The organism is Flavobacterium sp. (genome assembly GCF_013822155.1).
Classification (GTDB): domain Bacteria; phylum Bacteroidota; class Bacteroidia; order Flavobacteriales; family Flavobacteriaceae; genus Flavobacterium.
Genome location: NZ_PNJW01000007.1, coordinates 1 through 82,518, shown reverse-complemented (window position 1 = coordinate 82,518; position 82,518 = coordinate 1). Strand labels below are relative to the sequence as shown.

The 82,518-nt window shown below is 34.0% G+C and carries 82 protein-coding genes; 10 read left to right on the top strand and 72 right to left on the bottom strand.

The window, feature by feature from the left end; genetic code table 11:
• The first annotated feature begins 13 nt into the window (after positions 1 to 13).
• Complete coding sequence (locus C0512_RS15995; RefSeq protein ID WP_367160435.1) at positions 14 to 160, top strand: T9SS type A sorting domain-containing protein; 147 nt, start codon at positions 14 to 16, stop codon at positions 158 to 160.
• A gap of 410 nt (positions 161 to 570) precedes the next feature.
• Here C0512_RS15995 and C0512_RS03475 read toward each other — a convergent pair whose 3' ends face one another.
• The 3 genes from C0512_RS03475 to C0512_RS03465 form a co-directional block, all read right to left on the bottom strand.
• Positions 571 to 1,686, bottom strand: coding sequence for a Fic family protein (locus tag C0512_RS03475; protein WP_290858908.1), 1,116 nt, complete (start codon positions 1,684 to 1,686; stop codon positions 571 to 573).
• A 517-nt stretch (positions 1,687 to 2,203) separates the two neighbouring features.
• On the bottom strand, positions 2,204 to 4,468 hold the full coding sequence (locus C0512_RS03470) for an aconitate hydratase (protein WP_290858906.1): 2,265 nt from the start codon (positions 4,466 to 4,468) through the stop codon (positions 2,204 to 2,206).
• A 184-nt stretch (positions 4,469 to 4,652) separates the two neighbouring features.
• Positions 4,653 to 5,774: an acyltransferase gene (locus C0512_RS03465; protein ID WP_290858904.1), complete on the bottom strand. Its 1,122-nt coding sequence runs from the start codon at positions 5,772 to 5,774 to the stop codon at positions 4,653 to 4,655.
• A gap of 33 nt (positions 5,775 to 5,807) precedes the next feature.
• On the opposite strand from C0512_RS03465, the gene C0512_RS03460 reads away from it, so the two are divergent.
• Entirely contained in the window at positions 5,808 to 6,971 is a 1,164-nt protein-coding gene (locus tag C0512_RS03460) for a hypothetical protein (RefSeq protein WP_290858902.1), read from the top strand.
• On the opposite strand, the gene C0512_RS03455 is transcribed toward C0512_RS03460, so the two are convergent.
• Genes C0512_RS03455 through C0512_RS03440 form a run of 4 tightly spaced genes read right to left on the bottom strand, consistent with a single transcriptional unit; the run spans position 6,952 to position 12,166 of the window.
• Positions 6,952 to 7,905 carry a MoxR family ATPase gene (locus tag C0512_RS03455; RefSeq protein WP_290858915.1) on the bottom strand — a complete coding sequence of 318 codons (954 nt, stop codon included), beginning with the start codon at positions 7,903 to 7,905 and terminating at the stop codon, positions 6,952 to 6,954. The two genes, C0512_RS03460 and C0512_RS03455, sit on opposite strands and share 20 nt — an antisense overlap.
• A 43-nt stretch (positions 7,906 to 7,948) precedes the next feature.
• Entirely contained in the window at positions 7,949 to 9,385 is a 1,437-nt protein-coding gene (locus C0512_RS03450; protein ID WP_290858913.1) for a peptidylprolyl isomerase, read from the bottom strand.
• Positions 9,348 to 10,199, bottom strand: a complete 852-nt coding sequence (locus C0512_RS03445; protein WP_290858901.1) for a hypothetical protein — start codon at positions 10,197 to 10,199, stop codon at positions 9,348 to 9,350. Before C0512_RS03445 ends, C0512_RS03450 begins: the two co-directional genes overlap by 38 nt.
• A complete protein-coding gene (locus tag C0512_RS03440) occupies positions 10,199 to 12,166 on the bottom strand; it encodes a peptidylprolyl isomerase (protein WP_290858899.1) in 1,968 nt (655 codons plus the stop codon). The genes C0512_RS03445 and C0512_RS03440 overlap by 1 nt, the downstream gene beginning before the upstream one ends.
• 187 nt (positions 12,167 to 12,353) lie before the next feature.
• Between C0512_RS03440 and C0512_RS03435 the strand changes: the two genes are divergently transcribed.
• The 3 genes from C0512_RS03435 (at position 12,354) to C0512_RS03425 (ending at position 15,075) form a co-directional block, all read left to right on the top strand.
• Positions 12,354 to 13,943, top strand: coding sequence for a peptide chain release factor 3 (locus C0512_RS03435; protein WP_290858897.1), 1,590 nt, complete (start codon positions 12,354 to 12,356; stop codon positions 13,941 to 13,943).
• Positions 13,944 to 14,064: 121 nt separating this feature from the next.
• Positions 14,065 to 14,274 (top strand): hypothetical protein, encoded by a 210-nt coding sequence (locus C0512_RS03430; protein WP_290858895.1) that lies wholly within the window; start codon positions 14,065 to 14,067, stop codon positions 14,272 to 14,274.
• Between the two features lie 57 nt (positions 14,275 to 14,331).
• Positions 14,332 to 15,075 (top strand): CpsB/CapC family capsule biosynthesis tyrosine phosphatase, encoded by a 744-nt coding sequence (locus tag C0512_RS03425; protein ID WP_290858893.1) that lies wholly within the window; start codon positions 14,332 to 14,334, stop codon positions 15,073 to 15,075.
• Here the strand turns inward: C0512_RS03425 and C0512_RS03420 are convergent.
• The 9 genes from C0512_RS03420 to C0512_RS03380 all read right to left on the bottom strand — a co-directional run bounded on the left by C0512_RS03420 (position 15,055) and on the right by C0512_RS03380 (position 23,963).
• Complete coding sequence (locus C0512_RS03420) at positions 15,055 to 17,445, bottom strand: polysaccharide biosynthesis tyrosine autokinase (RefSeq protein WP_290858892.1); 2,391 nt, start codon at positions 17,443 to 17,445, stop codon at positions 15,055 to 15,057. The genes C0512_RS03425 and C0512_RS03420 overlap by 21 nt on opposite strands.
• Before the next feature lie 4 nt (positions 17,446 to 17,449).
• Positions 17,450 to 18,211: a polysaccharide biosynthesis/export family protein gene (locus C0512_RS03415; RefSeq protein WP_290858890.1), complete on the bottom strand. Its 762-nt coding sequence runs from the start codon at positions 18,209 to 18,211 to the stop codon at positions 17,450 to 17,452.
• A 72-nt stretch (positions 18,212 to 18,283) separates the two neighbouring features.
• Entirely contained in the window at positions 18,284 to 20,245 is a 1,962-nt protein-coding gene (locus C0512_RS03410; protein ID WP_290858888.1) for a nucleoside-diphosphate sugar epimerase/dehydratase, read from the bottom strand.
• A 189-nt stretch (positions 20,246 to 20,434) separates the two neighbouring features.
• Positions 20,435 to 21,574, bottom strand: coding sequence for a DegT/DnrJ/EryC1/StrS family aminotransferase (locus C0512_RS03405; RefSeq protein WP_290858886.1), 1,140 nt, complete (start codon positions 21,572 to 21,574; stop codon positions 20,435 to 20,437).
• A complete protein-coding gene (locus tag C0512_RS03400) occupies positions 21,567 to 22,175 on the bottom strand; it encodes an acetyltransferase (RefSeq protein ID WP_290858912.1) in 609 nt (202 codons plus the stop codon). The genes C0512_RS03405 and C0512_RS03400 overlap by 8 nt, the downstream gene beginning before the upstream one ends.
• A gap of 1 nt (position 22,176) precedes the next feature.
• Positions 22,177 to 22,779 carry a sugar transferase gene (locus tag C0512_RS03395; protein WP_290858884.1) on the bottom strand — a complete coding sequence of 201 codons (603 nt, stop codon included), beginning with the start codon at positions 22,777 to 22,779 and terminating at the stop codon, positions 22,177 to 22,179.
• Positions 22,780 to 22,782: 3 nt separating this feature from the next.
• The gene (locus C0512_RS03390; protein ID WP_290858882.1) at positions 22,783 to 22,998 is read right to left on the bottom strand and encodes a hypothetical protein; all 216 of its coding nucleotides are present in this window, start codon (positions 22,996 to 22,998) and stop codon (positions 22,783 to 22,785) included.
• Positions 22,999 to 23,307: 309 nt separating this feature from the next.
• Complete coding sequence (locus C0512_RS03385) at positions 23,308 to 23,664, bottom strand: helix-turn-helix domain-containing protein (protein WP_290858880.1); 357 nt, start codon at positions 23,662 to 23,664, stop codon at positions 23,308 to 23,310.
• Between the two features lie 5 nt (positions 23,665 to 23,669).
• Positions 23,670 to 23,963, bottom strand: coding sequence for a type II toxin-antitoxin system HigB family toxin (locus C0512_RS03380; protein WP_290858878.1), 294 nt, complete (start codon positions 23,961 to 23,963; stop codon positions 23,670 to 23,672).
• Between the two features lie 282 nt (positions 23,964 to 24,245).
• Between C0512_RS03380 and C0512_RS03375 the strand changes: the two genes are divergently transcribed.
• Positions 24,246 to 25,013 (top strand): hypothetical protein, encoded by a 768-nt coding sequence (locus C0512_RS03375; RefSeq protein WP_290858876.1) that lies wholly within the window; start codon positions 24,246 to 24,248, stop codon positions 25,011 to 25,013.
• 34 nt (positions 25,014 to 25,047) lie between these two features.
• Here C0512_RS03375 and C0512_RS03370 read toward each other — a convergent pair whose 3' ends face one another.
• The 22 genes from C0512_RS03370 to recR form a co-directional block, all read right to left on the bottom strand.
• A complete protein-coding gene (locus C0512_RS03370; protein WP_290858874.1) occupies positions 25,048 to 26,205 on the bottom strand; it encodes a glycosyltransferase family 4 protein in 1,158 nt (385 codons plus the stop codon).
• Complete coding sequence (locus C0512_RS03365; RefSeq protein ID WP_290858873.1) at positions 26,202 to 27,350, bottom strand: hypothetical protein; 1,149 nt, start codon at positions 27,348 to 27,350, stop codon at positions 26,202 to 26,204. The genes C0512_RS03370 and C0512_RS03365 overlap by 4 nt, the downstream gene beginning before the upstream one ends.
• Before the next feature lies 1 nt (position 27,351).
• Positions 27,352 to 28,308 (bottom strand): polysaccharide deacetylase family protein, encoded by a 957-nt coding sequence (locus tag C0512_RS03360; protein ID WP_290858871.1) that lies wholly within the window; start codon positions 28,306 to 28,308, stop codon positions 27,352 to 27,354.
• Position 28,309: 1 nt separating this feature from the next.
• Positions 28,310 to 29,497, bottom strand: a complete 1,188-nt coding sequence (locus tag C0512_RS03355) for a hypothetical protein (protein WP_290858869.1) — start codon at positions 29,495 to 29,497, stop codon at positions 28,310 to 28,312.
• Between the two features lie 3 nt (positions 29,498 to 29,500).
• Positions 29,501 to 30,442, bottom strand: a complete 942-nt coding sequence (locus C0512_RS03350) for a GNAT family N-acetyltransferase (protein WP_290858867.1) — start codon at positions 30,440 to 30,442, stop codon at positions 29,501 to 29,503.
• On the bottom strand, positions 30,439 to 31,554 hold the full coding sequence (locus tag C0512_RS03345) for a glycosyltransferase (RefSeq protein WP_290858865.1): 1,116 nt from the start codon (positions 31,552 to 31,554) through the stop codon (positions 30,439 to 30,441). The genes C0512_RS03350 and C0512_RS03345 overlap by 4 nt, the downstream gene beginning before the upstream one ends.
• Before the next feature lie 122 nt (positions 31,555 to 31,676).
• Positions 31,677 to 33,512, bottom strand: coding sequence for an asparagine synthase (glutamine-hydrolyzing) (asnB, locus tag C0512_RS03340; RefSeq protein ID WP_290858864.1), 1,836 nt, complete (start codon positions 33,510 to 33,512; stop codon positions 31,677 to 31,679).
• 2 nt (positions 33,513 to 33,514) lie between these two features.
• Positions 33,515 to 34,444, bottom strand: coding sequence for a GNAT family N-acetyltransferase (locus tag C0512_RS03335; protein WP_290858863.1), 930 nt, complete (start codon positions 34,442 to 34,444; stop codon positions 33,515 to 33,517).
• Positions 34,431 to 35,549 carry a glycosyltransferase gene (locus C0512_RS03330; protein ID WP_290858862.1) on the bottom strand — a complete coding sequence of 373 codons (1,119 nt, stop codon included), beginning with the start codon at positions 35,547 to 35,549 and terminating at the stop codon, positions 34,431 to 34,433. The genes C0512_RS03335 and C0512_RS03330 overlap by 14 nt, the downstream gene beginning before the upstream one ends.
• Positions 35,536 to 36,627, bottom strand: coding sequence for a glycosyltransferase (locus C0512_RS03325; protein WP_290858860.1), 1,092 nt, complete (start codon positions 36,625 to 36,627; stop codon positions 35,536 to 35,538). The genes C0512_RS03330 and C0512_RS03325 overlap by 14 nt, the downstream gene beginning before the upstream one ends.
• Positions 36,624 to 37,775, bottom strand: coding sequence for a glycosyltransferase (locus tag C0512_RS03320; protein ID WP_290858859.1), 1,152 nt, complete (start codon positions 37,773 to 37,775; stop codon positions 36,624 to 36,626). The genes C0512_RS03325 and C0512_RS03320 overlap by 4 nt, the downstream gene beginning before the upstream one ends.
• Positions 37,772 to 38,935, bottom strand: coding sequence for a polysaccharide pyruvyl transferase family protein (locus C0512_RS03315; protein ID WP_290858858.1), 1,164 nt, complete (start codon positions 38,933 to 38,935; stop codon positions 37,772 to 37,774). The genes C0512_RS03320 and C0512_RS03315 overlap by 4 nt, the downstream gene beginning before the upstream one ends.
• Before the next feature lie 5 nt (positions 38,936 to 38,940).
• Entirely contained in the window at positions 38,941 to 40,125 is a 1,185-nt protein-coding gene (locus C0512_RS03310) for a PQQ-binding-like beta-propeller repeat protein (protein ID WP_290858857.1), read from the bottom strand.
• 1 nt (position 40,126) lies between these two features.
• Positions 40,127 to 41,431: a flippase gene (locus C0512_RS03305; RefSeq protein WP_290858855.1), complete on the bottom strand. Its 1,305-nt coding sequence runs from the start codon at positions 41,429 to 41,431 to the stop codon at positions 40,127 to 40,129.
• Between the two features lie 3 nt (positions 41,432 to 41,434).
• Entirely contained in the window at positions 41,435 to 42,454 is a 1,020-nt protein-coding gene (locus tag C0512_RS03300; RefSeq protein WP_290858854.1) for an NAD-dependent epimerase, read from the bottom strand.
• Positions 42,455 to 42,466: 12 nt separating this feature from the next.
• Positions 42,467 to 43,513 (bottom strand): dTDP-glucose 4,6-dehydratase, encoded by a 1,047-nt coding sequence (gene rfbB / locus C0512_RS03295; RefSeq protein ID WP_290858852.1) that lies wholly within the window; start codon positions 43,511 to 43,513, stop codon positions 42,467 to 42,469.
• Positions 43,514 to 43,516: 3 nt separating this feature from the next.
• Entirely contained in the window at positions 43,517 to 44,794 is a 1,278-nt protein-coding gene (locus C0512_RS03290) for a nucleotide sugar dehydrogenase (RefSeq protein WP_290858850.1), read from the bottom strand.
• Positions 44,795 to 44,806: 12 nt separating this feature from the next.
• Positions 44,807 to 46,198 carry a UDP-glucose 6-dehydrogenase gene (locus C0512_RS03285; RefSeq protein ID WP_290858848.1) on the bottom strand — a complete coding sequence of 464 codons (1,392 nt, stop codon included), beginning with the start codon at positions 46,196 to 46,198 and terminating at the stop codon, positions 44,807 to 44,809.
• Between the two features lie 16 nt (positions 46,199 to 46,214).
• Entirely contained in the window at positions 46,215 to 47,189 is a 975-nt protein-coding gene (locus C0512_RS03280; protein ID WP_290858910.1) for an SDR family oxidoreductase, read from the bottom strand.
• Positions 47,189 to 49,669, bottom strand: coding sequence for a polysaccharide biosynthesis tyrosine autokinase (locus C0512_RS03275; protein WP_290858846.1), 2,481 nt, complete (start codon positions 49,667 to 49,669; stop codon positions 47,189 to 47,191). The genes C0512_RS03280 and C0512_RS03275 overlap by 1 nt, the downstream gene beginning before the upstream one ends.
• Before the next feature lie 13 nt (positions 49,670 to 49,682).
• Positions 49,683 to 50,471: a polysaccharide biosynthesis/export family protein gene (locus C0512_RS03270; protein ID WP_290858844.1), complete on the bottom strand. Its 789-nt coding sequence runs from the start codon at positions 50,469 to 50,471 to the stop codon at positions 49,683 to 49,685.
• Positions 50,472 to 50,536: 65 nt separating this feature from the next.
• Positions 50,537 to 51,157, bottom strand: coding sequence for a recombination mediator RecR (gene recR / locus C0512_RS03265; protein ID WP_290858842.1), 621 nt, complete (start codon positions 51,155 to 51,157; stop codon positions 50,537 to 50,539).
• 118 nt (positions 51,158 to 51,275) lie between these two features.
• Between recR and C0512_RS03260 the strand changes: the two genes are divergently transcribed.
• Positions 51,276 to 52,715 carry a sodium:solute symporter gene (locus tag C0512_RS03260; protein ID WP_290858840.1) on the top strand — a complete coding sequence of 480 codons (1,440 nt, stop codon included), beginning with the start codon at positions 51,276 to 51,278 and terminating at the stop codon, positions 52,713 to 52,715.
• Here the strand turns inward: C0512_RS03260 and C0512_RS03255 are convergent.
• Positions 52,692 to 53,051, bottom strand: a complete 360-nt coding sequence (locus tag C0512_RS03255; RefSeq protein ID WP_290858838.1) for a CoA-binding protein — start codon at positions 53,049 to 53,051, stop codon at positions 52,692 to 52,694. The genes C0512_RS03260 and C0512_RS03255 overlap by 24 nt on opposite strands.
• A 176-nt stretch (positions 53,052 to 53,227) precedes the next feature.
• Between C0512_RS03255 and C0512_RS03250 the strand changes: the two genes are divergently transcribed.
• From C0512_RS03250 to C0512_RS03240, 3 genes are all read left to right on the top strand, one after another.
• Positions 53,228 to 53,602: a hypothetical protein gene (locus C0512_RS03250; RefSeq protein WP_290858837.1), complete on the top strand. Its 375-nt coding sequence runs from the start codon at positions 53,228 to 53,230 to the stop codon at positions 53,600 to 53,602.
• Between the two features lie 66 nt (positions 53,603 to 53,668).
• Positions 53,669 to 54,292: a MarC family NAAT transporter gene (locus C0512_RS03245; RefSeq protein WP_290858836.1), complete on the top strand. Its 624-nt coding sequence runs from the start codon at positions 53,669 to 53,671 to the stop codon at positions 54,290 to 54,292.
• 47 nt (positions 54,293 to 54,339) lie between these two features.
• Entirely contained in the window at positions 54,340 to 55,764 is a 1,425-nt protein-coding gene (locus C0512_RS03240) for an SDR family oxidoreductase (RefSeq protein WP_290858835.1), read from the top strand.
• A 63-nt stretch (positions 55,765 to 55,827) separates the two neighbouring features.
• Here C0512_RS03240 and ctlX read toward each other — a convergent pair whose 3' ends face one another.
• The 33 genes from ctlX to rpsC all read right to left on the bottom strand — a co-directional run.
• Positions 55,828 to 56,766, bottom strand: coding sequence for a citrulline utilization hydrolase CtlX (ctlX, locus tag C0512_RS03235; protein ID WP_290858833.1), 939 nt, complete (start codon positions 56,764 to 56,766; stop codon positions 55,828 to 55,830).
• A gap of 62 nt (positions 56,767 to 56,828) precedes the next feature.
• Positions 56,829 to 57,746, bottom strand: coding sequence for a dimethylarginine dimethylaminohydrolase family protein (locus C0512_RS03230; RefSeq protein ID WP_290858832.1), 918 nt, complete (start codon positions 57,744 to 57,746; stop codon positions 56,829 to 56,831).
• 148 nt (positions 57,747 to 57,894) lie between these two features.
• On the bottom strand, positions 57,895 to 59,178 hold the full coding sequence (locus C0512_RS03225) for a citrate synthase (protein ID WP_290858831.1): 1,284 nt from the start codon (positions 59,176 to 59,178) through the stop codon (positions 57,895 to 57,897).
• Positions 59,179 to 59,374: 196 nt separating this feature from the next.
• Positions 59,375 to 61,972 (bottom strand): T9SS type A sorting domain-containing protein, encoded by a 2,598-nt coding sequence (locus tag C0512_RS03220; RefSeq protein WP_290858830.1) that lies wholly within the window; start codon positions 61,970 to 61,972, stop codon positions 59,375 to 59,377.
• An 11-nt stretch (positions 61,973 to 61,983) separates the two neighbouring features.
• Positions 61,984 to 64,407 carry a T9SS type A sorting domain-containing protein gene (locus C0512_RS03215; protein ID WP_290858829.1) on the bottom strand — a complete coding sequence of 808 codons (2,424 nt, stop codon included), beginning with the start codon at positions 64,405 to 64,407 and terminating at the stop codon, positions 61,984 to 61,986.
• An 85-nt stretch (positions 64,408 to 64,492) separates the two neighbouring features.
• Positions 64,493 to 65,254, bottom strand: a complete 762-nt coding sequence (locus C0512_RS03210; RefSeq protein WP_290858828.1) for a LytTR family DNA-binding domain-containing protein — start codon at positions 65,252 to 65,254, stop codon at positions 64,493 to 64,495.
• An 87-nt stretch (positions 65,255 to 65,341) separates the two neighbouring features.
• Entirely contained in the window at positions 65,342 to 67,309 is a 1,968-nt protein-coding gene (locus C0512_RS03205; RefSeq protein ID WP_290858826.1) for a tetratricopeptide repeat protein, read from the bottom strand.
• Between the two features lie 136 nt (positions 67,310 to 67,445).
• Positions 67,446 to 68,783, bottom strand: a complete 1,338-nt coding sequence (locus tag C0512_RS03200) for a peptide-N-glycosidase F-related protein (RefSeq protein WP_290858824.1) — start codon at positions 68,781 to 68,783, stop codon at positions 67,446 to 67,448.
• A 121-nt stretch (positions 68,784 to 68,904) separates the two neighbouring features.
• On the bottom strand, positions 68,905 to 70,197 hold the full coding sequence (gene eno / locus C0512_RS03195) for a phosphopyruvate hydratase (RefSeq protein ID WP_290858822.1): 1,293 nt from the start codon (positions 70,195 to 70,197) through the stop codon (positions 68,905 to 68,907).
• A gap of 160 nt (positions 70,198 to 70,357) precedes the next feature.
• The gene (carA, locus tag C0512_RS03190; protein WP_290858820.1) at positions 70,358 to 71,476 is read right to left on the bottom strand and encodes a glutamine-hydrolyzing carbamoyl-phosphate synthase small subunit; all 1,119 of its coding nucleotides are present in this window, start codon (positions 71,474 to 71,476) and stop codon (positions 70,358 to 70,360) included.
• Between the two features lie 64 nt (positions 71,477 to 71,540).
• Positions 71,541 to 72,212 (bottom strand): hypothetical protein, encoded by a 672-nt coding sequence (locus tag C0512_RS03185; protein WP_290858818.1) that lies wholly within the window; start codon positions 72,210 to 72,212, stop codon positions 71,541 to 71,543.
• A gap of 158 nt (positions 72,213 to 72,370) precedes the next feature.
• Positions 72,371 to 72,862, bottom strand: a complete 492-nt coding sequence (rplQ, locus tag C0512_RS03180; protein ID WP_290858816.1) for a 50S ribosomal protein L17 — start codon at positions 72,860 to 72,862, stop codon at positions 72,371 to 72,373.
• Between the two features lie 38 nt (positions 72,863 to 72,900).
• Positions 72,901 to 73,893 carry a DNA-directed RNA polymerase subunit alpha gene (locus C0512_RS03175; RefSeq protein WP_290858814.1) on the bottom strand — a complete coding sequence of 331 codons (993 nt, stop codon included), beginning with the start codon at positions 73,891 to 73,893 and terminating at the stop codon, positions 72,901 to 72,903.
• A gap of 21 nt (positions 73,894 to 73,914) precedes the next feature.
• Positions 73,915 to 74,520: a 30S ribosomal protein S4 gene (rpsD, locus tag C0512_RS03170; RefSeq protein ID WP_290858812.1), complete on the bottom strand. Its 606-nt coding sequence runs from the start codon at positions 74,518 to 74,520 to the stop codon at positions 73,915 to 73,917.
• A gap of 116 nt (positions 74,521 to 74,636) precedes the next feature.
• Entirely contained in the window at positions 74,637 to 75,020 is a 384-nt protein-coding gene (rpsK, locus tag C0512_RS03165; protein ID WP_290858810.1) for a 30S ribosomal protein S11, read from the bottom strand.
• A gap of 8 nt (positions 75,021 to 75,028) precedes the next feature.
• Positions 75,029 to 75,403, bottom strand: coding sequence for a 30S ribosomal protein S13 (gene rpsM / locus C0512_RS03160; protein WP_026710294.1), 375 nt, complete (start codon positions 75,401 to 75,403; stop codon positions 75,029 to 75,031).
• A 2-nt stretch (positions 75,404 to 75,405) separates the two neighbouring features.
• A complete protein-coding gene (gene ykgO, locus C0512_RS03155; RefSeq protein WP_084139925.1) occupies positions 75,406 to 75,522 on the bottom strand; it encodes a type B 50S ribosomal protein L36 in 117 nt (38 codons plus the stop codon).
• Between the two features lie 11 nt (positions 75,523 to 75,533).
• On the bottom strand, positions 75,534 to 75,749 hold the full coding sequence (infA, locus tag C0512_RS03150; protein WP_112086714.1) for a translation initiation factor IF-1: 216 nt from the start codon (positions 75,747 to 75,749) through the stop codon (positions 75,534 to 75,536).
• A 5-nt stretch (positions 75,750 to 75,754) separates the two neighbouring features.
• Positions 75,755 to 77,101: a preprotein translocase subunit SecY gene (gene secY, locus C0512_RS03145; protein ID WP_290858807.1), complete on the bottom strand. Its 1,347-nt coding sequence runs from the start codon at positions 77,099 to 77,101 to the stop codon at positions 75,755 to 75,757.
• Between the two features lie 12 nt (positions 77,102 to 77,113).
• A complete protein-coding gene (rplO, locus tag C0512_RS03140) occupies positions 77,114 to 77,566 on the bottom strand; it encodes a 50S ribosomal protein L15 (RefSeq protein WP_290858806.1) in 453 nt (150 codons plus the stop codon).
• 11 nt (positions 77,567 to 77,577) lie between these two features.
• A complete protein-coding gene (gene rpmD / locus C0512_RS03135) occupies positions 77,578 to 77,760 on the bottom strand; it encodes a 50S ribosomal protein L30 (RefSeq protein ID WP_290858805.1) in 183 nt (60 codons plus the stop codon).
• Positions 77,761 to 77,774: 14 nt separating this feature from the next.
• Positions 77,775 to 78,299 carry a 30S ribosomal protein S5 gene (gene rpsE / locus C0512_RS03130; protein WP_290858803.1) on the bottom strand — a complete coding sequence of 175 codons (525 nt, stop codon included), beginning with the start codon at positions 78,297 to 78,299 and terminating at the stop codon, positions 77,775 to 77,777.
• A 6-nt stretch (positions 78,300 to 78,305) separates the two neighbouring features.
• Entirely contained in the window at positions 78,306 to 78,659 is a 354-nt protein-coding gene (gene rplR / locus C0512_RS03125) for a 50S ribosomal protein L18 (protein ID WP_290858801.1), read from the bottom strand.
• 11 nt (positions 78,660 to 78,670) lie between these two features.
• Entirely contained in the window at positions 78,671 to 79,213 is a 543-nt protein-coding gene (gene rplF, locus C0512_RS03120) for a 50S ribosomal protein L6 (RefSeq protein WP_290858799.1), read from the bottom strand.
• A gap of 15 nt (positions 79,214 to 79,228) precedes the next feature.
• Positions 79,229 to 79,627 (bottom strand): 30S ribosomal protein S8, encoded by a 399-nt coding sequence (rpsH, locus tag C0512_RS03115; protein WP_290858797.1) that lies wholly within the window; start codon positions 79,625 to 79,627, stop codon positions 79,229 to 79,231.
• Positions 79,628 to 79,699: 72 nt separating this feature from the next.
• Entirely contained in the window at positions 79,700 to 79,969 is a 270-nt protein-coding gene (gene rpsN, locus C0512_RS03110) for a 30S ribosomal protein S14 (protein WP_112086722.1), read from the bottom strand.
• A 3-nt stretch (positions 79,970 to 79,972) separates the two neighbouring features.
• Complete coding sequence (rplE, locus tag C0512_RS03105; protein WP_290858793.1) at positions 79,973 to 80,524, bottom strand: 50S ribosomal protein L5; 552 nt, start codon at positions 80,522 to 80,524, stop codon at positions 79,973 to 79,975.
• A gap of 2 nt (positions 80,525 to 80,526) precedes the next feature.
• On the bottom strand, positions 80,527 to 80,841 hold the full coding sequence (gene rplX / locus C0512_RS03100) for a 50S ribosomal protein L24 (protein WP_290858792.1): 315 nt from the start codon (positions 80,839 to 80,841) through the stop codon (positions 80,527 to 80,529).
• 11 nt (positions 80,842 to 80,852) lie between these two features.
• Positions 80,853 to 81,221 carry a 50S ribosomal protein L14 gene (rplN, locus tag C0512_RS03095; RefSeq protein ID WP_007803649.1) on the bottom strand — a complete coding sequence of 123 codons (369 nt, stop codon included), beginning with the start codon at positions 81,219 to 81,221 and terminating at the stop codon, positions 80,853 to 80,855.
• A gap of 2 nt (positions 81,222 to 81,223) precedes the next feature.
• A complete protein-coding gene (rpsQ, locus tag C0512_RS03090; RefSeq protein WP_290858790.1) occupies positions 81,224 to 81,481 on the bottom strand; it encodes a 30S ribosomal protein S17 in 258 nt (85 codons plus the stop codon).
• A 17-nt stretch (positions 81,482 to 81,498) separates the two neighbouring features.
• Positions 81,499 to 81,690 (bottom strand): 50S ribosomal protein L29, encoded by a 192-nt coding sequence (gene rpmC / locus C0512_RS03085; protein ID WP_290858788.1) that lies wholly within the window; start codon positions 81,688 to 81,690, stop codon positions 81,499 to 81,501.
• Between the two features lie 12 nt (positions 81,691 to 81,702).
• Positions 81,703 to 82,122, bottom strand: a complete 420-nt coding sequence (gene rplP / locus C0512_RS03080) for a 50S ribosomal protein L16 (protein WP_290858787.1) — start codon at positions 82,120 to 82,122, stop codon at positions 81,703 to 81,705.
• Positions 82,123 to 82,141: 19 nt separating this feature from the next.
• On the bottom strand, positions 82,142 to 82,518 hold a 377-nt coding region (gene rpsC / locus C0512_RS03075), incomplete at its 5' end, for a 30S ribosomal protein S3 (RefSeq protein WP_290858786.1).

Sequence of the window (82,518 nt, the reverse complement as noted above, 5' to 3'; positions counted from 1 at the left end):
TGGTTTTTCAAAAATACAGGTATATAGTCCCATCGGACAATTGGTACTCGAAAAAACAGCCACTACCGAAATTGATTTAGCTCATTTAGCCAATGGTATCTATCTTGTTAAGGTTTTTGATGGCGAAAAGGTTACTGTGATCAAGGTGATAAAGGAGTAAGAAAAAGTTTAAAAGGGCTAAATTAATTTGAAAAATAGCGTTAATTCACCATTAAAACATAGCAAAAAGTCTGCGTTAACCCAATTATTGGGTTTGCAAAGCCATTATTTTTAAACTAAACAATCAGCGAATCTGTGGCTAAAATTACCTATCATCATTAATAAAAAGGTAATGAATCTTAATACCTTAATGGTTAAAAAATAAACTATTGTACAATCTTAAATAGTGTAATTTGTTGCTGAAATTATAAAAAAGAGGATATAGATCCTAGTTAATTTGATTAAACAATAAACTCCCGATAAATCGGGAGTTTTCTATGTTAAGTAACGTTGAATTAAGCTTGTCCGGCTACATGAACTGGCTATAAACTGGCTCTGCAAACCGAAATAGATTTAGCAAATTTTTATTAATCAAGAAAACAAGGTCCAATTCAAATGATACTTTACATTTCTACCCTCACCCGCTCTTATCAAAGCTCCAATTTCAAATAAAAATTGTAAATCTCGGGTTGCTGTTGCTTTTGAAGTTTTGGTGATTGAAATGTATTTCTTGGCTGTCATTCCTCCTTCAAAACCTGACTTCCCTTTTTCAGTCATTTTTTGCAAGACTTTTGTTTGACGTTCATTCAATTGATGATTATACCGTTTAAAGAATAGGGCTTTTTCAACAACATACAGCACAGTTTCTTTTACTTCTTTTTGTGCTTCAATTAAAATTGTAAAAAAATATCGTAGCCAATCACTAACATCTTGTTTTCGTTGTGCTTGTTTTAGTGTCTCGTAATAGGCTTGTTTGTTTTCTTCAATTTTCTTGGAAAGACTAACTAAAATTGGCTTTTCAAGTGTTTCTGCCAATGCTTTTTCAGCTAAAGCTCTCCCTATTCGTCCATTTCCATCTTCAAATGGATGTAATGTTTCAAAATACAAATGAACTAATGCGGAACGTAACATAGCTCTCCCAATTTGACCAATTTCATGGTAAGGAAAATGGTGATACCATTTTTCAAAACCAGTTAAAAGGTTTACTAATTCAGTAGATGGTGGTGCTTCAAAATGCACTTCAATCTTCCCTGTTCTACCGGAAATAATTTGCATCGGCTCTGTGCTGCTTCGCCATTCTCCCTCTTTCACCGTTTTGTCAAACTTCATTAACGTGCGATGCCATTCCTTTAACATAGCTAATGAGAAAGACTGTTGATAATCCTTTCGAACTTGCAACATCAATGTTGAAATGGCTTGTGCTCTTTTATCTTTTGAAACAATAGGTGCATCTAAAATACCTAATTGTTTTTGCAAAGAGGACATGACAGCTGCTCGACTAAAGTATTCGCCCTCAATTTCAGATGTTTTTAAAGCTTCCGACAAAACAACTTGTAGCAATAGTTCGCTTTTATCTTCTTCGGATACATTTACAAACAATCCGTTAACTTCGCCAAATTCTGTGGCAAATTCTTGGATTTGATTTATAAAATCATCTACTTTAAATTGAAAATTAGGAAAATCAGTCTGTTGCCAAAAATAATCCATGAGCCGTTTATTTTTACTATTCGGCTCAAATATACAAAAAAAATGAGCCGATTAACCTAACTAATCGGCTCAAAATAACAAGTCAATAACTCAGCTAACAGCTGCTGAATTTGCTAAATTTAATTTTATTAAGTAAACGAATTGAAAACATGACCATTTTTTTTACTATTTTAAACCCGTTGAACTTAAGTAATACAAAATTGATTTTTTAAAAAATAGGTGATTTCACCTTTCAAACATAATCAAAAGTGAGTATCAACTCAATTATTTTGCATAGCCATGATTTTCTGTACTAAACTAAACAATCTGCGAATCTGCGGCTAAAATTACCTATAACCATTAATAAAAAGGTAATGAATCTTAACCTTAATGGTTTAAAAAAATAAACTATTGTATAATCTTAAATAGTGTAATTTGTTGCTGAAATTATAAAAGAGGATAAAGATTATAGCTAATTTAATATAACAAAAAACTCCCGAAAAAATCGGGAGTTTAAATATTAAAGTATCTTGTACAATTAAGCTTTCCCGGCGGCAATTAAATTCAATGCAGAACCGGCTACAAACCAACCTATTTGACTTTCGTTATAGGTATGATTGGCTAAAATGATATCCTTCGTTCCATCCGCATGAACAAACTCAAGGCTTAATGGTTTACCCGGAGCAAATTCCGTTAAGTCTAAAAAGTTAATGGTATCATTTTCCTGAATTTTATCATAATCCGCTTCGTTGGCAAAAGTTAAAGCTAACATACCCTGTTTTTTCAAGTTTGTTTCATGAATACGGGCAAATGATTTTACCAATACCGCTTTTACACCTAAGAAACGGGGTTCCATAGCTGCATGTTCACGGGAAGATCCTTCACCGTAATTGTGATCGCCCACAACAATCGAAGGAACTCCGGCTGCTTTGTAGGCCCGTTGAACAGCTGGTACAGCATCATAAGTTCCGGTTAATTGATTTTTAACTTTGTTAGCTTCCTGATTGAACGCATTGACAGCTCCAATCAACATATTATTAGATATATTATCCAAATGACCACGGAATCGCAACCAAGGTCCGGCCATAGAAATATGATCTGTCGTACATTTTCCAAAAGCTTTGATTAACAATTTTGCTCCGGTGATGTTATTTCCATCCCATGCCTCAAAAGGAGCAAGCAATTGCAAACGGTCGGAAGTTGGTGAAACAGCTACTTGAACACTACTTCCATCTTCCGCAGGAGCTTGAAAACCGGCATCTTCTACGTCAAATCCTCTTTTAGGTAATTCATCACCAAAAGGAGTTTTTAACATTACTTCTTCTCCTTTATCGTTGATTAACGCATCCGTAAGCGGATTAAAATCCAATCTGCCTGAAATAGCTAAAGCAGCAACCATTTCCGGTGAAGTTACAAAAGCATGTGTATTTGGGTTTCCATCGGCACGCTTAGAAAAGTTTCTGTTAAACGAATGCACAATCGTGTTTTTTTCTCCTTTATCTGCTCCTTCTCTGTCCCATTGACCAATACAAGGTCCACAGGCATTGGTAAATACTTTGGTTCCCATTTTTTCGAAAGTGGCAATAATTCCGTCTCGTTCAATGGTAAATCTAATTTGTTCGGAACCCGGATTTATACCGAATTCAGCTTTAGGCGTAATACCATTATCCACCGCTTGTTGAACGATAGAAGCAGCTCTCGCCATATCTTCGTAAGAGGAATTGGTACAAGAACCGATTAATCCCCATTCTACTTTTAAAGGCCATCCATTAGCAGCGGCTTCCTCTTTCATTTTAGAAACCGGAGTTCCTCTGTCCGGAGTAAACGGTCCATTAATATAAGGCTCCAATTCTGAAAGATTGATTTCAATTAATTGGTCAAAATAACCTTCCGGATTAGCATATACTTCATCATCTGCCGTTAAATAAGAAGCTACTTTGTCTGCTGCATTCACAACATCTTGACGACCGGTAGCTGCTAAATATCTTCTCATGGAATCATCATAACCAAAAGTGGAAGTAGTAGCACCAATTTCAGCACCCATATTACAAATGGTTCCTTTTCCGGTACAAGACATGGAAGTGGCTCCTTCACCAAAATATTCAACGATGGCTCCTGTTCCTCCTTTTACGGTTAAAATATCGGCAACTTTTAAAATCACATCTTTTGGTGCGGTCCAACCTGATAATTTACCGGTTAATTTTACACCTATTAATTTAGGAAATTTTAATTCCCAAGACATACCGGACATTACATCAACGGCATCAGCACCACCAACACCGATGGCTAACATACCTAATCCTCCTGCATTAACCGTATGAGAATCCGTTCCTATCATCATTCCTCCCGGAAAAGCATAATTTTCTAAAACAATCTGATGAATAATACCGGAGCCCGGTTTCCAAAAACCAATTCCGTATTTATTGGAAACGGAAGAAAGAAAATCAAAAACTTCTTTTGATTGTGAATTAGCTAAAGCTAAATCTGATTTCGCACCATTTTTAGCAAGAATTAAGTGGTCACAATGTACTGTGGTGGGTACAGCTACTGTCTTTTTTCCGGCATGCATAAATTGCAATAACGCCATTTGAGCCGTTGCATCTTGACAAGCAACTCTATCCGGAGCAAAATCTACATAATCTTTTCCGCGGGTAAAAGCGGTGGTGGGATTTCCGTCCCAAAGGTGAGAATATAAAATCTTTTCAGATAACGTAAGTGGACGACCAACTAACTCACGAGCTTTATCTACACGAGCAGCCATGGTTGCATACACTTTTTCAATCATTTTAATATCAAAAGCCATGGTATAAAAGGTTTATTTTGTTTGTGATGCGAATTTACGAAAACGTTAGAACATTGGAAAATTAATAGCAAAATATATCTTTTGGAATTGATTTTTTACAGAAAAGTTATTTTTTGAATCTTATTTTCAATAAAAGCTAAAATAAGGGCGTAAAAATGCAAATTTGACAATTTTAGAGCACAAATTACTTGTCCCGTAAATCCATCATCGGCTTTTCGTAGAATTTATACAATAGGGTACTTAAAAAAAAGGTGATAATCAAATAAATAAAAGTATAAAAATGCAATTGATGGAGAGATAAACCCTCCGTGTTAAAGAAGTGTTTCATAAGTTGCAAAACGACACCATAATGCAATAAATAAACAGAATAGGAAATGACGCTGATAAAAACAATTGGTTTTCGGATATAAGCTAAGTGAACCGTTTTCCATTCCGCTAAAAAGGGAAGAAACAAAGCAAACGTTAAAGACGTTAAAGGCAAATAAAAAATAACCCAAAAAAGAGGGAATGAAGCAAACGTAAGTTGAAAATAGCCAACTCCGGCAAATAAAAATCCAAATAAAAACAAACCCAGAACGGCCATAACATACTTGCTTTTTATCCAAAAAACAGTAAAATTTAAACTGAGCCAACTAAATAGAACCCCTAAAAAAATAGCATCCAACCGATAAATAACCACCGCTTTTAAACCAAGGTTCCACTGATTGATAGTTGTAGGTGGTGTAGTGAAAGCATACCAGACTTTGGCGAAGAAAAAAAAGAAAATAAACCCTATAACTACATATAAAAAAAAACGGGATTTGTTAATCGGTTTGACTAGCAGCGTTTTTAAAAATAGGGCTATTGGAAAAAGTAAATAGGCAAACTCTTCTACAGAAAGACTCCAGGATTCCGTAAAAAAAGGAAGCATGGGGGAAGCAAAATTTTGCAAAAAGAAAAAATATTTCCAACCCTCCTGAATCGAATAACCAACAATAAAACTGATTAGAATAGTAATTAATAAAACTAGATAATAATTGGGCAACGTTCGAAACCAACGTCGTTTTAAAAAATATAAAACGCTTGAAATAGTAAAATCATCCTGTAAATAAAGTCGGTAAACAATTCGACCAATCAAAAATCCGCTGAGTACAAAAAAAATTTCAACGCCTAAATAACCAAACAACTGAAAAACTTGCGTAATAATGCCATTATCTGGCGGATAAATCCACAATAAATGAGAACTCAACACCATTAAAATAGCAACCGCTCGCATCAAATCTAATCCGAATATTCGTTTTTCAGAATGGAGGTATAAAAAAGACATTAAATTATGTATTTTTGAATTAAAATTCGGCAATTGGCTAAACCAAAGATACTAAAAATCACATTACTTTTAATATTGCTCTCCTTGGCAGGGGGCTTCATTTGGTATGCCCAATTATCTAATCGGCACAAAGCGATTGTGAAAACTACTTTTTTACACAAAACGGGATTAGTTGATAGTGATTGGAAAATCGAAAAAGCTAATAAAGAATACAAAATGCTGTCGCCCACATTTATTGTAGACAACATCTACAAATCAATGGAAGGTCCAAAAGCAACCAATACAGTAATGCTGTCACAAGATTCTACTTTGTTGTGGATTACCGGATTTAAAGTGGTTACTCAAGACGCTGATACAGAAAAAAGAATATCAAATGATTTTATTTGCCACATGAATGTGGATATCAATGATGCAAAATATTACTCCCATTTTGGATTAGAAAACCGCATTGGCAAACAATACCCTAGACTGACTTCCCTTTCACACGGAATGGAATCATTTGAATTCCCGAAGGGTTTTGGCATCCCCATGAAAGGAAATGATTTGCTGTTTGTGACCACACAAACCTTAAACCACAACCTGAAAGAGGTCTATAAAAAAGTAAAACATAAAGTAACAATAAATTATCTGGACAAGCCTTCGCTATTCCCTTTAATGAGCAAAACAGCTTTTATCATGCTTCCGTATGATCAATATGACCCATATAAAAGTCCAACAGACCCGGGAACTGATTTTTGTATTCCGGTGGAAACCAAAAACCATAGTTATGAAGATGGAAAAGGAAATAAACTGTCCGGTCATTGGGTGATTCCAAAAGGGAAAAACACCTATCGGAGCGACATTAACCACCAATTAGAAATCAAAGACAGTCTTCGTTTACATGCCGCGGCAATACATGTGCATCCGTTTGCCACAAGAATTATGCTCTACGACAAAACCACTCAAAAACCGGTTTTGGTAAGCAAAATTACGAATCATAAAAACAGTATTGGGCTGACCAACATTGAAAATTTTTCCTCTACAGAAGGAATATGGCTATATGCAAATCAGGAATATGAAATAGTACTGGAAGTTAATAACACCTCCTTAGAAAACCAAGATATGATGGGAAGTATGTTCCTCTTTTTTTATGATTCAGAAATGGACGAAATCCTAAAAAAATCATCCTCGCATTCCACTAAACCAGCTTCGCAATAATCGCTTCCACACTCAGTCCTTCTGCGTCTGCTTTGTAGTTTTTCACAACACGGTGACGCAAAATCCCTTCAGCAACAGCTTTCACATCTTCAATATCGGGTGAAAATTTACCGTTAAAAGCAGCATTGGCTTTAGCAGCTAATATCAAGTTTTGAGAAGCTCTGGGACCTGCTCCCCAATCGATGTAGTTTTTAATAAAATCTGTGGCTAAATTACTGTCCGGACGGGTTTTAGTAACCAACGTAACAGCATATTCGATAACATTATCAGCTACCGGAATACGACGAATCAAATGTTGGAAATCAATAATTTCCTGAGCCGTGAATAAAGAGTTTATAACCGGCTTATCATCAGAAGTGGTGCTTTTTACAACTTGAACTTCCTCGGCAAAAGAAGGATAATCTAATTTAATGGAAAACATAAAACGGTCTAATTGTGCTTCTGGTAAAGGATAGGTTCCCTCCTGCTCAATCGGGTTTTGGGTGGCCAAAACAAAATAAGGCAAACTCAATTTATAATTTTGTCCGGCAATGGTCACGGCACGCTCTTGCATCGCTTCTAGCAATGCAGCTTGTGTTTTTGGCGGCGTACGGTTGATCTCATCCGCTAAAATAATATTGGAAAAAATGGGCCCTTTGATAAACTTAAACGTTCTGTTTTCGTCTAAAATTTCACTCCCTAAAATATCAGAAGGCATCAAATCGGGGGTAAATTGAATACGTTTAAAATCCAACCCTAATGCTTGTGCAATAGTATTAACCATTAATGTTTTCGCCAAACCGGGCACACCAACCAAAAGAGCATGTCCCCCGGAAAAAATACTCAAGAGTACTTGATCAACTACTAAATCTTGTCCAACAATAATTTTTGAAATTTCTTTTTTTAACGCCAATCTTTTTTCGACCAGGGTTTGTATAGCGGTTACATCTGACATAATGGTTGTGGATAATGGGTTATTGGTAATAGGCAAAAACGCTTTATTTTTTTAGCCAATTATTAGTAAAATCGCAATCGCGGTATTCCGCATTAATTCGGATGTAGGTTTCTAATATTTTTTCGTTAGACCATTTTCCGATAGCTTCAAATTGTTTTTCCTTTAAAGCTAACTCTTTAATCTTAACATAATCCGTAGCATAATCGGCCACGTGGGAATCAATTCGATTAGTCACCATCATTAATTTATATTTCTTCATCCCTTTTTGATCTTCATCTAAAATAGGTTGCGAAACTTCATTTGGCTTTAAACTGGAAACTTGACTATATAAACTTGGATCCATTTTAGTTAACTCAAAACGGGTATCCAATGTTTTCGGATTTAATAAAATACCCCCATTCGTTTTAGTTTCTTTTTCATCGGATAAATTGCGGGCTGCCTCAGCAAAAGTTAATTCCCCTGAAACAATCCGACTTCTGATTAAGGTTACTTTTTCTTTCGCCTCTCGTAAGTCATCATCAGTAATTTTTGGTGTTAAAAGGATATGACGCAATTCAACCTCCTGCCCTTTAATTTTTTCTACTAATATAATATGGTACCCAAAATCGGTTTGAAAAGGCATCGATATTTCTCCTTCATTTAAACTAAAGGCAACGTCTTTAAATTCTTTGACAAAGGGTGTTTTCCGATTCATTTTATAAAAACCACCGGAAGAACGGGAACCTGGATCTTGTGAATACAATACCGCTCGTGTTCTGAAACTGGAACCGTTTTCTAAAACGTCTTTCCTGATTTCTATTAGCTTATCAATTACTTTTTGTCTTTCTACATCACTTACTTTGGGTTCAATCACAATTTGAGATAACTCTAATTCCGCTCCAAAAACAGGCAATTCTTCCGTTGGGATTTTCTTAAAAAAAGTTCTCACTTCTTCTGGCGTAATCTCTACATCTGCTACCACTTTATTACGCATTTCAGACGATAACTTTCCTTGCTTTAAAACATCAAAAAAGAAGGAACGAAATTCTTCCTCATTTTTCTTGTTATAAAATTTAAGCATTTTATCCATCGACCCGATTTGCTCTAACATATAGGTAAGCCGTTCGTCCATCATGTTGTTTATTTCACCATCATTCACCACAATCGTACTGTCTTGTAAGGCTTGATGTGCATACAAACGGTCTTCCATCAACTTCCCTAATAACTGGCATCTCGTGATATCATTAACGGAAATACCTTGGCTGGTAAGCTCAATATATTCCATGTCAATATCTGAATCTAAAATAATGAAATCCCCAATCGTGGCAATAACACCATCCACTTTTTTGCGTTGGCTTACTTTTTTAACCGTATCTTTTTTAACAGCAGTCTCCTCCTGAATTACTTCTTGTGCTGTTGCAATAACAGTAAAAAAAGCGAAGGTAAACAGTAGGAGAAACTTGTTATTTATAAATTTCATAGTTTTTATTTTTAATGGCATCATCGGTAATTTCTTTCTCAAATTTTTTAATTAATTCTAATTTTCTTCTGTTTATGATTAACTCTTTTAGAGTAGATTTCACGTATTCATAGGGACTCACCTCATTTTTATCAATTACATTACTAATCTTCACCAAGTAAACATCCGTTGAATCGGGATATTGAATCGTTTTTCCCGGAGCAATATAATTTTCACGGTTATCCGGAGTAATAAATGGCAATTTTTGATAAACCTGATTCATTTCTACCCAAACACTGTCATTCATAGCAGAACCTTTAAATTGCAATTGATAAGTTTCCCAAAATTTAGCATCACTTTTTTTAGTATCAAAAAACTTACTCTTAATCAAATCGAATTTCGGATGCTCTTTAGACAAATGAATATACCGCAACCGAACTAAGGCTCCATTCGTTCTGAAATTCTCTTTATTCTCTTGATAATAAGCTTTAATGTCAGCATTGGAAACTGACGTATCTACTTCTCTTTTAACAATGGCTTCTAAATAGGCTTTGGTATATAAATCAACTTTGTACTGCTGAATCAGTTCATCAAATGCAATTTGTTCTTCTTTCGTAATATTTAATTCAGCAGCATTAATCAACAACTTTTGCGTAGCCCAACGGTTAATAAAATTTTGTACAATAACTAGACTGTCTTCTTTCGTAGTACCTTCCGGCAATAAATCGGCTATGTCGCTTTTATACAAATAACTTTCTCCAACTCTGGAAATGGCTTCGGGTTTTGCTTCGGGTTTAAAATAAGAACACGAAACAAAAACAAAAAACACAAGCACAATGCCAAAGGGTTTCAACATTAGTTTTTAATTTGCTTTTTAACACTATCAAACACACTTTGATTGACGGTAACCTTGAATTCTTGCTTCAAATTAGTAACCCAATTTTCTTCCAAATATTGTTGATAGTCATTGATTGCCCTGCCTTTACATTCTGCTAATGTTTTTGGTCCGGCTTCTTGAACGGCATTGACTTGAACAACATAGAAATAATTTTCTTCATGAACTACCGGTTGTAATCCTTTTTGATAGGAAACTGTTTTAGGCAAAATAGCATTATCTTCCTCAAAAATTCCGGCAGTTGTCATCACATTAACAACCTCTTTCGTATTCAATTCCTTTTTAATTTCCTCAACTGATTTTCCTTGTTTAAGCAATTTATGTGCTTTTTTAGCAATATCAGCTTTGGTAGAGGAAATAATCAACACATCATATCTTTTTTTCCAAAGGTATTTATTGGCATTCTCTGTGTGAAACGCCTGTAAACCAAGTGTGTCTGTTTTAGATTTTTCCCAAATCTCTTTCTCCATTAAATCAAACAACAATAATCCGTCACGGTATTCATCCATCACAGCAGCAAATTCAGGAAATTCATTTTCTAAATTGTCATTGTAATAAGTGTTTAACTGTGTATCAACAAAATTAGAATAATGAAAATCAACCAATTTAGCAACAGGTCTCACTTGAGCAGGATTTTTTTGTTGGGAATACAAGTAATTTAAAAACTGTTCCCCACTCACGTTTTGATTAGCAAAAGTGAACAAGGGAGCTGTAAAGTCTTTCATGCTCTCAGGTAATTTCCAAGTAGAGTCATAAAAACTGTCATTCACCGTCTTTTTAACTTTAGTAAACATCGCATCCGAACGTTTAACCGGATACTTAGCTCTCAATTTTTCATTCAGCGACTCAGTAATTTTTCTGGAACGCTCATCACGACCAATTTTAGTTTCAATATCTGGCTTTGCCTCTTCATAAGTTTTGACAGGATGCTTTTCAATCAACTTCATAATATGCCATCCAAACTGAGTTTGAAAAGGTTTCGAAATATCACTCGGATTTTGAAGAGAAAAGGCTACGGTTTCAAACTCTTCTGAACTCAATTGACCGGAACCGAAACGATTCAAAAGACCTCCTTTTGAGGCGGAAGATTTGTCCTGTGAAAATTGTTTTGCTAAGGCTTCAAACGATTCTCCTTGTTGAATTTTATTGTAAATTTCAAAAATGGTAGTTTTATTTTTCTCCAGTTCTGTCGGACTGTCATCCGTAGGATTCATCAACATAATGTGAGCAACCGTAACATCGCCACGATTATCCCGAATGTCTTTCACTTCTATGATATGGTAGCCGAAACGGGTTCGAACAGGTTGCGAAACGGCTCCCTTGGGAGTAGTAAATGCAGCCGTCTCAAAAGGATAAACCATACGGAAAGCAGAAAAATAACCTAAATCACCTCTGTTTTCTTTAGCACTCGGATCTTGAGAATATTGAAAGGCCAATTGACCGAAATCTTCCCCTTTTAAAACCCTGTTTCGCAATTCTATAATACTTTTATAGGCCGCTAACGTGTCTTCCGGCTTAGCATTTTCGTCTACTGTTAGTAAAATATGAGCCGCTCGAACTTCTTTCAAGGTACGGGCATAGCCTTCGTCAACTAATTCTTTCGTAACTTTTGAATCAGTCAAATAATTTTTAGAAAGTTGTGTACGATACGATTTTAATTCATTTTGATATTGCGGATTATTTTGCAAGCCCAAAGCATTGGCTTTAGTAACTTTCAATTTGTAGCCTACAAATAATTCTAAATAATGATCCAAATCTTTCTGTGATTCATCTTTAACCAAATCTAAATTTTTATTGTAAACCCTAATAAATTCATCGGTGTAATAAGGTTTATCATTGATCGTAAAAAGCACTTGCTTAGAAGATTGGGCAGAAAGTAATGCCGTCACAAAAAAGGCAAATCCCAAACAAAATTGTTTAACAGTCATTTTTAAATGATTTAAAAGAATGATTTTTATAATAGACAACAAATTATAGCTGTTGCAACTCACAAAATTAACAATTCAAAGACATTAAACAAGTATAGCCCCTACTATTAACAAAAATTTATTAACGTAAAATGTTTATACTTTTTTGACTAAGAAATACTATTTTTGCACACCTTTAAAAAGTGTTATGAGTTTTATAGAAGAAATCAATAGAAGAAGAACTTTTGGTATTATCTCGCATCCCGATGCAGGTAAAACTACCTTAACCGAAAAGCTGTTGCTTTTTGGAGGAGCAATCCAGGAAGCGGGTGCCGTAAAAAACAACAAAATCAAAAAAGCAGCAACTTCCGACTTTATGGAAATTGAGCGACAAAGGGGTATTTCGGTGGCCACTTCTGTTTTGGCCTTCAATTATAAAGATAAGAAAATCAACATTTTAGACACGCCCGGCCACAAAGACTTTGCGGAAGACACTTTCAGAACATTAACGGCCGTTGACAGTGTGATTGTAGTGGTGGATGTCGCAAAAGGAGTCGAAGAACAAACAGAAAAATTGGTGGAGGTTTGCCGCATGCGAAACATTCCAATGATTGTTTTCATTAATAAATTAGACCGTGAAGGAAAAGATGCCTTTGACCTAATGGATGAAGTGGAACAAAAGTTGAAATTGAAAGTAACTCCTTTGAGTTTCCCTATCGGAATGGGTTATGATTTCCAGGGGATTTATAACCTTTGGGAGAAAAATATCAACTTGTTCAGTGGGGATAGCCGTAAAAATATTGAAGATACCATCGCGTTTTCCGATTTAAACAATCCGGAATTGGATAAAATTATTGGTCAAAAAGCGGCGGACAAACTCAGAGAAGAGTTAGAATTAATCAGTGAAGTATATCCTACTTTTGATAGAAAAGAATACTTAGAAGGGCATTTACAACCGGTATTCTTTGGTTCGGCCTTAAATAATTTTGGTGTACGGGAATTGCTGGATTGCTTTATTGATATTGCCCCCTCGCCTAAAGCGAAACATTCTGATACGCGGTTAGTAGAACCAACCGAAACAAAAATGTCAGGCTTTGTTTTTAAAATCCATGCTAACATGGACCCTAAACACAGAGACCGTTTAGCCTTTGTGAAAATTGTTTCAGGAACGTTTGAAAGAAACAAGCCTTATTCACACGTGCGTTTGAATAAAAGTTTAAAATTTTCCAGCCCGAATGCTTTTTTTGCAGAGAAAAAAGAAATTGTAGACGTCTCCTATCCGGGAGATATTGTGGGACTTCATGATACAGGTAACTTTAAAATTGGCGATACCTTAACGGAAGGCGAAATAATGAATTTCAAAGGGGTTCCGAGTTTTTCACCGGAACATTTCAGATACATCAATAATGCCGACCCGATGAAAGCGAAACAACTGGAAAAAGGAGTAGACCAATTGATGGACGAAGGGGTTGCCCAGCTTTTTACCTTGGAAATGAACAACAGAAAAATAATTGGAACCGTTGGAGCTTTGCAATATGAGGTAATACAATACCGCTTGGAACATGAATATGGAGCCAAATGTACATATGAAAATTTTCCGGCTCACAAAGCTTGTTGGGTTAAACCGGAGGATCCTAAAAATGAAGAATTTGCAGAATTCAAACGGATTAAACAAAAATTCTTAGCCCATGACAAATATGGTCAATTGGTCTTTTTAGCTGATTCGGAATTCACGATACAGATGACACAGAGCAAATTTCCTTCGGTCAAACTTTTCTTTACCTCTGAATTTGAATAGCAACTGGTTCAAAAATAAATCGTTGTAGGTGTTATTTTACTATTAAATATGCTAAAAAGTATGATTTTTACTTTTATTTTTAAAAATGATTACTATCTTTGCCGCTGATTCAATTTGAAATATGAAAAATTTATATAAAATTTATATCCTCGCTTTTGTTTTATTATCTGACGTGATGTTGTTTGCTCAACCTGGAGATGATGACGGAACAGGTGGTTTAGAGGGTGGAGATCCACCGGCCGCTCCAATTAACGGAAAATTAATATGGTTGGCTTTAGTAGGAATAGTATTTGTCTTTTATTACTTGAGTACAAAAAGACAAAAAGCGTAATAGTTAACCCCTTCCAAGGGGTTTTTTTATACCTGATAATTTCTCATACAAATTAGTTTGATTTTCTTTTCCAAAAAAAAAACAAAGCTCAAAGAATTAATTCCTGATAATTTCGTGGATATACATTCCCATTTAATTCCTGGAATAGATGATGGGTCAAAAAGCATGGAAAGTACGTTAGGTATGATCGGAAGCTTAAAAGCGTTAGGCTTTGATCAATTCATTACAACGCCGCACATCATCCAAAATGTATGGAACAACAGCCGTGAAATTATTCAACAGGGAGAAATTGCAGTGATAGAATCGCTGTCAAGTAATAACCAGGAAATACCATTCAAAGCTGCCGCAGAATACATGTTGGACACTTCCTTTTCAGAACTTTTACAAAAAGAAAAACTACTGACACTGAAAGACAATTATGTCTTGGTGGAGATGTCTTACCTGAATCCACCCATGCAATTAGTCGATTTGATATATGAAACCCAACTGGCAGGATATATTCCAGTTTTAGCTCATCCGGAACGATATTTGTTTTATCATAACAATGTGAGTGAATATGAAAAACTTAAAAAAGCAGGTTGTTTATTCCAAATGAACTTGCTCTCGTCTGTCGGATACTACGGAGAAGGGGTTGCTAAAATAGTAGATAAACTATTAAAAAAAGGAATGATTGACTTTGTAGGCTCTGATGTACACCACCAAAAACACTTGGATGCTTTTTCCGGAAATATCATCATAAAAGAAATAGCCCCTTTAAAAGAGGCCATTCAGAACAATCAGTTATTTCGATTTCTTTTGTAATATTTTTTTGTGCCAAGGCAATTCTTCTGGTTCTGAATCTGCTCCATACCCATACCCATAGCCGTACCCATACCCATAGCCGTACCCGTACCCATAACCATAAGTTTTAGAAGGATCCGTACCATTCAAAATCATGGCCATATTGGGTAATTTATTCTCTTTGTGCAATGATTTAGGAATAATCAAGGAGTGTTTTTTCAGGTAATTAGCCCGAACAACATACACGAACACATCAGCAAATTTACTAACCAACAGTGTGTCTGTTACCAAACTAACCGGAGCTGTATCCACAACAATATAATCGTATTGCTTTTTCAATTCATCGAAAAGGTCACTAATTTTAGTACTATTCAATAATTCAGCAGGGTTTGGAGGAATAACTCCGGATGGCATGACCCAAAAATCTTTATGTCCTTCTTGACGATAAACGATATCTTCAATTTTTAATTTATCATTGGAAAGATAATTACTTAAACCGACATTCGATTTAATTTTGATATACTCCATGATTTTAGGGTGTCTCAAGTCCATCCCTATCAAAAGTACTTTCTTACCATATAAAGATAGTGTACTGGCAATATTAACAGCCACAAAAGTCTTTCCTTCTTTTGGAATGGTAGAAGTGATAAATATTGTTTTGGCTTGTTCTTTGTCGGTGGTAGCCAACATAAAATCCAAGTTGGTCAACAAAATCCTAAAAGATTCAGCTGTACTCGACCTACTTTCCGAAGTCATAATCTCATCACTGGTTTCAGATAAAGGAATATCGCCTAAGAAAGGTAATTTCAAATACTTTTCTAAATCATGACGGGAGTGTATTTTAGTGTCCAACAACTGTATTAAATAAATAACAGAAAAAGGTATTAACAACCCTAATAACAAAGCAATCAGGTAAATGTTTCTGGTATTTGGTGAAACGACACCAATAGAATAAGCAGAATCAATCACTTTTGCCTTAGGGGAAGTAACGGCCATAGTAATGGCAGTTTCTTCTTGTTTTTGTCTTAAATATAAATATAAAGCTTCCTTAATGTTTTGTTGTCGTTCAATATTTCTATATTTTCTGTCAAGCGTAGGAACTTGTGAAACTTTACTGTTAAATTTTGATTCTTGCTGAAGCAACTGTTTTTTGGCAATGGTCAAGGAACTTTGTACATTTCTGAGACTCTGTTGTATGGTGCCTTTTAGTGCCGTGATTTGCTGATTATAATTAAGCACATTAGGGTGATTGGCCGAAGTGCTTTTCAACAAGCGGTTTCGCTCTAATACCATAACATTGTACTGATTAATCAATGAGGTGGATGCATTTTCCGTAGGAATTATATTCTCCGGAATAGTTTGATCAATACCCGAATTCTTAATGGAATTCAACATAAATTCTACGACCATTAATTCTTTACCGTTATTGGCTAATGCCTTTTCATATTCGGAAGAAGTAGTAAGATTTAATCCGGCATCGGTTACTAAGTCAGTTAATCGATTTTCTTTTTTAAATCGCTCGGCACTGCGTTCAACGGTATCTAATTCACCGGTAATGATATTTAATCGTTCATCAATAAAATCTTGTGTATTTTTAGCTACTAAATTCTTATCATTTAAAGCATCTTCATTAAATTTAATGACCAACATATTGAGGTAATCCATTCCTTTCGAAGGCAATGGATCTACTACAGAAAGTTGAATAATACTGGTCTTTTCACCTACTGGAGCTACCGTTAACATGTTTTTATAAGAAATAGCAGCAGTCATCAAAGGGGTAATTTTAATGATTATGGTATTGGGATTAATAGCTACCTTTTCATTACGTTTAATAATGATATTACCTAATGAAGTAGAAATGGTTTCTCCAAAAGCATGTTCTTTACCGATAGATTGCTCATTATACTGAAGTTCAAAAGAGTTATCTTTCAGGAATTTAAAATAAAATAATCCCCACTTATTTTCGATAGATTTATCATTTTCAAAAACCAACTCAATGGGTGATTCAGTATAAAGCTCAGGGGTTAAAATCCTTCCTTCAGCATAATACGAAACATTGAATTTTAATTCTTTAACAGTACTTTGTGATAATAATCGAGAACGAAACATCTCAATTTCGTTTTCTAAATTACTTCGTTTTACACCCAATATCCCTAAATCACTAAAGGCGTCTAGTTCTGTAGCTGTACCTTTTTTGTCATCTTTTATCAAGATAGTAGTGGTTAAACCATACTGAGGCATCTGATAACGTAAGTATATGTAAGCAATCGACATAGCGACGAAAACACTTAACACAAACCATTTCCAATTCCGTAAATATTTAAATAACTGTTCGGTTAAATTAATTTTAGAATCTACTTCTTCGGTAGTATTGATAAACGAATTTTGCATTGTTTTACTGAGTTAATAGTATTATAGTAGTCAAAGCAAACCCAAGTACAGAAATTGCTGCTAAGATATTAGGTCCAATGGCCGTGGAATCAATTTTACGTTTATTGGGTTCCACATATAAAACATCGTTTTGAGTAAGATAGTAATAAGGGGAATTAAGCACATTAGGATCTGTCATATTAATCCGGACAGTCGTTTTTACACCTTCTGTTTCGCGTATCAAGAGCACATTTTCCCGTCTGCCAAACAAAGTCATATCACCGGCTAAAGCTAAAGCTTCTGGAATAGTAATTCGGTCACTCGAAATAGTATAACTCCCCGGATCAGCAACTTCTCCCAAGACTGAAACTTTATAGTTTACAATTCTTAAATTAATCACAGGATCTTTTGCATACTCAGAAATTTTGGTATACAACATTTCTTTAACTTGATTTTTGTTTAATCCACTTACTTTTAAGTTACCAAGAACAGGAAATTGAATAGTTCCGGCATTATCTACTAAATACGTTGATCGTTCCATTTGCATGGCATTAGTCGCTGTTCCTGCTTCTGAATTACCTATATTGAAGGGTTGTGAAGCTTTAGGGTCTAAAGTGGTAACATTGATATACAAAACATCATCCGTTTTGATAACGGGCTCATAGTTTGATTTGTTCTCGGTTGAGGCAGTGTCAATTTCCTGAAAGTATATCACCTTTTTTTTGGAAACACAAGAAGTGAATAAAAAAGCGGAAAGTATAAAATATAAAAAAGAAATTTTTTTCATGGACATAGAATGCTGATTTGGTGCAAATATAAGTTTATTAATCGTAAGCCTAGTGGTGTGACAGTAAATTATTTAAGAATCCAACTCTTGAAAAACGGAATTCATACTCTTAAATTCAGGAACAATTTTTTTCATCTTTGAAACTAGTACGTCTTTTGATTTCACGTGAGCACTGATAATTAAATCTTCTATTAAATCACTCACTACCTCAAACTCATCACAAATTTCTTCAGCTATCATGATTTTTTCATGATGAGTAGCTAAATTTTTAGCTGAATCATTCAATAACTCTTCATATAATTTTTCGCCGGGTCGCAAACCAACAATCTTAATTTTAATCTCTTTATCTGGCGTATAACCGGCTAATCGAATCATTTTTTTAGCTAAATCTATAATTTTAACAGGATCGCCCATATCAAAAATGAAAATCTCCCCTCCTTTACCCATAGCTCCGGCTTCTAAAACCAACTGACAAGCCTCGGGTATAGTCATGAAATAACGAATGATTTCCGGATGAGTAATCGTAATAGGCCCGCCTTCCTGAATTTGTTTTGTAAAAAGGGGCACAACAGATCCGTTGGAACCCAATACGTTCCCAAAACGGGTGGTAATAAATTTAGTATGGCTTTCAGCCTTTACTCTGTTTTGTTTAAAATGTAAGGATTGAACATACATCTCTGCAATTCGTTTGCTGGCTCCCATGACACTACTCGGATTAACGGCCTTGTCGGTAGAAATCATAACAAACCGCTCAACTTTATATTTGCAAGATAACTCAGCTACGTTTTTAGTCCCCATAACATTCGTATAAACCGCTTGTGCAGGATTTTCTTCCATCAAGGGAACATGCTTATAGGCTGCCGCATGATAAACGACTTGGGGTTTGTATAATTTGAATTTATTTTCTAAAAATTCATAATTTCGAATATCCCCTACTAAACTTTTAATGGGATAGTTATAATTCATTGCATCAATTTCAAGGGTCAAACTATGCAAAGGGGTCTCAGCTTGATCTAATAGAATAATGGATTTGGGTTCAAAACCTAATACCTGACGAACAATTTCACTACCAATAGAACCGGCAGCTCCGGTTATCATAACTGTTTTCCCACGTAGTTGAGACGAAATAATACGGGTATCCAAAACAATGGGCTTTCGCTCTAATAAATCTTGAATTTCAAAATTCTTAATGTTCTTAGAAATTTCTTTTTCATTTTCCCAGTCGGTTACTAAGGGAATAGTAAATACTTTATAATTAAAATCGATACATTCATCTACCAATTGTGAACGTTCTTCCTTGGTTAAACTTTTGTCAGCTATAATTAAAGCATCGGCTTTATTAAGCCGCATCAAAACAGGTACTCGCCTTTTAAACTGAAGAATAGGTAAGTCTAATATTCGTTTCGTATTATTTTGATTCTTCTTATCGATAAAACCAATTAATTTAAATCGTTTGGGAACTTCTGATTTTAAAGCATTGGCAACAGCAATGGCATTGGCATCCGTTCCATAAATTAAGGCGGTCGTTTTAGGTTCCTCTGCAGTAATAGTAAAATATTTTTCAAAAACCTGTTTAACTACAACGCGATAAAAAAACAAAAAACTAAAAGACAAAACAGCATGTATAAAAATACCGGTATTCAAATAGATTTTATCCCAACCGTTCAACACAAAGATAAAATTGATAATCACAAAAGTACCTAGAGTAGCAAATTGGGAAAAAAACAATTTTAAGGCATCGATATAAGAAGAATGGCGAATGATACCGGAATAGGTTCTGAATATCCAAAAATAGAAAATATTGACACCTAAATATAGGGGTATAGCAATAAAAATATTCTCTTCTTCAATATAATGAAATTTAATACCACTAAGGAGTATAAACGTAATAATACCTGAAAAAAGAACAATAGAAGAGTCGAGTAATAATACTACCCACCTAGGCAAATACCCTAAATTTTTAAAATTAAAACGCAATCGCAATTGAGCGAAATAATTTAAAACATCTTCAAGTATGGTAGTCTTTTTTTTCAAAATTCTTTTTTATAAACAAAAGTAACATGTAAAAATAAGTATTTTTTTTAAAATCTTAATAAAATCTTAATTTTTAATCAAATCTTAATTTAATCATACAGAAATAAAGAATTTAAAAAAATAATCTCATTCCTCAATTATCAATTTTCAATTATCAATTATCTTTCTTCTATTCTCTACATTCACCTCCTACTTAAAAACCTCCCGCACCAAATCAGTAATCCTATTTCGTTCCGCATCCGTTAAATTAGAACCGGACGGAAGACATAAACCATCGTTGAACAAAGTTTCCGATACGGTTCCGCCATAATAGGGATACTGTTCAAAAATAGGTTGCAAATGCATCGGTTTCCACAAAGGCCTACATTCAATGTTTTGAGCTTCCATGGCTAAGCGTAAAGTTTCTCGCGTAACCCCATTGGTCAAAGCAGGATTAAGTAAAATAGCAGTCAACCAATGATTGGAAAAATAAGTATCATTGGGTTCAGAAAACACCGTAACCCCGGGAATATCAGCAAAAAGATCAACATAAAAAGCATGCATTTTTCTGCGTAAAGCAATGTGGTCATCCAGCACTTCCATTTGACCTCTTCCGATTCCGGCACAAATATTACTCAAACGATAATTGTACCCAATTTCACTATGTTGATAATGAGGGGCGTTATCACGGGCTTGGGTAGCCAAAAAAACCGCTTTATCTTTTAAAACTTTATCAGGGGCAACTAAGGCTCCACCACCGGAAGTGGTAATAATTTTGTTTCCGTTAAAGGATAAAACCCCAAGCGTTCCAAAAGTGCCACATTTTCGACCTTTATAAGTGCTGCCCAATGCTTCTGCACTATCCTCTAAAACCGGAATGCCATACGTGGAAGCAATGGCATTGATTTCATCCACTTGATAAGGCATGCCATATAAATGAACGGCAATAATGGCTTTAGGCTTTTTGCCTTTGGCAATCCTATCTTGAATAGCGGTTTCTAGGGCAATCGGACACATATTCCACGTCTCCGACTCACTGTCAATAAATACCGGAGTTGCTCCTAAATAAGCTATAGGATTAGCCGAAGCTGAAAAAGTCATACTTTGACAAATCACCTCATCACCGGGTTTCACGCCTAACAATACCAACCCTAAATGCAACGCCGCTGTTCCCGAACTCAAAGCCGCCACAAATTTATCGGCTTGAATATACTGCTCTAAATCAACTTCAAAGCCGGTCACATTAGGTCCTAAAGGGGCAACCCAATTGGCATCAAAAGCTTCTTGTACAAATTTCTGCTCATTTCCGCCCATGTGCGGCGAGGAAAGCCAAATTTTTGAATTATTCATCTTGTAAATTATATTTAATTATTTTACCGGGATTACCTACGACAACAGCATAATCTGGAACATCTTTAATAATGACTGCTCCTGCCCCTATCGTAACCCATTTACCAATCGTGATGCCTTGAATAACACACGAACCGATACCTACATGCGTTCCTTCGCCAACAGTAACATTTCCTGCTAAAGCCACACCGGGAGAAAGATGAGCAAAATCACCAATTTTGCAATCGTGCTCAACAATAGCACCTGTATTCAAAATACAATGTTTCCCTATAACAGCATCTGGATTAACTTTTACACCCGCCATAACTACCGTTCCTTCACCAATGGCTATATGCTTGGAAAGAATCGCTGAAGGATGAATAGCGTTGGCAAAGGTAACATTTAGTTTTTTAGCTAATCGTTTTCTTACTTTATTATTACCGATAGATAAAATCAAGGAATCAATTTTTACAGAATCCAATGTAGAAGCAGGAACAATAGGCACTTCTAATAAACTGGGCTGTTTAGGATAATCATCATAAACAACGTCAACAGATTGACCTGTCGATTGTAGAATATCTAAAATTACTTTACCATGTCCACTGGCACCGAATAGAGAAATGTTAATTGCCATCAAATGGTTCTATTGTGGCTGCATCGGCAGCGTTAATACCTTCTTTTTTGATTACTTTTTGAATGGTTTTGAATAAAATTTTAACATCCAATCCAAAACTCAAATGGTCCACATACCAAACGTCATACTCAAATTTTTTATCCCATGAAATAGCATTTCTACCGTTTACTTGTGCCCATCCGGTAATACCGGGCTTTACCTCGTGACGACGATTTTGAAATTCACTGTATAAATGTAAATAATGGGTCAACAAAGGCCGGGGGCCTATCAAGCTCATGTCGCCTTTCAGTACATTGAGCAATTGGGGAATTTCATCTAAGGATGTTTTACGGACAAAAGAACCAATAGGAGTTAGCCGTTCCGCATCAGACAACAATTTACCTTCACTATCCTTTTTATCATTCATTGTTTTAAACTTAACAATGTTAAAGATAACACCGTTTTTTCCGGGACGGGGTTGTATAAAAAAAGGCTTGCCTTGATTGGCAATAAACAACCCGAGAGTAATAAAAACAAAAAGTGGAGAAAGCAAAAGCAACCCAAAAAATGCAGCGAGGAAATCAATAACCGGTTTAAAAAGGGTAGAATACATAGTTTACTGTAAAAAGGGGTCGTAAAGCACTGGGGTAATTACTTCAAAGGGAGCAAGGGAATAACTTTCAAAAAGTTGGATTGACAATTTTTGTTCAACCATTAAGTCCCTTTTGATAGCAAAGCGAATAGATTGTCCGTAGTCTTTTTCTAAAGACCCTAACGCTTTTTGCTGAAAAAGCGTTGAAAATAGAATTGATTCTAAACTAAGCTGCAGCATCCACATTTTAATAGTTCGCCAAAATTACAACTTTTTTTGAGTTAATCCTTAAAAAGTTGAAAGCCTTAATAGTTAATAACCCATTGGGTGAAAATTAGGACTGTCAGACTGAGCCTGTCGAAGTCCCACAATCTACTTCCTTCTTAACACCGAACACTATAATGATGCACACTGTCAGACTGAGCCTGTCGAAGTTCCACAATCTACTTACTATTTAATCCAAAATCCTAAAAAATGAACCTTGTCATCAGGCTGTGCTTGCTCTGACCTCGTCATCCATGCCAACCAGTGTTTGCAAACGTGCTTAATTTAATAGGTTTGAATCAATACATCCGTTGGAATATGCAATGTTTCATGAATCTGTCTAATCATTTCTAAGGTAAGTTTCCTTTTTCGATTGAGAATTTCACTTGCACGACTTTTTAATCCGACAATATTTGCCAAATCAGATTGATTGTAGCCCATTTGTTCCATTCTAAATTTAATAGCTTCGATTGGATCAGGTAATCCTATTGGAAAATTTTCATTTTCATATTGATCAATCAGAATTCCAAGAACTTCTAATTCATCTCCCTCTGGAGAACCTGACTTAGCATTAAAAATAATTTCAAGTCTTTCTATTGCTTGATTATAATCTCTTTCTGTTTTTATTGGTTTAATGTCCATATCAATTAAATTTCATTAGCGTTAATTTTATCATATTCAGCATGAGTCCCAATAAAACGAATCCAAACCATCTGATAATCATAATTTATTTTTACAATTAATCTATAAGTATTTCCTTTAATATTGAATACAACTCTGTTATCACTCAAAATGCTTGCACTGGGATATTCAGTCTTTATTTCATTTGGGGTTTTCCATCTAGTCTTACTAGCTTCCTGATACCAAGATTTCAATTGCTGTTCACAATCTTTATGGTCTTCCCAAAAATCCTTCAATATTTTCTTTGCAATTACCCTCAATTGTTATAATTTTTTAACAAAGATAATTAAAAGTTCCCGTTTTGGGAAATAAATTTTGTTCTTTTCAGAAGAGCAGGTTTGTTAAGCCAAAAATTGAGCTTTACAACTCTTTTATTACTGGGCGGTTAAAAAACTTACTTTTAAAAAAATTCAAATAAGAATAAATCATTTCTATTATTTCTTGTTTTTGTCTCCATTCAATAATTCAGATGATCTAAGGTATATTCTCTTTGCAAATCTAAAATCATTTTAAGATATTTGAAAACCTAAACTCACAAAATCATGGCAATCGTAAAAGCTCCCTTTGTAATCATCGGAACTATTGGTGATCTTAACTTTTATTTAGATCAAGGTAAAGTGAACCGCGTGCGTACAAAAGGTAAATCAGGCATAACCGCCGAACAGTTTAAAACCAATCCGATTTTCAACACAATTAAAAAACATGGAATAGAATTTGGTCAGGCTTCTAAAAAAAGTAGAATATTTCGATTTTTGACTCTACAGTTCAATAAAAAAGCCAAAGACGTAAGCTTCGCTGGAAGAGCCAACAAAATAATATTTGAAATTTTAGAAGAAGATACCTTGAATCAAAGAGGAGAAAGAACCGTTGAAAACGGAATGAATACCACGGAAGGAGTAAATTTACTGATTGGTTTCGAGGGAAACAAACTAAAACCATTGTACCAAACCCTGAAAAAAAAGGGAAAATGGGATGTCCAATCGGAAACGTTTAACCTGCCTAACCTCTCGTTGCTTCACGACATCGAATGGCCGGAAAATGCTTCTTTTGTTCACTTAGCAGTTGCTCAAACAAATTGGGACTATGAAAAAGATACTTTCGAAACGGCTTACAGCGAAGAAGTGACGTTTGAAAAAGAAGACAAGACCATCGACATTACACTCCACCCGGAGAAATTAAAAGGGGATAAATTAGTGTTACTCTACGTTTTCGTGGGCTTTTCTGAAAAATACAAAAAAACAGTCAGACCACTCAAAAGAAGTTTCAATTCAGTAACCATTCAGCAAGTCCTGAAACATAACCCTAAATAAGCGTATCCACCTAATCTGCGAATTAGAGTTATAATCACCCCATCAGCTGATATTCCTTCAAAATAGCCTTCCAAACAACCTGCTGTTCATACCGATTCACAATCATCGGCCTCGCATTTTCCCGCAATTGTGCATAATAATCCTTGTTTTCCATCAGTTCTATCATGACCTCTAACAATGTTTTTTCATCTTTAGTGGGAATAATAACCCCGTTTTGAGAAGGAACAATGATTTCGTTACAACCATTAATATTAGAAACAATCGAAGGAAGCTCCATCGCTCCGGCTTGCATCACCACATTGGGAAATCCTTCACGATAGCTCGGAAAAACAAGACAATGGGAAATGGCAAAAAACAACCGAACATCTTGTTGATAACCCACCGCCTTAATTTGTTTTACATTTTCAATCGCTTCTAATGTTTGGGGAAGTAAAGGATCTAATTCGGTTTCCAAGGGACCTACCAATAAAAGCTTCGCAGTAGGATGATTAATCTTTAATTTTTTAAAAGCGGCAATCAATTCATTAATCCCCTTATCAGTAACCAAACGACCAACAAAAATAAAGACAAAATCAGTGTCTTGAATGTCATAGCGTACTTTCAATTCCTCCTTTTGGGCAAAACTGAAATGGTCGTTGGAAAAATAAGTAGTATTGATGCCATTGGTACTACCGTTAGCCAAAACGGTTAATTTTTTGGGCTTACAATAGTTATTTTGAAGAATAATTTCTTTCAATCCATTGGAGTTAGGGTATACTTTATTGGCAAAAAAGTAAGTCGCCTTTTCCACAAAATCCAACACCTTTCGCTTACTACCCGATTCTTCTAACAAAGGTAAACCGGCTACCGTATGAAAACGATGCGGAACTCGGGCTAAAAAAGCAGCAGCCATACCCACAATACCGGCTTTTGGCGTGTGGGAATGCACTATATCCGGTCTGACTTTAAGAAAATAGAAAGTAAGTTTAATTAAGGAAATCAAATCACTGAACGGGGTAATTTGTCGGGTCATTTCCAAATGATAAGTGCTAACACCTTCCCGATTACCGATTTTTTCAAGGTATGCTTTTTCGGAAGAAATCGCAGTCACTTCAAAATGCTGTTGCATAAAACGCAACTGCCCTTCCAATAATTTATCTAAAGAAAGTGGAACCGTAGTGATACGTATTAATTTTTTTTTGTGTGTAGTCAATTTTTACTTTTATTTAAAACAGTTATATTTTTTAATTCCAAACTTAACCAAAGTAACGCGACAACCATAAAAGGAGCATACATAATTTTGGTACGCATAAAAATTCCAAAATTAGCATAGCGAAAGATAAATACCATCCCACAAAACAAACTAAAAAAAACAGCAGTATACCACCAAAATGGCATACGCAATTGTTTAAGCTTTGAAAAATAGCGGTATAGAAAAACCAAAGCTATTCCATGCAAAATAAGGTAAATTAAATTATCTAACCCAACAATAACGGTTCTAAAAGAAGTAGCTTCACATAAAAAAGGACGGAAATAAAAAGAAACCAGGCGGTAAAACCAGGAATAGGTCTCCATAGGCACATAAGACCCCGAATCACTAAAAGACAAAACGGAACCTCTGTTAAACCGAACAATACGATCCCAATCCAAATACCTGATTTTTGATAGGGTTAAAACCATATAAAATAATACCACGGCAAAAGGCAAAAGAAAAAAGACTTTTTTTAATTTTCTACGGAAAGGCATTTCCGAAGTAATCAAATAAGCAAGTCCTCCGGCAGCGAGCAGTAATAAGCCGACATGAGGACGAATCACCAGCAACAATAAAACAGCCAACACAAAAGAAAGATTTTTAAATTGTTGGGTGGTAAAACCCAAAAATAAAACGGAAAGACTCCAAAAAATCAAAGCTTCTTTCCCTAAAACGGCTGTCCAATAATGTAAATTAGGCCAAAAAAACAACAACAGCAAGAGGTTATATTTTCCGAATTTCACGGAACTACCAAGCACAAGAGTAATCCAATGAATAAAATTTAAAAGGGCAAAATACCCAATAAGGCCATATATAATAAATCCACCCAAGAAAGGGACACCCAATTTAATAAAAGGATAATTGAGCCAAACCACAAAGTCGGTTCCATAACTAAAAAAAGAAAACCAACTTTTTTCAGCCAGAGAATAATTTTCAGCCCAATAATAATGGGCATCTGATATCCCAATTTTTACTCTATCGTTCCAAGCGATAAAAACAAAAACAAAATGCCATAAGAATAAACCCATTTTAAAAATTTTACTGTCAGGTTGTTGAAGTGAAACCCAAAAAGTAGAAAAATCAAAAATGTTGGCTATTTTATTCAAGTTACTGGATTGCTGAGGTTAAATCCTTCATGGGTACTGACTCCATACCATATTTTTCGTGTAATAAAGTAAACCACGAAGCAATTTCATGCAAAACCACCATCGATTCGACGGGATGATTTCCAAAATTATGCGGGTGCCACCACAAATGATATACTTCACCCTGTTTGGCGGCCTGCAACATTTCATTTTTGATACGTTGCAACCGCAATGAATTCAAAAGAGATAAACGATGATGGGGTCTTAAAAAACGACTGGCGGGTTGAGCAGTTACTAAATCAACTTTCACTTTTTCCATCGAATACGAGGTAGAACCTAAGGGTAAATAAGCATCTCCGGTTCGAAATAACTTAGTGGCTAAAGATGATTGTGACGTATCTTTCCAATACCATGCGTCCGGATTGGAACGCAATTGCGTAATACCTCTTTCCTGACAACTGCCAAGATAATCCGGATTCCATTGATTTCTTGGAAAAACTAAGGAATGTAATGTTGCTCCGAAGTTGGAAGCCATCATAACAGCTTTGTCCAAATCCTGTTCAAATTGTGTTTTGGTTTGACCGGATTCTAAACAATAATAGTGCGAATAGGTGTGGGTAGCCAACTCTTGTCCGGGTATTTTTTGAATCAATTTTATTAATTCAGGAGCAAAAAAGAAGCGGTCCAAACCAAGATGTTGATGTTGCAATCCATACGCATAGGCATCTAACTTGGTATTGGTATAAGTGGGTATTTCAACTGGTTTATTACCCAGCCATTCTTCCCAATTTTGATTAAAAAGCATGCCAACTGTTGCCCAAGTAACGTGGAGTTGATGTTTTTCAAAACAAGCTAACATCTTTGGAATAACCTCGAGTGTATTGTCAAAATAAGCCACTTTATCCGTTAGGGTAATGTGATCAAACACACCCCAAACCAATTCAAAATCCAACGAAATGACAAACTTTCCTTTTTCCATGTTACGAAGGAGTTATATCGTTTAAAACTAAACCCCGCTTTTGCTGCTTATCATATTCCTCCTGGGCTAAAAAATAATAAATGACAAAAAAGGCAAAATACATCACCATGGATTTTTGCCGCATAATAATCCCCAAATTCGACATCACAAAAGTCATCGCAAAAGAAGTTAACAAAAAGGCAATCGCCGACATTTTAACCATGTAAACTGAATTCCTATAAAACTTTATAAATCGTTTATTACATATTTTAGCGAACAAAAGTAAATAAATAAAATTTTCAAAAGAACTGAATATCCCTAGAACCCCGGGAGAATCTACAAAAAGAGGTCGGAACCAAAAAGTAAATAACTTAACAGGAAGCGGATAATTACTCATGGCAACTCCTGAACCGGCTTTTTCTGACAACCCTTGTGATCTGGATTCTGCAAATGTTTCAAAATCAGAAATGACATTTTCAGAGTTTTCTAATTTAGCAACGGCTAAAATGGAATTACTGGCGGCTGCCAAAAACCCGATAGAGGCAATGACAATCAAAAATTTTAAACCAGTACTCATTTTTTCTTTTCCAAACCATAATCCTGCTGTCACTGATACTAACATAAATAACATGACGTGTGGACGAACCATATAAACAAAAAATCCTCCAAAAATCAATAAAAACCATCGTCGATAAGGCGATTTCACGGCATAAGTAAAAATCATTAAACCCATAAAAATGACAGAACCCTTTCCTAAAGAAACCGTCCAAAAATGCATATTGGGTAAAAAGAGTAATAATGTCAATAAATCATATTTTTTAAAAACTTTTACATTAATTGGAATATTTTCCCGCATAAAAAGATAAGCAAACACAAATCCTACATATCCAAACCAGGAAAATATAAGCATTAAAGATTCATAGGACAAACCAATTTTAACAAATGGATAGGCTAAAAAATGAATAAACCCATTATTGGTATCTAAAATTCCAAACCAATCTAAAGAAGATTCCTCGGTAAATAAGTAGTAGAATTTAGAGTCAGAAGGGTTATAAATAGTATAAGTATAGTATACTAAAAAGAATACTAAATGATAAAAATACAGATAGTTAAGTAGTTTTTTATTAAAAAAAAGATGTTTTTTAGCAAGACTATTTAACAACACTTGGGTTGCAATCAATAAAACGACAAAAACAAGAATTATATCCATTTGTTAAAATAATTCGAGATCACCCAAAGCATATTGCCATGTTTTCTCATTTCTTGATTGTGAAAGAATTACGCCATTCTCAGTTAAATCTCTACAAGTTAATATAGGCCCTACTGCACCAAAATAACCTAGTGAAAATAATTGACGCTCTGTTGTAATAATTAATAAACACCGATTTTGAAGTGCAAATTTAGTGACAACTTTTCTAATTTGTTTTCTTTCCGATGGACTATCGGCTCCTAATACTTCAGAAATTCGAAGTTCATTAAAATACGTATGTTTCTTGATATGCATTGCAATATACCAATTATCCCCTGTGATAATTTCATACGATTGAATCGGATTGTCTCTATAACGCCAGTTTAAATAATCTACTGACTTAGGGGTAAATAATCCTGAACCTTTTTTCATTCTTTCATTATGCTGCTCACAAAGTGATTGCAATTGATTTTCACCCATTGAAATAGCATATTTTTCATCTTTAGAAAACAAATAATTTACACCATACAAAAAAGTTGGAATAATTTTGATGTTAATTTTACCAAGTGATACCCACCCCATTTTTAAATAACCGGGACGACTTTTTTCATTGGGCGTATTAAAAACAAAACACTTTTTTGAAATTCCTACATTCTCTAAAGCCAAAAGCGTCAATTTTGTAAAGATTCCTTTTCTTTGGTGGTTTGGATGAGTCGCCGTATCCACTGCACGATAAGCCTGCCAAATAGTATTCCCATCTTGCCATTGCCATTGCATAAAAGCTCTTACTCCAATAATTTGACCATTTTCTTCTGCTAATAAAACCGGGGATTCTCCAAATGGATTTTGATGATGTTTATAATTCCAAATGGTAGTCGTTTTTTTCAATAGCGTTTCACCCAAACTTTCTTTTAAAAGTTGAACAATGGCATTGGTGTCTTCTATTTTGGCTAAACGAATGGTCATGATGTATATTTTCGATATAAACTTTCCAAAGTTACTACCATATTATCCATACTAAAAGAATCAATCACTCTGATTCTGGCTGATTGCTGTAATTTCTTTAAAAATTCGTCATCCCCTTTAACAAGCTCTATTTTATTGGCTAATTCCGCCCAATTTTCAACGGATACAACCATCCCTTCTTGATTATTTCGAACAACTTCTTTAATTCCACCGGCGTCTGTTGTCAAAATAGCACACTCCATGCTCATGGCTTCAAGCAAGGCGATGGGCAAACCTTCAAAAGAGGAACACATCATAAAACTATCCATTGCTTCATAATAGGGCCTAACTTCTACTTGAAGTCCTGCAAAAAAAACTTTCCCTTCTAATCCCAAAGCTTTATGTTTTTGTTCCAATTCAGCTTGTAATGGACCGGCTCCTACAATAATTCCGTAAACAGAAGCATCTTTATCAACGGCGGTTTTTAAAATTTCCAACCATAAATCTAACCGCTTTTGGAAACGGAAAACCGACACGGTTCCTACAACAAAAGCATCATCAGGTATGCCAAATTGCTTTCTAATCACTGACTGTTCAGTTGTTCCTTTTCTGGTAAAATTTTCTGTATTTACACCATTTAAAACAGTTTGAACAGGAATAATTGGAAAAATATTTTTTTGAATAGAATTGGTAACATCTTCTGAAACACCAATTCCCATAGATTGACAGTTAAAGGTATATTTATTAATAATTTTAGTTGCAAAATGATACCGTTCTTGAATGTTGTGCTCTGTGTATAATAATGGAATTCCGGTTAAACGATGCACTAATCGACTGACAAAACCTGCCCAAGGCAAATGAGCATGAATTAATTGAATTTGATGCTGACGACAATACTTAATAATTCTTCGGTATTGACATAACAGTGATATATTATTTTTAGCGGAAAAACAAGTAACTATACCTCCTGCCGATTGAATTGATTCAACCATTTGGTCTTTCCAAGGTAAAAAATAAAGATAGTGAAATTCAAAATCATGCTGATTATGCTTTTTAATCGTTTCCTGCAAAAGCATTTCTGCACCGCCGCGACCAAGTGATTTAATGATATGTAAAACTTTAATCTTTGGCATTAAAATCGATTTGACTGTTATTAATTGTCAGTTTTGCAAGTTAGTTAATGTATAGCTTTTGAACAAAAGATGTGTAACTTTTTAACAAAAGACATTCACTTTTGATGTTTAAAAACTACTAATTAATATTTTTGGGTTAGATTTAAATTTTGATGCCAAATTTCTAAATTCAATAATGCAAAAATTCCTTTGTAGCGTTTTACTTCATCTACTTTAGAATTTGCTTTTAAATAATACTTTTTTATGTATTGTTCGTCTAGTAATTCTTTATAAAAAGGAGACTGACTATGCAATAAATCAGTTGCCATTTCTTTTAAATCAGTTTCCAGCAATTTTTGAACTGAAATCTCAAAACCTCGTTTGGGTAACTTATGAAAATCTCCGGGTATTTTTTGCTGAACTAATTTACGCAATAAGTATTTTGACGTAATACCCTTTATTTTTAAATGTTGAGGAATTGCGGCTGTTGCTTCTATAAAATTAGTATCTAAAAAAGGAGACCTTCCCTCAATGGCATGTTGCATTGTAGATATGTCTATCTTTTTTAGTAATATTTTAGGCAAAATACCCATGAAATCAAGGTATAATATTTTGTCTAAGCTTGTGTTTAAATCGCTTGATTCTTCAACAATTTGGTTCCAATACAAATCAACCGGCTCTCTAAAACCCGGTGCATCATAAAATAAATCTGTTGTGGCAGAAAAATATTTTTGAGATTCATCCAAGGTTGCAAAAGAGTGTAATCGTTTGATATAATTTTTCCAACTCATTTTATCGTCTGTTGAAGGAAACATTTTTTGAAGTAAAGAAATCGGATAGTGTAACATTTGTAAAGCATGATAATGCTTATACAATAAATGCCTTCTGTATCCTCCCATAACTTCATCACCTCCATCTCCATTCAAAATAACAGTAACGTGTTTTTTTGCTTCTTGAGCCACATAATAAGAAGGGATTATACTCTCATCAATAATTGGCTCATCATAGGCACATAAAATTTTGACATAATCATTTTTTAAATTTGAAGCGTCAATTTTCAATACCGTATGATTTGTTTTTAATTGTTTTGCAATGGCAGATGCAATAGTAGATTCGTCAAACCCATCACCGGTTTGCACAGTAAATGTTCTTAAAGCTGGGTTGATTTTTACAGCATGCGAACAGACTAACGAACTATCAATGCCACCACTTAAAAAAGCACCAACTTCCAAATCACTCGCTAACATTCTTTTTTCAACGGCAGCATGAAGCTTTGAATCTAACAGTGATAAACCCTCTTGTTCATTTGATACAAGTTTAGTGTTTTTTAACACCGCCTGGTATGACCAATATTGCACTTTAGAACGTACATTCCCATCGGGTGAAAAATGGTAAAAGTGGCCCGGTAAAACTTCGTAAATTGCATCATAAATGGTAGGTTCTCCGGCAACAAAACCTTTTTGTAAATGCATTTTTAGGTTTTCAGTATGAATGCCGGTTTTAAAACCTGCAGCGAAAAATGCTTTCATCTCACTTGAAAACATAAAATTATCTCCCTGTGTGTAATAAAGTGGTTTTTTACCCGCTCTATCCCGAACTAAAAAAACGTCATTTGTTTTTAAATCAAGTAAACAAAAGGCAAACATACCATCCAAAAATTGAAAAGAATCTTTGCCTAGTTTTTCATATAAACGGATTATTACTTCCGTATCAGACTTTGAACTAACCTGTAACTGATGTGTTTTAATTAGTTCTTTATAGTTATAAATTTCCCCATTAAAAACCAAAGCAACGGTGTCTGTTAAAAAAGGTTGATTACCCCCCGAACTATCAATAATACTGAGCCTACTGTGAAACAGCGTAAACCCATTGACCGTAGCAAATGCCTGTTTATCAGGGCCTCTATGAAAAAGACTTTGAGAGATTGCTCCTTTACGAGCATCTGAAACTTCACCTATACAACCAAATATTCCACACATAATTAAAAAAGTTCTAATTCCCCAATACTAAAATCAACTTTATTGAAAAGCAGCATAGCATCCTCCTCTTTGATTTTTCTATACGTTATCATTGGGGCTTTGTTGTTAAGTTTTATAGTAAACCAAAATGTTTTTTTATTGATAAAAGAGAGCACTCCAAAACCAAAGGAGAAAAACAATTTAAACAAAATAATAGTTGAGATTTCAGTACAAATTGTATTGTTTTTTAGCACATCACATATTCTGAATTCATTCAAAAATTTAATCTTTTTCTGTCTGTAAATGATCGTATATTGTGTATTATTTACGTCCATTATTTTCATTCCATACTGTTGCAAGCTTATTTTTTGATAACGCCAAGCTAAATATTCCGCATCCTTATATACTGCTAAATGATTGGATTCAGGTTTGGATATTGTCGAAAAATCATAATTTAATAATCGCTCTTGGTCTTTTTTAAAACTATTCCCTAAAATAGAGAAGGTAGGCATCAGTTGAAGAAAAGGTTTGCCCCATTCTATCCAACCCATTTTCAAATAGCCCGGTTTTGACTTAGAATTTGGCGTGTTGAAGACAAAAGCATTTTCTTCTTTCTTCTTTAACTCTTCCAGTAAAGTCAACGTCAAATTTTTAAATATTCCTTTTCCTTGATAATCCGGGTGGGTTGCTGTGTCTACAGGTCTATATCCAACATACGATTCATTATTTTTTATAAACTTAAAACACATAAACGCTCTAATACCGATAAGTTTATCTTGATCCCAAGCCAAAATAACAGGCGATACCCCTGCAGGATTTTCATTATGTTTCCAATTCCAAAAAGCCAAGGTAGGTGCACCACCTTCTATACCTAAACAAAGTTTAAATAGTGTTACAATTTGCTCAACATCTGTTGGCTTTGCGAATTGATATATAAAACTAGTTGATTTCATCATTCAGCACTTCTGCATATATAGTTTCTAATTGAATCACCATCCTTTGTATACTGTACTCAGCAAGTATCGTAGCTCTTGCTTGGTTTTTCATTGATATAAAATTTTCCTTTTCCTTTACAATTTTATTTTCTAATTGATCCAGTATTTCTGCCGGATCCTGACTTTTTAATAAAACACCATTTTGATTGTCTTTTATAATCGTAGGAATTCCACCAACGGGTGTACAAAAAGGAACAATTTGCATGCTCATGGCTTCTAATAAAGCTACAGGCAACCCTTCAAAATCACTCGTAATAAGAAAAACATCCATGTATTGCATGTAGTTTGCCGGTTGATCCTGAAGCCCGGCTAAGTAAACATTCGTAAGTTTATATTGGTCAATCAAATTTTTGATAGACTCCATTTCAGGGCCATCTCCTACCATCAAAAATTTGAAGGGTAAATTTTTCTGTTGAGCCAAAAGAGCCACTTCTATAAAAATAGCTAATCGTTTTTGTTTTCTAAAGACCGCAACAGTTCCAATAATACTATTATTTTCTTTGAAGTTGTCCACTTCTTCTATCGCTTTAAACTTGTTCTCTCTAAAAAAAAAGGAAGTATTAACGCCATTAGGAACATACACTATATCATGAAACAAATTTCTTTTTTCTAAGGCTGTTTTGGCATCCTCTGAAACGGCTAATACTTTTGTCTGGTATTTATAAGTTATTGTACTTACCGCTTTAGTTAAAAAATGATACCGATCAAAATTATTATGTTCGGTATAAAGAACCGGTAGTTTAGTGAGTCTGCCAACAATTCTGGCCACCACTCCAGCCCAAGGCAGATGTGCATGAATAAGTTGAATTTTATTCTCTTTACAATAAGTACTGATTTTAGGATATTGTAATACTAGTGAAAGATTATTTTTAGCCGGAAAACAAGTAACCTTTCCGCCGGCTTCCAAAATGGCTTTTTCCATCTGATTTTTCTGCGGAAGAAAATAAATATAATGAAACTCAAAAGCCGTTTTATCATGCATTTTGAGTGTTTCCGGCAGCAACATTTCTGCTCCCCCTCGTCCCAATGATTTGATAATATGTAAAACTTTAATTTTTGTCATTGGTTAACATTAAATAGGTTTTTTCAAACTGCTTGGCAAGGTAGGTATTATTAAATTTTTGTACAACGAGTTGGTGTCCCTTTTTAACCATTTCAACCGAGTCAACAGGATCGATGGCCTTCCGTATAGCCGAAACAAAAGATTCTTCATCCCCTTTTTCAATCAAATAGCCCGTTTCGTTATTTTGCAACACTTCCGAAACGCCTCCCACATTATAGGCAACCACAGGTGTTTGAGCATAAAAAGCTTCTAAAATCACGCCGGGCAATCCTTCAATAACACTCGGCAAAACCAAAACATCGGCATGGTGAATATAATCAATTACATTTGGCACAAACCCGTAAAAAGTAACAAAATCAATTAGGTTATTTTGTTGTACCAGTGCTTCAACAGAACCTCTCAACGGACCATCACCCAATAAATGCAAATGAGCCTCCGGATTTGCCGCTAAGAATTTTTGAAAAATAGACAGTAAACCCGTATGGTTTTTCTCAAACGTAAAACCGCCAACGTGAATGAGGTTTATACTCGCTTTACCTTCATTTTTCCACTGAACGGGTTTACTATCCTGAAATTGAACCCCGATAGGAATAACGGTTGTTTTGCTTTTTGTTTCCGGAAATAATTCATTGATATCAATAGCCGAAAGTTGAGAAACCGAGATAATAGCCTGCGTATTTTTATAAAAAAAACCGTTAATCCATTTGGTAACCGGATGGTGAATATAAGAACTGACCATACTGGCATTTCGAGCAACCAAAGGGGTTTTCCAACGGTGCAAAAGCTTAGACAAAACCGCAAATTTCAACGTATCACCGGCATTGCATTGAATCACATCCGGTTGATGTTGCTCAATTAAAATAGCGAACTGCTTCCAACCTTCAAAATCTGTCCATCGTTTAGCTATAGGGCGATTCAATGGAAGTAAAGTCCCCGAAAAAGGCAAAACCGATTCACCGGGAAAAAGAGCAATCAAAAAAACGGTGTGTCCGCTTTTTTCCAACTCTTGCGAAAGTTGAGCCGCAAACATCTCGGCCCCGCGAAGTTGTGGTTTTTGAATAAGTTGAAAAATTATCATGATTTGTTAAAACGAATTAAACTTTCATAAGTTTGATTATACTGCTTAACAATACTTTCAATACTGAATTTGTCATAGGCCACTTGTTGAGCATGTTGAGCTAAGTCAATATAAAGGGCTTGATTAGATAAAACCTGTTCCAACTTATTTTCTAAATCAGATACATCTCCTTTTTTAAAAAAAACGGCTTCTTTTGAAGTAACACATTCTTTATTTTCTGAAATATCCGAACAAACAATAATTTTTTTGGCCATCATAGCTTCAATTAAAGCTCCGGGTAATCCTTCATAATGGGTAGGAAAAACAAAAACAGTAGCCAAACGAAGTAAATCGGGAATATCATTTCGATTCCCTAAAAGTTGAACGTTGTCCTGTAATTGATAAGCCGCTATCTTAGCTTCCAAATTTTTTCGATAACCTCCTTCTCCGGCTATCAGCAATTTTAATTGGGGTTGCTTTTGTAAAAGGTTCTTAAAAGCGTCCAATAAATCGAGTTGCCCTTTTCGTTCTAATAAACGACTGACGTTTACTAAAACTTGGTCATTATCACGAATGCCCAACTCTTTTTTAAGTTGATGAATCCGTTCTTCGTTACTATGTTGAAACTTATCAAAATCTCTTCCTCTGAAAATAACCTTAATTTTTTCCGGATTAAGATGTAAATGCTTGGCATTAGACGTTTTGATTGTTTCTGAATTAGAGATAAATAAATCAACATGCTTCGCCGTAAAAGCATCCAGCTGTTGAATACCATAAAGTTTTAATTTGCCTAAAGTAGTTAGTTTGGAATAACGCTCTTCAATATAGGAATTGTTGACCAAGCTGGAAATTAATGGAATAGTAAAGTGCTTCTTTAGCTTTCTGGCGATGATATCGGCCCGAAATAAAGTAGAATGGATGATATCAGGCTGAATTTCTTTGATGATTGGAATAAGTTGTTGTACCGCTTTTGAAAAACCATACTTTTCATCGTTATTAAGTTGAAAAACAGTAATACCATTTTTAGCTGCTAATTCAGCCAATTGATTACCCCGATAAATCGTTATAAAATAAGACGTTGCCGCTTTGTTTTGAATGGCAATGTCCAATAAACTTTTTTCGGCTCCACCGGTTTCAAAAGTATCTAATATGTAAACTATTTTTTTCAATTTATATTTATCGCATTTAATAAATGAGTTCTGAATTGACTTTTAAAATTTACAATAACGGAATCAAAATCATCTTTTTTATAAGATTCAATCAAATTCGCTATAAGTTCCTTAAAATCAGTAGAGTCATTATAAAATCGATGATAGTGTAACTTATCCATTTTTGATAATAAATCTACAATTTTTCCCTTATGTTCGGTTGGATACTTTTTTTCTGATTCAATTACTAAAAAAGGAACTTTATTTTTAATACTGAAAATAGTAGAATGGAAACGGTCGGTTACACAAAAATCAAAATATTGATAACAAGTCGCCCATTCTAAGGAATTTAATATATCAGAAAAGTTAATTTCACAGAATTTGTTATACTGACCAATTCCAACTAGTTGAATATTATTTTGTTTGGCATAATGGGAAATTTGTTCAGAAGCTTTTGCAAATTCAACATTGTTTGAACTCAAATTTAAAGCAAACCGTTTCCGATTAAAATCAACACCAACTTTTTCTAACTTTTCTTTCACTCCATTGGCTTGCCAATCCACTCCAAAAGTTGGGTCTGGCACTTGATAAAGTGGTGCGTCAACATCTAGACTTTTAATCAAATTAAAAGTATACTGATCTCTAACAGCTATGGCATGAAAATTATTGACAATTTTTTTTGCTTGATTTTTAAATTTGTCGTTTAGAAGTAATTTTGGATTTGAACCATTAGCTGAAGCAGCAGATGCTATTCTTTTGGCTTTAATACCTTCTGGTAACCAATAGATATTTGGAAATTGTCTGGCATATTTTCTGTTTAATATCTTCCAAACTTCATCACTCCCAACAATTACATAATCGTAATTTTGTTTGTTTATAAACTCCGTAGCTTCTTCTAAGTTGTCTGAAATCAATTTTTCTTTAGTTAAAGGCAAAAGTTCAGTAACAAATTTTTTAAAGTTGTAGTATCTTTTTATTTTTGAAAATGCATTTCTTTTTAATTTTATCAATTCTTTAAAAACTTCTCTTTTTTCAATATTCTCAATGGTTTTGTGTCGATAATCAATAACTTCAATGGTTGCGTCAGGAAATAACTCTTTTAAAGTATACACATGACCAAGTGTTTGTAAAACCGCCCCGTCATTGATAACATGATGATAGGTTAATATGCCAATTTTCATACTGATTATTTTTTAAATTTATAAAAGTCTCCTGCCCATGTCGCAGAGTAAAGAAAACCATTTGAATCAATCACAGGCACTGATAATGCTTTGGCATACTCAATTTCCCAAACCGGTTCAGCTTTTTCAGAAAGACAAATAAGTGATCCTTTCTTAACTGTTTTTTTAGTATTAATTAAAACATGGTCATTAGCCATCAACGACGGCGAAGTCCATAATCCCCTGTCTTTTGAGGCAATGGCTAAAGAATATAATTCCTTTCCGGTAGCTTTATCTAAAAGATAAACCGTGCCGTTTAAGCCTAAAAACACAATGAAATTTTTTCTGCTTATGGCTACCGAAGCCCGGCAACCAAACGGAAATTCTCTTTTCCAAAGAGTTGTTCCGTTTAAATCCGTTTTATATAAAATTGCTTTTTTATTAAAAAAACTTTCCGTGTGATAAATGCATTTTTCTTGAGGATCTATCGACGGATTTGCCCAGGCATTAGACCTGAAAAAAGGTTTTTTCTTCCAACGTAAATTTCCATCCTCCTGAAACAAATGTAAACCGCTATTTTGTCCAATAACGGCAATTAAATCTTTTCCTTCATCTGCAACAACAGCAACTCCCGCTAAATGATATCCGGGATTCCCTAATGATTTTTGCCAAACAACTTGCCCAGAATCTTTATCAAGTAAAACCAACCCTAATCCGTAAAAAACAAAAGCTATTTTTTTGTCGTTTACTAAATTAGGCGAAACCCAAGTATTTATTTTCATGAATTTTTTAAATTCATAATCATAAAATAAATGATTAAAAGTGTTTATTACTAACCTTTTTAATTTAGACTGTTTAGCAAATGCCAAATAACCGTCATACCGCCAAACTAATTCGCCTTCTAAATTTAAACACAACAAAGTGGAGGCATTACAACCAATGTATAATTTATCTTCAACTAATAACGGGCTGGAATACACTTTATATTCAGTAACAAACTGCCATTTGACTGAACCATTTGAATCTAAACAATAAATACATCCGTTATGTGAACCAAAATACATGTTTCCATTACCATCAATAACCGGTGTCGATTCTGCACAACGAATGGGGTCTTGCTTAAATGAAATTTTCCAAATCTCTTGAGGTAAATTATCATAAACATGAGAAGATTGAATTCTGCCGGTTCGTTCTTTATCAAATAAAAACATATTATTTTTTAAGTTTTAAGGATACTTTATGCCAAACCTGCCACAAAGGTTCAAAATCAGATTTTTTATAATGCAAAATTGTTTTAATAGGAATACCGGTTTCTTTACTGTAAAAATGTAAAAAGAAAAAAGAAGCTAATGAATAGGTAATTAAGGAAGACAAAGCGGCACCATCTGAACCATATAAAGGAATGAAATAAAAATTTATACCTATGTTAAGAAACAACGGTAAAATCATTGACTTCATGGCTATCCAAGGTTTGCCTTTTCCGGCCAAGTCCATATTCATTACCTTAAAAATGGTTAATAATACCACTCCCGGTAATAAAACCTGCATAACTGAAACACTGTCTAAAAATTGTTTTCCATAGAGCAATAATATAATTGGTTTGGAAAATAATATTAAAAAAATTGCAATCAAACTTACTGCAATTAATGAAAGTCTTAACAAATGAGCCACTTTAACTGAAAAAGCATTTCCATCCTTTGATACGGCACTACGGGCAAAAACAATGGAACTAAACAACATGGGAATCTGCCATAAATATTCGACAATACTCACACCTTTGGAGTAAATTCCCAACTCATAAGAGGTACTTAAGTTTTCTAATAAAACAACGTCAATTTTATAATTTAAACTAATAATCAGTAACGCTGAAGCATAAACCATCCCTAAAGACAACATTTTTTTTATTACTTCTGATTCAAAATGAAAACTGTTGATTTTTAAATTTTCTCCTTTAATTGTTAAAGCAATGAAAATAGCTAAATGCCCACATAGAAAAGCTAACATCGCTCCAAGAATTTCAAGATTGAACAGATAGATAAGCAATATTGTTCCAATAAATGTAACAAAGTTTGGTATCCAATTAATTTTATTAAATTCTTTAATCTCATTTTTTCCCAGAAAAATTCCGGAACAATACGTATTATGCAAACTAAAAGGAATACAACTGATGGAAACAAAAACTAAAGTATAATCAGGAATGTTCTTAGAAAGAAAGTAGAACAAGAAAAAACAGATAATCATACTTATAAAAGAAGTTATCAGCCATATTTGAGTAACCGCTTGTCTAATCCGATCAATATTGAAAATTTCTTTTCCAACAAAATAAGTGGTAGATTGCCTGATACCCATAGAACCCAGTACCATAAATAAAGAAGGATAAACTAATAGCGTTGCAATAACTCCGTTTTGTTCAGGAGTAAGTAGCCGAGCAGTAGCAACAGAAGTTCCCACTCCAAAAATGATTATAGCCACTTTGGAAAAACCTACTCTAACTAAATCATTTAAAAAAGAAGCCATTAATTAATTTTGATAATAATTTTTATACCAAGCCACAAACTCCTCAACCCCCTTTTCAACTGAGGTAGAAGGCGTGTAATCAAAATCGTTTATTAACCCATCCACATCAGCCCAAGTGCGTTCCACATCACCCGGTTGCATAGGAAGCATTTCTTTAATCGCTTGCTTTCCGGTCGCTTTTTCAATAGCTTCAATAAAATCAAGTAATTTCACCGGTTTGCTGTTACCTATGTTATACAAAGAATAGGGTTTTTGCACCGCATCTTTTTGAAAGGTGTTGACAATAGTAAGCATACCGCCTACGATGTCATCGATATAGGTAAAATCACGGGAAAGATTTCCTTCGTTAAACACTTGAATCGGACGGTCATTTAAAATAGCATCGGTAAACAAAAACATCGCCATATCCGGCCTGCCCCAAGGACCATAAACCGTAAAAAAGCGTAATCCCACCGTTTGAATACCAAACAAGTGGCTATACGTATGAGCCATCAATTCGTTGGCTTTTTTAGTAGCAGCATACAAACTGATAGGGTTGTCAACCGCGTCCGTAACCGAAAAGGGTATTTTTTCATTCAAGCCATACACACTGGAACTGCTGGCATAAAGTAATTTTTTTACTCCATGATTTCGACAACCTTCTAAAATAGATAAAAATCCGGTGACATTGCTGTCAACATATTGAAAAGGTTTTTCCAAACTATAGCGAACGCCGGCTTGAGCAGCTAAGTTACAAACTAAATCAAACTTTTCGGCGGCAAATAAATGATCAATAGCCCGATTATCCTCTAAATTTAATTGGATAAAGCTAAATTGTTCTCCGTGTTTAGAACTGCTTATTTTTACATTATAATCAATTTGATGTTCCGCAATACCCAATTGGGCTAAACGACCAAATTTTAAATTCACATCATAATAGTCATTGAGGTTATCCAACCCAACTACCTGATAGCCCTGAGCAATCAATTGTTCGCTTAAGTGGTATCCAATAAAACCGGCTGCTCCTGTGACTAATACTTTCATCTAAAAATAATTTTATGAATATTGTTTTTCGTAATATTTTTGATAATCTCCGGAAGTGACATGTTGAAGCCATTCTTCATTGCTCAAATACCAGTCAATGGTTTGCTCTAATCCTTCTTCAAAGGTAACGGAAGGTTTCCAACCTAATTCGCGATTTATTTTAGAGGCATCAATGGCGTAACGTAAATCATGTCCGGGACGGTCTTTCACATAAGTAATCAATTGTGCAGAGGTCCCTGGCGTTCTTCCTAATTTGTTGTCCATTTTTTCACACAACAATTTCACTAAGTCAATATTTTGCCATTCATTAAATCCGCCAATATTATAGGTTTCATGGTTTCCTCCTTGATGAAAAACCAAATCAATCGCAATGGCATGGTCTAAAACAAATAACCAATCACGGGTATATTTTCCATCACCATAAACCGGCAAAGGCTTATTAGTAATTATATTGTGAATAAAAAGTGGAATCAGTTTTTCAGGAAAATGATTAGGCCCGTAATTATTGGAACAATTGGTAATCACATATGGCAGACCATAGGTTTCTCCATAAGCACGAACAAAATGGTCCGAACTGGCTTTGGAAGCAGAATAAGGAGAATTAGGGTCATAAGGTGTTGTTTCAGTAAACAAACCGGTGGAACCTAAAGAACCATACACCTCATCGGTAGAAATATGATAAAAACGTTTACCGACAAAGTCATTTTTCCAAATTTCCCGGGCAGCATTCAATAAATTCATAGTGCCAATCACATTCGTTTTCACGAAAGCCAACGGATCCGTTATTGAACGATCTACATGAGATTCCGCCGCCAAATGGATCACACCGTCAAATTCTTCCTTTTGAAAAAAGGCGGTAATAAAATCAGCATCCGTGATATCACCTTTTACAAAGGTATAATTGGGTAAATGCTCAATATCAGCAATATTTTCTAAATTTCCGGCATAAGTCAAGGCATCCAAATTAAAAATTTGATACGTTGGATAATTAGTCACAAAACGTCTCACAACATGTGAACCAATAAAACCTGCTCCTCCGGTAATTAGAATTTTTTTCATGCCTTATAATTTTCCGTCTGCTTGATTTTTTAAAATACCCTTAACATCATAAACAATGGCATTAGCCGCTTTTAAATTTTGGAAATTTAAATTTAAAAACTCGTTGTGTGCCACACCTAAAACAATGGCATCAAAGGTTTCCTCCGGTAATTGAGTAGAGGTAACAAGATTATATTCATGTTTCACTTCAGCAGGGTTGGCCCAAGGGTCAAAAATTGAAACTTCAATGCCATAATCCGCTAAAGCAGCAATGACATCAACAATTTTAGTATTTCGAACATCCGGACAATTCTCTTTAAAAGTGATTCCCAGCATAAGCAATTTGGCTTTATTCACCGTAATCCCTCTCTTAATCATCAATTTCACTACTTGCGAAGCAACATATTCACCCATGCTGTCATTTAACCGTCGTCCGGCTAAAATAATTTCAGGATGATAACCCGCTTCTTGTGCTTTTTGAGCTAAATAATACGGGTCAACACCAATACAATGTCCGCCCACTAAACCCGGTTTAAAAGGTAGAAAATTCCATTTAGTACCGGCTGCTTCCAACACAGCATGGGTATCAATCCCTAACATATTGAATATTTTGGCCAATTCATTCACAAAAGCAATATTGATGTCACGTTGTGAATTTTCAATTACTTTGGCCGCTTCTGCCACTTTGATAGTTGGAGCTAAATGGGTTCCGGCAGTAATAACAGATTTATATAAATCATTTACTTTAACGCCTATTTCAGGAGTAGAACCCGCCGTTACTTTCAGTATTTTTTCAACAGTATGTTCTTTATCACCCGGATTAATCCGTTCCGGAGAATAACCCGCAAAAAAATCTACGTTGAATTTCAGTCCGCTTATTTTTTCTAAAACAGGCACACATTCCTCTTCTGTTACACCGGGATATACGGTCGATTCATACACCACAATATCCCCTTTTTTTAACACCTTACCTACCGTTTCACTCGATTTATAGAGTGGCGTTAAGTCTGGTCGGTTGTTTTTATCAACCGGAGTTGGAACAGTAACAATATAATAAGTACAACCTTTAATATCCTCTAGATTAGTCGAACAAAAAAGTCCGTTGGCTTTTAATGGCTCCTTCACCAAAACGGATTTCAATAACGCCTCTTCCACTTCCAGCGTATTATCTACCCCCGAATTGAGTTCCGCCACTCTTTTTTGGTTAATATCAAATCCGACCACTGGATATTTTGTAGCAAAAAGTCTTGCCAAAGGCAATCCAACATATCCCAACCCGATTACTCCAATTTTTATACTCATTTCAATTTTTTATTATGACCCGATAGCCTGGTATTTAAAACCAATTTTTGTTAATTTTTCTTTGTCTAACAAATTTCTGCCGTCAAAAATAAAGGCAGGTTTGTTCATATCGTGATATATCTTTTCCCAATCATAGTGTTTAAATTCATCCCATTCTGTCAATACTGCAATGGCATGAGCTCCTTTACACGCTTCATAAGGATCAGGAATAGCTTTCACATACTTACTGTTTTCAGCTTCCGATCTTGATTGCAAATAATTCAAATCAAAAAGCATTTGTTCTTCCGATACTTTAGGATCATAAACCGCTAATTTGGCTTGTTCAAATAATAAATCATTGGCCACATAAATGGCTGCTGATTCGCGGGTATCATTAGTATCTTTCTTAAAAGCCCAACCTAAAAAAGTAATTTTTTTATCGGCAACTGTATTGTATAAAGTAGTCACAATATTTTTGGCAAAGCGGCTTTTTTGATGGTCATTCATAATAATTACCTGTTCCCAATAATCAGCCACTTGATTTAACCCATACGATTTAGCAATGTAAACCAAATTTAAAATATCCTTTTGAAAACAAGAACCCCCAAATCCAACGGATGATTTTAAAAATTTAGAACCGATACGGCTATCCATACCAATAGCTCTGGAAACTTCGTTAACATCTGCTCCGGTTTTTTCACACAATTCAGAAATAGCATTGATAGAAGAAACACGTTGAGCTAAAAAGGCATTGGCCACTAATTTTGACAATTCAGAAGACCAAACATTAGTGGTTAAAATACGCTCTTTAGGAACCCAATTAGCATAAATTGAAACCAGCGATTGAATGGCTTTGTCTCCTTCCGGAGTAGCATCACCACCAATTAAAACCCTGTCAGGACTAAATAAATCTTCCACAGCAGTTCCTTCAGCTAAAAATTCCGGATTGGATAAAATTTGATATTTCACCCCGTTTCCGGTATTGTGCAATATACTTTTAATGGCCTCTGCCGTTCGAACAGGAAGCGTAGATTTCTCCACTACAATTTTATCCGTTTTAGAAACACGGGCAATTTGACGGGCACATAATTCAATATATTTTAAATCGGCCGCTAATCCTTTTCCGGAACCGTAAGTTTTGGTCGGGGTGTTCACAGAAATGAAAATCATTTCCGCTTCGTCGATGGCTTTGTCAACTTCAGTTGAAAAAAACAAATTTCGACCACGGGCATCTTTCACCACATCACTCAAACCGGGTTCATAAATAGGAATATTTTCTACATTAGGGTCGTTCCATTTCGCTATGCGTTCTTCATTCAAATCAACAACCGTAACTTGAATATGTGGACATTTTTGGGCTATTACAGCCATCGTAGGACCACCTACATAACCGGCACCAATACAACAAATCTTTGTAATACTCATTTTATTATTCTTGAAATTATTTTAAATTATGCCAATACCAATCTACTGCTTCTTCTAGTCCTTCACTAAAGGAATACTTCGGTTGGTAATGCAATAATCGTTTTGCTTTATCAATACTTGCCAAAGAATGAGGAATATCACCCGCCCTATTCGGACCATAAATAATCTCCACCTCAGCAATTTTTGAATCAAATTTGGATAAATAGTCTTTTAAAAGCGTCACCATCTGATTAAGAGTGGTTCTGTCTCCATAAGCCGTGTTATAAACCGTATTGGTCGCCCCCGGATTATCAGACAACATGGCCAATTCATTCATCTGTACCACATTGTCAATATACGTAAAATCCCTGGAAAATAGCCCATCCCCATTTATTACCGGACTTTCATGCTTCATCAATTGCATCACAAACTTTGGAATAACGGCCGCATAAGCTCCATTTGGATCTTGTCGTCTGCCAAACACATTAAAATATCGTAATCCAATCGTTTCTAATCCATAGGTTCTACTGAAAATTTCAGCATATAATTCGTTCACATATTTAGTAATCGCATAGGGAGATAATGGTTTTCCAATCACATCCTCCACCTTAGGCAATGCTTCAGAATCACCATAAGTAGAAGAACTCGCGGCATATATAAACCGTTTCACTCCGGCATCTCTAGCCGCAACCAACATATTTAAAAATCCGGAAACATTCACTTCATTTGATGTAATCGGATCATTAATTGACCTCGGCACTGAACCTAATGCCGCTTGATGTAGAACATAATCTACTCCCGTAACGGCTAGTTTACAAGTATCTAAATCCCTTATATCACCTTCAATCAGTTTAAATTTAGGGTTCTTAAAAAACGGTTCAATATTATACCTATGTCCGGTTGCAAAATTGTCTAAACAAGTTACATCATATCCTTTATTCAAAAAATATTCGCACAAATTAGAACCAATAAAACCTGCTCCTCCCGTAATTAAAACGGAATACTTATTAATTATTTCCATTTTTTTATTCTAAAATTCTGCTTGATTTTATCAAGTAGTGTTTTTGGTTTATCATCGTCATTATAACCACTTGAATAGTTACCATATACATAGCCATAACCATAGCCATAGCCGTATCCATAACCATACCCTGTTCCGTATTTTGCTCTGTTTTCAAAACCATTGAAAACGATACTTACATTTTTCAATTCTTCTCTTTGTACTCTATTATTCAACAAATTGACCATTTCCTTTTTAGTGTAGTTTTGTCTAATAATATATAATGTTGCGTCTACATAGGGGATTAATTCAATCGCATCTGCAACTAAACCAACCGGAGGCGTATCTAAAATAATATAGTCATACTTTTCTTTCAAGGACTTCATCAACTCATCCATCGATTCCCCAATTAATAATTCAGACGGATTTGGTGGAACAGGCCCTGAAGTAATTACATCTAAATAAGGAATATGAGTTTGTTGAATAACTTCATCTAATGTGTTTTGACCAATTAAATAATTTACTACTCCAATTTCATTTTTGATTTTAAAATCATCAAAAATTTTAGGCTTACGTAAATCCAACCCCACTATTACTGTTTTCTTTTCACTTAATGCAAATACCGTTGCTACGTTAATCGAACAAAATGTTTTTCCTTCACCACTTATAGAGGAAGTAAGCATTAATGTTTTAGAGCCCTCAATTTTGTTCTTCTTATACATAAATTGTAGGGAAGAACGAATTGCCCTAAATGATTCTGATAGAGACGATTTTTGTTTCTCAAAAACGGATAAGTTTGATTTAGTTTGTTTAATACCCACAATTCCAATTATCGGAATAGTGGTTAATTTACTGATATCTTCAATATTTAAAATTGTATTTTCTAAAAAGAAAATAGTCAGAATAGCTATAAGAGGAATTATCAAACCAAGAAAAAATGCTAAAACATAGTTAACTTTGGTATTTGGTCCTATTTGACCTCCCCCAATGTCTTTGGCGGGATCAATGAAGTGAATATCCGCTAAATTAGCTGCTTTCACAATATTTGCTTCATTCCTTTTTTCAAGAAAACTAGTAAATATAGCATTATTCAAATCATACTTTCTAGTAATTTTTAATAATTCCTGTTCATCTTGAGGCAGTTTGCTAATTGCTGTTTCCGTTTCATTTAATTTATCATTGATTAACTTTAAATCATAATCTAAAGCGGATTTAACTGAAGAAATGTTTTCTAATAATACCTTTTTTAAAGCCTCAATTTCATTGTCTAAATCATTAAACATTTTGGGATTCTTTATTGTATAAAGCATTTCTGAACGTTGAGTGGAAAGTGTGATTAACTTTGATACATTCTGTATAACATTTGGATCATCAATTCCTGCAACAGTTGGAGCGGGTAGTTTGGAAAAATCTACACTTTTAATTAAATAATTTTTTAAAGAGTTGTAATATGCGATTTTTCTGGTTATTCCATCTTTTTGAACTTCATAATCAAGAAGCCGCATAGATATCTCTTTTCCTCCACTATTAATTTGATAATAATTTTTGTTTTGGCTAAAGTTCTTTACTTCATTTTCATTATCCTTAAGTTGCTTATCCATGGCTAGTAAAGTGCTATCGATAAAAGCAATAGTATTTGTTGCAAATTGGTTTTTCCTTTCTAATTGAATTCTAATCATGGTTTTAACCGTTTCATTCAAATAATCAACCAATCTGTTTTTATTAGTTCCTTCTAAACTCAATTCTATTATTGATGGTGCATTTCTATCAATATTAGCCTTTATCTCTTTGTACTTTATTACGGTTTCATCAAACTTGTTAAATTTTATAAAATATTCAACACCAACAAAATCACCAATATAATCCGATTTAACTAATTTAAAATTTAGAAATGGAAGATTTGTATACTGATCAAATTTAAATCTTTTTTTAAAGACCCCCGTTTTGGCTGCAATTCTTGTTGACGTGTTTGATTCATAAGTAAATAGTTCCGCGTTAGAATTTTCAAGGTTAGCGGATAATTCAAATTCTGTTTCTGAAATGAACTTTATACTATAAAGGGTTTTAACTAACTGAGGTTTTGTTTTATCTAAAACTACCTTAAATGGAACTTGTCCATAAACATCTTTTAAATAATATTTATCTTTTAATAAATAATCAACAAAAAAATCTAGTCTATTAACTACCGATTCATTATGGGATCTGGATCGTAGAGAGGAAGCTAGGTTTTGAACTTGATCTGAAGACCCTCCCCAATTAAAAACTAAACTAGTATTTGCTGTAAAAAAAGGATTATTTTCCTCTTTAAGTGCAATGGTCGTTTCTAATTTATATATTTTCTCTTTTCTAATATTCACATTATAAGCTACTAAAAAAGCTACTGCCCAACTTACCAGAAACCATTTCCAATAGCCTGCTGTTTTTATTAAAAAACCTTTAAAATCAAATTTTAACTGGTTTTCAAAAAATGAAAAATCTTTAGATTCAAGCATATTTATATATAAATTATAACTGCATTAATACTATAATAGTAGTAGCCAAGGAAAGGACTGATATTATTGTAGTTAAGGATTGAATACCGGTTGTTCCAGTTCCCCATGATTTTTGCTTTAAAGGATTTATTAAAATAAAATCATTTGGTTGTAAATAATAATAAGGAGATTCAAGTGCTTTTTTTTCTAACAAATTAATTTTATGCATTTCTACTCCATGCGGGTATTGTCTTACTACAATTACATTTTTGCGATCGCCAGTCATTGTAATATCACCAGAGTTTGAAATAGCATCCATTATAGTTGCGTTTTCAACAAAAAGCGTGCTAGTTCCCGGTACTTTAATCTCTCCATTAATAGTATATCTCATTCCGGCAATTTTTACGGAGACAAATAAATTTGCTTCAATATTGAAATATTCTTCTAACAATCTTTTTTCAATTAAAATCCTAATCTCTTCTGTTGTTTTACCAATTACATTAACCTCACCTAAAACCGGAATTCTTACATTTCCATGATCATCTACCGTTGAACCTTCAAAAAATAAAGTTTGTTCGTTATTATTACTTTGTAATCTTTCTGTCGGTCTAAACATTGCTGATAACTTAGGATCAATGGTTTTAATATTAATCATTAAGATATCATTTGTTTGAACTCGATATGGCTTCCTAACTGTTTGATTAACAACAATTGAATCTTTAACTTGTCCATTATCTTGAAGATAAGTCAAATCCTTGGTGGGAACGCATGAACTAAAAAAAAGCAGTAGTATAAAAAATATAAATAGGTTGATTTTATTCATTTTAAAAATTTTAGCAAACAAAGATAGTTTTTCAAATGTAATTACAAAAAAATGTAGTGTTATAATTAGTTGTTCTTCATAGTGTTTTCAAACGGTATACGATTTAGAATGCTTCTTCCTAGAGTAATCTCATCGGCATATTCCAATTCATCTCCTACTGCTATTCCTCTAGCTATTGTTGATGTTTTCACTTCTAATTCTTTGATTTGTCTGTAAATGTAAAAATTGGTTGTATCCCCTTCCATCGTTGAACTTAAGGCAAAAATAATTTCTTTCACTAATTGAGTCTTGACTTTTTCAACTAATGAAACAATATTTAATTGGCTTGGTCCTACTCCATCAATTGGAGAAATTTTACCCCCTAAAACGTGATAGATTCCTTTAAACTGTCCTGTATTTTCAATTGCCATCACATCACGCACATCCTCTACAACACAAATAATTTGGTGATTTCTTTTTTCGTTGGCACAAATTTCACAAATTTCTTTGTCAGAAATGTTATGGCATCCTTTACAAAACTTTATTTCTTCTCTCATTTTTGTCAAGGCTTCCGACAAAAACTGAGTTTGCTCTTTAGGTTGCTTTAATAAATGTAAAACTAATCGTAAAGCTGTTCTTTTACCTATTCCAGGTAATTGAGCCATTTCATTTACAGCTTTTTCTAATAATTTTGAAGAAAATTCCATCGGTGCAAAAGTACATTTTTCAAAAGCATTTTTTTAGCATTTCACTCTAAATTTTTAGTCCATTATAAAATTATAAATTACTTTCCTTTTTGTATTTTCACAAAAATTTTAATCTCCTATGCAGCCGATATCAATTTTAATTCTCATTCTAGGTTATTTTGGTCTTTTAATTCTGATTTCCTATTTCATCAGTAAAAAGGATGAAGGGAATGATGCATTCTTCAAAGCCAATAAAAACTCACCCTGGTATTTGGTTGCTTTTGGAATGATTGGTGCTTCGCTCTCGGGTGTAACTTTTATCTCCGTACCCGGAAAAGTAGAAGCATCACAATTTGTCTATTTTCAATTGGTATTGGGCTATATTGTTGGTTATTTCATTATCGGAACCGTATTATTGCCTTTATACTATAAGTTAAACTTAACCTCCATTTATTCTTATTTAGGTGACCGATTTGGCCGTTATTCTTATAAAACAGGAGCTTGGTTTTTTATAATTTCAAGAACTGTTGGGTCAAATCTTCGTTTAATGTTAGTGGCAGATGTATTGCAAACGTTGGTTTTTGATAAATTAAATTTCCCATATTGGGCTACCGTTTCTATTACGATTTTACTAATATGGGTTTACACCAATAAATCGGGTATCAAAACCATCATTTGGACTGATACTTTACAAACCTTTTTCATGTTAGTTTCTGTGGTAGTTTGCATTGTAATAGTATCGCAGGATTTAGGTTTAAATATTTCAACCATTTCAGGTTTCATTGCAGAAAGTGATTTTTCCAAAACTTTCTTTTTTGACGACATCAGTTCTCCAAATTATTTCTGGAAACAGTTTTTATCCGGAGCTTTTATTGCGATTGTCATGACCGGACTAGACCAAGACATGATGCAAAAAAACCTCACTTGCCGAAGTATAAAAGATGCTCAAAAAAACATGTTTTGGTTTACCATAGTTCTAACTTTCGTGAATTTTCTGTTTTTAGTTTTAGGATTAATGTTTACAGAATATGCAGTCAAAAACAATATAGATGCACACAAAGATCAACTTTTCCCCATTTTAGCAAATGAATATTTGGGTGTTAGCGTTGCTTTTTTCTTCATTTTGGGATTAATTGCTGCGGCTTATTCGAGTGCAGATAGTGCCTTGACCTCTTTGACAACTTCATTTAGTATTGATATTCTAGAAATCGAAAAGAAATATGACACCATCAAACAAGTTGTGATTCGTAAACAAATCCACAAACTATTTGTCTTTATCTCAATTATTGTTATTCTTTGTTTTAAGTATTTTGTCGAAGATGCCAGCGTCATTGATAAAGTACTGAAATTTGCCGGTTTCACTTACGGCCCACTATTAGGACTTTACAGTTTTGGATTGTTTACTAAATGGAATGTGAAAGATAAATTAGTACCCATTATTGCCATTACTGCCGTAATCAGTTCAATTATTTTAAATCTTTTCAGTGAATCGTGGTTTGGATTTGCTTTCGGGTTTGAAATATTAATTGTGAACGGAATACTGACTTTTATTGGCTTAGTATTGATTCGTAGAAAGTAAAACTAACGTACAGGCTACTTCTACCTTTATATTATTAATTCCCAACAAAGCATAAAACTCCGGGTTTTCTGTTCCTGGATTAAAAATCACTCTTTTGGGTTGCAAACCAATGATATAATTATAGTAATCGCGTTGCCCTTTTGGATTTAAGTATAACGTTACGGTATGAATATTTTTAAAAGGAATCTGTTTAGTTTGAATTTTCACCCCTGCAACTTCTCCAACTTTTTGTCCAATAGCAACAACCGAATGTTCTTTTTTCAATAAACTGTTTATTGCCATAAATGAATAGCGTTCGGGATTTACTGAAGCTCCTATTACTAAGGTTTTTTTCATTGTATTTTTTTGTAAAAGTACGATTTTTTTGATTTATATTTTAAAAATAGAAACCTCAACAATTCTTAAACCTTTACTAATCGTTTTAATCGGTCACAATTGTTTATTATTTTTAATGAAAAAATGCTCGTAAATACTTCATACAACGAAAAAAAATCACCCAAACGATTAATGAATTGGTTGGAAAGCCTTTTGGTTTAATTGACAATATTAAACTAAACGGAATTGGTTCACCCCGATTAGATATTATCAAAACGAGTGAAGAAATTGCCACACTACTTTCTTATGACAATAACCGAAATTTTTGTAATGTAGAATTGCGGCCAAAAGGAATCATTATTCGTTTCAGGTCATTGCTGGAAACTTTTTCTTTAATCATTCCATTTTATAAATTAGTTATTTTCAAACCGGCCAATTCTTTTACTCTTCACATGGATCATCATTTTATTTCTATTGATGCTCCTCCAAAAAATAAAAGCGTGAATAGTTTCATGGAAAAATTAAATCAATTTAAAGCTGAAAATTCTCCTGCGTATATTGACGATTTATAGTAACTTTGTTTTATTGATTTGGTAACCTATCAAAAACTAGGTTGTTTTTATTTTTGCAAAAAAACGATGGAACTATTTATTTACATTTTCGCAGCATTATTTTCGGTTTTGAATCCATTGGGTGCCGTGCCAATTTTTGTGGGGCTAACACAAGATTACACCAAAGTTGAACGCTCTAGAGTGTCATTATTGACCGCGTTAAATGTTTTTATCATTTTAATCATTTCGTTTTTTATAGGCGAATATGTGTTGAAATTTTTTGGAATCAGCATCGATGCACTTCGTATTGCAGGTGGTTTAATTATCGTAAGTTCCGGCTTTTCTTTGCTCACCGGAAAGTTCAACAAAACTCGTGGAGTCAACAAAAAAGTTGAAAGTGATGCCCAAACCCGTAATCAAATTGCTTTAACCCCATTAGCTATTCCAATGTTAGCAGGTCCCGGTTCAATTTCACTTTTGATTGCCTTTTATCAAGATTATACCGAAATAAGTGAAAAAATTACAGCAGTGCTAGCCATCTTAGGTGTAGCATTGGTCATTTTCTTTGTCTTAAAAAGTGCACATTACCTTTCTAGAATTTTAGGAGCATCCGGTATAGTAGCTATCTCCAGAATTATCGGATTTATTGTAATTGCCATTGGTGTACAATATATCAGTAGCTCCGTTGTCAATATTTTCAAAACAATTTAACGCTTGTTCAACTGCTTTTCTTAGTATCTTTAAGAAAAATAGCGGAAATGAAGATTCTACTCACGGGTGCCAATGGATATGTGGGCCGAAGATTGTTACCTGAACTTTTATCAGCAGGTCATGATATCATTTGCTGTGTTCGCGATAAAAATCGCTTAGGACTTGACAAAACTACCTTAGAAGCTATTACTATTTGGGAAGTAGATTTTTTAGAGGAAGTTACTTTTGACAACTGTCCTAAAACTGTTGATGTTGCCTATTACCTCATTCACTCTATGTCTTCGTCAACGCAGGTTTTTGATACAATGGAATCGAAGGCAGCTGAAAACTTCAATCATTATATGAACTACATTGGTGTTAAACAAGTGGTTTATTTGAGTGGTATTGTAAATAATCATACACTTTCCAAACATTTACAATCCCGTAAAAATGTTGAAGATATATTATACCAAGGAAATTTCAATATCACTGTGCTTCGTGCCGGAATAATTGTTGGTTCCGGAAGTTCTTCCTTTGAAATCATCCGTGATTTATGCGAAAAATTGCCCCTTATGATAACCCCAAAATGGGTATTAACAAAAGCACAACCTATTGCGATACGTGATGTCATTCAATATTTAATGGGCGTATTGTTAAAAGAAGAATGCTACAACGACTCCTTTGATATTGGCGGACCCAATGTACTGACCTATAAACAAATGATGCAGTTGTATGCAAAAACGAGGGGTTTCAAAAACTGGATTTATACCGTTCCGATTATGACGCCAAAACTATCTTCCTATTGGTTGTATTTTGTAACGTCCACTTCTTATAAACTGGCGATGAATTTGGTAGACAGTATGAAAATGGAAGTGATTTGCAACGATAATCGATTACAAAAAATATTGGGAATTAAACCCATATCCTATACCGACGCTATTAAATTAGCGTTCATTAAAATTGAACAAAACCTAGTTATTTCCAGCTGGAAAGATAGTTTAGTGAGCGGACGTTTTCAACATAATTTGTCAGAGTTTGTACAAGTGCCCACTTTTGGTTGTTTAAAAGATGAGAAGAAAATAAAAATTGAAAACCCGGATAAAGTACTAGATAATATTTGGACAATTGGCGGTTTAAAAGGATGGTATTACGGTAATTGGATGTGGCAAGCTAGGGGTTTTATGGACAAATTGTTTGGTGGCGTAGGCTTACGAAGAGGACGAACCCACCCATCCCAATTGGACAATGGTGATTCCTTAGATTTTTGGCGGGTATTGTTGGCCAACAAAGAGGAAAAGCGGCTCTTACTTTTTGCCGAAATGCGATTACCCGGTGAGGCATGGTTGGAATTCCGTATTGATGAAGAAAATGTATTACATCAAATCGCCACCTTCAGGCCAAGAGGACTTTGGGGAAGATTATATTGGTATAGTTTGGTACCGTTTCACTATTTTATTTTTGGTGGGATGATTCGGAATATTGGAAAAGGGTAATGGGCTAAATATTGAAAAAATCTTTGTCAAAGTTCAGAACTTTGACAAAGATTAATCGTTCATTTATTCAGTTTTTGGCAAAAACACTTCCGCCATCATACATCGGGCACTTCCACCGCCACAAGCTTCGATGGTATCTAAACTGGAGCTCAAAATCTCGCAGTGTTCTTCAATTTTATGAATCTGTGCTTTGGTAAGACTTTGATGAGCAGAATTACTCATCACTAGGTAGCGTTTGTTGTCTTTTCCTTTTACTTGAAGCATGTTTCCGGCAAAATTATTTACTTGTTCTTCTGTGATTAGAATTATGTCTTTACCATCTGCCTTAAGATTATCCAAAACCATTTTACGTTCTTGTTTATCGTCTATGCAATCGGCACAAATGACGGCAAAAGTTTCTGCCAAACACATCATGACATTCGTATGATAAATCTGTTTTCGTTCGCCATTTACTGTTTGAAAAGCTTCAAAAATAACCGGAGCTAAATCGTAATCTTCACAAAACTCAATGAATAATTCTTCATCAGCTCTTGGCGACAAGGCACAATATGCCTTTTGATTAGTTCGGTCTAATAAAATACTTCCTGTTCCTTCTAAATAGAAACCATCATCTTCCGCAGAGGTATAATCCATGATTTCATTGATTTCAAAACCATTACTTTCAATGATATCTAATATATCTTCTCTACGTTCCAATCGACGGTTTTCGGCAAACATTGGATATAAAGTTACATCGCCATTTTCATGAAACGAAATCCAATTATTAGGAAAAATACTGTCGGGGGTATCAGGTTCTAGTGTGTCCTCAACCACAATTACATTCACTCCCACTTTTTTCAATTTATCTACAAAGGCATCAAACTCCTTTTGAGCTTTTGCATTCACTGTAGCAGGACTAGTATTGTCCAGAACTTTTTGATAATAATTATTCACAGCCGTTTGCTCGTTCATACGAAAAGCTACGGGACGAATCATGAGGATGGTGTTGGTTGTTTGGTCCATTGTTTTTTGTTTAAGGTTTAAAGTTTAAAAGTTTAAAGTTGTTAACTGCTACAAACCTTCTTCTATTTATCTCGTATTAAAGGAAGTGTCGAACATCGCAATAATCCCTCTTGTTTGGCTATTTCTGCATAAGGAATTTCCTCTACAGTAAATCCTTGATTTCGTAACCAAGTATTTAATCGGGTGAAATTCTTTTCTGAAACGACGACATCAGGTGCGATAGAAAACACGTTGGAATTCATGTTATACATTTCGTCACGGGTAATGTGGAACAAATTATCTTTTCCGAAAAGGTCTACCAAAAACACATAATCGGCTTCTTCACGAAAACCACTTTTGTAGATGATTCCTTTGTTTGTTCCAACCGGTTGAAAACAACAATCTAAATGCAAAGCATTATCTCTGGCTTCCAATTTTGATTTTACTAAATCAAATTCTTTTACTTTTTTATGCGGAAATAATTCTTTGATATACTCCACACCTTGCCAATTGGTTCTAGCCGTAATGTAATCTTTATAATCTGAACCTTTGTAGGTTCCAATGAAAATATAATCATTCCACAACATCACATCGCCACCTTCAATATGCACTTCTTCCGGTGGACGAACCACTTTTTTCGGATCAATATGATCAATAACATACTGAATAGCATCTAATTCTTTTTCTCTATCCGGGAGAATGTTGGCTTTAATAAACATATTGTCAATCACAAAACCGATATCTCGGGTAAAAATCTGATTATAATTAGGAATAATATCGGGTCTGAAAACTTCTACATCATATTTTTTGAACACTTGATTGAAGGCTTCCATTTCAGTAATCATGTCTGATTCTATGGGATAGGTTCCGGCTAAAATGTGTTCTAATGATTTTGGATCATAGGCTTCTTCAGCTGTTGGTGTTGGTCCGTTGCTTACTGCGGTTCCTAACACCACTGCCCTTAGTCTAGAGGTTTCGTTTTGAATGTGAATTGGTAACATAAAGTCGCTTTTGGCTTTTGACAAAGATAAAAAAAGGGATTCCAAAAGCAATGTTTATTATGGGATTAATAATTTTTATATCCCTTCAATGTGAATTACATAAAAAAAGCCCCACAATCAGTGAGGCTTCGTAAATTATGAATTTAAATTATCTTTTATCAATTGTTTTAAACTCTCTCAAAGGATAACCCACATAGATTTGACGTGGTCTTCCAATTGGTTCTTTATTGATTCTCATTTCTTTCCATTGAGCAATCCAACCCGGTAAACGACCGATAGCAAACATAACGGTAAACATTTCCGTTGGAATTCCTAAGGCACGATAAATAATACCGGAATAGAAATCAACATTTGGATATAAATTTCTTGATTTGAAATAGTCGTCTTCTAAAGCTACTTTTTCTAATTGCTTAGCGATATCTAACAATGGATCATCAACACCTAAAGCGGTCAAAACATCATCCGCTGCTTTTTTTATAATCGTTGCTCTAGGATCAAAATTTTTGTAAACACGGTGACCAAATCCCATCAAACGGAATGAATCATCTTTATCTTTTGCTTTCAAAACATATTTTGCTACATCACCGCCATTGTTGTGAATTTCTTCTAACATTTCCAATACCGCTTGGTTTGCTCCACCATGAAGTGGCCCCCAAAGTGCTGAAACTCCTGCTGAAATAGAGGCGAATAACCCGGCATGCGATGAACCTACAATTCTAACTGTGGAGGTTGAGCAGTTTTGCTCATGGTCAGCATGGAGAATAAACAATTTATCTAATGCATTTACCACAATTGGGTCAATTTTGTAAGGCCCGGTTGGCAATTCATACATTAAATGCATAAAATTTTCAACATAACCTTTCGTGTTATCATAATAATTTAATGGATAACCCATTGATTTTCTGAATGTCCAAGTTGCAATTACAAGGAATTTACCAATGGTTTTACATACCGCTTCATACATTTCTTTTTCGTTGTGCGGATTGACAGACTTTGGATTAAAAGCAGTTAACGCACTAGTTAAAGCAGCCAAAACTCCCATTGGGTGAGCTGTTTTTGGAAAACCGTCGATGATATTTTTCATCTCTTCGTTCACCAACGTATATTTGCGAATATCATTTTCAAATTTCTCTAATTGAGTTTTAGTTGGTAATTCTCCAAAAATCAATAAGTGAGAAACTTCTAAGAAATCGGCTTTATCCGCTAAATCTTCGATTGAATAGCCACGGTAACGAAGAATTCCTTCTTCTCCATCTAAAAAAGTGATTTCACTTTTACAAGAACCGGAGTTTTTATAACCTGGGTCTAAGGTAATTGCACCTGTTAAGGCTCGTAGTTGTTCGATATCAATGGCCGGCTCATTTTCACTTCCTACAATTATAGGAAACTCATATTCTTTACCATCGTACTTTAATATTGCAGTTTTTGACATGATTTTATAAATATTTAATAGGTATACACTTTGTTTGTTGCGAAATTACGGAATTATGTAGGAATGTTAAAATAATATCGTAAACGATTTCGTTAAATTTAGTATAAAAATTGCTAATTACCTATACATCTTAAAAAAAAATAAAAACTCACGAAAAAAATCCGTGAGTTTCCAACTTAAAAATTTGTTTAACTACCTATTCTTTAACCAATTTTTCAACTTTAGTTCCTGCATCTGTGTTGATTTTTATAAAATACATTCCGTTTGCTCTTTGCAATAAATTTAATTCGGTTGAAACATCATTTACCAATTGGGTTTGTAGCAATCTTCCTTGAATGTCATACAATTCAATTGTTTTGATATTTATATTACTATTGCTTTTGATATTGACAACCTCACTTACCGGATTAGGGTAAATTGATAGTAAGGAATCTAAAATTGGGTTGCTGATTCCTAAGGATTGGAATATCGTTTCAACATTATTTGTTTCGACTGGAAAATTATAATCAAAATAAATGTTGGCTTTATTTGCTACAGAATCGCCAATTTGCAAAGTACTATTCGATTTCAATTTTAATAAAATATTCCCATGACCACCTGACTCCAAAGCAATATTCTGAAAAATAAATTCAATTCTATTTCCATTCATTCTGATATATGCTCCGTGTGATGTGGAAAGCATTTGTAATGAAGCAATATCAAATTGGCTTGGGTCAATGTCAGTTTTTACCACAATATTTTCTGCTTCAGCGGTTCCGGTGTTCTCAAATCGGATGAAATAATGCAAATAATTGCCAATTTGACTTGGTGGCACTATATCTCCTTCTAAACAAGTGATATCATTTGGATCATAGGAACCAACTACGGTTTGGTTAAATACAAATGTATTGTCTTGTACATTTTCATCACCTGATTGGGGTAAAATTACAGATGTAAACGTCAATTCATCGCCAATATTAACCGGACTTGTATCAGTTGGTGCATTTATCAGCATGGTGACTTCTATGCTTCGCGATTCAAAAGGCATTAAATTTGCATAATCCCATTGCATTCCACCCGGTCCTTGACTAGAAGGAATAACTGATGCGGAAACAAAATTCATCAAGTTTTGATTATAGAAAAAATTCACTCCATATTGTAGAGAAAGCACTTGATTTCCTTTGTTTTTGTAAACGATTTTATACACCGCTTCAAAGCCGGGACGAGCAGGAAAAACCGGTGCAATGACAACTTCTAAATCGGGATGGATACCGTTGGCTGTTATACAAAAATCTAAATTGGTTGAACTATTATCAATAACATCTAAAATCGCTATGCCAGGCTCAGGATTTACTTGAAAAAAAGCTGCGTTTTCTATAATAGGAATAAATGAATACACTCCTTCATTGGCAGTATAAAAATTATAGTTCCCAAGTGAATTGGTAAACACAGAAGAGTTGGTAGTCATGGCATTCAAATCTATGGCTAGTCTGAAAAAAGGAAAAGTAAAATCGAATTCATCGCAACCATTGTTGTTGTTATCTAAACGCACACTTCCTGTCACGGTGTTATAATTTCCGCCTGGCGTGAAAGAGCAATAGGAGCTTATACTTACGTTAGTCAAGTTACCTGCATTAATGAAGTTTTGTATTTGACTTATTTCATTTTCATCCGCACATATATATTCTAAATTGATACATTCTATCAAACCATTATTATTAAAATTTTGAATAGTCCCATTTTTCAAAAACAATCTTTTCAACATTGTATTTGTATTTAATACCAATAATGATAAGTTAGGATTTGAAGAAAAATCCAACTCTTCAAACTGACCACTATAACTCCTAAAATCATATAAATTAGTTAAGCTTGATAAATCTAAGTAAGGAATTAAGCTGCTTGAACACTCAATAGTATTTATATTAGGAGTTTCACTTAGATCAAGAGTTGTAAAAAGATTGCCGCCACATTGCAATACTTGTAATGCAGGCATAGAACCTAAATCAAGGTTTGACAATGAATTTCCCGCACACAATAAACTATTCAAGTTAGGTAAATTACTAACCTGCAAAGAATTTAAATTTGCTAAAGTACAAACTACGCTCGTTAACGATGTAAATGATGTTAAATTTAAATTCCCAATGTTAGTAAGAGTAACATCTAAAAAAGCTAGTGATGGTAATGAACTAATGTTAAATGAGGACATTGATGGGTTGCTTTCACAAATTAATTGCTCTAAATCCGGGAAACCAGAAATTGTCAAACTAACTAAATTATTATAACCACAATTTAATATTTTCAAACCTGTTGATTGAGATACATCTAAAGTTGACAAACCATTGTACGTACACGAAAGATACTCTAAACTAGTTAATCCGGTTAAGTTGAAATTACTAACGCATATTGAATTTGCATCTAATATTTTCAAGTTAGATAAACCATTTACAGACAATGTTCCCATGCAGTTGTTACTACAATATAATTCTTGTAATAAACTCAAATTGGTTACATTCAAATTATTAATTTGATTGTTTGAACAATCAATTTTTTTTAAGTTAGTAAAATCAGAAATCCCGCTGAAATCAACAATACTTGAAAAAGGCACATTTAATGAATCAATGACTACGGCTTCTGCGACTTGAATCTCACCGTCATCGTTTTGATCAATTTTTAAATAGCTCCCATTCCCATAAGCTATCGTGTTAAAAGTATTAGAAGACAATAACTTCGACTTAAAATTCGCATCAGGAATAGTTACATTCTGAGCTTGTAGAAAACCCGAAAACAAAAGGCTTAAAATGAGAATCTTTTTCATAGCTTTTATTATTATTCTTTAATTAATTTTTCCACTTTACTTCCTTTGTCAGTTTTGATTTTTATAAAATACATACCGTTGGCTCTTTCTGCTAAATTTATTTCAGAAGTGAAGTCTTTCACTAGTTGTGTTTGCAATAATCTTCCCTGAATATCATACAACTCGATGGTTTTGATGGTAGAATTATCTTTGATAGAAATGTTAACAACATCTTTCACCGGATTTGGATAAATGGAAATCAAATTGTCTAAAACAGGATTTATCACACTTAGGGCTTGAAATAAGGTTTCAGCCTCATTCGTCACGATTGGGAAATTATAATCGAAATAAATATCTGCTTTTTTAGCTACCATATCACCCACTTGAAGTGTTGCTTTGGTCTTCATTTTTAGTAAAATGTTGCCATGACCACCCGACTCTAATTGAATATTTTGAAAAATAACATCTAAATTTTGCCCATTCATTCGTACACTAGCATCATGTGAAGTATTTAATAATTGAAGCGATTGAGCATCATATTGTGCCGGATTGATGTTCAAATTTACCACTACATTTTCAGCCGGAGCATTACCGGTATTTTCAAAACGAATTAAATAATGCAAATAATTACCAATTTCTGATGGAGGAACCACATCGCCTTGCAAACAGGTGATATCGTTTGGATCGTATGAACCTACAACCGTTTGATTTAAGATAAAAGTATTGTCAGGTACCATTTCATCACCGGCTTGAGGGAGAATTACCGACGTAAACACCAATTCATCCCCAATATTTACCGGATTTTCAGGGTCTGTAGGCGGATTTATCTGCATGAAAACAATAATGCTTCGGGATTCAAAAGGCATCAAATCAGCATAATCCCATTGCAAACCACCGGTACCCTGTACAGATGGAAGAGTTGATGCGGATAGAAATTGCATCAAATTCTGGTTATAGATAAAATTTACCCCGTATTGTTGTGAAAGCACTTGATTACCTTTGTTTTTGTAAACAATCAAATATTCTGCTACAAATCCGGGACGAGCTGGCGTAACCGGTGCGATAACCACTTCTAAATCGGGATGCACACCATTGGCTGTCACGCAGAAATCTAACGTAGTACTTGAATTGTCAATTTCATTGATAATTGCAGTACCCGGCTGTGGCGAAACAGAAAAATAAGTAGGATTTTCTAAAACCGGCGTTAACGTGTAAACGCCTTCAGTTGCAGTGTAAAGATTATACACCCCGTTGTTATTCGAAAAAACAGATGAATTAGTTGTCATAGCATTTAAATCAACCGCTAGTTTGAAAAAAGGAATGGAAAAATCGGCTGCATCGCAACCGTTGTTGCTATTATCTAAACGCACATTTCCGGTGATGGTATCATAATCACCACCCGGAGTAAAACTACAGAAGGAATTTACATTAACATTGGTTAATTGAATAGAATTTAAATAGGTTATGATATTGCTAACATTAAAATCATCCACACATACATATTGTAAATTAAAATTTTCGGCCCAGTTTAACGATTGAAACGATTGCACACCGTTCTTCATAAAAATAGATTGCAATAATGGATTATTGATACATTGGAAAAAACTTAATGATGGAGCCATATTTACATTAACACTCGTTAAGCTTGGCATTTCCGAACATAAAAAAGTAGTTAAGTTAGCCAATGGCGGAAGAATTATTTCTGTAAAAATATTCTCGTTTAAAACTAATGTGCTAAGATTTACATTGGATGAAAAGTCTAAAACACTTAATCCCATATCTTGACAATTCAGACTTTCTAAATTTACTAGATTATTTAAAACAGGAAGAAAATAATTACCTGCCAACTGTAATGAAATCAAAGCTTCAGATTGACTTAAATCCAAAGATGTTAATTGATTATAACGTACACTTAAAAAATTTAAACTTGACAACATTGAAATATCCAAACTGCTCAAAAAATTATAATCACAACCAAGTGAAACTAAATTTCCACATACTGAAACATCTAAACTTGATAAATCATTTTGATCTAAATTAAGTTCAATTAATTGAGGAGTTCCCGTTAAATCAATAGTTGTTGAATTATTAGCTGTAAAATATAGTTTTTCTAGAAGAGGTAAATTATAATTGAATGTAGAAATACTATTTAAACTAGCATTTAACTCTTTTAAATTTACGAAACTTTCAATACCGCTTAATGTTAAAATTGTATTTGGGTTGGGTAAAAAGGAATTATTAATGTTTAATAAGAACACTTCACTAGCTTCACTTAACTGAATTTCTCCATCATTATTTGCATCTATTTTAAAGTATTCAAATTGCGAATTCATAGCAATTTGATTTGTAGTGTTTGCAGAAAGCAACTTTGATTTAAAATTTCCATCAGGAATGTTTACGATTTGAGCTTGTAGAACACCAACAAAAATCAACAATAGAAAGGTAATCTTTTTCATAATAATTTATTTTATATAAAGATAATATCGTTGTTTAGTAATTTATTTTGTAAATGAGTAATTGAATACTTTAATTTAGAATTCGTTATAATGTTTTTAACAACTCTTGCAAACGTTCTTTTTTTCGTTGTGAAATGGGTAAATTACTATTATCAGCCATCACCACATATCCACCATCTCTTTTAATATATGATTTTAAATAGACTAAATTGATTAGATGCGATTGATGAATACGTTCAAAACCGTGTTCCGTTAACAAATCTTCATATTCTTTTAGTGTTTTAGAAATCAAAATGGGTTTATTGTTTTTGATAAAAAATTTGGTATAATTGTCTTCACTTTCGCAACGGATAATATCGCTGATTTCAAACAAATGAATTCCGTCTGAAGTGGAAAGAGCAATCCGTTTGAAATTATCCACTTTCCGTCTTATATTTTCTAACAACAAATCGATGTGGGCATAGTTGTCGCTTTTTGCTAATACATTTTTAATTTTATGAATCACTTTTTGTAACTCTTCCGGGTCTACCGGTTTCAACAAAAAATCTAATGCACTAAATCGAAATGCCTTAATGGCGTATTGTTCATGAGCCGTTATAAAAACAACTTGTGATGAAATTTTTCCATTCATTTCTGCTAATTTTTCCAGCAAGTCAAAACCGGTACCATCGCTAAGTTGAATATCTAAGAAAATTACTTGAGGTTGTAACAAATTTATTGCTTCAACACCGGATTGCACACTCTCTGCCTCGCCGAGAACATTAATTTCCGGAGCATACATGGAAAGCAATTGTCGCATTCCTGCTCTTAGGTTGGCATCATCGTCTATTAATATGGCTGTTGTCATGTATTAGTTGCGGGTTTCGAGTTTCAAGTTTCAAGTTTCAAGTTTCAAGTTTCAGGTTTCAGGTTTCAAGTTGAATCAACAAGTTATTTACTTTATATATTGTATGGGTAAATTCAGAACTACTTTTGTGCCTTGAATTTCGCTTATATCATTTTTAATTTCTTTGATTTCAACTTTTGCTTTTTGTGCTGTTGAAGCCTCCATCATCTCAAGTCTTTTTTTGGTGATATCTAACGCCATCGATTTGTGAATAGCCACTAAATTTTCTTTGATTTCTTTTGATTTCTCAAAACCTATTCCGTTGTCAACTATAGTGCAAATCAGGCTTTCCTTTTCAATTGAAAAATCTACTGAAATTATTCCGTTTTCTTTTTTGGGAATTAACCCGTGAATGATTGCATTTTCTACAAAAGGTTGCAACAACAAAGGAGGCAAAGCCATATCGTCTTCTATTTCTTTGCTTTTGGAAATTTTAAAATCAAACACATTGTTGAAACGCAATTGTTCGAGTTCCAAATAATTTTGCAAACTTTCAATTTCTTTGTCAATGGGAATTAGTGATTCTTTCGAATATTCTAATGTTAATCGCATTAATTTTGAAAATTTTGACAAATATTTAATCGCAGAATCCGTTCCGTTTTGCACAATAAAACTGGAAATAGAACCTAAACAATTGAAAACAAAATGCGGATTCATTTGAAGATGCAACGCTTTTTGTTCGTATTCTGCCAATTCTTTCTGTAAGGTCAATGTCTTTTTGAGTTGCATTCGGTTATAAATCAAAAAGGCAATTCCCATTAGTAACAAGATAAATAATGCAATAAAAATGGTTTGTAAAGCTTGTCTTTTAGATTTTTCAGCTAATAAAACTTCTTTCTTTTCCTGTTCTTTTTTCTGCAAAGCTTCCTTTTTTTCAAACTCATAATTCATTTCAGTCTGCACACTTTTCCTAATATTTTCGTGGTTTATCAAGCTGTCTTGTGCAATTTTATACAATTTAAAATGAGTGAAAGCTGCTGTAGAATTATTTAATTTTTCATAAATCGAACTCAATAATTTCTCTGCTAAAGCTGTTCCTTCCAACACATTTAAATCTTTAGACAATTTTGCTGCCTTTTGAGCATATTCCAATGCTTCTGTAAATCTTTTTTGATCATAATAACATTCCCCCATCAAAAGATAAGTATCCGATGTTCCAAATCTATCATCAATTTTAGCAAACGATTGTAATGCCAATTCCCAGCTTTCAAAAGCTTTTGGCTGATTATTAGTTTCTTTAAAATACAACCCAATATTATTAAATAATTCACCTTGACCTCTATCATTAGGATATTTTTCGAAGAGCTGTTTTGCTTCTAAATAATATTGATTTGCTTTTTCATAATTCTTTTGCTGTAAATAAAGATTTCCTATGTTTGTTGTAGTTATACCAACGGTTTCATCTCCAATTCTTTTCTGTAATTTCTGTGCTCTACTAAAATAATCCAGTGCTTTGAAATCTTCCTTTTGAGTTCGATAAACTATTCCGATATTATTGTAAACCCGAGCCGTTTTTTCTTCGTCTTTAATTTCTTCATAAATAGCAACAGCTTTAATGTGATATTGCAAAGCTTTGGCATAATTACTTTGCTCAGAGAAAACAATTCCCATACTGCCATAGGTTCGAGCTAAACCGCTTTTAACCTTCAATTCTTCTTTAGAACCAATGGCTAATTCATTTTCAAAAATTAATTTAGCTTGTGAAAAAAAATCAATTGCTTTAGGGTAATTTCCTGAAATTATTTGGGCAATTCCTAGATTAAGTAAAGCATTCCCTTCTTCAGCTTTGTATTTTATTTTTTGAGAAAGTTGTAATGCCTGCCTAGCGTAATTTTCCATTAATTTTGGATTACTACTTTTATAAACATCCGCGATTGCATTAAGAAATTGCGTTTTTTCTATTTCATTTTGAGTTTGGTTAAGGAGATTCACCAAACTATCAACCCTTTTATTTTGCCCAAATAAATTTGTAGCAAGGAAGAGACAAAAGAAAAATAATTGTAGAAACTTCTTCATATAAATGAATTGATGAACAAATATAAGTTTTCATCTTTGAAGTTGCACACTAAATGAGTAATCGCAGGTTTTGAGTGAGTATTTGAGTAAAAACAAAAACCCTCTCAGTATTTGAAAGGGTTTTTAGTTAATTCTATTATTCTTTAATAATTTTATGTGTTTTGGATACCTCTCCAAACTTCATTTTTATAAAATAAACACCTTTTGAAAATTGTGTTAAATCCACTTCAGTTTCAGTATTTTCTACTACTTTGGTTTCAATTATTTTTCCTTGTAAATCAACGATTTCAATAGCATCGATAATTTTCCGGCAACTTATAAAAACTTTATTTTTTGTAGGGTTAGGATAATGGTCAACAATGATTGCCTCAAAATCATCAACATTTAAAGCTGTATTTTCGCCTTGCAAATATAACGAAACGGGAATGTACCCTTCATTTCCAACAAAAACCGCAGTTGGAACAGCAATTCTGAACATATGATTTCCCGCTGCTAAATTTCCAAGGTCCATTTCTCTTATAGGAATAACTGCTCCCGGACACCAATTGCTGAAAGATTGCCATTCTTCCGGAGTTCTCGGTGTAGGGCCATAAATTCCATTTCCTTGTGTATTGAAAACTCTGTAAGGTTCACAAGTGGGTTCTCCGGGTAAATACGATAGAATTTGATTACTATTTAATGAAATATAATGCCATCTTCTATTGTATTCTTCTCCACCTGCATTTGCACCATGACTTGACGTAATTAAATAAAATTTTGCATTATTAATGGCTGATGGCAAATCAAAATAGATAGTTCTTACTGTTTGAAAAATACCATCTGAAGCTCCGGCTTGGTAATCATTTAATATTTTTTTAAAATTTAAAGTGTGAATGTAAGTATTGTTAGGACTTGAAGTTTCCGTATTTGTTATAAAATTTAAAGTGCCATAAAATACATCATTTCTACCTGAACAACCAGAAATTTGAGTTTGAGCGGCATAAGGCACACCAAATAATTCAAACTCAATCCAAAAATCATAAATTGTGTTTAGATAAGTATCTTTTAGAATTTTTGTAATATTATCTACACTAAAAGTATATGGCACTAAATTTGGCGGAACATTTTTATTCATAAAAGGAGTTATATACCTTCCTAATTCTAATCTATTTGTTGTATCCGGATTATAAGATGTTGCTCCTTTTGGAACTAACGCTAAATTAATATTTCCAATTCTATCATAATTGTCACACGCCGCAGAAATTGAAATATTTAAAGTAAGCGAAGTTCCTATTTGAGCTAAAACTTCAGGAGTCAACTTCTTCGTAAATAAATCATTTCTTAACCTTATTACATCCGGTTCAGTTGGGTAATTCACCAAAGAAGCATATCCATCATAAAATAAAACATTATCATAAATAGGAATAGTAACTTGAGCATTTGAATTAAATACAAATACGATAAAACTTAATATTGCAAAGTAATTTTTTTTCATTGTGTTGTAATTTGTTGTTGAGTAGGCTAATATAAAAAAAATCGTTCTATAATTTTCAATAAAACAAAACCCTTTCAGAAATAAATTCCGAAAGGGTTAAATAGACATTATAAACTAATTTTTAATTCTGTTTGAAAGCTTTTTTCCCGGGAAAATAAGCTGTATTCCCCAATTCTTCTTCAATACGAAGTAATTGGTTATATTTCGCCATACGATCTGAACGAGAAGCGGAACCGGTTTTGATTTGACCACAATTTAAAGCTACGGCTAAATCAGCGATGGTATTATCTTCTGTTTCTCCTGAACGGTGTGACATTACTGAAGTATAACCGGCATTATGAGCCATATTCACAGCAGCAATTGTTTCTGTTAGTGTTCCGATTTGGTTAACCTTAACCAAAATGGAATTAGCAATACCTTTGTCAATACCGGTTTTTAAACGCTCAACATTCGTAACAAACAAATCGTCACCTACTAATTGAATTTTATCACCTATTAAATCCGTTAAATATTTCCAACCTTCCCAATCATTTTCTTCCATTCCGTCTTCAATAGAAATAATAGGATATTTAGAAGCTAATTCTGCTAAGTATTCAGCTTGTTCCGTTGATGTTCTTATTTTTCCTGTTTCTCCTTCAAATTTTTTGTAATCATATTTTCCATCCACATAAAATTCAGAAGCGGCACAATCAAGAGCAATCATCACATCTTCACCAAAAGTATATCCGGCATTTTCTACTGCTTTTTTGATTGATTCAATTGCATCTTCCGTTCCACCTGCTAAATTTGGTGCGAAACCACCTTCATCACCTACAGCTGTTGATAAATGACGGTTGTGTAATACTTTTTTTAAGTTATGAAATATTTCAGTACCCATTTGCATAGCATGTGTAAAACTGGTTGCTTTTACGGGCATAATCATAAATTCCTGAAACGCAATTGGAGCGTCAGAATGTGATCCGCCATTGATAATATTCATCATTGGAACAGGAAGTGTATTAGCAGAAACCCCGCCAACATAACGATACAATGGCATTCCTAACTCATTGGCAGCTGCTTTTGCAACAGCTAATGAAACACCAAGAATTGCATTTGCACCTAAGTTAGCTTTATTTGGTGTTCCATCCAATTCAATCATAGTTTTGTCAATTTGATTTTGCTCAAAAACAGACATTCCAACAATTTCATCAGCAATGGTTGTATTAACATTATCCACAGCTTTTAAAACACCTTTTCCCATATATGATTTTCCACCATCACGAAGTTCTACTGCTTCATGTTCTCCGGTAGAAGCTCCAGATGGAACTGCAGCTCTTCCTAAAATTCCGTTTTCTGTAATAACATCAACTTCAATAGTTGGATTTCCTCTTGAATCCAAAATTTGTCTTGCATGCACTTTAATAATAATACTCATGATACTGTTTATTTACTATTTTTTTATTGTTTTTTTTGAATGATACACAAATTTAAGCATTCTAAATTTGGATTTATCCATAATTTAAGAAAGTTATAAACGCAATCGTTTTAGTGTAAAAAAAGACCTGACATTAAAAAAATGTCAGGTAATTGAAATTTTATACCTCTTGTAATTTTGATTTTTGAATAATATCAATGAAATCATCAAACAAATAGGATGAATCGTGCGGTCCCGGACTTGCTTCCGGATGATACTGAACCGAGAAACAATTTTTCGATTTCATTCGCATTCCGGCAACAGTTCCATCATTTAAATGTTCGTGAGTAATTTCTAAATCTGGATTTTTTTCAAGTTCTTCTCTAACCACTGCAAATCCGTGGTTTTGAGAAGTAATTTCTCCTTTCCCGGTCATTAGATTTTTAACCGGATGATTGATACCTCTATGCCCGTTAAACATTTTATATGTTGAAACTCCATTTGCCAAACCAATTACTTGGTGACCTAAACAAATTCCAAATAATGGTTTATTTACTGCAATAATTTCTTTTGCAACTTCAATAGCACCGGCCAGTGGTTCAGGATCACCGGGTCCATTAGATAAAAAGTAACCATCAGGATTGAACCCTTTTAAGTCATCAAAAGTTGAATCAAAAGGAAAAACTTTTATGTAGCAATCTCTTTTTGCTAAATTTCTAAGTATATTTTTTTTAATTCCTAAATCTAAAGCAGAAATTTTATAGGTAGCATTTTCATTGCCAAAAAAGTAGGGTTCTTTTGTTGATACTTTAGAAGCAAGTTCGAGTCCTTTCATGTCAGGAACACTTGCCAATTGCAATTTTAGCTCTTGAATAGTAGTTCCGTCTGTGCATATTACCGCATTTTGAGCACCATTATCACGAATATAACTTACCAAAGCTCTGGTGTCTACATCCGAAATAGCAATTAAATTTTGCTTTTCAAAATAGTCATATAAACTGCCTGAAGCATCATCACGAGAATAGTTAAAACTAAAGTTTTTACATACTAAACCGGCAATTTTGATGGAATCTGATTCGATTTCTTGATCATTAACACCATAATTTCCAATATGAGCATTAGTAGCCACCATAATTTGACCGAAATAGGAAGGGTCGGTAAAAATCTCCTGATAACCCGTCATTCCGGTATTGAAACAAACTTCACCAAAAGTAATGCCTTCAATTCCAATTGATTTACCATGAAATAAAGTGCCGTCTGCAAGAAGTAAGATAGCTGGATTTCGTGTTGTATAGTTCATAATTGTGTGTTGATTTGCAAATTTAAAACAAAAAAAAAGATAAGCAATGCTTATCTTTTTTTTCTTATAATGTATTGTAATACCTAAACAAGCTAGCTACATCATTTTCATCTCCAAAGGAAAGATTTTTCTCTTTAGCGTATTTTTTTATTACTTCTGCTTTATCACCAAAAACTTTTAAGACATCACTCTTTTTTAATTTTATTTCTTGAAACTGCTCTCCTTTTAAATAAAAATATTTATTTTTTTGAATATAGCGGTTAGGGGTAGTATATTGTTGTGTTAGTGGATTAACTACTCCATCCATAACTGAGACATAAAAACCTTTTAAAAAGGAAATTTTATCTCCCTGAGCCAATTCTTGATAAAACTCATTATTTATGGCTTTATATTTTCTATTGAAACTTTTAATGTAATCTATTTGTGAAACATCATATTGAAAAACAGAATCTTTACCCATTACTGTTTCTAATTTTTTTGTATTAAGATTATAGTTTAAATTGAATAATTTATATTGATTTCCTTGTTTAGAAGTAACAAGAAAATTCCCATCCCAACTTGGAAATAAATATTCTGACCCTTGAATGGAAGTATCTAAGGGCTTACTTTTAGCCCAAGCACCTGTTCCGTAAGTCATGTTAGAAGAATTAGTTTGGAAATTACTGTTTTCTATAACATCTGTTTGAGCATAAGATACAATTCCAACTAAACAAAATAAAATACTGAATATTCTCATCTTTTTTTTTGCGAATATATAAAAAGGTACATTTAAAAAATAACTATTTTCTGTTAAATAATATATAAATATTTCACAATGGTAAAAAACTTTATTAAGCATAAAAAAAAGGATAAACTATAAAGTATATCCTTTTTTTAATAAAATGAATTTTTTAATTATTCTGCAGCTTCAGTTGTTTCAGAAGCATCAGCAGCAGGAGCTTCAGGAGCAGTAACTTCTGCTTTCTTAGCTTTACCACCACGGCGGCTTTTTGCTTTTTTCTCTTCTTTTTTACCTCCGTTGTAAAGTTCATTGAAATCTACTAATTCGATCATCGCCATATCAGCATTGTCACCTAAACGATTTCCTAACTTGATAATACGAGTATAACCACCTGGACGGTCACCTACTTTAGCTGCTACTTCTCTAAAAAGTTCAGTAACGCCATATTTATTTCTCAAGTAAGCAAATACAATACGTCTGTTGTGCGTAGTATCTTCTTTTGATTTTGTTATTAAAGGTTCAACAAATTGTTTTAAAGCTTTCGCTTTAGCAACTGTTGTATTAATTCGCTTGTGCTCAATAAGTGAACAAGCCATATTAGCTAACAAAGATCTTCTATGACCTTGTTGTCTACTTAAATGATTTACTTTTTTTCCGTGTCTCATCGCTATCTTACATTTAATCTCGCCAAAGGCGGATTAGATTATTCTTTATCTAGTTTATATTTTGACAAATCCATTCCGAAATGTAAGTTTTTAATTGCTACAAGCTCATCAAGCTCGGTCAATGATTTCTTACCGAAATTACGGAATTTCATCAAGTCGTTTTTATTGAATGATACTAAATCACCTAATGTATCAACCTCTGCCGCTTTCAAACAATTTAATGCTCTTACAGAAAGATCCATATCCACAAGCTTAGTTTTAAGCAATTGTCTCATGTGTAATGACTCTTCGTCATAGGATTCTGTTTGAGCTATTTCGTCAGCTTCAAGTGTAATTCTCTCATCTGAGAACAACATAAAGTGGTGAATTAAAACTTTTGCAGCTTCTGTTAAAGCATCTTTTGGATTAATAGAACCATCAGTTTTAATTTCAAAAACTAATTTTTCGTAATCTGTTTTTTGCTCTACACGGAAATTTTCAATTGCATATTTTACATTTTTTATAGGTGTAAAAATTGAATCGGTGAAAATTGTTCCGATGGCTGCATTTTGCTTTTTATTTTCTTCTGCAGGAACATATCCTCTACCTTTTTCAATAGTCAACTCCATATTCAAGTGAACTTTTGCATCAAGGTTACAGATAATTAATTCAGGATTCAAAACTTGGAAACCTGAAATAAATTTTTGAAAATCACCAGCAGTTATTTGTTCTTTACCGGAAAGCGAAATAGTAACTGTTTCATTGTCAACATCTTCGATTTGACGCTTGAAACGAACTTGTTTTAAGTTCAAAATAATTTCTGTTACATCTTCCACAACACCGGAAATGGTAGAAAACTCATGATCTACACCTTCAATACGAACAGATGTAATTGCATATCCTTCAAGAGCGGAAAGTAAAACTCTTCTTAGTGCATTACCAACAGTCAATCCGTAACCAGGTTCTAAAGGTCTGAATTCAAACTTACCTTCAAAATCGGTTGAATCGATCATGATAACTTTATCGGGCTTCTGAAAATTAAATATTGCCATAATTACGACTTCTGTCAATTATTATTTGTTGTATAACTCAACGATTAGTTGTTCTTTGATGTTTTCTGGAATTTGTAAACGTTGTGGAACAGTTACAAAAGTACCTTCTTTAGTATCATTGTTCCAAGTAATCCACTCATATACTTTACTAGCGTTTGCTAAAGAACTATTGATTGCTTCAACTGATTTTGATTTTTCACGAATGGCTACTTTATCACCAGGTTTCAAATGGTAGGAAGGAACATTCACAATTTCACCGTTTACGGTAATATGTCTGTGTCCAACGATTTGACGAGCTGCTCTTCTAGAAGGTGCTACGCCCATTCTGTAAACCACATTATCTAATCTAGCTTCACATAATTGTAAAAGGATTTCACCTGTTACACCTTTAGAGGCGGCTGCTTTTTCAAATAAGTTTCTGAATTGTTTTTCAAGAATACCGTAGGTGTACTTCGCTTTTTGCTTTTCCATTAACTGTACTGCATATTCTGATTTTTTACCTCTTCTTTTAGCCAAACCGTGTTGTCCAGGAGGGTAATTTCTTTTTTCGAAGGCTTTATCTTCTCCGAATATAGCTTCGCCAAATTTACGAGCTATTTTAGTTTTTGGACCAGTATATCTTGCCATTTTAAATTGTTTTAAGGTAGTGATTATGAATTCAGGTCAAATCCTTCGATAATCAAACTCTACCTTGGGTTATACTTAATAAAATTATAATGATGCTGAAATAATTTCAGCAAAAATTAAACTCTTCTTCTTTTTGGAGGTCTACATCCGTTGTGAGGCATTGGAGTCACGTCAATAATTTCAGTAACTTCAATTCCACTGTTATGTAAAGATCTGATAGCTGACTCACGTCCGTTACCTGGTCCTTTTACATAAACTTTAACTTTCTTTAAACCTGCTTCAAGTGCTACTTTTGAACAATCTTCTGCGGCCATTTGAGCTGCATAAGGTGTATTCTTTTTAGATCCTCTGAAACCCATTTTACCGGCAGATGACCATGAAATCACTTCTCCTTTTTTATTGGTAAGAGAAATAATAATATTGTTAAAAGTCGCACTAACATGAGCTTCGCCCGTTGATTCAACGATAACTTTACGTTTTTTTGCTGTTGCTTTAGCCATATTACTTATTATTTAGTTGCTTTTTTCTTGTTAGCAACAGTTTTTCTTTTACCTTTTCTAGTTCTAGAGTTGTTTTTAGTTCTTTGTCCTCTTAATGGAAGACCAGATCTATGACGAATTCCTCTGTAACATCCAATGTCCATAAGACGTTTGATGTGAAGTGAAACTTCTGAACGCAATTCTCCTTCAATTTTGTAATAAGAAACGGCATCACGGATTGCTCCGATTTCGTCATCATTCCAATCTTGAACTTTCTTGTCTTGACTAACTTGAGCTTTTTCTAAAATCTCAATAGCTCTGCTTTTTCCGATACCGAAAATATAGGTTAAAGCAATAACTCCTCTTTTGTTTTTAGGTATATCTACCCCTGCGATTCTTGCCATAATTATCCTTGTCTTTGTTTAAATCTAGGATTCTTTTTGTTAATAACGTACAATCTGCCTTTTCTGCGAACAATTACGCATTCGGCACTTCTTTTCTTTACTGATGCTCTTACTTTCATTGTGAATAGCTTTAATATCTATAAGTAATTCTTGCTTTTGTCAGGTCGTAAGGGCTCATTTCCAATTTCACTTTATCACCAGGTAATAATTTGATATAATGCATTCGCATTTTACCGGAAATATGAGCAATCACTACGTGACCATTTTCTAATTCTACACGGAACATTGCATTTGATAATGCTTCAATAATTGATCCGTCTTGTTCTATTGCTGATTGTTTTGCCATAAAAATTAAGCTACTGCTTTTCTATTTTTACCACTTTTCATCAATCCATCATAATGTCTATTCAGCAAATAAGAATTTATTTGTTGCATAGTATCAATTGCAACACCTACCATAATTAACAGCGATGTTCCTCCGAAAAACATACCCCAATTTTGCTGAACTCCCATTAAATTTACAACTACGGCAGGAAATACTGCTATAAGTGCTAAGAAAAGAGAACCCGGTAATGTTATTAAGGACATTATTCTATCTAAAAAGTCAGATGTTTCAATGCCTGGTCTAATTCCCGGTATGAATCCTCCACTTCTTTTTAAGTCATCAGCCATTTTGTTTGTTGGGACTGTAATAGCTGTATAGAAATAGGTAAATACCACAATCAATAGAGCAAATACAAAATTATACCAAAAACCAAACATATCACTAAAGGCACCTGTAACGGATTGAGCCGCTTCAGATTTTGATAAACCTGCAATTGCTGCAGGAATAAACATGATAGCTTGAGCAAAGATTATTGGCATTACTCCAGAAGCATTAAGCTTTAATGGAATAAACTGTCTGTTACCACCCATCATATCTTGTTCAAAATCTCCGCCTGCAGTTCTTCTGGCATATTGAACAGGTATTTTACGTACAGCCATTACTAAAAGGATACTAGCAATAATCACCAATAACCAAAGAATAATTTCAAATACTAAAAGTACTAATCCACCATTATCTTGTTTTACAGTTGAGACGAACTCTTGTAAAAAAGCTTGTGGTAAACGAGCAATAATACCTACCATAATCAATAAGGAAATTCCATTTCCTATACCTTTATCAGTAATTTTCTCTCCTAACCACATCGCAAAAATAGTTCCTGTTACTAGGATAACTACTGCTGAAAATAAGAAAGAAAAGGAATTAAATCCTAACAAAAATGCTTCTGATGGTAAAGTTCTGTATAAGTTATAAATATAACCAGGACCTTGAACTAAAGTGATTGCAATTGTTAACCAACGTGTAATTTGATTAATTTTTTTTCTTCCACTCTCACCATCTTTTTGCAGTTTTTGTAAATATGGAACTGCTATTCCCATTAATTGCACCACAATGGATGCAGAAATGTATGGCATAATACCTAAAGCGAATACAGATGCTTGAGAAAAAGCCCCTCCAGTAAACATATCTAGAATTGAACCAATTCCCTGATCTGTTTGGGTAGCTAAACCACCTAATTTAGTTGCATCTATACCTGGTAAAGTTACCTGTGCTCCAAAACGATAAACAAGAAGTAAACCTAGAGTAATTAAAATTCTGTTTTTTAATTCTTCTATTTTCCAAACGTTTGTGAGTGCTTCAAAAAATTTCTTCATACAGTTAGTAAATTATAAAGTTACAGCTTCACCCCCTGCAGCTTCGATAGCAGCTTTTGCAGTAGCAGTAAATTTGTGAGCGGTTACTTTTAATTTGGCTTTTAATTCACCTCTACCTAATATTTTTACCAATTCGTTTTTAGTTGCCAAACGAGTATCAACAAATACTGAAAAATCTACAGTATCAGTCACTACACCATTATCTACTAAAGCTTGTAAAGAATCTAGGTTTACCCCTTGATAATCTACTCTATTGATATTTTTAAATCCAAACTTAGGCACACGTCTTTGAAGTGGCATTTGCCCTCCTTCAAAACCAATCTTTTTAGAATAACCTGAACGAGATTTTGCTCCTTTGTGACCACGTGATGCAGTACCACCTTTTCCAGAACCTTCTCCTCTACCTAATCTTTTATTTTGATTGTGTGTTGACCCTTCAGCTGGTTGTAAGTTACTTAAATTCATTTTGAATAGTGTTATTTAGATTCTTCTACAGAAACTAAGTGTTTAACTTTATTTACCATTCCAAGGATAGCAGATGAATTATCATGCTCTACAACTTGTCCTAATCTATTAAGACCCAAAGCCACTAATGTTCTCTTTTGTGTTAGAGGACAGTTAATTTTACTTTTTACTTGTTTTACTAAAATCTTTGTCATAATTTCCTTGAATATTAACCTTTAAATACTTTCTCTAAAGAAATTCCTCTTTGTTTAGCTACAGTATATGCACTTCTCATTTGAAGTAATGCATCGAAAGTTGCTTTTACCACGTTATGTGGGTTTGAAGATCCTTGAGATTTTGATAATACATCGTGAATTCCAACTGATTCAAGTACTGAACGAACAGCACCACCAGCAATAACTCCTGTACCATGCGATGCAGGCATTAAGAATACACGTGCTCCACCAAATTTACCTTTTTGTTCGTGAGGAACAGATTGACCACTTAAAGGAATTTTTACTAAATTTTTCTTAGCATCTTCCACTGCTTTTGCAATAGCTTCAGATACGTCTTTAGATTTTCCTAATCCATGACCAACTACTCCGTTTTCATCACCTACCACAACAATAGCAGAAAAACCAAATGCTCTACCACCTTTTGTTACTTTGGTAACACGATTTACACTCACCAAACGATCTTTTAATTCAAGACCACTAGGTTTTACTAACTCTACATTTTTGTATTTGTTATACATAACTTCTTAGAATTTAAGTCCGGCAGCTCTCGCTCCATCTGCTAATGATTTAATACGACCGTGGTATAAGTATCCTCCTCTATCGAAAGTTACTGTATCAATACCAGCTTTCAATGCTTTTTCAGCAACTAATTTTCCTACTGCTGACGCAACTTCAATGTTTGTACCTTTAGCGTCTACTCCTTTATCTCTAGAGGATGCGGCTAATAAAGTAACTCCATTCAAGTCATCTACTAATTGAGCATAGATTTCTTTGTTGCTTCTGAATACAGAAAGTCTTGGTTTAGTAGCAGTTCCGCTTACAATCTTTCTAATTCTGAACTTAATTCTCTGTCTTCTATCAGATTTTGTTAATGACATAATCTTAATTTTTAAGCTGATTTACCTGCTTTTCTTCTTAATACTTCACCTACGAATTTAACACCTTTTCCTTTGTAAGGTTCTGGTCTACGGAAACCTCTAATTTTAGCGGCTACCTGTCCTAAAAGTTGTTTATCGTGAGAGGTTAATTTTACGATTGGATTTTTACCTTTTTCTGAAATTGTCTCCAATTTTACTTCCGGAGCAACTTCTAAAACGATATTATGAGAAAAACCTAATGCAAGATCTAATTTTTGACCTTGGTTAGATGCTCTATATCCTACACCAACTAACTCTAATTCTTTTGTAAAACCGGTAGATACACCATTAACCATATTACTGATTAAAGATCTGTATAAACCATGCTTTGCTCTTTGGTCTTTATGGTCAGAAGATCTTTCTACTAACACTTGACCGTCTTCAACAGTTACAGTAACGTCCGAAAACTCCTGTGTAAGTTGACCTAATTTCCCTTTAACTGTGATTACACCTTCGTTAACTTCAAGTGTTACACCTGCTGGAATCACAACTGGATTTTTACCTATTCTTGACATCGTTCAGTCTTTTTATTAGTATACGTAACAAATTACTTCTCCACCTACATTCAATTGTTTAGCTTGTTTTCCAGTCATAAGACCTTTTGAAGTTGAAACAATTGCAATTCCTAATCCATTAAGGATTCTTGGAAGGTTTGAAGAACCTGCATATTTACGTAAACCTGGTTTACTAATTCTTTGGATATCTCTGATTACAGGCTCTTTAGTAACTTTGTCGTACTTAAGAGCAATTTTGATGCTTCCTTGAACAGAAGTGTCATCAAATTTGTAACTTAAAATATACCCTTGATCAAATAAAATCTTTGTGATTTCTTTTTTAAGGTTAGATGCGGGAATTTCAACCACTTTGTGATTTGCTTTCACTGCATTTCTAACTCTAGTTAGATAATCTGCAATAGGATCTGTATACATATGTATAAATTTGCGGTAACGGTTTTCAACAAAAACTCTTTCTATTGAACCTGAAACCAATTAAAATTTGTTTTACCAACTAGCTTTTTTGACACCTGGAATTAAACCTTGGTTAGCCATTTCACGAAATGTTACACGTGAAAGACCGAATTGACGCATATACCCTCTTGGTCTTCCTGTTAATTTACAACGGTTGTGTAAACGAACTGGCGAAGCATTTTTAGGTAATTTTTGTAAACCTTCATAATCTCCGGCCTCTAATAAAGCTTTTCTTTTTTCAGCGTACTTTTCTACCGTTTTTTGTCTCTTAACCTCACGGGCTTTCATTGATTCTTTAGCCATAACTTAATTCTTTTTAAAAGGTAATCCTAATTCTGCTAATAATGATTTTGCTTCCTTATCTGTTTTGGCAGTTGTTACAAAAGTAATATCCATACCTGAAATTTTGTTTACTTTATCAATATCAATTTCAGGGAAAATGATTTGTTCCAAAACTCCAAGGTTGTAATTACCTCTTCCGTCAAAACCGGTTGCTTTGATACCACCAAAATCTCTTACACGTGGTAAAGAAGAAGTAATCAATCTATCTAAGAATTCATACATTCTTTCTCCTCGTAAAGTTACTTTAGCACCAATTGGCATACCTTTTCTTAATTTAAAAGACGCAACGTCTTTTTTAGAAATAGTTGCTAAAGCTTTTTGTCCGGTGATTTTTGTCAACTCGTCTACTGCATAATCAACCAATTTCTTGTCTGACACTGCAGCTCCGACACCACGGCTTAAAACGATTTTTTCCAATTTAGGAACTTGCATTACGTTTTTATAACCGAATTCTTCTTTCAAAGCAGGAATAACTCTACTTTTATATTCTTCTTTTAGTCTAGGTATATAAGCCATCACTATAATACTTGATTAGATTTTTTTGAAAATCTTACTTTCTTATCTCCTTCTACTTTGAAACCAACTTTAGTTGCTTTTTTCGACTTTGGGTCAATTAAAGACAAGTTCGATACTTGAATAGGAGCTTCTTTCTTTACGATTCCACCTTGAGGGTTTTTAGCACTTGGTTTAGTATGAACTGAAACCATGTTAGTACCTTCAACAATCGCTTTGTTTGCATCTATAAAAACACGTAACACTTTACCTTCAGCACCTTTATGGTCACCTGCAATAACTCTTACAATGTCTCCTGATTTAATTTTTAACTTTGTCATCATCAATCGATTTAAAGCACTTCAGGTGCTAATGATACAATTTTCATGAATTGTTTTTCACGAAGTTCTCTTGCTACTGGACCAAAAACACGAGTTCCTCTCATTTCTCCTGCCGCATTCAAAAGAACACATGCATTGTCATCGAAACGAATATAAGAACCATCAGCTCTTCTCACTTCTTTTTTGGTACGTACAACAACTGCAGTTGATACAGCTCCTTTCTTAACGTTTCCGTTTGGGGTTGCATCTTTAATTGAAACTACAATTTTATCTCCAACAGAGGCATAACGACGTTTCGTTCCTCCTAAAACACGGATAGTCAAAACTTCTTTTGCTCCAGTGTTATCTGCTACTTTTAATCTAGATTCCTGTTGTACCATAATTACTTCGCTCTTTCAATGATTTCAACTAATCTCCAACATTTTGATTTACTTAAAGGACGCGTTTCGCTAATTCTTACAGTATCTCCAATATTACAGTCGTTTGTTTCGTCGTGTGCAACATATTTCTTAGTTTTCAACACGAACTTACCGTATAATGGGTGTTTTACTTTTCTTGTTTCAGAAACAACGATAGATTTCTCCATTCTGTTGCTAGTAACTACACCAACTCTTTCTTTTCTTAAATTTCTTTTTTCCATCTTTCAGCAGAATACAATTATTGTAACTCTCTTTTACTTAGCTCAGTTACTAATCTCGCAATTGTTCTACGCACTGCTTTAATTTGAAGTGGGTTTTGAATTGGAGAAATAGTATGAGTCGTTTTTAGGTCGGCATACGTTTTTCTTGACTGACTAAGTTTCTCTTGTAACTCAGCTGAAGATAGACTTATAATTTCTGATTGTTTCATAATTAAATAGGATTATGCTTCAAAATCTCTAGCGACAACAAACTTAGTTTTAACAGGAAGTTTTTGAGCTGCTAAGCGTAATGCTTCTTTTGCAACTGACAAAGGTACTCCTCCTACTTCAAACATAATTCTTCCGGGTTTAACAACGGCAGCCCAATATTCAACTGCACCTTTACCTTTACCCATACGTACTTCAAGAGGTTTCTTAGTGATTGGTTTGTCCGGGAAAATTTTGATCCATAATTGTCCTTCTCTTTTCATATAACGAGTTGCAGCAATACGTGCAGCTTCGATTTGACGTGAAGTTAAAAATGATGAATCCATTGATTTAATTCCAAACATCCCGTTAGAAAGTTCGTGACCTCTTTGAGAATCACCTTTCATTCTACCTTTTTGTACCTTACGGTATTTTGTTCTTTTAGGCTGTAACATTTTTCTTTAATTTAAAAAATTACTTTCTTTTACGTGGGTTTGATTTTCCGTTTGGTTTTCCTCCTCTTGGAGCATCACCACCTTTACTTCCACCGCCAGCTTGTTTTTTATCCATGCCAACTAATGGAGAAAGATCTCTCTTTCCGTAAACTTCACCTTTCATGATCCATACTTTGATTCCCATTCTACCATAAGTAGTATGAGCTTCTGCCAAAGCATAATCAATATCGGCTCTGAAAGTTGATAGAGGAATTCTACCTTCTTTGAAACCTTCTGAACGTGCCATTTCAGCTCCATTCAAACGACCGGAAATCAAAACCTTTACACCTTCTGCATTCATACGCATTGCTGCTGCGATAGCCATTTTAATAGCTCTTCTGTATGAAATACGGCTTT

What these genes read in the sequence shown, in the direction of transcription:
- C0512_RS03420 (WP_290858892.1), bottom strand. Translation starts at nt 17,445, where the DNA reads ATGCAAAATTCGTTTATCAATACTACCGAAGAAGTAGATTCTAAAATT.
- C0512_RS03260 (WP_290858840.1), top strand. Translation starts at nt 51,276, where the DNA reads ATGCAGCCGATATCAATTTTAATTCTCATTCTAGGTTATTTTGGTCTT.
- rplN (WP_007803649.1), bottom strand. Translation starts at nt 81,221, where the DNA reads ATGGTACAACAGGAATCTAGATTAAAAGTAGCAGATAACACTGGAGCA.
- C0512_RS03200 (WP_290858824.1), bottom strand. Translation starts at nt 68,783, where the DNA reads ATGAAAAAAAATTACTTTGCAATATTAAGTTTTATCGTATTTGTATTT.
- rplQ (WP_290858816.1), bottom strand. Translation starts at nt 72,862, where the DNA reads ATGAGACACGGAAAAAAAGTAAATCATTTAAGTAGACAACAAGGTCAT.
- C0512_RS03290 (WP_290858850.1), bottom strand. Translation starts at nt 44,794, where the DNA reads ATGAGTATAAAAATTGGAGTAATCGGGTTGGGATATGTTGGATTGCCT.
- C0512_RS03435 (WP_290858897.1), top strand. Translation starts at nt 12,354, where the DNA reads ATGAGTTTTATAGAAGAAATCAATAGAAGAAGAACTTTTGGTATTATC.
- C0512_RS03220 (WP_290858830.1), bottom strand. Translation starts at nt 61,972, where the DNA reads ATGAAAAAGATTCTCATTTTAAGCCTTTTGTTTTCGGGTTTTCTACAA.
- C0512_RS03315 (WP_290858858.1), bottom strand. Translation starts at nt 38,935, where the DNA reads ATGAAAATTGGCATATTAACCTATCATCATGTTATCAATGACGGGGCG.
- rplR (WP_290858801.1), bottom strand. Translation starts at nt 78,659, where the DNA reads ATGTCATTAACAAAATCTGATAGAAGACAGAGAATTAAGTTCAGAATT.
- C0512_RS03415 (WP_290858890.1), bottom strand. Translation starts at nt 18,211, where the DNA reads ATGAAAAAAATTTCTTTTTTATATTTTATACTTTCCGCTTTTTTATTC.
- secY (WP_290858807.1), bottom strand. Translation starts at nt 77,101, where the DNA reads ATGAAGAAATTTTTTGAAGCACTCACAAACGTTTGGAAAATAGAAGAA.
- C0512_RS03245 (WP_290858836.1), top strand. Translation starts at nt 53,669, where the DNA reads ATGGAACTATTTATTTACATTTTCGCAGCATTATTTTCGGTTTTGAAT.
- C0512_RS03405 (WP_290858886.1), bottom strand. Translation starts at nt 21,574, where the DNA reads ATGAATAATTCAAAAATTTGGCTTTCCTCGCCGCACATGGGCGGAAAT.
- rplX (WP_290858792.1), bottom strand. Translation starts at nt 80,841, where the DNA reads ATGACAAAGTTAAAAATTAAATCAGGAGACATTGTAAGAGTTATTGCA.
- rpsM (WP_026710294.1), bottom strand. Translation starts at nt 75,403, where the DNA reads ATGGCAAGAATCGCAGGGGTAGATATACCTAAAAACAAAAGAGGAGTT.
- C0512_RS03305 (WP_290858855.1), bottom strand. Translation starts at nt 41,431, where the DNA reads ATGGCTTCTTTTTTAAATGATTTAGTTAGAGTAGGTTTTTCCAAAGTG.
- C0512_RS03270 (WP_290858844.1), bottom strand. Translation starts at nt 50,471, where the DNA reads ATGAATAAAATCAACCTATTTATATTTTTTATACTACTGCTTTTTTTT.
- rpsQ (WP_290858790.1), bottom strand. Translation starts at nt 81,481, where the DNA reads ATGGAAAAAAGAAATTTAAGAAAAGAAAGAGTTGGTGTAGTTACTAGC.
- C0512_RS03350 (WP_290858867.1), bottom strand. Translation starts at nt 30,442, where the DNA reads ATGACCATTCGTTTAGCCAAAATAGAAGACACCAATGCCATTGTTCAA.
- rpsK (WP_290858810.1), bottom strand. Translation starts at nt 75,020, where the DNA reads ATGGCTAAAGCAACAGCAAAAAAACGTAAAGTTATCGTTGAATCAACG.
- rpsN (WP_112086722.1), bottom strand. Translation starts at nt 79,969, where the DNA reads ATGGCTAAAGAATCAATGAAAGCCCGTGAGGTTAAGAGACAAAAAACG.
- C0512_RS03470 (WP_290858906.1), bottom strand. Translation starts at nt 4,468, where the DNA reads ATGGCTTTTGATATTAAAATGATTGAAAAAGTGTATGCAACCATGGCT.
- C0512_RS03475 (WP_290858908.1), bottom strand. Translation starts at nt 1,686, where the DNA reads ATGGATTATTTTTGGCAACAGACTGATTTTCCTAATTTTCAATTTAAA.
- C0512_RS03230 (WP_290858832.1), bottom strand. Translation starts at nt 57,746, where the DNA reads ATGTTACCAATTCACATTCAAAACGAAACCTCTAGACTAAGGGCAGTG.
- C0512_RS03275 (WP_290858846.1), bottom strand. Translation starts at nt 49,669, where the DNA reads ATGCTTGAATCTAAAGATTTTTCATTTTTTGAAAACCAGTTAAAATTT.
- C0512_RS03215 (WP_290858829.1), bottom strand. Translation starts at nt 64,407, where the DNA reads ATGAAAAAGATTACCTTTCTATTGTTGATTTTTGTTGGTGTTCTACAA.
- C0512_RS03430 (WP_290858895.1), top strand. Translation starts at nt 14,065, where the DNA reads ATGAAAAATTTATATAAAATTTATATCCTCGCTTTTGTTTTATTATCT.
- eno (WP_290858822.1), bottom strand. Translation starts at nt 70,197, where the DNA reads ATGAGTATTATTATTAAAGTGCATGCAAGACAAATTTTGGATTCAAGA.
- rplO (WP_290858806.1), bottom strand. Translation starts at nt 77,566, where the DNA reads ATGAATTTAAGTAACTTACAACCAGCTGAAGGGTCAACACACAATCAA.
- asnB (WP_290858864.1), bottom strand. Translation starts at nt 33,512, where the DNA reads ATGTGTGGAATATTTGGTTGTATAGGTGAAGTTTCAGATGCTCGTAAA.
- C0512_RS03450 (WP_290858913.1), bottom strand. Translation starts at nt 9,385, where the DNA reads ATGCCATTAAAAATAAAAACTATGAAATTTATAAATAACAAGTTTCTC.
- C0512_RS03385 (WP_290858880.1), bottom strand. Translation starts at nt 23,664, where the DNA reads ATGGACATTAAACCAATAAAAACAGAAAGAGATTATAATCAAGCAATA.
- C0512_RS03300 (WP_290858854.1), bottom strand. Translation starts at nt 42,454, where the DNA reads ATGAAAGTATTAGTCACAGGAGCAGCCGGTTTTATTGGATACCACTTA.
- C0512_RS03345 (WP_290858865.1), bottom strand. Translation starts at nt 31,554, where the DNA reads ATGCCAAAGATTAAAGTTTTACATATCATTAAATCACTTGGTCGCGGC.
- rpsE (WP_290858803.1), bottom strand. Translation starts at nt 78,299, where the DNA reads ATGTATAACAAATACAAAAATGTAGAGTTAGTAAAACCTAGTGGTCTT.
- C0512_RS03330 (WP_290858862.1), bottom strand. Translation starts at nt 35,549, where the DNA reads ATGACAAAAATTAAAGTTTTACATATTATCAAATCATTGGGACGAGGG.
- carA (WP_290858820.1), bottom strand. Translation starts at nt 71,476, where the DNA reads ATGAACTATACAACACGAAATCCAGCTATCTTACTTCTTGCAGACGGC.
- C0512_RS03185 (WP_290858818.1), bottom strand. Translation starts at nt 72,212, where the DNA reads ATGAGAATATTCAGTATTTTATTTTGTTTAGTTGGAATTGTATCTTAT.
- C0512_RS03210 (WP_290858828.1), bottom strand. Translation starts at nt 65,254, where the DNA reads ATGACAACAGCCATATTAATAGACGATGATGCCAACCTAAGAGCAGGA.
- C0512_RS03175 (WP_290858814.1), bottom strand. Translation starts at nt 73,893, where the DNA reads ATGGCAATATTTAATTTTCAGAAGCCCGATAAAGTTATCATGATCGAT.
- C0512_RS03465 (WP_290858904.1), bottom strand. Translation starts at nt 5,774, where the DNA reads ATGTCTTTTTTATACCTCCATTCTGAAAAACGAATATTCGGATTAGAT.
- infA (WP_112086714.1), bottom strand. Translation starts at nt 75,749, where the DNA reads ATGGCAAAACAATCAGCAATAGAACAAGACGGATCAATTATTGAAGCA.
- C0512_RS03325 (WP_290858860.1), bottom strand. Translation starts at nt 36,627, where the DNA reads ATGATAATTTTTCAACTTATTCAAAAACCACAACTTCGCGGGGCCGAG.
- rpsD (WP_290858812.1), bottom strand. Translation starts at nt 74,520, where the DNA reads ATGGCAAGATATACTGGTCCAAAAACTAAAATAGCTCGTAAATTTGGC.
- C0512_RS03360 (WP_290858871.1), bottom strand. Translation starts at nt 28,308, where the DNA reads ATGGAAAAAGGAAAGTTTGTCATTTCGTTGGATTTTGAATTGGTTTGG.
- C0512_RS03310 (WP_290858857.1), bottom strand. Translation starts at nt 40,125, where the DNA reads ATGTTTTTATTTGATAAAGAACGAACCGGCAGAATTCAATCTTCTCAT.
- rfbB (WP_290858852.1), bottom strand. Translation starts at nt 43,513, where the DNA reads ATGAAAAAAATTCTAATTACCGGAGGAGCAGGTTTTATTGGTTCACAT.
- rplF (WP_290858799.1), bottom strand. Translation starts at nt 79,213, where the DNA reads ATGTCAAGAATAGGTAAAAATCCAGTTGTGATTCCAGCAGGTGTAACA.
- C0512_RS03440 (WP_290858899.1), bottom strand. Translation starts at nt 12,166, where the DNA reads ATGACTGTTAAACAATTTTGTTTGGGATTTGCCTTTTTTGTGACGGCA.
- C0512_RS03375 (WP_290858876.1), top strand. Translation starts at nt 24,246, where the DNA reads ATGGCAATCGTAAAAGCTCCCTTTGTAATCATCGGAACTATTGGTGAT.
- C0512_RS03445 (WP_290858901.1), bottom strand. Translation starts at nt 10,199, where the DNA reads ATGTTGAAACCCTTTGGCATTGTGCTTGTGTTTTTTGTTTTTGTTTCG.
- rpmD (WP_290858805.1), bottom strand. Translation starts at nt 77,760, where the DNA reads ATGACAAAGATTTTAGTAAAACAAGTAAAAAGTAAAATTAACTGTCCT.
- C0512_RS03205 (WP_290858826.1), bottom strand. Translation starts at nt 67,309, where the DNA reads ATGAAGAAGTTTCTACAATTATTTTTCTTTTGTCTCTTCCTTGCTACA.
- rplP (WP_290858787.1), bottom strand. Translation starts at nt 82,122, where the DNA reads ATGTTACAGCCTAAAAGAACAAAATACCGTAAGGTACAAAAAGGTAGA.
- ykgO (WP_084139925.1), bottom strand. Translation starts at nt 75,522, where the DNA reads ATGAAAGTAAGAGCATCAGTAAAGAAAAGAAGTGCCGAATGCGTAATT.
- ctlX (WP_290858833.1), bottom strand. Translation starts at nt 56,766, where the DNA reads ATGGACCAAACAACCAACACCATCCTCATGATTCGTCCCGTAGCTTTT.
- rpsH (WP_290858797.1), bottom strand. Translation starts at nt 79,627, where the DNA reads ATGTATACAGATCCTATTGCAGATTATCTAACTAGAGTTAGAAATGCA.
- C0512_RS03240 (WP_290858835.1), top strand. Translation starts at nt 54,340, where the DNA reads ATGAAGATTCTACTCACGGGTGCCAATGGATATGTGGGCCGAAGATTG.
- C0512_RS03255 (WP_290858838.1), bottom strand. Translation starts at nt 53,051, where the DNA reads ATGAAAAAAACCTTAGTAATAGGAGCTTCAGTAAATCCCGAACGCTAT.
- C0512_RS03335 (WP_290858863.1), bottom strand. Translation starts at nt 34,444, where the DNA reads ATGAAATCAACTAGTTTTATATATCAATTCGCAAAGCCAACAGATGTT.
- C0512_RS03225 (WP_290858831.1), bottom strand. Translation starts at nt 59,178, where the DNA reads ATGTCAAAAACTGCAATATTAAAGTACGATGGTAAAGAATATGAGTTT.
- C0512_RS03355 (WP_290858869.1), bottom strand. Translation starts at nt 29,497, where the DNA reads ATGGATATAATTCTTGTTTTTGTCGTTTTATTGATTGCAACCCAAGTG.
- recR (WP_290858842.1), bottom strand. Translation starts at nt 51,157, where the DNA reads ATGGAATTTTCTTCAAAATTATTAGAAAAAGCTGTAAATGAAATGGCT.
- C0512_RS03285 (WP_290858848.1), bottom strand. Translation starts at nt 46,198, where the DNA reads ATGAGTATTACAAAGATTTGTTGTATTGGTGCCGGTTATGTAGGTGGT.
- rplE (WP_290858793.1), bottom strand. Translation starts at nt 80,524, where the DNA reads ATGGCTTATATACCTAGACTAAAAGAAGAATATAAAAGTAGAGTTATT.
- C0512_RS03390 (WP_290858882.1), bottom strand. Translation starts at nt 22,998, where the DNA reads ATGCTGCAGCTTAGTTTAGAATCAATTCTATTTTCAACGCTTTTTCAG.
- C0512_RS03455 (WP_290858915.1), bottom strand. Translation starts at nt 7,905, where the DNA reads ATGTCAGATGTAACCGCTATACAAACCCTGGTCGAAAAAAGATTGGCG.
- rpmC (WP_290858788.1), bottom strand. Translation starts at nt 81,690, where the DNA reads ATGAAACAATCAGAAATTATAAGTCTATCTTCAGCTGAGTTACAAGAG.
- C0512_RS03395 (WP_290858884.1), bottom strand. Translation starts at nt 22,779, where the DNA reads ATGTATTCTACCCTTTTTAAACCGGTTATTGATTTCCTCGCTGCATTT.